This is a genomic window from Paenibacillus riograndensis SBR5 (assembly GCF_000981585.1).
Classification (GTDB): Bacteria; Bacillota; Bacilli; order Paenibacillales; family Paenibacillaceae; genus Paenibacillus_AQ; species Paenibacillus_AQ riograndensis.
Genome location: NZ_LN831776.1, coordinates 2,437,205 through 2,552,547, shown reverse-complemented (window position 1 = coordinate 2,552,547; position 115,343 = coordinate 2,437,205). Strand labels below are relative to the sequence as shown.

Sequence of the window (115,343 nt, the reverse complement as noted above, 5' to 3'; positions counted from 1 at the left end):
GCCACTGCTTCCTCTTCGCTCATCCCCGCACGGACCTTGCTGCCCGCGTGCGGGGTACGTCCGGTTTTTTTTCCGCCAAGATATAATTCATAGCTGCCCTTGGAATAGACAAGGCCGATATCCTCCAGGACCGCCGAACTGCAGGCCATCCCGCAGCCAGCCACACTGATCTGCAGCTCTCTTGGCACAAGCCGGCCGTTTAACTGTTGATGTAACCGCCGTGCGGCTCCGGCAGCACTCTCTTTTCTCATGCCGCAAAAGCCGCAGGTTTTCACCTTCACCACATTATCCGTGGGATTCAGCGCCGCCAGCGACCAGGGCTCCGAAGAGGTCCGCAGCCGCTCATGCGGCTTCAGTGCCTGCGTATCGGCGCCAAGGCTGTACTTGCGTTCATAGCCGCGCGGTGTAACCATGAGGCCGTCATAAACCATCGTTGCGGAGTTGCCGACGATCACGGTCGACAGCATGCCAATCTCATGGTCCAGCATATCCTGGAGCGTTGTGACAATGGTCTGCTGACGGTCGCGGTAGGCGCTTTTTACAATGCCTACGGGTGTGGAAGGATCGCGGTAGCGGAGCAGGATTTGGCGGGCCTCTTCAATCTGGCGTGTGCGCTTTCCACTGCGCGGATTGTAAAAGGCAATCACGAAGTCCGCGGCCCCCGCCGCCTCCACGCGTGCCGCAATGCTCTCCCAAGGCGTAAGATGGTCGCTCAGGCTGATCGTGCAGGAATCATGCATAATCGGCGCACCCAGCAGCGAAGAACAGGATTGAATAGCCGATACCCCGGGAATCACCTCGACTTCCACCCCCGTAACACGGTCCCAGCCCCGTTCGATCAGCACTTCATAGACCAGTCCCGCCATTCCGTATACCCCTGCGTCACCGCTGGAAATGACGGCGACCGTCTGCCCGGCTTCCGCGCGGCGCACGGCTTCCTGGGCCCGGCTGACCTCTTCGGTCATGCCTGTGCCGACAATCTCCTGCTGCCGCAGCAGCGGCTTAATCAGGTCTACATAAGTGGTGTAGCCGATCACGGCTTCACTCTCTTCCAGGGCTGCCAATGCACGGCCTGTAATATGCTCCAGCCTGCCTGGACCAAAGCCGATAATCAGCAGCTTTCCTTGTTTATTCATTCATGTTCCCCCGTTCGTGTGTAACTCCAACACTGACTCTAAATTGATGCTCATGCTCTAACTGTATGCTCATGCTCTAACTGTATTTGATACAACTAAAGAGTCCTATTTTTGCGCTGAAACCGATTTAATTGCACACTGTACACTTAAAGGGACCGTATTTCAGCTAAAGAAGCCCAAACCGCTATTTTAACTGTACAGAGTACATTTACTTTTAAAAATGCGGGTTTGCACCTCATTTTAACTGCAGCAAATGCACTTACCCTCTAAGCGTCCAACACTAAAAAGTGAGTTCTGCTCTACTATTGCTGACGACCAGCTTCCCCTCATCTCTCCCCCGGGCCTTCGCCCAGCAGACTGCTCAGCGCCGCCTTGAACTCCTCCGCATTCCGGGGAGCTGCGTGCCCCGCCGTTACGCGCGGAGGCAGGCTGTGCCACAGCTCAGCCAGCAGCGGGAGCGCCAGGCCCATCGCCTGCAGCAGCTCCCCGCCGGCAAAAATAGCCTCCGGCGCTCCGGCCGCCCGGCAGACGCCCTGATCGAGGACAATGATCCAGTCCGCCCAGCGGTAGGCGAGATTCATATCATGCGTAGCCATCACCACTGTGGTACCCTTACGGTGTATGCTGTCCAGGCCATCCAGAAGCTGCGCCTCCGACAGCGGGTCCAGATAGGAGGTTGGCTCGTCGAGCAAGATCAGCTCCGGCTCCATCGCTATCACCCCTGCGAGCGCAGTTCGCTTTTTCTGGCCCAGACTGAGCTGATGAATCGGTTTATCCTTCAGCGCGGTAAGGTTAAGCAGTTCCAGCACCGCAGCACACCGTGCCGTTATTTCTGCCTCAGGCATACCGGTGCCCCGCAGCCCAAAAGAAATATCCTCCAGCGGAGTACTCAAAATGAGCTGCTGCTCAGGGTCCTGAAAGACCAGCCCGACTCTGCGCCGCAGAGCGGCAAGCTCCTTTTTGGCATAGGATACGGGCAGTCCCGCTTGCCGGACCGTTCCCGTTTGCGGCCGCAGCAGGCCAACCGCATGCAGGAACAAGGTTGATTTGCCGGAACCGTTATGTCCAAGCAGGGCTGTTTTGCAGCCTCTGGGAATCGCTGCTGTCAGCCCCCGGAGCGCTGGCTCCACCGTGTCCGGATAATGAAATACGACATCCTCGAAGGCTAAACTGTAATCCATATCTATGCCGTTCTCCTTCTCCAGCAGTTCCGATTCCAGACTTCTCACTGAATTGATCTCTGCCATTCTCATCAGGTCCACAGCATCCACAGCTGTGCCGCCGCCAGCAGGACGATTCCCGCATACGCCTCAAAGGCAAACCTTCGGGGCACTTCCCGCCTCACATACGGCGGTAATAGAATCTCCCCGGTAAACCCCCGGGCAGCAAGCCCCTGCGACAGCCCATAGTAACGGTGCATGGTGTTTGCGAACAAGGACGCTGCCATACCTGCAGCCTCCCGCAGCTTGGATCTGAAGCCCCTGCGGCCTCCGCGCAGCCGCCGGGCCAGCAGCAGGCCATGGGCGGCATCGTCCAGCAGGAACAGGAACCGGTACATGACCAGCATCAGCTCCAGCACGATCTGCGGCATCCGCAGCCTGCGGAGCACCTGCAGCAGCTCGCCGAACGGCGTGGTCAACATGATGAACAGGCAGCAGGCCAGACAGGCCGATATCCGCGCCAGCAGCAGCGCTGCCCGCACGCCTCCTGCCCGGGTCATGTACAGAAACTGGGCTGTGCCCGGAATCGGCAGGTACAGGGCGGCCTCCCCGGCTGCCGGACGACCCAGCTCCACCAGCAGTGCCGGCAGGCTGAGGCCGTAGAATAGCAGCGCAGTGCCAAACAACTGTCCGTAGGCGCGCGGCGGGATTTTGGCATATTGCAGGCACCACAGCATCATCCACAGCGTAATGAGAACCTGAAGGGCCGGATGCAGCACATAAGCAAGGGCGAACATGACGGCTGCGAAGAGGCTTTTCCACATCGGGGACACTTGGCTTAGGGCATTGCTGCAGGATATAACATCAATTCTTCTGATCATTCAGCTTCTGCCGGCCTTGTCTCCCCTTCAAAAGACCCAGCGTATAGCCGATCACCCCTGCGCCGATAGCCGCCTGCAGCGCGAATAACATGCTCTCCGTTTCACCCGGCAGCTCAGCCAGCGGCTTGAACCAGGGCTTATATGCAGGGTCAATCTCTGTAATTGCACCCTCTGCCGCATCATCGGCCCCGCCGAACTCCCCGTTCACGAACAGCAGCGGCAGGACCACCAGCAGAACCACCGCGAGCAGCATCAGCAGGTTTTTCCATTTGTTCTTTATCTTCACAGTGTATTTCCTCCCTTGGCTCCCCGTTTAAGCAGGGACAGCTCCTGTGGACTGTAGGCCTTCAGCCAGTTCCATAGCAGCACTGTCAACAGCCCCTCGCTGACCGCCAGCGGAATCTGGGTCACAGCAAAAATACCGCCGAATTTCGCCATGGAAGCCAGCACACCGCCATCCGCAGACGGAAAAGCCACCGCAAGCTGAAAGGAAGTGACCACATAGGTCATCAGATCCGCTACCGCAGCCGCGAAGAATACCGCCAGCTTTTCGCGTTCGCCCAGCCTCATAATCAGCTTATAGACCGCATAACCGGCAAAAGGCCCGGCCACTGCCATGGAGAAGGCGTTCGCGCCAAGCGTGGTGATTCCACCGTGCGCCAGCAGCAGTGCCTGGAACAGCAGCACAATGGAACCGGTCACGCTCATCGGCAGCGGACCCAGCATCACTGCGCCAAGTCCCGTCCCCGTCGGATGAGAGCTGCTTCCCGTAACCGAGGGCATTTTGAGCGCTGAGAGCACAAAGGTGAACGCTCCGGATAAACCCAGCAACAGCTTCAGCTCCGGGTTGTCCCGGGTCATCCTTGTGAGCTTGCGGACGCCCAGGAAAAAGAACGGCAAAAAAGCCGCCCACCAGAACACCGCCCAGCCAACCGGTAAAAATCCCTCCATAATGTGCATTGCTTCCGCCGTACCCGGCTCATTCAGCAGAAGATAAACGGCAAATACGCCGACCAGTACCGTGAAACGCCAATAGCTCCGTTTGTTCATCCTTGCACCTCCTATTTGATTTTCGTGTGCGGCGTCAAACCAAAAACTCCCGCCCCTGGGGGTGGGAGTATCATGTACGTATCCGGATCACAAAGAAAAGGCTGCTTACCCGCCAAAACTAGCGGCACACCCTTATCTCTCAACCCATTCGTACACCGCTCCTATCCGCGTAGAGTCGTGTGTGCGCAAACAAGGTAGGTCTCCTGGCTCGGGATCATCGCTGGCCTTCGTCTTCCCCGGAGCAACCGAGTGACCTGTTGAAAGCTGGCTCTTCCTTACAGTGGCGGGACCGCTCGGGAGTTGCACCCGATTCCCTGTTATCCCTTGATGTGAATCAAAGGCACCTTGTTTCATCGCTAATTCATCCTGTACATCATAGCGGACATGGCATAAGCGTGTCTGTGATAAAAGTGGAGGTGTCCCTGAAAGGCAAGAAGCTTGTAAGAACCTCATTTGAATAATATAATTGTTAACTATACAAGCAGTAACGGCTTTGCCGTCCCCTTATTTTATTAACCTGTACCCGGAGGCTGTCCAATGAAACTGGATCTTACCGAAGAATCCCTGCCTGTCTACGAAGCTTTATCGAGCGCCGTACGTCTCCGCATGCTCCGCCTGCTCGCCGTTCAGCCGATGAATGTCAAGGAGCTGGCAGCGGCAGCCCGGCTCAGCAGCGCGATCATGACGATGCATGTCCGCAAGCTGGAGGCGGCCGGACTGATCCGGACACATATGGCTCCCGGGCGGAGCGGTTTGCAAAAAATCTGCACGCTGGCGGCTGAAGGCGCAGAGATCATTTTCCCCGCTCAAGCCCCGGCGGAACGCAAAAGCCACCGCAAAGAGATACCGGTCGGCCTCTACTCCGACTTTCAGATCGAACCGACCTGCGGTCTGGCAACGGTAGAGAAGGTCATCGGCAATTTCGACGACCCGCGCTACTTCTGGGATCTGGAACGGATGAATGCAGGCATCCTCTGGTTCGGCAAAGGTTATGTCGAATACAAAATCCCCAACTTCCTCCTGTCCAGCGAGCAGCCGGAGGAGCTTGTCATTACAATGGAAATCGCCTCTGAAGCCCCCTCCATCAATAACAATTGGCCTTCGGATATCACCTTTACCTTGAACGGAACGAAGCTGGGCTTCTGGACCAGCCCCGGAGATTACGGAGACAGCAGAGGCAAATATACGCCGTCCTGGTGGCCCGCACTCACGAACCAATACGGGCTGCTCAAGCAGCTGCGGGTTACCCCCAAGGGGACCTTCATGGATGGGCAAAAGCTGTCCGGGGTCACGCTGGATCAAGTGGACATCCGCAGCAAGCAGTGGACGTTCAGACTGTCCGTGGAGGAGGATGCCGAGCATATCGGAGGGCTGACCCTGTTCGGCAAAGGATTCGGCAACTATAACCAGGACATGCTGGTTGAACTGTTCTATACGGAAATATCCGGCATATCCGACAGTCCTGACGCTGCCGGAACACCTTAAACCCGGCTCCATCAGAGGGTTGCAATGAAGAATCCCCGATCTTCCGCTGCGGATCAAGCCAGCGAAGGATCGGGGATTCTGGGTTATACAGAACAGATTGAATTTGAAATCTGTTCTGTGGTCTTCATTGCGGATCAGTTGATTTTGGAGCCGTTAACCGGCTGCCACAGGCCGCCGCCGGGAAGCGGACAGCCGCGCGCCTTCAGCCGGGCAACAACCGGGATGATGCAGCCGCAGGCAGTGCAGGTCACCCCATCCTGGAGCTTGGGGCAGGTACTGCAAAGTGCGATCCGCTCCGCATACACCTGATCTGACGCGGTATTGCCTTCATTGAACATCGATGACGCCAGTATACGGGCGATCTGCGCTTCCGTGACCTTATAATCATCCCGGCAGCCTTTGCAGGCAGAGGTTGTGGCCATAGCGGTTCTCCTTTATCAAGCTTTTGGTGTAATTTCCAGTACTGTTACCGACATGGCCGGCAGCTCGACAGTAACAGTATCCCCTTCCAGCTTAAAGGCTGTGAACGGCTGCGGAACAACCGCTTCCGGTTCGCTGAACGAGTTATGGGCATCAATGGTTGCCCCGGCAAGCGTGGTGCCGGCAATATCCACCGCTTGGCCGGCAAGGCCGCGCAGCTCCAGCGGAAGCACAGCCGCAGACGCATGATTCAGGTTGCACAGGCTGACATGAATCACACCCTCGGCCGTTACCGAAGCCGACGCCGAAACTTCCGGAATCTCCTTGCCGTCAAAGCTGTAAGACCCGCTGTCCAGCGTCAGATCCAGCAGCTCGGCATCCTGATGCACCTTGTACATATTAAATACATGATAGGTCGGAGTCAGCAGCATTTTTTCGCCTTCGGTAAGGATGACGGCCTGCAGCACGTTGATCGTCTGGGCAATGTTCGCCATCCGCACACGGTCGCTGTGCTTGTGGAAAATATTCAGCGTCAGACCGGCAACCAGCGCATCGCGGATCGAGTTCTGCTGGTACAGGAACCCCGGGTTCGTACCCGGCTCCACATCATACCAGGTTCCCCACTCATCGACGATCAGGCCGACTCTTTTCTCCGGATCATATTTGTCCATAATGACGCTGTGGCGGGTGACCAGCTCTTCCATGCGCAGCGCTTTTTCCAGAGTGGTGAAATATTCCGCAGTATCAAAGCCGGTAGCCGCACCTTTGTGCTCCCAAGTGGCGCCGGGAACGGTGTAGTAATGCAGCGTGATGGAGTCCATAAACCGCGTGGCTTCGCGCATCAGCACTTCCATCCATTGATAATCATCCGCATTCGGGCCGCAGGCGATCCGGTGAATCCGGTTGTCCCCGTAGTTGCGCACATACGTCTGGTATTGGCGGTACAAGTCAGCGTAATATTCCGGACGCATATTGCCCCCGCAGCCCCAGTTTTCGTTACCCACGCCAAAATACTTCACAGCCCAAGCCTCTTCCCGGCCGTTCTTGGCCCGCAGCTCAGCCATCGGAGATACGCCGTTAAAGGTCAGGTATTCCACCCATTCTGACATTTCCTGCACCGTTCCGCTGCCCACATTGCCGTTGATGTACGGTTCACATTCCAGCATGGCGCACAGCTCCATGAATTCATGCGTTCCAAAATGGTTGTTCTCCACCGTGCCGCCCCAGTGCGTATTAATCATCCGTTTGCGGCCTTCGCGCGCTCCGATGCCGTCCTTCCAGTGATATTCATCGGCAAAACAGCCGCCCGGCCAGCGCAGCACCGGCACCTTGATCTCCTTAAGCGCTTCCACAACATCATTGCGGATGCCCTTGGTGTTCGGAATCGGAGAGTCCTCCCCTACCCAGATGCCTTCATAAATGCAACGTCCTAAATGCTCGGAAAAATGACCATAAATATTCCGGTTAATCGTTCCCTTGCGGATATCCGTATGAAGCACAACACGCTGAGCCATTTCTATGCCGCCTCTCTTAATTAATATATTCATTAACTACTTAATAATTATATTAACATTATAAAGGGCTTGCTTTGCATCCGTCAACAACAAAAAAACGCTTCCCTGCCGTTGTCGGCTCAGGAAGCGCTTCTGCATAATCCGGTGATTTGTTGTCAGTATTATGGCCCTGCTGAACAGAGAATCTGGTCTTAACCCAGATCCCCCAGCTCAATCTGCACAATCCCCTGTTCATCCTTCACCGGGCCGACAAGATGCAGCAGGCTGCCGAACTCCAGCTCCTGGAATTTGCGTGCGGCTTTCTCCCGCTGCAGCTCCCACAGGCATTCTGTAAGCGTACAGACCACCGGCACATCGCAGCGGATTTCGGCCAGCTCGCGGGACAGATGGAGCATGTCGAGGTCGGCTTCGATTTTGGCCCGCACCCCTTTGGGCAGCAGGTGAAGGTTCTCGATCACGCCTTCCACGGTGCCGTATTCACTCAGCAGCTTCAGCGCCGTCTTTTCCCCGATGCCGCGCACCCCCGGGTAGTTGTCGCTGGTATCGCCCATGAAGCCCTTCAGGTCAATTACCTGGGCCGGGGTAAGCCCTCTTTCCTCCAGCAGCTCCGCCGGATCGTAGACCTTGTAATTGGAGCGGCCTTTTTTCATAATCACGACCTTTACGCTGTCGCTGACCAGCTGCAGCATGTCATGATCCCCGGTCAGAATGTAGACCTCGGATTCCCCGCTGTAGCACGAAGCCAGCGTGCCGATGCAGTCATCCGCTTCATAGCCTGCCAGACCGATATTCGGCACGCCAAGCTCGGCTACTACCTCTTTGACCAGATCGAATTGCGGAATCAGCTCCAGCGGCGCATCAATCCGGTTCGATTTGTAGCCGTCATACTTCTCCGTACGGAAGGTCCCCTTGCCCATATCCCAGCAGCACACTACATGGGAAGGCTCGAACGTGCTGACCGCATCGAAAAAATACTGCAAAAACCCGTACACCGCATTCGTCGGCAGTCCGGCCTTAGTCTTGCGGATATATCCGCCATAGGCGGTCGCATAAAAAGCCCGGAACAGCAGAGCCATTCCGTCAACGATCATTACCCGGCCCTTTGGTTCTGAACTCATTGTGTGTAACACCTGCTTTATTGATATTGGAACATGCATTCCTCTATCAAGTCTACCTTATTCCCGGGACAGGTTCAATGCCATAAACAGCCTGGTATTGCTTCCGTAAATGGTGAAGTCTGGCTGCGGACGGCAGCAGATCTCCGGGATGCCGCAGCTCCAGCACCCAGGCGCCCCTGAAGCCGCCTGCCGTCAGCCCGGCGAGCATCGCCTCCAGCGGCACCTTGCCCTGGCCGAGCCCCAGGTGCTCATCCTGCTCTGCGGCATTGTCGCTGAGATGCAGCGCGATCAGACGGTGCATGGCCTGCTGCAGCATCAGCAGGCAGCGTTCCTTGCCTGCCATCAGGGCATGGCCGCTGTCGAATACCAGGCCTATGCGGGAGGAATCCACCCGCGCGGCCAGCTCCAGCAGCTCTGTGACCTCCGTCCCTAGCAGCCCGGGGTACGGGGGAACATTCTCCAGCGCGATAACTGCCGCAGAACCGGCAGTCTCCGCCAGTATCCGCTGGAGGAAACGCACCACCCGCACCTTGGCCGCTTCCCGCGGATCAACGGCTGCCGCTCCAGCACCTGCCTCGGCCGCTGCCTCTTCCGGCAGCGATGCCGCCCCTGGCTCCGCTGCTGTCCCCTCAGTGCCCGCAGCAGGCAGTTCGCCCGCATGCAGCACCACGTAGCTGCAGCCCAGCACATCGGCAGCACGCAGCGTTTCCAGCAGCAGCGTTTCCGCCTCCGCACGCTGCTGCTCATCCTCTGCCGCCGGATTGCAGCCGGTGATCGGCGCATGGATGCTCCAGCGGATGCCAAGGTCCTCGCCTTTGCGGGCCAGTGAAGCCAACTGGTCTGCCGTCCATTCCAGCAGCTCCCCATGCCTGCCTTCGCACATAATCTCAATGTGCTTCCAGCCCTCAGCGGCCAGTAATTCAATAGCCTCAGCCAGCGGACGGCCGATGTAGACATAAGTAGAGACCGCGCAGTCCTGTAATGACGTCATCCGTACTCCTCCTTGAACAGCTCTATTTAATACCGGAATGCATGAAGCTCTCAATGAACTGGCGCTGGAACACCAGGAAGATCAGCAGCAGCGGCGTGATCACCAGCAGTGTAGCGGCGCTGACCTCCGTCCACTGCACCCCAATCTCGAACGACTGGGCAAAAATCGACAGCCCCACCGTAAGCGGCCGGTTCTCCACCGAATTGGTGATGATCAGCGGCCAGAGAAAGTTATTCCACTGGTAGCTGATCGAGACGAGGGCGAAGGCCACATAGGTGGGACGGGCCAGCGGGAAATAAATTTTCCACAGCACCTGCCATTGGCTGCAGCCCTCGATCAGCGCCGCCTCTTCCAGCTCGGCAGGAATCGTCTTAAATACCTGGCGCAGCAGAAAGATTCCGAACGCCGAAGCCAGAAACGGCAGCATAATGCCCAGCTTGGTGTCGAGCAGCGACAGCTGCTTCAGGACATTGTAGTTGGGGAAGATCAGCACATCGGCGGGGATCATAATCTGCACCAGAAACAGCAGGAACACTATGCTGCTGCCGGCAAAGGCTACACGGGCAAAGGCAAAGGCAGCCATGCTGGCCGTCAGCATCTGCACAGCAAACACGCACACTACAATCAGAATGGTGTTGAGATAATAAGTGGCAAAGGGCGCGGCAGACCAGACCGTAGCGAAGTTGCCCAAAGTGAAGTCCAGTGAGAACAGGCCCGACAGCGCCGCATGACGGGGTCGGAACGCCGTCACCGTCATCCAGAGCAGCGGGATCAGCCAGAAGGCCGCGAGGGCCAGCATCAGTATATTTCCGAGTCTGGATGTAAGTTTGGTTTTCATAGAATTGCCCTCCTTCCGGCAGCCGTGCAAATTTAGTTATAGTGAATTCTCCGGTCCAGGCCAAAAAACTGCACAGCCGCAATCAGCAGCAATACGGCAATCATCACGACCGTCAGCGCAGACGCCATTCCCTGATCCCAATAGCTGAATGCTGTTTCATAAATGTAATAGAGCAGCAGATTACTGGCGTTGTTGGGACCCCCGCGGGTCATGATCATCAGGTGGTCGACAAGCTTGTAGGCGTTGGTGAGCGCTACAATACTTACGAACAGCGTAGTCGGCATCAGCAGCGGGAAAGTGATTTTGCGGAACACGGTGAACCGGCCCACCCCGTCGACATGCGCGGCTTCATACAGCTCTTTGGAGATATTTTGCAGACCGGCGAGGTAAAAAATCATAAAGAATCCCGCTTCCTTCCAGATGATCATCAGGATCATCGCCCACATCACCAGCCCCGGTGTGCCCAGCCAGTTGATATCATTCACCCCGAACCAGGACAGCAGCCTGCTCATAAATCCATACTCCGGTGTATAAATAAAAAGCCAAATGTTAGCCACTGCAATCATGGGGATCAGAGTCGGATAAAAGAATGCTGACCGCATAAAACCCCTGCCGCGCAGCGCCTTGTTGGCGAAGACCGCCATCAAAAGCGCCAGAGCGATTCCGAGTGGAACCGTCCCCAGCGCAAACAGCACATTGTTACTCATAACCTTACGGAAAACCTCGTCCTGAAACATCGTGCGGTAATTCGCCAGGCCCGTGAAGACCGGCTCCGGTGTGGACAGGTCCGCCTGGAACAGGCTCAGCCGCAGCGTCAGCGCAATCGGGTAGAAAGTGAACAACAGCAGGAACAACAGTGAGGGCAGCAGCAGCAGCCAGGCGAACCCGTTTCGTCTCAGACTGGCGTTCATCTTACTTATTAAAAGAAGCCAGAGCCTGGTCCGCATCCTTCTGCGCCTTCTGCAGGGCTTCCGCCGGTGTCAGCTCATTGGTGAGTGCGGCCTGCACGGAGTCACTGAGGATTTTGACAATTCTACCGTTGTTGTGGGTTGATAGTTCAGCAGATGCATATTCCAGCTGGTCCCGGGCAATCAGCGCAGCGGGGAATTCGGCGGCGTAAGCCTTCATCCGCTCGGTTTCATATGCCGATTTCTTCACCGCCACATAGCCGGTATCGATACTCCACTGCGCCGCACGTTCGGTTTCAGTCATGAACTTGACGAATTTCCAGGCTGCTTCCTGCTTCTTTTTGTCGATATCCTTGAAAATATAGAAGTTGCCGCCGCCGGTAGGGCTGCCGTATTGCTTCTGCGCCGGCAGGAAGCTGACACCGAAGTCAAACGACGCATTTTTCTTGACATTGGTCAGGTTGCCGGTGGTATGGTACATCATTGCGGTTTTTCCTTCCAGGAAGTCGGAAGGCACCGTGCTCCAATCGGTTACGCCGCCAGGCATGGCCTTGTGCTTCGCCGCCAGATCGACCCAATACTGCAGACCCTCGACGTTCTCCGGGGTGTTGAACATTACTTTTTTGCCGTCAGGAGTCATCAGATTGTTGCCGTTCTGCAGCGCGAAGGTCTGAAGCATCCAATAGGCGTAACCGGTCACCGGAATCTCCAGCCCCCACTTGCCGTTACCGGCCAGCTTGACCGCGTATTCCTGCATTTCTGCCCACGTTGCAGGCGGCTTCTCCGGGTCCAGTCCGGCAGCCTTGAACATATCCTTGTTGTAATACAGAACGATGGTGCTTCGCTGGAACGGAATACTGTAGGTTTTGCCCTCTGTCTGGGAATTCTCCATAAAAGCGGGGTAGAAGTCAGACAAATAAGTGTCTCCGCCCTCCTGCGCAATGAACTCATCCAGCGGAATAATCGCATCCATATCCAGCAGGCTGAACAGCTCTGTGGACTGCAATACCGCTACATCGGGCGGCTGCTTCGATTGGACTCCGGCTTGGGTTTTGACCGCTGTATCGGCATAGCTGCCGGTGTATACCGGCTTAACCACAATGTCCGGGTTCTCCTTCATAAAATCCGCAGTCATCGCTTCAATCGTAGCCGTCAGCGGCCCTCCGACAGCAATCGGGTAATAGTAGGTCAGCTCCGTTTTGGTTCCGCTGGCCGCCGGTGCGGCTGCGGCTTCACCAGTCCCGGTGCCGCTGCTATTGCCAGCGGCGTTATTGTTGTTTGTGTTCGTGTTCGTGTTTGAGTTTGTGTTGCTGCCGCAGCCTGCCAATACCGACATTCCCAGTGCAGCCGCCATTACCATTACATTTACTTTACGCATCCCTGTGATCTCCTCCATTATCTATTCATAAGTAGCAGGAAGACCGGCAGCCCTCTGCGGACGGCAGATCCTCTTGCTTTGGCAAACATGGGAATCCCTTAGTGATCCTGTTGTTCATTGCCCTCTACATTCAGGACAGGCGCAAATGATCCTGCAGCATCTCGGACATTGAGGTCCAGATATGATCCGGCATGGCCGAATATTGCTCCAGGTCTTCTCTCGCAGTCACCCCGGTCAGCACCAATGCCGTGTTGATGCCGTGGCTCAGGCCAAACCGGATATCTGTATCCATCCGGTCCCCGACCATGAGACAGTTCTCCCGGCGGGTCCCGCTCTGCTCCAGCACCTTTTCCGCATAATAGGCGGATGGCTTGCCGATAATCTCTTGCACAGTACCGCAGCTGGCTGCCTCAATGGCCTTGACCATAGCCCAGGTATCGGGGAGCAGGTCGCCCACTACCGGACAATTCGGATCAGGATTTGCGGCAATCAGATATGCACCCGCCCGGACAGCCTTCATCGCCCGGTGCAGCTTCTCATAATCGAAATCGCGGTCCATTCCCACCAGCACATGCGTGGCCTCCATCGGTTCATCGGTGAGTACCGTGCCTCCGCCGGCGACCTCATATTTCAGCGCCTGCTCCCCAATCACCAGCACCTGCGGCCTGCGGTTCATTCCCTGCATTTCCCGGAAATATGCCGCAGATACCGAAGCCGCAGTCACCACTTCCTCCGTCCGGGCTTCAACCCCCATCAGCCTTAGCCGGTTCCGGCATTCTTCCCGGGTCCGAATGGTGGTGTTGCTCAGGAACAGCACCTGTTTCCCCTGCTCCCTTAAATACTGCAGTGTCTGCCTCACTCCCGGCAGCAGCAGGTCACCAATAAAAATGGTGCCGTCCAAATCAAAAAAATACGTCTCGTATGCAAGCACATCCTGCAATGGGAAAGCAGCCTCCTTAATGGAAACAAACCAAAAAACCCTATATCCAGCTCAATAAGCGGGCATGCTGAATCCGCCGTGTACATGAGCTGCATAAGGGTTTTCTCTTCGTCTCCGACCCTTGATTATGAAATTGAATGGTGTTAACTTACGCTTACTTCTTCACTATAAATTAACCATGTCATCCTGATATTAACTCCAGGTTAAGCTTGTGCAAAACTGTGCCAAAGCTCCGGGTTGCCCATCGATACTGCACTCGCTCCCGCTTGGAGAGCAGCCTCAATCTCCTGATGATCCTTGATCAGGCCGCCGGCAATGATAGGGCGGGAAGTACTGCTGCTCAGCTCGGTAATGACCCTGGGGATCAGCCCCGGCATGACTTCAAGCGCATCCGATTCATTCTGGCGCACGTTGTTTATGCCGTGCTCCAGCGCGGAGGTGTCGATCAGGAACAGGCGCTGGATCGCCAGAAGCCCGCTTTTCTTAGCCTGCTTGACCATGTGGTTCTTGGTGGAGATAATGCCGGTCGGGCCAATCTTCTCGGCAATATATTTGACCACGAGCGGATCACTGCCCAATCCGCCGATGAAATCGACATGCAGAAAGACCTTCTTGCCGGCTTCCAGACCCTGCCTCACATATTGCTTCACAGTGAACAGGTCCCCGATCAGCAGAAAGATCATCGGCCACTCGCTGTCGCAGGCCTTTTGCAGATCTTCAGCCTTGCGCACTGCCGGTATAATCCTATGGTTGCCGCTTCCCGCAAACAGTCCGTTCTTCACCTGTTATCCTCCTTCTGTACCAGTGAATATTGACCATTGTAACAGCCGTTTGTCAGCGCGGTATTAACGGCGGGACCGGAGTCCCGCCCACACTTCATTGGATAAAGCCCGCCAAGCTCAGGAACCGCTGCAGCAGCACGGCCGATTGGGCGCGGGTGGCGCTCATTCCCGGCATCAGCCGCTCTTGCGATACACCGTTCATTAATCCGGCTTGAATGACCATGGTCCATTCCTCACGCCCCCATGCGATGCCTGCCGCATCCTTGAACAGCTCCAGGGCTGGCCGTGATTCCGCAGCTGTGCCGCCAGCGGCGCCGTCCTGCCCGATGTAGCGCAGGGCGCGGGCCAGCATCACCGCCTGCTCACTGCGGGTCACCTTGGCATCCGGACGGAGAGTTCCGTCGCCGTAGCCGCTGATCAGCCCCGCAGCAGCAGCGGCGGATACGTCGCTTGCGAACCAGTCCGCAGGCTGAACGTCCGGCCAGGCTGCCGCCTTCCCGCTGCCTTGACCGGCTGGCAGGGCCAGCGCGCGCGCCAGCATGGCGGCGAATTCCGCCCGGGTTACCGCACGATCCGGTTCAAAGCGGCCGCCGCCGGTTCCGTTCAGCAGCAATTTGTCTGCCAGCTGCTTCGCCTGCCGCTCAGCCCAGTGGCCATTCAGGTCACGGAATGATGTATCCAGCGTCATGACGCTCAGGATGCTGCTGCCGCTCTGGATCTGGCGCAGCATTCCCCCGGTTCCATCGCCTGTGAAATTAGCGGGCACGAAGGACAGGGTTCCCTTCTCCGGCGAAAACATTATTCCAGTTGCCGTGCTGCCAGCCGGCGAGTCCAGGGCCAGTGAACGCGTGAGATAACGGGAACCGGATAAGACCGGAGTGGAGCGCCCGCCTGACAGCACTTCAAGATTAAACTCTACCGCTGCGGCCATTTGCCGGCCACCGGCCAGCTCCACGGCGCGGGTTACTGCCGCTGCCGCTGCTCCATCCAGCTTGCGGATGGTAACCTTTAGCTTCATCTCCTGCAAGCCTGTGCCCAGTTCTGCAGCCAGCTGTTCAAGCTGCAGCTGCTCCAGCGGGAGCATGTATCCGGCCTTCGCTTCAGTATGAGTCACCTTCAGCAGGGCCCCGCTGTGCGCGGCGTTCTGCAGCGCAGCCGCCGGAAGCTCCAGCGTATCGCTTGCGAAGTTGACTTCCGCTTGCGCGGAGGTACGGAACGCTTTTTCCAGAACAGCAGCCTCTACTGTGCCATCCACCGCTTCAAGTACAGGCACTGCCGGGGAAGGGGTCACGCCAACTGTTCCAGGCACACTGGTATTTCCAGATCCGGGCGCTGCGCCCGGAGGAGTATAGCCTCCACTACCTGGTGCCATAGTGGCCGCAGGCGTCGGCGATAGTGTTGGCGTTGGTACTACCGTTGGAGTTGCAGTCGGTGTTACCGTTGGTGTTGCTGTTGGCGTTGCTGTCGGTGTTGCCGTTGGTGTTGCCGTCGGCGTTGCTGTCGGTGTTGGCGTGGATGTCGGACCCGCAGCACTTTGCACCGTAATTTCCACCGGCTGCGAATAAAGATCATACGTGCCCCCGTTCTCAATGGAAGCTGAGTAACGCAGCAGCACATGGGCGGTTCCCGGTTTCCGGGCATTCACCCGGCCTCCGTCCGCCTGCACCAGCTCCTGCCCATCCAGGAATACAAGCTCAGGTGTGATCTCCTTGCGCTCGCCCTTATAGGTCTCCACGATGGCTTCAAGGTTCCGCTCTTCACCTATATTCAATTCCATCCGGGCTGTCTTCGCGCTCAGTGAGGCCGCCCAATCGGATGCCCAATAGGCATAGTCTGTAGTGATGCCGAAGGCTCCAAGCTTCAGGAAGCGGATCACATCCTCGCGTTTGTTAAGCGTCCAGGGGGAGATGAGCAGGCCGCGGTGTTTCGCCGCCTCCATGAACTCCGGTCCAAGCCCGCTGTAATCCGTATTGAAGGTGAGATTAAGCTTCGACACCGTCTTCAGCGTATCCCGCAGCGAGCCTTCCACGTTATTTTCGCTGGCGATATAACCGGTCAGCAGTCCGGCGGGGATTTCCGGCATCAGTTTATTCAGCCGCTCCAGCTGGGCCGGGTAAAAAGACATCACATTTACAATATCCTCTGCTTTGTGCTCCTTCACTGTGCGGACAAAAGCATCCACCGCCTCCGGCGTCTGCGTCTTGATCTCGGCATACACCAGCCTGCCGCGCGAACGCGCCAGCTCCAGCTGTTCATCCAGGGTCGGCATTCTCACGAGCGGGAAGCCCTCCGGGTAAGTCTTGTTGGCATTATAGGTCTTGAGCTGCTCCAGTGAATAATTCTCCACCGGTCCGCTGCCGTCCGTTGTGGTCTCCAGCACCGGGGAGTGCGTAATGATCAGGTGCCCGTCCGTAGTCAGGAACATGTCATTTTCGATAAAATCCGCTCCGGCATCCAGTGCCAGCCTGTTGCTTTCGATCGTATTCTCCGGCGACACAGAAGGCATCCCGCGGTGTCCAATGATATACACCTTGCGGATCAGCGTGGTATCGCGGTTGTACAGCGCCAGTGCCGCATGAGCCGCAGCGGGTACATCCGTTACCAGACCGTTCACGCCGGCTGTGATCAATTGATGCAATCCGGCCGTCGTGCCGGAAGGCGCAGGCGTCTTCGCCTCACTCCAGACCATTACCGCCAGCTTCTGCAGATACGCCGTATTCCCGCGGGTCGCTGCATTCTCAGCCAGCAGTGCTACTCTCGCTCCGCTGGCCGCTGTGGCACGGCGCATCTCCAGCAGATCCTCCGGTCCCGGATTTCCGGCTGCGGTGAAGTCAAGAATGCCGCGTGCCATCGGATAAGCCGCCCTGGCCCGCTTAATCAGTTCCCCTTGCTCCGCAGCCACGAACACATCCTCCAACCCGCGCTCCCGCAGCACCTGCACCAGCCGGTCCACCGTCAGCGCATCATGGACATACAAAGCAGGGATTACCCGGTCCCCGGTTGCCGCCAGCACTTCAGGCAGAGCCGCAATTACCGCTCCGGTTCCCGGCTCAATCACCATCAGCTCCGGGTTCAGATGCAGGATTGCCGTGGCCGGAAGCTGGTCTGCGGCCAGCTTGCCAAGGTCGCTTGACTGCTTGATCTCTGTAACAATCGTCGGGGCAAGCGCAATTTGCGTTTGCGGCTCCGCCACTTTAATGAAGGGCTCGATCACAGGTGCCGGCAGCGGTTCCTCCAGCAAGGTCACCCGAAGGTTATCGACCCGCATTCTGCTGCTGTCCGCCTGCAGGCCAATCCCGCCTTTGGCATAACTGTCCGCCCGGAGCGTCTCGATCATCAGCTGATTGTTAATCCACTCCTGAACCTGGTTGCCGTAAGCCTTGATCGTATAGTGCAACGGTGCACCTTCGGCCAGCGGCTCCGTATAGGAGCCTCTCTCCATAACATTCCATTGATTGGCCGCCGTCCGCTCGGCGAATTCCACACCATTGGCAGCGGAAGGATCCTTGCGCACCGCCATCTGGTAATACGGGTAATCACCCTGCTGGACCCGGAACATCACCGAATTCCACCGCGAGGCATTCGCTGCGTCCGTGTGGGTGACATCAGCTTCAATCATATAGTTGCCAAATAGGCTTAGATAATCCGGCAGCATTACGCGCAACGGATTGTCCGGGGCCGCCGTGGCGTTCAGCTCCAGCGCTCCCCCCTTCACGGCAGCCTTGCCGGCTGTCGTGCCCTGCACCCTTTTCCAGCCGTCAGGAAGCGTCCCCTCCGGTGTGCTGTCAAAGTTATCCTCAAACAACACGTATTCCTTGGCTTCCGGTTTTTTGGCCACCAGAATTAATCTGATAACTGCATCATCCTTCCGCCCGGTCAACTGGTGTATGCCCTCCGTCTCGACAGCTATCCCGTCCTTGCCGAGAATAACCCCCTTGCTGTCTGTGCTCCATTCCAGCGCATCCCCCTTCAGTTCTGCCGAGCTGTAGTCGCTGGATTCCGCGTGGAACGTCAGTGTGTCAAGTGCCAGCTCCCGGCCAGTCTGTTCCAGCACATAGCCGGTTTCGTGACTGAGGCTCAGCACCTTTGCCCCTGTCTTGGAAGGCGTAACGGTCAGCAGGCGGCTGGCCTCCGCCTGATAGTAGACGGCTGTGACCGTTGCCTGCCCTTCTTTGACCGGCACCGGCTGATTGTTGACGATCCGCACAATGCTCTCGTCGGAAGAGTACAGCTTCAAGCCATTTGCCTGCACCGGCTCTGTCAGCCCGTCAGAATAATACACCGAAGCTGTTACCGTCAGCGGACCTGCCAGCGCTTCCGCCTGCTGTGGCAGATCCAGCTCCAGACGGTCGGCTGTAATCCGTGTCACCTTCAGATTGTCAAAAGAAACCGCCGACTGATCAACCTGGAAGCCCACTTTGCCTTTATCCAGCAGCCCATTTTCAAGCGGTTTGTCCAGCAGCAGAGTATAATCCGCCTCATCCTTGGCCTTGATGTATTCCTTGACGTTGTCGCCGAAGACACGGACCTTCATTGTATAATCCTTGTTCAAGGCAAGCGGTGCACCGCTTCCGTCCGACATCACATTCCAGTTCCCGTCCGGCTTCCGGTAGGCCAGCTCGTATTTCCCGTTCTGGCGCACCGCCATCTGGTAATACGGCAGTTTGCCGTTGGCCGGGACGCGGAACATAAGCGCTGCCCAGCGGGCACTGTTCAGCACACTTTCGAAGCGGACATCTGCTTCCATCGTATAATGATCCGCCTGCACCGGGGCCACAATCCGGCCCTGCCGTCCGGCGGCATTGCCATCAAACCGCAATCTGCCATTGTTGTAGACGGCTTCCGTAACACTGGCAATATCTTGGTCTGGGTCTGGGTCTGGGTCGTAGGTTGCTTCCATAACGCTGGCAATGTCTTGGCCTGAATTGTATGTTGCTTCCGTCACCACACTCGGCTCCCGCACTACCGCAAATGGGCTGCTGCCTGCACTCCCGTCAGCAATCCAGTCTTCAGGTAAGGTTCCATCCGCATAACCGTCGAAATTCTCCTCCAGCAGTATTGGATTAACCTCCCCGCTGACCGGTTGTTCGTCACTTAACGTAATGACTCCATAGCCGGAAGTATCATTCCAGAAGCTGGAGGAATTGTAGGCGCTCCAGTACCCTGTGCGCTGCGCGGTGGCGTCAGATTTCTCCAGCCGGTCAGTCACACTCAGCTCCAGCCCCAATTGCTTTGTCAGATGCGGGTCCAGGCCCAGCATCTCCCAAGGTACGGCAATTTCCGCGCTCCAGCCTTCCCCGGTCTGGTGGATAGAACGCAGTATCTGCTTCTCATCCTTGCCCTGATGATTGTTCAGCGCCGCCCCAAAACGGAATTCAGGCGTGCTGCTCCCCGGCCGGTAAAGGATGCCAATCTGCATATCATCCTTCGCAAAAGGGGATGACTGGTGCAGCGTCGGGTCAAGGAACAGATTCAGATTGTCCTGATCGAACCAATATCCCGCACCGTCGTAGACAGGTGTGCTGTCGGGCGCATCCACAGCAATGTATAAATAGGTGCTGTCCCACAGCAGCCCGAAGCTGCTGTTCTCCCCTGCCGGCTCCCCGGTCCGCACGCTTAATGACTCGTGGAGACTCCAGAAACCTTCGTCCAGTTTGCCGTCAATAACCGGAGCGGTCAATGTCCGTTTGACCTCAGCCTCCGCTCTTCCAGGCTCGGCAGCTGCTGACCGCACAGGTATCGCTGCTGCAGGTTCCGCTGGCACATTCTCTGATGCCGGTGACTCTACTGTCACCGGTGATGAAGATTCAGTCGCCGCTGTAGAGGACATTGCAGCCGAAACGGTTGCGGGCAATAATGACGTATCCAGTAGGCCGGTCAATATGGCGGCAATTGCCACCAGGTTCACAAGCTTTTTTGCTTTTCGCACTTTTTGCACTTTTTGCATCTGCGGTTGTACCCTCCCAAATGTCGTAGTGAAATCTGAGCAGCACAAAAAACCCTGCAATCCGTCAAGGTGAAATCAAACCCGAAACGGGCCTGCATTCACTTTGACGCATAGAGGGTTTTCTCCTCGTCTCCTACCCTGCGGCTTTAAGTTGGCTCTCTCATGTTTACTTTAAAGCGGAAAAATTATCACAGTATCAACGCCGGGTTAAAGTAATGTCAATTCAGATCGCTGTCCCGGAGGTACAGTACGATTCGGCGGACTGGATTAACGGCATAGCTTGGGCGGTCCTTAAGCAGCAGGGAAATCCGGATGGCTACATTGACCAAGATTGGCTGAATTGCTCTTCCTTAAAGCCCACAGTAACCTTCTTGCCGTCAGTGACAACCGGCCGTTTGATCAGCATGCCGTGCCTGGACAACAGGTCCAACTGCTCTTCTTCACTGAGGCCCGGCAGCTTGTCCTTAAGGCCAAGGTTCTTATAGACCTCACCGCTTGTATTAAAAAATTTCTTCAGCTCAAGCCCGCTTTTCGCCACCAGCACGCGCAGCTCCTGGACGGTAGGCGGCTGCTCGGCGATATGCTGCAGCTCCAGCTCATGGCCTGCCTCCTTTAACCACTTAACCGCACTGCGGCACGTGCTGCATTTAGGATATTGATAGACTTTTAGATGACTCATCGGCTGCTCCTCCGGTGTATATTGAGATTAATGGGTTGAGTAAGTTAAAGTAAATAGTGGAGTTAAAAATCTCCTTCTGCGTACAACGCGTTTGCGCGAGGCGATTTCAAAGGCACTTTTACCTCTCATTTCCTCTTTTTGCTCACTTGGGATGAATTCAAAGGTACTTTTACCTCTCATTTCGATCACAGCCGGGCGCCGGCGCTGCCGCCGTCTCACGCTGCAGCTTCGCCTGAAGCAGCGCCAGATCCGGCGGCAGCGGAGCTTCAAACACCAGCTCCGTGCGCAGCACCGGATGCTGGAAGGACAGCCGCACCGCGTGCAGCGCCTGGCGCGAAATGGATGCATCCAGCTCCGCTATCCGCTCCAGCTGCACTCGCTCCTTCGCATCCAGCTCCGCTACCCGCTCCAGCTGCGCCCGCTCCGGGACCCGTGCCCCTGGCTCCCCGGCCGGCAAGCCCGCCTTGCTATAGAGCGGGTGACGGTACATGCCGTCACCGATCAGCGGGCAGCCGATAGAGCTCATATGCACCCGGATCTGATGGGTGCGGCCGCTCTCCAGCTTCAGCTCGACCTTAGCTGCGCCGGGGTACACCTCCTTGACCTCGTAGCGGGTCAAGGAAGGATAGCCGTCCGGCGTCACGATCCGCCGGTGCGGCTCCGCCGGGTCGCGGTCGATCGGGCCGTCGATATCGCCGCTCAGCACAGCAGGAACGCCGTGCACCCAAGCGTTGTAACGCTTGTCCACTGTTCCGGCAATCATCTGCTCGGAAATATGCTGGTGGCTGTAGGGATTCTTCGCAATAACCAGCACGCCGGATGTCTCCTGATCCAGCCGGTGGACGGGACGGAAGCGGAACTGTTCGCCCTTTTGCGCCCAGTAATAGACGACTCCATTTGCCAATGTGTCCGTATAATGCCCGTGGGTCGGATGCACAATCATCCCGGCGGCCTTGTTGACAACCAGCAGATGCTCATCCTCATAGAGGATCTCAAAAGGAAGCGGCTGCGGCAAAATATCCTCCGAGGTCTCCTGCTCCATACGGATCTGTACAGTATCTCCTGTGTTGACCCGGACGCTGATGTAGACCCGTTCTCCATTCAGCATAATGCCCTGCTCGGTCATTTTGAGCCGGGACAGCAGCTTGCGGGATACATCCATCCGCTTCTGCAGAATGGTTTTCAGCAGCCAGCCGTCCTCAGACGGCGGCACTTGATAGGTAATTGGTGAATAATAGCCCGTTGTCATCTTAGTTGCGGAACACCTTTTTGCTGCGCACATATTCTACATCAGCAATCCCAAGCCGTGTATTGGCTGCGCGGGCCAGCGCAAAAAAGTAATCCGACAGCCGGTTCAGATAAATCACAGCCTCCTGGTTGATATCCGCACTCCGGCCCAGCGTCACCGCACGCCGTTCCGCACGCCGGCATACCGTGCGGCAGACATGCAGCACCGAAGAGAGCTGGCTTCCCCCCGGCAGGATGAAGCGCTCCAGCACCGGATTCTCCGCTTGAAGAGCATCGATCCAGCCTTCGAGGCGTTCAGCCATCCCGCTTTTCACCTTATATTTGTTCTCGCTAAGCTTCACAAAAGCCAGATCAGAACCGCAATCGAACAACTCATGCTGAATCTCCAGCAGCTGCTCCCGGACATCTGCGAACTTCGCGTCCTCCATCAGGCTGCGCGCCTGGCCGACAAAGCTGTTCAGCTCATCAATCGTGCCGTAGGCCTCCACGCGCACATCATCCTTGCCCACTCTGCCGCCAATAACCGAGGTTTCCCCTTTGTCTCCCGTACGTGTATAGATCGCCATTGTTTGTCCCCCTGTCTAATAAGTCACATGTAATTAGTTTATACGTTCCCATGCACATTAGGCAAACAAAGACCGGAATTTCTGTTATGCAAAATCCTGAGCCGGGGTGAGCAGCAGCTATTCTGCTGCATTTACGGTTTCCTGAATGTTATGCAGTACATCAACCCTTTGCAGACTTCCCTGTACTCTATCTCCAGCATGTTCTCCGGAATCAGGCCCAGAATACCCGGCAAATCCTTCCCCTTCTCAAAATAACCCTTGACCACCGGCACCTTCTCATAGGTTCCTTTGACCAGCTTCTCCGTCTCATCGGCAATCATCAGCCTGGTGCCGCTTTTCGCCACCCTGATCATCTCCAGCACCGCACGGCCCGGATCACTAAAATAATTGATGCCCCCTACATGATACACGCAGTCAAACCTATTGTCCTGAAAAGGCAGGTGCTCTGCTTGCCCCTGAAACAACTCAGCCTTGAGCCTCCAGCGCCGCAGATTGCGGACCGCCTGCTTCAGCATCCCGCCGGAGATATCCAATCCATAGAACTCAGCTTTTGCATCAATATAGGGGAAATTATCGGCGCTGCCCACTGAGGTCTCCAGCACACGATCGCCGTCCCGCAGCTCAAGCATGGAGAGAAACTGTCGTCTATAGTTCCGCTCCCCGCCAAATTTAAGTGCGAAATAGGCTTTGTTGCTCAGCCGGTAAAAACGGGCGATTTTATTATACATTTCCAGATACTTTTTGTTGCTGCCTTCCGTATCAGCCTCATTCAGAAACACAAAAAATCCGTGCTCCCACGGATAACATTGTCCATTTACCGGGTTCACGGCCCCTGCAGGCGTTAGCTCCAACCTGTCAAAAGTACCCGGGTCCCGCAGCATATCAGCCTTTAACATGATTCTCATCCTCTTTCTTGTGCAGCACAGCCGGCGCCGCATGTACACACGTATGAGATCATTATATTCCCTACAGCCGGAGCCCCTCATCAGGCTGACGTATGTTCCCGCCCTCCGTCCATGGACGGAGAATAACAGCATCTGTACGCCAGAGGATTCTAATGTAGAGAATACAATAGATTGAGCTTATCGACCGATTTATGGGTCATCTGCTGCAGAAAATGCAATAGAATATAAGTTCTATATAGAGTGATCTTAAGCTCTTTACATTAGGGACGTCGTCGGGACTACAGAGAATGTTTGGACTTCCAGCCACTGCCCATCTGCAGATTTCTTGATATTCCCGCTCTTCGCGGTGGAAATCCGCAGACAAAGGCGGAAGCTACCGCTCCTACAGTTCCAAACTTCTCTTCCCCCACTTTTCCCTGTTTGTATATCTGAGAATCCTTTATGCCAGAGAAAAACCTAAACAAGGTGAATCCTGTAAGATTGCTGATCTCATTTGGCCCAGAAATTCCACTTGACCCTGTGTGAGTTGGCTCCAATCAGCGTAAGCTGTGTGATAGGTATAAGAGAATAGATGCCGATAGTCTATAAAAGTATCAATTTGCGGAATAAACCCGATATTGCAGTTCTCTTGGGCATACCCGTCCATAAAAGAGCCGAAAAACGCTTGTACAAAAGCTTGCCTTTGCGGTCCCGCGGGAACAGTATAGGCGATGTGATATACAGAAATGGCGATATCATATGCAAACCAGTGATACTCGCTGTCCCCAAAATCAAGAAGCGTCAAATTCCCCTGATGAAGCAGAACGTTGGAATGATGCAGATCGCCGTGAATCAGACCAAAGTTCTCACGGGTAACTGGAAGCTGTTTGAAAGCATCCTTAAATCCCTGCCACTTTTCCGCCAAAATAGGGTCATTATTAAGAACTCCGCCTTTGAGCAGACTGTGATGGAACCACTGCGGACGTTTATGGACCGGCTGATAGCTTTTGGCCAAAACATGCATCTTTCCTATGGCCATTCCCCATTGTTCAAACACATTAGGATTCCAGCTCATTATGTCATTAGGATTCAGAGTGGTGCCCTCAACTTTTTCATAGGCAACACAACAGTACTTCTCCGAAACTGGAAAAATGTACTGTCCGGTATTCAAAAGAATCGGCTTGACTGCACTCAGACCCTCACTGCGCAAATACTCCAGCCATTCAAACTCCGACAAAAGCGCCTCCTCGTCTGTAATGGCATTTTCCAATATCTTCACCACAATCTCTTCGCCGCTGCGGTTTATTTCAAACACATTGCTGTCATATCCTCCAAGCAGTTTCGCCTGTTCAGGATCACAGCCAAGTGCTGCAAAAGCCTGCTTTTTTACCTCATCCATAATCATCTCTACACCTCCTTCCCAAGCAAAAAGCCCACGGTTTCCCGATTGACGGCCTCCGGCTGCTCATGGTTGATGCCGTGTCCGGCACCCGGTATGACTTGATAGCGGAATCCCCCGTCGGTCAGCAGCTTGATGAAATCCCGCTTGCGGTCCAGCTTATATTCTCCTATTAAAAAATAAAGCTTCTCTTTGACTGCAACCGCTTTCTCTTTATCGTATAGCTCCAGCTTATGTATGAACATGGCCTGCTGGTTGTGGTTTTTCATTAGCAGCACCAGATGCTCCGCCACTTCGGGATGTTTCTCGGACAGACGGGAATCCGGGGAACTGAGCTTGTCCACAACCTTCAGCAGATTATTGCGGGTGGGAACCAGGATTTCGGGGAACATCATCAGCAGCGTTTGCAGCATGGCCTTGAACGGCGCAGTGACCATACCTCCCTCCATGCAGACCACTCGTTCAACTCTTTCACTCTTTTGTGTTGCGTAGTTGAAAGCCATATAAGCCCCATTGGATACTCCCGCAATATTAAATGTTGTGAGATTCAGACTGTCAGCAATGCTGCTGATCCACTCTACCTGCCGGAACGTCTGCTTGCTGTAATTCCCGTTAGGCACGCTTTTTCCCGGACCGCCTATGGTATCTACTGCGATGCAATAGAAATGCCGGACGAGCTCTTTCATATTGAGCAGCCACATCACTGCTGAGTTATCCCCTACCCCGTGAAACAGCAGCAGCGGCGGATTGGCGGCATTGCCGGCCACAATGCAGTGTGTCGTACCGTAAGGAGTCTCTATATCCAACTCCTGAATTTCAGTATTCCACTGCCTGAGCAGCATGTTGTAAGAATGCAGTACGGCTTCCTTGCCTGCTTCACTTTTAAAAACCTTAACCATGGCTGTTCCCATCCTTCACTACATTAGTAAAGTGCCCCGTACTCAATAAACGCAAAATCAGCCAATGGTGACGGGAGATGCGGGGCACTTAACTACTATTATAAGGAGGGATGTGTAATTATCATAAATAAGAACAAACTTACTGTTACAAGACACTCCCCTGCCGTAACCGAATTTCTAATCAGATCTGCTGCCCCTCTCCTTTTAACCACACCGCTTGGATGGATAGGCTGTCCGAAATGCTGGTTGTCGGATCACCATCCACCAATACCAGATCCGCACGCAAGCCTTCGGCAATGCGCCCCCGGTCCTGGAGACCGAAGCGGCGGGCCGGCTTGGAGGTAGCTGACTGTAGAGCTTCTACTGGGGTGAAGCCAGCCTGCACCAGCAATTGCATCTCATGATGAACGCTGGCTCCATGAGCCAGACCTCCGAGGTTGTGGAGCGGAACGGGGGAGACGTCAGTCCCGACAAGAATATCGACTCCGGCCTTGTGAAGCTCCATCACGCTTTTGAAGCTGTTGTCCAAGCTCCCTTGCGGATACGTATTGAAGCTGGAATTCAAGATATCAATCCATTCCTGGCTTAATTTCGAGTTCACCCGCGGATCGCCAGCCAGTTCGGACGCCGGATTTCCGATGATTGACGCGTTCAATACCAAACATGGTGTAACAAACGCACCGGAATCTTTAATAGCTGCCACTACTTCGGACGTTGATTCAGGCCGGTCGATAAATAGGTGGGCGAGACCGTCAACACCAATTCGGATGGCAGATTGCGAAGAGTCGGCTGTCAACACGTGGGCCAGGACGATTTTATTCAGCTTATGCGCTTCTCTTACAGCCGCTTTTAGAATGTCTTCACTTAAAACGGGAAGTCCCGGCACCCCCATGACTGTTCCTTCTTCAATCATAATTTTAATATAATCGGCGCCATTCTCCACTTGAGTATGAACATGCTTGACCGCTTCCTCTATAGTTGTCACTTGAGGTGCCTCATCATGATCATGGGCAAAAGCTTCGAGCATCGCATTCCGGTCTTTCTCCGTTAACTTCTCTAGTTCTTTTAGCACAAAATCAGGAATCTCACCATCATCCGGCAATAATTCGTCGGGATGACCGCCTGGAGCCGTGACAGCCATGCCGGCCGAACGAACGTCCGCGATGCCGCCCAAATTCTGCAATTGAATTTCACGACCTTTTTCCGTAAAACCGCCATTCATCTCAAGTTCAGTTGTTACGCCGAATTTGAGAGCATCCCGCAACCCGCCGATGGAGGTATGAACATGCGCATCAATAAGACCAGGCATCAACGTTGCATTATCCGCATCAATCACGGCCGCATGTGCCGGAATCTCTCCCCCTACAGCGATGATCATGCCCTCTTGAATGATAATATGCCTTGCGCTGATAACCTTCTCCCCATCAAAAATACGGGCATTCGTAATAGCCGTTACCCCTGCCATTGGATGACTTTGTTCGCCGCTGCTCATTTTATGACCTCCTCAGTTTGTTCAGTCCGTCTTAACGACCAACCGATTGATTGTATTTTAATTATTAGAATTCTAATTGTCAATCCATGAATATTCTATTGACAATTATTTAGAATCCTAATAAAGTTTCATTATTGACAGATATATAGAGTGAACTTGAAAAACTAACAAAAGGATAAAGGGATGGAGGGGAAGTTTGGAACTGTAGGAGCGAATGCGTCCGCCTTTGTCTGCGGATTTCTACCGCGAACAGCGGTAACAATCAAGAAATCTGCAGACAACAGCGGCCGGAAGTCCAAACATTCTCCGTAGTCCCGACGAAGTCCCTAATGTAAATATCTTAAGTTCACTCTATATAAAACTTTAATAATTCTAGCGTAAGGAGGACAAACGTTAATGGATACTCAGCAGGATACACCCTATCTGGAATTACTGCAGCTCATCGGGCTGAAGTTGAAAAGACGGGCTGATGAGAGCATCAGAGAATTAGGATTAAATGCCCAGCAGGGAAAAATGATCGAATATATTCATAAGCATCAAGAAAAGGGGGTAATTCAGAGGGATCTCTCCGACCGGTTCCATGCCCGCGGAGCAAGCATTACGAGCATACTTCAAGGTCTTGAAAAAAAGGGATACATCGAACGTAAAATTCCGGCCCATAACGAGCGGCAAAAAAATATATATGTACTGCCCAAAGGCGTTGAGTTAATTGAAGAGTTCAAGAGGTCTTTTCAACAAGTGGAGGCTGAAATCGTTCAACCCCTTTCCAGCGATGAGCAGAAGCTCCTCAAAGAAATGCTGGTGAAAATCAATCAACATTTCTAGTGCTTTGTCTGCGGGGGACACGGACACAAAAAAAGGACCCGAAGGTCCCTGGTCAAGAGCATCACCAGCCTAGCGCCGGCGGGAATGCCCCTTCATGTATTCATTTATTTTCAGGTCCAGCAGGCTGCTGATTTCAATCACCTTAGCTGAAGTGAAGGAATTCTCCTGAACAAAAAGCTGTTCCATTCTGCTGCGGAGTGTGAGGATCTCATCCTCCAGAGAGAGTCTGCGTGCGTTAACATCACCTTTGGGGGGCCGTTTGCCGCTTCCGGTCAAACATTCGCCACCAAAGGAAGGCAAGTAATAATCGGCGCTGAGCACAATCATCCCTCCTAAATGTATTATTCAGAAAAGAAAATCCTTGTAAATACATATACAGGTGTTTCTTGTTCCCAGAGTAAAATAATACCATAGAACAGGAAGATCCGCCATAGTCCGATTTACTTCATTCTTGCTGCATTACTCCGTTCGTTCGCGTTCAAGCTGTGAGACGAATGCCCCTATCCGTTCAACGGCTTCATTCAGCTGGGAGACGGAAGTGGCGTAAGAGCAGCGCAGATACCCTTCTCCCCCTAATCCGAAAACACTGCCTGGAACTGCGGCTACCTTGTGTTCAAGCAGCAGGCGCTGGGCGAACTCGTCAGAGGTCAGTCCGGTCCGGCGAATGCTCGGGAACGCGTAAAATGCGCCCTGCGGCTCATGGCATTCCAGCCCGGCATCGCGCAAGCCTTTGACAATCAGGCGGCGGCGCTGGTTATACGAATCAACCATCCGGTCCTTCTCCTCCATGCCGTTGGTCAGTGCCTCCAGCGCAGCCACCTGGCCCATGGACGGTGCGCACATGACGGTGTATTGGTGGATCTTCAGCATCGCGGCAATCAAATCCGGGTGGCCGCAGGCATAACCCATCCGCCAGCCTGTCATGGCAAAAGCCTTGGAAAAACCGCTGACCAGAATGGTCCGGTCCTTCATGCCCGGCAGGGAAGCGAAGCTGACATGATTGCCGCTGTACGTCAGCTCGGCATAGATTTCATCTGAAATCACGATGAGATCATGTTTCTCCACAATCCTGGCGATTGGTTCCCAATCCTCACGGCTCATGATCGCTCCTGTCGGATTGCTGGGATAACAGAGAATAAGGATTTTGGAACGCGGAGTAATCTTGGCTTCCAGCCCCTCGGCGGTAAGCTTGAAGTTGTTCTCCCCGAATGTCTCAATGCCAACGGGAATCCCTCCGCCTATTGCTGTAATCGGCGAGTAGGAAATATAGCAGGGCTCCGGAATAAGAATTTCATCCCCGGGCGAGATTAAGGCGCGCAGCGCCAGATCAATCGCTTCACTGCCGCCTACTGTGGCGATGATCTCATTGGCCGGATTGTATTCTACGGCGAAACGGGTGTGCAGGTATTCGGCGATGCCTTCCCGCAGCTCCGGCATACCCGCATTCGAGGTATAGCCGGTGAACCCCCTCTCCAGCGAATATACGCAGGCTTCCCTGACATGCCAAGGCGTCTTGAAGTCCGGTTCCCCGACCCCAAGGGAGATAATATCTTTGCTGCCTGCCGCCAGATCAAAAAACTTGCGGATGCCCGAAGGCTGAATCTGCTGGACCAGCGGGGCCAAATAAGAATGCATGGATTTGCCTGTATCTCCGGTTTGCTGACTGTTATTCGTGATCATATGATTACTTCCTTTACGGAGATATCATGAGACGGTTGTCTTCCTCATGCTCTTCAAAGATGATACCATCCTGTTTGTATTTTTTAAGCGTAAAATTGGTTTTGGTAGAGAGCACTGCGTCAATCGGCGACAGCTTCTCGGAGACAAAGTTGGCTACCTCCCGCAGATTCCGGCCTTCGACTTCAACCAAGAGGTCATAGGCGCCTGACATCAGATAGACCGATTTCACCTGCGGATATAAATAGATCCGTTCGGCAATCCCCTCAAAGCCGCGGCCCCGCTCCGGTGTAATCTGTACCTCGATCAGTGCGGTTACCCGTTCATCGCTGACCTTATCCCAATTCACGACTGTCGCATATTTTACGATTACGTGGTCTCTTTCCATTTCTTCAATGGCCTGCTTGACATCTTCTTCTTCCGCTCCAAGCAATGTCGCCATCAGCGCTGTAGAGCTGCGCGCGTCCTCCTTGAGCAGTTCCAGCACTTTCCTCTTTAATTCATTCATTTCCTTCATGCCTTCCCTCCTGCGAAAAGAGTTTAATACTAATATGACATGAAAATGGCATCACTGCAAACAAAATAACCCCGCAGGAGCGGGGTTAACGGATTGCATTGTACTGAAGCAGCCGCTTCCGTCAGGAATCCGTGAGCGATTAGCTCTGCTGCGTCGGACGGAAGGCAGCCGGGTTACATATAATAGGAACTGTGCACGTTAGGCTGATGCTGCGGCACATTCGGAGCCTGTCTGTAATCGCCGGTGCCATTCATTTTCTGCTGCACAAACTGCTGGCTTTTCTGCTGGATCTGCTGTGCACTTTGGATCTGTTTATCGACGGCTTGCCGGAGGGCTTTGTCCGGTGCCTTATAGAATCCCATCTGCGACATCTGGTTGTACAGATCCCCCTGAATCCGCAGTGTATCCAGAGTCAGGTCAGTGAAAGCCCGGCGCACAGTTTGACAGTTTGATTCTGTCGCCGCTGTCGTATATTCGCGTACTGTCCGTTTCAGGTCATCCAAAATCATAGTCAACAGATCTTCATCCGCCATAAATTGTCCATTTTGTGTGTACACTTAATAACCTCCTTGAATATGAATTAGATTCAGCATGCTGAAAAATCACTTACTGCTGGGGTTGTGTGGGTGCATATTGCTGGTGCTGCTGCAAAAGCTGAACGAGCACTCCCAAATGGTGGGTATGGCTCTGGATCTGCTGATTGCAAATCTGGTTAACTGTCGAGTTCTGCGTGCTGCCGGCGGTAGCCGCCAACTGCTTGATCAGCAGATCCTCATTGGAGATGGAGTCGGCAATATATTCCAGTTCTTTTCCGCTGAGCGGCTGCATTTGCGTAGATTGCATATTCACTGTTCCCTCCTTCAAAATGGTTCAAGCAGCTTTAGTATGCGCGCATGAAGGCTAAATATGTGTTAAACTGCACAACTCCCTGCCTATGGAAGCAGGCAGCGATGTATGAGAGTCAGTACAGCGACCAATACTACCTTATCCGAATCTCATTTAAGGGGAGATCAACAGATGAAATTAATCAGCGGGCGGGTGCCCTGGGAGAGAACCCTTCCTCATTTTCCTGTATATCCTGTGCTGGATGGAGATATCACATGCGATTGCCTGATTGTAGGCGGAGGTATGGGAGGGGCGATGGCATCTTACCGCTTGTCCTCAAGCGGAGCCAGTACCGTATTGATTGATAAATATGCAGTGGGAAAAGGCAGCACATGTGCCAACACCGGGTTGCTCCAAGTTACCAGCGACAAATCCCTTACCTCCTGCATGAATACTTTTGGAGCAGACAATGGCCTATTATTCTACAAGCTATGCCGCAAGGCGATGGAGGATATCCTGAAGCTGCCGGGCGCACTGGATATTGATCCGCACATTATTCCCAGAAGCAGCCTGCTGTATGCGAGCTCTCCGGAGGATGTTACCGCACTGAAGCTGGAGCATGAACATCTGGCCGCGCATGGTTTCGACACAGAATTCTGGGAGGAGGACAAAATCAGGGCCCATTACTCCTTCGCCAAACCGGCAGCCATCTACTCCCGGGGGGATGCGGAAACGAACCCGTTCCGGATGCTGCACAGTCTCATTCATAAAGCACACGCAAGCGGTGTCCGTGTATATGAACACACAAAGGCCCGTCATTTTGATTTTGGAACGGATGGAGTAACCTGTTACACAGAGAGCGGCCGCATCTTTGCCAACCATGTTATTTTTGCCTTGGGCTATGAAACTCAGGAGATGAAAAAGGACCGGGGAGCCGAGCTGAACTATACCTACGCCATTATGACCCGGCCATTGAAGAACCTCCCCCGCTGGCATGAACAAAGCCTGATCTGGGAAACGGCCCGGCCTTATTTGTATTTCCGCACAACGAATGACGGGCGGATCATTGCCGGGGGCAAGGATGAGCAGCTACCTGATCCTGGACAACGCGAGGCCAGAGTCCGGTCCCGGAGCCGGCGGCTGCTTGAAGAGCTTGAAGCCCTCTTCCCCGAGATTAAGGGGGCAGCTGCAGAGTTCGCCTGGGGCGGTGTATTCGGGACCTCCCATGACGGCCTGCCTTTTATCGGCCCCCATCCGGAATATCCCCACTGTTATTTCATCGAAGGCTATGGCGGCAACGGAACCGTCTACAGCATGCTCGCAGCAGAACTCCTGGCCGATACCCTGGCGGGCATTTCCCGGCCGGAGCTTGAGCTATTTTCACTGACCCGGACGTCCAGACCTTCTCCTTCTTCTCCGGCTGTTCAGGCATAACCCGGACGATTCGAAGCTGTTTTTTAGAAGATATTGCTTAGAATATGTTCATGCTCAATAAAAAAGGGCTGTCTCACCAGTAGAAACAATCTACTGCGAGACAACCCTTCCCTATTAATGGTTTGGATGATTTATTGTGCTTTTACAAATTCAGCCGATTTAATCCCTGCTTGACGCCCGAAGATAATAATTTCCGCAACCGAGTTGCCGCCGATCCGGTTTTGGCCGTGCAGCCCGCCTACTACTTCACCAGCCGCGAACAGACCTGTGATCGGTTGACCTTCTTTATTAAGTACTTCGGTGTTTGTGTTGATTTTTACACCGCCCATGGTGTAATGAATCCCGGGACCGATTTTGATCGCGTAGAATGGCGCGCCGGACAAGTCGTTATCCATTCCTGTAGTTCTGCCAAATTCGGCATCCTTCTTATTCTTCACTGCGCTGTTCCAGGTATCCATTGTCTTTTGCAGCTCATCTGCCGGAACATTCATTTCTTTGGCCAGGCCTTCGATTGAGTCTGAGGTCAGAACAAATCCCATTTTCTCATATTGTTCAATCGCTTTGACACGGGATTTAACGCCGGAATCAAAGACAAGAATCGCTGCTTTTTCAGGAAGCTTATTAATGGCTGCAGTGACATGATCACGGGTATCCATTTCGTTGGTGAACCGTTTGCCTTCACTTGATACGAGGATTGCGCCTTCACCGCGAACAGCCTCCCCGATCAGATAGGATTTCTCCTGCTGCACGGTCGGGTGAACCTGGATTTGATCCATATCGACTGTGGTGCCGCCGAGCTTCTCAATCATTTTGATGCCGTCGCCGGTGCTGCCAACTTGGTTGGTGGTTACGAGCCCTTCCAGATCAGGTCTAACCTCGGCAATCATTTCTTTATTGGCTCCGAAACCTCCGGTGGTGACAATGACAGCAGAACCTGTTATTGTTTTTTCGTCTGCCTGGTTGAACAGGACTTTGACACCAGTAACCTTACCGTCTTTTTCTGTAATTTCCTTAACATCCGCATTCACAAATAGCGGGATACCTTGCTCTTGTACGTTTTTCACCAATCCCTTGACCAGATACTGCCCTACCGCAGAGCCGTCTTCAGGACGGTGTGTGCGTTTTTCCTTCATCCCGCCGGTAATAGTGATATTGTTCAAGCGGATTCCGATGGAATCCAGCCAGTCGATGGCACCCGCAGAATTGTCCACGAAGAAACGGAGCAGCTCTTTATCGTTGGTATCGTGGCCGCCTTTTAGCGTCTCTTCATAAAATAAATCATTGCTGTCTTCAATGCCTTGCTCTTTTTGGAACTTCGTCTGCGAAGCGTTCATCCCCGAAGAGGATTTGGTTGTATTTCCGCCCGCTACCGGCATTTTCTCCAAAATAACCGGATTCATGCCTTTCGCTTTGGCCTCAAGCGCTGCCGACATGCCGGCACCACCCGCACCGACGATGATGATATCATATTTATCTTTTAATTGATCGTACGGTGTATAGCTTGCTTCAGATGCCCCCGATACTGCTTCAGTCGTTTCTTTTTTGGCCTCATTGTCCTTACTCTTGTTCCCGGCACTGTTGCTGTTGCCATTGCTGCCGCATCCTGCGATAACGAGCATGACCGAGAGAATGAGAATAAGAGCAGCGCCTGTTTTCTTTTTCATGGTGTTATTGCCCCCTTGTGCATATTTTCACAATAATCATAGCGGCAAAGGTGCGGTTCTTGGAAGCTTACGTAATTAAAAAAATAGTTTAGTAATTAAAGTAAGCGGGGTTGGGGGGGAACGCAATCATTCCTTTCATGAAGCCCTCCTCCCGATTATTAACGAATTTCGTGCTTAATTAGAGGCTGGGTGGTTAGTTTTTATGACCTTCCCATTGTTAGATGTTCCATTTAGTCCTGACAATATAGTTGTCGGGATATCCTGCGAATTTGTTGCGATGTTCCCGACTCTGTATCCATCTCTATTCGCAAAGTTGCGTTAGACGTGAAAAAACTGTAAGAAAACGAAGGTAACAAAAACAGGTCAATCATGGCGGTATCTGACCATAATCGACCTGTTTTAGGTAACACTTTAGCGTTATTTATCAATCGGGGCTTACATTCCGCTACGATTCAAAGTTTCCAAACTCTACCGGATTTTTCAGAAGCAGAATGTGCCTTTTCATAATCTGTTTTGAAAATACCTTCAAATTTGGATTCAAATATCTCATGGTTCAGCCAAACCAATTTCACAAGTAGAAACGGCTACGCCGTCCTTATTAAGACGGTACCCGTTTCAGCGAGAAATAGAAGGATAATTTATAGCGTGAAGCATAGAAATTCTTATATTTTAAAAAAAGGACCCAAAGGTCCTCTTTCGCGGCCGGCCGCTTAAATATATGCAGCTATAATTTCATGTCCTGAAGCGGTCACGGTATACATATATACCGGTCTGCCTACCGCACCGTAGCTGATCTCCATTTCCAGCACACCCGCCTCTGTGAGAAAAGTCAGGTATTTGCGTACGGAGATCCGTGAAATCGGAGCCTCTGCCGTGATCTCCTCGGTGGAAAATACCGGACTCTCCAGCTTCTGGATGGTGCTCCATATGCTTTCCAGCGTTCCTTCGGTAAGCCCCTTGGGCAGCGCGCCGCTTTTGTCCTCCTCCGTTCCTGTGGAATGGCGCAGCAGCTTGTCCAACTGCTCCTGGCTGAGATGCTCCCTGTGCTTCATCAGCATGTAATCCTCCTGGTAGGCGGACAATGCCGCCTGAAAGCGGGCGAACTCGAACGGTTTGATCAAATAATCGACGGCCCCCAGCTGCAGGGCCTTGCGGATACTGGCATTGTCGCTGGCTGCAGAAATGACGATAATGTCAACCACGCTGCCCTGCTCCCGCAGAGAGGACAGCAGCTGCAGCCCGCTGGTACGCGGCATATAGATATCCAGCAGAATGAGATCAACCTTCAGTCCGGCAAGCAGCTTCCTGGCTTCATCGACCGAAGCGGCCCAGCCGGCGAACTCGAAGCCCTGAACCTGCTCCACATAGTGCCGATTGAACTTCGCCACCATCGGGTCATCTTCAACGATCAATACCTTAATGGTCATTGGTCTCATCACCCTTTACTGCATATGGCACGTCGGCCATAAATATCGTTCCCGGCTCCCGGCCGGGTATCATCTTAAGCTGGCCCTGCAGCTTTTCCACACTTTTACGAACCAGGTAAAGGCCCATCCCCCGCTGCTCTCCCTTGGTGGAAAATCCCTGGACAAATATCTGCTCCCGCAAAGGCTCAGGGATTCCCGGACCATTGTCCCGCACAGTGCAGATCAGACGTCCCCGTTCATATTGAAAAGAGAGCTCGATTTCCTTCATGTGCTGCCCCTCCAGCACCTCCATAGCGTTGTCGAGCAGATTGCCGACGATGGTAATCAGCTGATGAATCACCTGAGGATCGGCGGATTCCGGGAGGTAGCTGTCCTCAGCAAGCTGCAGTTCAATTCCTGCTTCACGGGCCCGGCTAAGCTTCCCGAGCAGAAAGCCGGCCATGACCGGGTCCTTGATCTGCCTGGTGATCGAACCGATCTCATTCTGATAGTTGCTCACGGTTCCCGAGATGTACTCCTGCAGCTCATCGAAAAGGCCCATATGCGTCATGCCCATAATTACATGCAGCTTATTCATATATTCATGTGCCCCTGCCCGCAAGGCATCCGCATAGACGGATATGCCGGACAGCCGTTCCGCCAGTACAGCAAGCTCTGTCTTGTCCCGAAAGGTAGCGATGGCTCCCGCAATCCGGCCATTCACCTGGATTGGCACACTGCTCACGAGCAAAGTGATTCCGTTCAGCTCCAGCTCCTGGTCCTGCCTGGACTCGCCGCTGGACAGCACCTGCTCCAGGCGCAGCTCCGGCCAATAATCGGCGATATGCCGGGTCATCCCATTGCCTGTAATCCCGGCGGTGCCCAGCAGCCGCTCCGCTTCCCTGTTGATCATGCTGATCCGGGCGGCATGATCGACCGCAATAATCCCCTCGCGTGTGGATTGCAGCATAGCACTGCGTTCCTGCAGCAGCTTGGAGATGTCCGCTGGCTCCATGCCGAACATCATCTGCTTGATTTTCCGGGCCAGGACCATCGCTCCGGCCGCTCCAAGCACGGCACCGGACAGCAGAATCGCGATGATCGTCCATTCATTCTGCCGGATGAGCAGGTGAACCCTTTCCATGGAGAGGCCTACGACCACTACACCTACCTGGGAGCCTCTGTTATTATACACAGGCACAAAGGCCCGCAGGGACTTGCCGAGCAACCCCTCACCCTCAGAGATGCTTTCTTCACCGTGCAGCGCAGCCTTTTGCCCTCCCCCGACAAAAGGCTTCCCGATCCGTGATGGATCGGGATGGGAATAGCGGATGCTGTGCATGTCGATCACGACTACAAACATAATATCATTGCGGCGGGTGATTTTGGAGGTATAAGCCTGGATCTCTTTGCTCCGTCCTTCATTAAGACCTTCTGACACCAGGGGAATTAGGGCAATGGTCCGGGCGATGGCCGTTGCCTTGTCCTCCAGGGCATGTCTGGTCTGGGGAATAATCTGATTTCTGAAAATAATGTAGAGCACCAGCATGACCAGCATCACCACAGCGGAGACCATGATGGTAACCTTTGTCCTCAGACCGTAATCCTTTGTTTTGACCAATACGCTTTTCCCCCCTGTTCAAATCCTTCAAATCATTGCGGGAGGGAGGCTGCGGCCTTTCGCTTCAGCAGATGGTGCAGTGCAGCCCAGCTTCCCAGCGGAGCCGCCCCCAGCAGCAACAGCAGCCAGGTAATGACACGCGGCGAATCGTTCACCGAAAGCACTGCGATGAACACAAAGATGCCCAGCATCCGGCCACACATCAGGCAAAGCTCCCGCAGAACGACCAGCTCCACCCGTTTGCCCGCACTTTCCTTCGACTCCCCCATGAGGTCAAAGACGCTTGAGGTCATCGGCAGCATATATAATGGAAGAAAAAGAGAGGTGCCAATGCCCATAATCAGCAAGGTGCCGTAGCTGACCTTCCAAAGAAGCGGTGTGATGACTGCAACCAGCAGAATGCCGCCAACAAGCATCCCCCCCGAGCGGAGTTTCGGTGTGAACCATTTGCCCGCAGCCCAGTAGCTGACCAGTGCAACCGCTGAAGTGATCAGTGCAAATTGCCCCAGCTTGCTTTCTTGCTTAGCGGCTATGTACACAAGAAGACCGATCAGAAAGGAAAACACACCCTCTCTTAGCCCCTGAAACACCAAGGCTGCCGCTGCCGGCCTCCAGGCACTGCTTTTGCGGTGCAGCTCCCTCCAAGGCTCCATCCATAAGTACGCCCCTTCACTTTTGCGTTTCTTAAGGAAAAAGCTTAAAACCACAGCAAGTCCATAAATGGAGAGCGACAACAGGAAGACCAGACGATACCCGCGCTCGCCATGCAGGGCCGAAATGATCCAGCCCGACACCCAAGGGCCCAATATGCCGGTAAATGAACCCAAAAGCCCCATCCAGCCATTGAAAAAGTCCCGGTTTCCGGCATCCGTAATCTCAAAATAAACAATATTGTACGCTAGCCAGAACAAACCGATCGCTATGCCCAACACCAAACCAAGCGGCCAAATGTAATGAACCGCCCGGTTGCCAAGCCACAGTACGAGCAAATAAAAAAGGCCCGAAACGGCCAGTCCCAGCCGCAGGGCGTTCATCTTGTTATGTTCCTTGACCCATTTGCCGCCCAGCCAGAAGCTGAGTCCCACAGTCACTTGCTGAGCCACCGTAAACCAGCCGATCATGGCAAAATTCTGCTGGTTTTTCCACAAATAAACGTTCAAAAAGGTTCCTGCCAGCACGCTTGCGAGTGAACATAACCCGTTGACTGCAAGCAGCAGTACCTCCTGTTTATGCGCTGAATCCTTCATGCTGCTCCCCCTTGCGAACTGGACGTGTTTTGCTTAACATGCCCAGCTCAAGGAGAAAGCATAACCTAAATTACTTGGCTCCTATGCTCAGATTGCGTACCAGCTGAATGCGGTCTTCCTGCGCCAGACTGTGCTGCACATGGAAGCAAGAAGGGCAGACGAAGAGATTAAGCGCGAATGGCGGTTGCAGCACCGGCCCGCCCAGCTCATCTGGGGACGACGGCTCAAAACCCTCTACTTTTTGCGTGCCGGACAGCAGCATCAGCTCATGGCACTGCGGACATTCAGGCGCTTCCAGCTGAGCTGCCAGAATAGCCGCCACTTTGGACTCGTAGTGCTTCAGGTCATAATCTTCACCGAATTGAACCAGGGTATTGAAGATCGGCACTACACTTTCCTTATCCTCATCATTCCATAGATTCTCGTCACTAACCGGATCTTGGTCCGGCTCCCCGGCCATTTCCGGTTCATCCTCATCTTCCAGGTCATCAATCCCCAGGGTCACCGTCCGGTAGCCGCTAAGCTCATTGTTGCAATGGGGACAGGTATCCTCCGGCCCGAACTCCTCGTCCCATACAATCTCTGTATGACACCAAGGACAAACTGTTGTTTCCATCTTGACTATCTCCTTCTTACCTCACATTTGAATTCAGTTGATCATTAGATAAATTATACCGGCCGCTAGAAAAGTCAGGGCAGAAAAAAACAAAACCCGAACCAAAATCTTCATGTATTCTACCCCCGCTTCAGAAAATGGCAGCACCAATGACATAGGAAAGGGACACGGAAATCATCATGGCGGTCAAGCCCACAGCCCGGTTATCTTTGGCGATCTCATCGTCAATGGAAAAAACCGGAGTCAGAAACTCGAACAGGAAATACGCCAGAATGAGCAGCAGAAACCCCACAACCGACCATTTCATCGTTTCGTAGATCGAGACGCCTGCTGAAATGCTGAAGCGCAGAATATTGCAGATGCCGAAGATTTTGCCTCCGGTTGCCATAGCTACCGCCACGTTCCCCTTGCGGATTTCTTCCCAGCAGTTATATTTGGTCACCATTTCAAAGAAAGACAGGAATACCACCAGGCCAAGAATGGCCACAGTGAAGTAGCCGAGCAGCGCTCCCAGCGGATGATCCAGCAAAAGATCAATATTTTCTTGCATCCTTCTCCCTCTTTCTGCTGGACTCCAGCCGCTATTGCAGTTCAGCCACGGTTACACCCGCGCCGCCTTCATTGTAATTTCCGAGCCGGTAGCTCTTTACATGCTTATGCTTGCGCAGATATTCCTGAATACCGGTGCGCAGCACTCCGGTTCCCTTGCCGTGAATGATGGAGATTTGCCCCAAATTGCCCAGAAAAGCCTCGTCAATGAAGCGGTCTGTTTCCATGATGGCTTCCTCCAGATTTGTCCCGCGCAGGTCCAGCTCACTGCGGATGTTCTCATCACGGGTACGTTTTACCGTAGTTGCCCGGCGGAGCGCAGGAGGCGGTGAATCCGGTGCGGAGGCCAGAAATTCCAAATCCTCCAGGTTGACCTTCATCTTCATAATGCCAAACTGGACAATGGCTTCCTTGGGTCCGCTAAGCTCCACAACATAGCCCTTCTGGTTCACATTCTGCACCTTCACCTCATCGCCGGGCTGGATCTTCCGCGGCGCCTTGACGCTGCTGCGGGCCGCTGTCTTCTTGCGGGGCGCGGGCTCCGCTTCATCCAGACGGCGGCGGGCTTCAATCAGCTTATGCTCCTTGACGGAAGCCCCTTCCTCCAGAGCCAGGCGGCGCAGGTCGCTGATGATCTGCTCCGCTTCTTTGCGGGCCTTGTCGAGGATGGCGCTGGCGTCCTTCTCGGCCTTCTCCAGCCGCTTGTCACGCTGGCTCTCCAGCTTCTCCAGCTCCAGCTGCTGCCGCTTGCGGAATTCCTCCGCTTCACGGCGGACCGCTTCGGCGCGTTCACGCTCGTTCTCCGCACCCAGGCGGTTTTCTTCCAGCGAAGCAATCATATGCTCGACGCGCAGGTCCTCTTCCTTGACCTCTCCGCGCGCGTGTTCCAGTATCTCATTCGGCAGGCCCAGACGCTCGGCAATAGCAAATGCATTGCTTCGTCCCGGCACACCGACCAGCAGCCGGTAGGTGGGGCTTAGAGTCTGTACATCAAATTCCATGCTGGCATTGATGACGCCTTTGCGTTCATAAGCATAGGCCTTCAGCTCACTGTAATGGGTGGTGGCCACCATCCGGCATTCCGTCCGGTGAATATTCTCCAGAATCGCAATCGCCAGCGCCGAGCCTTCAGCGGGATCGGTACCTGCACCTACCTCATCCAGGAGAATCAGACTCTTCGGAGTCATTCTGCGCAGAATGGAGATAATATTAGTCATATGGCTGGAAAAGGTACTGAGGCTCTGCTCAATACTCTGCTCATCACCAATATCGGCATAAATAGCATCAAAAACACACATCTGGCTGCCTTCTTCCGCCGGGATGAACAATCCCGACATCGACATCAGGCTGAGCAGCCCGATGGTCTTCAGCGTCACCGTCTTCCCGCCCGTATTGGGGCCGGTAACGATGATAGAGCTGTACTGGTTGCCAAGCTCCACATCCAGCGGCACGACCTGCTCCGCCGGAATCAGCGGATGCCGGCCCTTGCGCAGCTTGAGGTAGCCCCGGTCATTCATCCGCGGCTGGGTCGCCTTCATGTCACGGGCCAGACGGGCTTTGGCAAAGATGAAGTCCAGCTCGCCCAGGATATCCACATCATAGGCCATTTCCTCGGCAATATCGCCAACGAGCGCGGTCAACCGGTGCAGGATGATCTCAATCTCCCGCTCCTCGCGCAGCCGGGTCTCGCGGAGCTTGTTGTTCATGGCCACAATCGATTCCGGCTCGATAAAGAGCGTGGCACCGGAACCCGACTGGTCATGAACAATGCCGCCGAAGTGGGCGCGGTATTCCGCTTTGACCGGAATGACGAAGCGGTCACCACGGATGGTTACCAGCTGGTCCTGCAGCATTTTGGCTACCGAGGAAGAACGGATCATGGAATCCAGCTTCTCCCGGATACGCGTCTCGCCACCACGCAGCTCGCGGCGGATGGCGGCCAGCTCAGGGCTTGCCGTGTCCAGCACATCAGCGTTCTCGTCAATACAGGCGCGGATGGCATCCTCCACATGCTTCTGCTCCGAGAGCAGATCGCTCTGCGCGAACAGAAGCGGGATATTCTCATCTTCATGCATCGCCGCCAAAAACCGCTTGACCCTGCGCGCGCCGCCGATCGTGTTCCCCACAGACAGCAGCTCGCTGGTCCCCAGCAACCCTCCGATGGAAGCACGCTTCAAGGCCATCTTGATGTCCGTTACGCCGCCAAAGGAAGGAATGCCCTTCAGCCGGTCAACGTTCGCCGCCTCATCCGTAGCCTGAAGCAGCTTTTTCACGCCTTCAAAATCACCGGATGGCTTCAGACTTTCCGCCTCTAACCGCCCCATCGGGGTCTGCGTATATTGCGTCAATTTATTTAAAATCTTGCGATATTCAAGCGTATGCAAAATTTTGTCGTCCAATTACAGTCACAGCTCCCTTCATAGATGGTTACATTATACCTAATTCAGCCGGGTTTCGCTATTTGGGTATGTTTTCAGGGAATAGAAATTTTGCGGCAGGCCACAATAACAACTGCACATATCCTTATGCGAAGGCCAAAGGAGGTTAGTTCAGTGAGATTTTTAGGTCATGTGGTCCGTTTTATCGTGGCAGCGATTGTGCTGATGGTGGTTGGCTGGATTGTTCCGCAGTTTACGGTTGGCGGTTTCTGGAGCGCGCTTGTTCTCGCTCTGGTCATCGCACTTCTCGGCTGGGTGATTGAGGGCATCTTCGGCAAAAAAACAACGCCCTTCGGCCGAGGCATCGTCGGCTTCCTGGTCAGCGCACTGGTCATTTGGATTGCCCAGTTCATCGTGAGCGGTGTCAGCGTCACCGTTCTGGGAGCACTATTGGCAGCATTGGTCATTGGGATTATCGACCTTTTCCTGCCGGTTTCCACACCGTTTGAAGCCGGGAAATAAAAGCAAACTGCACAGCATTCTGCAGACACAAAACCCCCTGTTCCGGAATTCACCGGTAATAGGGGGTTTGTTGTATTCTTTTAGGCATAGGAGAGAATATTGTCATCGTCATGGGCAGCGGAAGCAGTAACTACGGCATTCTTACCCGAATGTTTGGCGGCATACAAGGCATGGTCCGTCTTGCGGAACAGCTTCTCCTTGCCGTCCCCGAGCTGGTAGTCGCATAACCCGATACTGACGGTAATCGGCTTGCCCCCGGCATAAGGATGCTCCATCGCCGCAATCTTCAGACGCAGTTCCTCGGCAGCGGCGTAGGCTTCGTGAATGCTTTTATCCGTAAAAATAACCGCAAATTCCTCCCCGCCGTATCTGGCCGCAAAATCATTTAACCCGATCAATCCGCCTACCTTGGCTGCAACCTCCTTCAATACAAGGTCCCCGACCCAGTGGCCGTAGGTATCATTCACCCGCTTGAAGTTATCTATATCGAACAATGCGAGCTGCAGCCTGAGGCCATTGCTCTCACACTGCTCCAGCAGCGAAACCAGATATTCGTGAAAGGTCTTATGGTTGTACAGTCCGGTCAGCGCGTCAATCTTCAGGAGCTTGTCGGAAATCGCCCGCTCCACCATCAGCTCCTGCTCGGACTTGGTCAGCTGCTCCAGATGCTCGCGAACCTCACGGGCACGGATGATGACCGCCTGGGCCATGACAACGAACACGATAAACACACATTCCACCATCAGAAACTCCAGCAGCGGCTTGTCCAGCAGCCTCTGCTCCAGCCCCAAATAAATCGCGGCATAAAACAGCAGGCTGAAAGCTCCCAGAGCATTAAGCAGCCGCTGGTCAAAATAGACAAGTGAAATCATTATAGGCATCATAAGAGTCATCTGCGCACCGTCGACAAATGGCTCAAGCACAAAATACATCAGATAAGAAACCGCAAATCCGCAGACCACAACCGCCTGCTTGTGGTACAGCGAGGTCGATCGCAGCCACATTTCCGCCGTGGCCATGGCGATCACAATCATCAGATTGCAGCCGATGAACAAATGGCCTTTGCTGGGAAGCAGGATGGATCTGACTTCAATGACATGATTCGACAAAACATATAAAAGCTGGGCCACCAGCATACAAAACACAATGATCCAGTAACCGGTCAATATTTTACGGTGCCATTTCTCCGTATTCGGCGAATATTCGGCGATATTAATATGATCCCCTACTTCTCAACCTAATGATATATAGCATTAAGTATAATAAATTTTAATGATTATTGCATCATATTTTTGCATATTTCGACAAACTTTGGAGTCCCTTCGACAGTAGAAAAAACCTCCTTCAATTTCCCGAGACATCTTTGCCGAATTAAGTTATGCTAGGGGCACGCAAGGCTTAATATGATTCCAGGAGGAGGATAACGATGATCCGAAGATTTGCCATGCTGCTGTCCATCGGCTCCCTGCTTATTCTCGCGGCTTGCGGCGGGACAGGCAATAACACCGGAACCGCAAGCAACAAGGATGGAGCAGCTGAAACCGGCCTCACCGCAGACGAGGAACTCATTATTTCGGCAACCAATTACAGCTTCGACCAAAAAGAATACCACTTGAAAAAAGGGGTTCCCGTCAATATTGTGTTTAAAAATGAAAGCGGCAATCATGGCATCCTTGTTCCGGAGCTGAACCTGCGGCTGGATGGAAAAGATTCCTCACAGGTCATTGTCCCCGAGGAAGCCGGAACGTTCGAAATGACCTGTGCGATCATGTGCGGCTCTGGCCACAGCAGCATGAGCGCCAAGGTGATTGTCGAGTAGGGCACGATGGCTTTGGGAGTTAGGGGCCGGAAAATATGGAGCTGCCGCTTTCACTTCTGAGGACAAGTAAACAGTAATTCCGGACAGGAGAAACATGTCCCAACACCATGAACAAATAAGGCTACGCCGTCCTTTACCGGATAACGTAGCTGCTTGGGATTTCAATTTAGCGCTTGCCTGCAAGGCCCTTCATGAGTCCAGAGGGCAGTTCCAAGCGGAAAAAGGATCACTAATTTGCCCCAGCACACCGATCTCCGCAGCTTAAGTGGAAAAAGGATCACTAATTCAGCTTATACCGCTCCTGAGGGGGTGAAATTGCCCCATTAAGTTCCCTTTTTCCACCTAAATCCCTCATTTGTTGATTTGGAGGGGAAATAAGTTTCCTTTTTCCACCTAGCGGTTGTTTCACCTGTTTAATAGCCAGCTTGAGTTGGAAAAAGACTATCGAAGCTGGCTGATTTTCCGCCTAAATGCGCGAATTCACGTCCGTCTGTTTACCCCCAGCCTTATGCACATTATTTCCATCGATGGAGGCAATCCTAATTAAGAACAAATAAAGCGGGCCCCAGGCAGTAGGAACTGCCTGGGGCCCTTCTCTTCATGCGTCCGCCATTCAACTGTCCTGTTCGATCAGTTGAATCCATTCATTATATTCACGCTGCAGCTTGGCATATTCCGCCTGCAGGCTCTGGTGCTCCTGGGACAGCTTGTCCAGTTCCCCCTGCCGCATTTCAGACTGCGCCTGCAACAGGCGCAGCTGGCCCTGAACCAGCTCATAGCTCTCGCCGATCTCATCAAGCTGCTGCTGCACCTGGGAGTGCTCCCGGTTCATGGATTCGGCTTCCGCTTCCGCCTTGCTCGCTTCCTGCTCCCAAATCTCGATCTCTTCGCGGAGCTGCGCTTCCGTCTCGCTCCACTCCTGCTGGCTCTGCAGGAGTTCCTCGTATTTCCGCTTCCAGGAAGCTTCGACCTCGCGGGTCTCCCGCAGCGCTTCCTGCTGCTCTGCCGCCGCAGCGGCGGCTTCACGTCCAGCCTCGTACAGCTCTTCCAGGCGGCGGGCCGTTTCTTCGCCTTCCGCCTCCAGCAGCTCATATCTTTCCTTCAGCTGCTCGCCATCCTGCAGCACCTCGTCATACTGTGCGATAAGCTCTTCATAACGGCCGCGCAGCGCAGCCAGCTCCTTGCGGGCGGCTTCCGCTTCCGCCCGGTACTGCCGGCTCTCGGCTTCCGCTTCAGCCCGCAGGCCGGATTCACGGTCAAGCTGCTGAACCATGCCGTCCGCCTGCCCGCGCAGCGTATCAATCTCCGTCTGCAGCGCCGAAGACTTCTCTTCCGCTTCCAGCAGCTTCATTTCCAGTTCCCCGATATCCTCCATGTGCTTGTCGGCCAGCTCATGCCAGGCGGCCGCTTCCGAAGCAGCCTGGGCAAGCTCACCTTCCAGCTGATGCAGGCTGCTCTTCGTTTCCTCCAGTGATTGGTGAAGCACAGCAGCCTCTTCCTGCTTCCTGCTATGACGCTGGCGCAGTTCCTCCAGCTCATCACTGAGAAGATCTCCAAGCTCATTGGCAGAATGCAGCTCAGTCTCTACCCGGCTCAGGTTCTCTGCGGTTCCCCGCAGCGATTCCTTAAGCCCGGCAGCCTCCTGCTGCACAGCCTCATAACGCTGGCGGAGCGCCTCAAGCTCTTCTTGCCGCAGCGTTCCCTGCTCGGCAGCAGCACGAAGCTCTTCCGTCAGCTGCTCTTCGCGCTTCAGCACCGCTTCGTACTGGGCGAGCAGCGTCAAACGGCCCTCGCGCTCGCTCTTCAGTCCAGCTTCGGCCGCGCGCAGCCTGGATTGCAGCTGACCGGTGCCGCCGCGCAGCTCGCCAATCTGCTTCTCCATCTCCTGCATTTGCTGCTTATGGCGGTGCTCCTGCGTGCCCTGCGACTGCCGCAGCTCCTTGTTCTTGGCAAGCTCCTTCTGCAGCGCCTCACGTTCCTCCGCAAGCTCCTTCTCAAGCGTGGATTTGGTATCCGCCAGCTCCTTGCTCAGCGCCGAACGGATCTCCACAATCTCCCCTCCGAGCGAATCGCGGGTTTCTGCAAGCTCCTCCTGGAGCCGGGACAGCGATTCCGCCTTCTCCTTGTCCAGCGTTTCGCGCAGATGCTCCAGCTCCTGCTGATGAGCAGCCTTCAGCTCTTCCAGCTGCTGCAGACGGGCCGCCTCGGCGGCTGCCAGCTCCTGCCGGTGGCTCTCACGCCCGGCTGCCTGCTCCTGCTCATAGCGCTCCCGGAGCGATTTCAGCTCCGCTTCACGCGCCTTCAGCTCTTCAGCCAGCTGCTCACGGGCTGCAGCCGCAGCCGTCTCCGCTTCCAGCAGTGCCTCGGCGTGAAGCTTCCGCTCCTGCTCCTGAATCTCCAGGTGCCGCCTGCGCTCCTCTTCGGCTTCAGCGGCCAGGCGGGCCGCTTCCTCCCGGGCTGCCGCTTCCAGCCGTTCATATTCTTCCTGCCGTTCTTTCTGCGCCTCCGTGAGGCGTGCAACTTCTACACGCAGCTCCGTGCGTTCCCCGGTCAGCATGTTCAGCTCGTTCTTAAAGTCCTGTACCTGAATAGCCTGTTCCGCCATATGTACGGCAGCAAGCACTGCAATCCGCGGGGTATCCAGTCTCGTATGTGATTTGGAAATTGCCCGCATATGCTCGTCTACATAACGGGCAACCTGTTTCATATATTCAGTGCTGCTTCCGACAAGTTTATAAGAAGTTCCATATATCTCCACGGCGACACGAGTCCGGTCCATAGCCACAGTTGTGCCCTCCTTTGTATGTGTGCGGATTCTAAGCTGGTCTCTCTGCTCCTATTGTAGCGTGATTCATTCTCTTTTGCCAAAAAGCGCTGATTTCATAAATTTTCCGGTAACCGCAGAAGCTCAAAAAAGTAAAAAAAGCCGCAGCGAATTCCGTTTGTAAATGGATTCGCTGCGGCTTTGCACAATTCCTGCTACTTTCTTAATTCTGCGCCAAAAGTTTGCTGAAGTGCGGAAACCACCTTGTCATGCACCTCTACAACCTCTTCGTCGGTCAGTGTATGGTCGGTATGACGGTACAGCAGCGAAATGGCTATGCTTTTCTTGCCGCTCTCCATCTTGCCGCCTGTATACACATCAAATACCTGAACGTTCTGCAGCAGAGTCCCGCCGTTCTCACGGATGGAAGCCAGCAGGTGCCCGGCAGGCACTGCGGAATCCACCACAACAGCGATATCCCGCTCGATTCCCGGGAAGCGCTGCAGCTCAGTGTACTGCAGATTGGTGCGGGCGGCGCTGTAGAGCGGCTGAAGCAGCAGCTCGGCCACGTAGGTATCTTCCAGGTCCAGCTCACGCTGCAATTCCGGATGGAGCTGGCCGAGGGTTCCCAGCTTCACGCGCCCTTCAGGGCCCTGCAAATAGATGGAGGCGGAACGGCCCGGGTGGTAATTTTCCGGCGCATCGCCTTCATAGCTTACGCTGTCGCCAAGGCCCAGATAGTTAAACACGGTTTCCAGCGCACCTTTGAGGTCGAAGAAATCCACAGGCTGCTCCTCCACATTCCACTGCTTGGATGCCCGGCTGCCGCTCAGCAAAAGGCCCAGCACCGGCAGTTCACGCGGCTGGCGGGTCAGCTGCTCTTCGTCCGTGAAGAAAACATTCCCGATTTCGAACAGCGCCAGATCACTTTGGCGGCGGTTCGTATTGTAACGGGCAATGTCCAGCAGCTGGGGAATCAGGCTGGTGCGCAGAACGCTGCGTTCCTCGCTCATCGGCATTGCCAGCTTCACCGGTAGAAGGCCATCCGCAAGTGCCGGGAACAGCTTGCTCTGTTCCGGCTGAATGAAGGAATACCCCATAACCTCCTGGAAGCCCCCATCTGCCAGCAGGCGCCGCAATTCCCGGCGCTGGAACTGCCGGCTGGTCAATGCTCCCGGTGTAGTCACACCCTCAATCAGGGTTGTAGGAATATTGTCATAGCCGTATAAACGGGCAACTTCTTCAATCAAATCGACATCATAGCTGATATCACCGCGTCTTGTCGGCACCTGCACCTCGACGAGTCCTTGATCCGCATCTCCGCACTTGAAGTGCAGACGGGTGAGCAAGGTTTTCACTTCCAGCAGCGACAGGTCCGTACCGAGATAACGGTTCAGCTTCTCCAGGGATAAGGTCAGCACCTTCTCCTCCGCAGCCGCAGTCCCGGCCTGCACAATCCCCGTGTGCACAGTGCCACCGGCATAACGGGCAATCAGGGCAGCGGCACGGTTCAATGCGGGGATCACGGCATTCGGATCAACTTCCTTCTCGAAGCGGAGGGAAGCTTCGGAGCGCAAGCCCAGCTGGCGCGAGGTTTTACGGACCGTTCCTCCGTCGAACTTGGCAGATTCCAGTACAAGGTTCACGGTAGCTTCCGTTACTTCCGTCTCCAGACCGCCCATGACTCCGGCCAGAGCCACAGCCTTGCCGGCACCGTCGGCAATAACCAGCATCTGCGGCTCCAGCTTGCGTTCCTGCCCGTCAAGCGTGGTCAGCAGCTCGCCTTCGCGGGCAAACCGCACCCCCAGCACTCCGCCTTCCACTTTATCGCCGTCGAACGCATGCAGCGGCTGTCCGTACTCCAGCATCACATAGTTGGTAATATCCACAATGTTATTGATCGGACGCACACCCGCCGCCATCAGGCGGTTCTGAATCCAGAGCGGTGACGGGGCAGGCTTCACCCCGGAAATATAGCGCACTGAGTAATGCCTGCAGTATTCTTCATTCTCGATCTTGACGGAGATGGAGTCAGAGGCCAGACCGCCTGCTTCCACCAAGTCCGCTGCCGGATCCGGCAGCTTGAGGTCACGGCCCAGAATCGCACTCACTTCATAAGCGGCCCCGATCATGCTGAGGCAATCGGAACGGTTCGGGGTCAGATCGAAATCCAGGATCTCGTCGTTCAGACCCAGCACCTTCAGAATATCCTGGCCAATTTCCGTGTTCTCGGGCAGAACCAGAATACCTTCCTGAAGCTCCTTAGGGAGCAGCTTGTCATTAAGCCCCAGCTCCTTAGCGGAGCAGATCATGCCCTGCGACAGTACGCCGCGGAGCTTGGCCTTCTTGATCTCCAGGCCCGGCAGCTTGGCGCCCACCAGGGCAACCGGAACCTTTTGGCCTGCGGCTACATTTTTGGCTCCGCAGACAATCTGCAGATCCTCGCCCTGTCCGGCGTCCACGATGCACACATTCAGCTTGTCGGCGTCAGGGTGCTTTTCTTTCGATTTCACATAGCCGACAACAATGCCGGAAAGGCCTTTATTGCGGCGCTCCACACCGTCGATCTCGATGCCGGCGGTGGTGATTCTATCTGCCAGCTCAGCTGCGGTCACGCCCTCAAGCGAGATATAATCCGCGAGCCAGGAGGTTGATACTTTCATGTTCGCACACTTCCTTTTTGTTTCAGATGTATTTATCTACGTGCCGGGTTTGCTTGGTTATGGGGAGACAGAGAGCAGCGAGCGGAACTTTTAATTCTATTTAAAAATACGTCTGTTAATAGGGTCCCTGCGTGGAATGTTTGGACTTCCGGCCGCTGTTGTATCCAGATTTCTTGATTTATACCGCTCTTAGCGGATGAAATCCGGATACAAAGGCGAACGCTAACGCTCCTCCAGTTCCAAACTTCCCCTCCGGTCCATTTTTAACAGATTGTTTAAACAGAAACAAAGCTCCTCGACAGTTGCTTCTCCACCCCAGTCCCGCAACCCCGCCAAAAATCTAAATCCCCTTGAACTGCTTCACAAAAGCCATATCGTTCGTGTAGAAATAGCGGATATCATCGATGCCGTATTTCAGCATTGCAATCCGCTCCACACCCATACCGAAGGCAAAGCCGCTGTACTCGGCAGGATCATAGCCGCCTTTTTCCAGCACGTTCGGATGAACCATGCCTGCGCCGAGAATTTCCAGCCAGCCGCTCTGCTTGCAGAGACGGCAGCCGTGGCCGCCGCATTTGAAGCAGCTCACATCCACCTCAACACTAGGCTCCGTGAACGGGAAGAAGCTTGGACGCAGGCGGATGCCTGTGTTGGGTCCGAACATTTCCTGCACGAACTGCTGCAGCGTGCCCTTCAGATCGCTCATGCGGATATGGCGGCCGATTACAAGACCTTCGATCTGGTGGAACTGGAAGGAGTGGGTCGCATCGTCGTCATCGCGGCGGAATACCTTGCCCGGGCAGATGATTTTGACGGGTGTTTCCCCCTTCATCGCCTGCATGGTGCGGATCTGCACCGGAGAGGTCTGTGTGCGCATCAGGATATCCTCCGTCAAATAGAAGGAATCCTGCATGTCGCGGGCCGGGTGGTTCTTCGGCAGGTTGAGCGCTTCAAAGTTATAATAATCCGTTTCTACCTCCGGACCTTCAGCCACCCGGTAGCCCATTCCGATGAAAATATCCTCGATTTCCCGGACGACCCGGCTCACAGGGTGAATCCCGCCTTGCGGCAGTCTGCGGCCCGGCAGGGTTACGTCTACCTTTTCAGCGTTCAGCCGGTTTAGCGTCTCCTGCTGCTGGAAGGCCTCCTGCTTCGTGCTGATAATCTCCTCAATGGCGCTCCGCACCAGATTGGCCACCTGGCCGATCACCGGGCGCTCCTCCGCGCTGAGCCCGCCCATGCCGCGCAGGACTTCTGTAAGTTCACCTTTTTTCCCCAGATACTTCACGCGCAAATCATTCAGAAGCTGCGGATCGGTAACTTCCTGCAGCTTCGCCAATGCTTCGACCTTCAATGCTTCAAGCTTTTCCTTCATGGCCGTGTACTGCCTCCTTATCATGATGTTAATCAACAAAAAAAGGCCTTTCCTCCCGGTAAGGGACGAAAAGACCGTGGTACCACCCTTGTTAGACCGCCCTGAACCGCATACCCCAAGAGCATTATTCCCCTTAAGGCATGACAGAGACCTGTCTCACTTTAGCAGAAATAACGGTCTGCGGCCGGTTTCCCCTACGCTTTCCTTCCATATAGAACGAAAAAAAATTCAGGGAACTGCTCCGGAGTGAACTTCGGCAGCTCTGCTCTCCTAGAAACGCTCTCAATCTGCGGCGTCTCCTCCCTGTAAGCCAGGCACTGCGTACTCTTCTCCATCAATGCATTTCATGTGGATGCTGCTGAATCAATGGCATCTTCTGCTTAAGAAGATATGTCCATTCATTATATGCAAAATCAGCCGTTTTGACAAGTGGAACAAATTCCGGCCGGCTTATGCGCTGGATAATGACTAGCTGAATTACTGTAACCAATTTAAGTGTAAACCACATTTTACCTGGGGCTTGCGGTATAGTTCTTTCAAGACTTCTGCCTTATGCCTAAGGCAACCCGGGACCGATATCAGCGGATTATTCCGGGGAGGGTATCGTTTGCAGCTAAGTTGGGTAATAGGACTCAAGGGCTGGAATATTCATAGGGTAGCAGGTTATACATACTCTTATTAAAGATAAAAATTGTGTCCGTTTCACGTGTTATTTGTCCATTCTCCATATGGAAAAAGGCCTAATTCTTGGTCCAAAACAGCGGAAGTCTCTGAGATAATTACGCGCGGTATCCATTAATTTCCGGGCAATTGCCCTGCATGAGTGCTTCCTTTATACTGATGAGAAGAAACTTCGATCATACCGGGAGATTCCCATTTCTGCCGCCTCAACCTTCCCCAGCTCTGTATGACTCGCTTATCGTTGTCTCTCAATGTCCTGCACACATAGCAAATGGTCCCAATATGGATATACTTCGCGTGTTCATGTACACACCAATAGAGAACACTTAATTGTTTATTGCAGGGGGTGGATGAAGTGGCAGGTTTTCCCGAGATCAAAAACACACGCAGATTAATCCTTTTATTCACCGCTATCTCCGTTCTTCTGGTCGGCATCAGTGTTGCTTCCCTTTTGTATCTGAATCATACGATGAACAAATTGTCCGACTCCTTATACAGCGATGTCTATCAGAATTCCCAGCTTATTCTGAACGCCGACCGCGACCTGTACCAGGCCTCCCTGGCCTTCCACACAGCTATGAACGGGAATCTGACCAGCGGGGAGTACAGCAGGCTGTCCCGGGATTTTCAGGAGAACAATGCCCAGGCAGAGCGGCGTCTCCGAATGGCCAGCGATAACATCAATTCCGTAAAGAACCCGTTCAGCGAGATGAGGCAGAGCGAACTGCTGCTAAGCAAGCTGAGAGAGACACTGGGCAGTATTGATGCCCCTTTTCAAATCTGGAAGGATACAGGCACGAATCTTATGGCCCGGCGGGTCCGGAGCGGCTGGAATCCTGAATCTTACTCTGCCCTGGAAGCCAATGTCCTTCTAAAAAATGTACGGGAGCCTCTCGATAATTCCGAGCGGTTGATTGACGGCTACGCCCGCCAGGTTACCCAGGAATTCCGGGACCAAAAAAGCTCATTATTCGCGCTGTATTCACTCTTCCTGTTTTTACTGGTACTTGTCATTATCTATCTCTGCCGCAAGCTGATAGACCTCCAGAACGAAATGCTTGAGGAGAAGTCGCTGTATCAATTAATCGGAGAGACGATGTCCGACTTTATTATTTTGACCGACTCCAACGGGCAGATCTTGTATGCTTCCCCCTCCCATTCCAGCTTGCTCGGCTATCTTCCGGGCAGGGGGACTCCGCTCACCAATTATATCCGCGAGGCGGAAATCACCTGGGTGAAACTCAAAAGTGTAGTACAGTCCACTCCGCGGATTTCCGAGCTGCGCATGCGTGCAGGGGATGGCCACTGGGTATGGCTGGAAACAAAGGTTACCCCCATTAAGGGGGGCGGTGCTGTTCCTGCGCAGTTCATGTTGGTCTCCCGCGAGATCACCGAACGGAAGCAGCATGAAGAACGCCTGCATAAGCTGGCCTTCTACGATCACTTGACCGCCATCCCCAACAGGGCCCATTTCAAAATGTACATGGAGAATCTGATCAGCCAGCCGGAGGAACGCAAACAGGAAATTGCGCTTGCCCTGCTCGATTGCGACCGGTTCAAGCAGCTCAATGACACCCTTGGCCATCTCGCCGGGGATGAATTCCTGCAGCTGCTCTCACGGGAGCTGCAGCAGACCGTGAAGGGCACCGGCCAGGCATTCCGGATCGGAGGGGATGAATTCGCCGTTGTGCTTCACCGCTTTGCCAGTCCCGAGATGCTGGATGAAATCCTGGACCGGCTGCTGCAGCTTTTCAATAAATCCTGGTCGGTCAACAAAGGCTCCAGCTTCCATACTTCAGCCAGCATCGGCGTTGCGCTGTATCCGCAGCACGGCAGCAGCATCAATGAGCTTCTGCGCGCCGCCGATCTGGCGATGTACCGTTCCAAAAAACACGGCGGCAACGAAGCCAATCTCTACAGCGAGCTTGTGGATGAAGAATATAAGGACCAGCCTAAATAAACTTTCCCCGCACCAGGCCTTAACTTGAAGTCTGCTCAAGTGATGGCGTAGAGAAACCCTAAAATATTACAAAGGAGCTGTTCTGCCAGTCCCCCCTCTAAGAGGGAGGCCGTACAGAACAGCTCCTTTGCTTGTAGCCTAACTAGTCATCTGCAGCGGATCATTCTTATCCCCACTGTTCTCCTGCTCACGGTCGCGGATGGTCACTTTAACCCCTTCCCTGCTGCCGGAGCAGTCGATGAAACGGTCTCCGGCGCTATCTTTCTCTTCCCAGTCATTCAGCCTGAGAATATAGCCTACCGACGAAGTTTCCGGGAGCACTTCGATCCGCGCCACCGCACCACCGTCTTCCATCTGCCGGAAATCATGTTGTCCATCCTGAATGCCTGTACCCCATACCCATAGATTCCAGCCCCGATAATCGCCATCCGGACGTTCATAACGGATTTCAATCACCTTGGACCTTGGCTCAGGCTGGCCGTATTTATCGTAGAGTACCATCATGGACAACCCTTCGATCTGTACCTCCGGGTCCTGGACACTGCGGAAGGCATCGGTCCTGGCAGCGGTATGGTCAACGACAATATTCCAGCAGCTGTCCGTTTCAGGAAGCCTTTGGCTGACTGGTCCGGGATTGGCATTAAAAATCACCACGATATTATTCCAGACGTCACCGCCTGCGTTATTCTTCAGCAGATAAGCTACGACTCCGCTGTCACAGCGAAGGAATTCCAGAGAACGCTCAATTTCCTGCCGTCCATGCAGCCGGAAGGCCGGATGCCCGCTGCGCAGCGCAATCAGCCCTTTATAATACTCAAAAACAGGGAGGAACTTCCCCTTGTTCTCCCAGCGGATGGCATTAACCGCATCGGGACTGCGGTAGCTGTTGTGGTCACCGTACTTGCTGCGGAGGAGTTCATCACCGGCCTGCAGAAAAGGAATCCCCTGCGAGGTCAGGATAATCCCGTTCGCCAGCAGTGTCCGGCGCACCGTCTCATTGCCGAGAATGTCATCCGGATCCATCCCAATGTAAGGATCAGCTGCGGCAACCGCCGCTTCCACGGAGCCTCCGTACTTCAGCCGCCCATTTTCCAGCTCAGGCAGCCTTGCTGCCTGGCGCAGCCCTTGGGTGGCAAGCACTTTATCCCACAAATTCAGATTGTCGTGGGCGGTAACATAATTCACCGTTTCCACCGGGGAGTCGGTGAATTCATGAATCGCTCCTTTGATTCCGGAAGCAACCGCACCTTCCTTGCCATACTCTCCGGTTGCGAACCCTTTGCCCCAGCCGTCGCTGTCACCTTTGACCGCAGAACGGAAATTGTCATTGAAGACGGCATAACCCTTGCCTTTTTGCACACCTTTAAGAGTTTTGGTTGCCAGCGGAGAGTCGCCTCCGGTCCATGGTTCACCATAGAGCAGAAGATCGGAGTTAACCTCCAGCCGCAGCTCTTCCGCAATTTCACGCATGGTCACACTGTCCATCAGTCCCATAAGATCAAAACGGAAGCCGTCGATGTGATATTCTGAAGCCCAATAGGCCAATGAATCCTTGATATATTTGCGTACCATCGGACGTTCCGTAGCCAGCTCGTTGCCGACACCGGAGCCGTTGGAGAGTCTGCCAGTATAGTCATGCCGGTAGAAATAGTCCGGCACCAGCGGCTGAAAAGGCCCTTTTTCCACAGAATAGGTATGGTTGTATACGACATCCATAATCACAGATATGCCCTTACTGTGCAGCGCCTGCACCATTTCCTTCATTTCACGGATACGGGTGCCTGGATCAGACGGGTTGGTGCTGTAAGACCCCTCCGGCACGTTATAGTGCTGCGGATCATATCCCCAGTTATATTCGGTAAAAAAAGGCTCGGCAGACCGTTCGCTGTTCACTCCGAGTTCGTTTACGGTCTGAAAATCGGCTACCGGCATTAGATGCACATGGGTGATGCCCAGCTCAGCCAAATGATCAACCCCAATAGCTTGCCCTGCGGAATTTTTCAGCCCGAACTCAGTGAAAGCCTTAAATTTGCCCTTGTACCGCATGCCCGAATCGGCAGCCGCCGAGAAGTCCCGCACATGCAGCTCATAAATCACAGCATCGGCGGGATGCGGCAAGGCCGGCGATACATCCCGGTCCCAGCCTTCCGGGTCGGTGTCCTGCAGATCCACAATGGCCGAGCGTACACCGTTTGCCGACACCGCCTTGGCGTAAGGATCTGCGGCTTCATTAAGCGTGCCGTCTTCAAATACGGCACGATACATGTAATACATGCCCTTCAGATCTTCATGGAGACGGGCCTGCCAGATTCCCCCCTCCTGACGCTGCATGTTCACGATCCGGCCGCTGTCCCTATAACCGGAAACCATGCCTTCTATATTATTCCCGTCCGTCTGATACAACACCAGCGAAACGGTAAAGGCTGTGGGTACCCATACTTTGAAAAGGCTGTAATCGGCTGTATAGGTCAAGCCCAGATCTTTACCGGTATAGATTTCGATTTCTTTTTCTGTATTTATATAATTGCTGTTCATTCTTAATCACCATCCCAGGTTCTCCGCAATGCTGCCGGAAAACGGATTTACTGCTGCTATTATCCAGCTATTTCCGCACGGGTGAAAAATAATACTTGCACAGCTTTGCAAGCAGGATCCAACCTATTATTTGGCTTAACTTATTATATGTAACACTATGTTCACAAGTTTGGGTCCAAGAACCTATTCTGCTGTCTACATTCCTATATCGGCTGTTACAGCTCCCCGCTTAAGCTTATCCAGCGAAAACAGCTGGTCTACCGGAAGTATAACCTGCTAAGGTTTGGATAGCTACTGTAAATTGATGCAAAAAAACCGGCCTCCCGAAGGAGGCCGGCATAAAGTAGTTGGAAAAGTGACTTGCGGATCAAACGGAGTAATTCCTGAAACAAGTAATTATTTGACGCTGCTCTGCACCAGTGCGGCAACTTCCTCGGCGGTGCTAAGCTGCAGCGCCTTCGCAGCCATTTCCTTCATCTCTGCGGCAGACAGCTTGGAGATCTGGCTGCGTGCCGGAAGAATGGAGGTGGCGCTCATGCTGAATTCATCAAGGCCAAGGCCAAGCAGCAGCGGAATCGCTGTGCTGTCGCCAGCCATTTCACCGCACATGCCAGCCCATTTGCCTTCAGCATGGGCGGCGTCAATCACAGTTTTGACCAGGCGCAGAATGGCCGGGTTGTATGGCTGGTACAGGTACGATACCCGCTCATTCATACGGTCAGCAGCCATTGTATATTGGATAAGGTCATTGGTTCCGATACTGAAGAAGTCCACTTCTTTGGCGAACTGGTCAGCCAGGACCGCCGTGGAAGGAATCTCCACCATAATGCCCAATTGAATGCTGTCCGATACTTCCTTGCCTTCTTCGCGCAGCTTGGCCTTCTCTTCCAGCAGCAAATCACGGGCTGCCCGGAATTCGCCGAGCGTAGCGATCATCGGGAACATGATCCGCAAATCACCGTGGGCACTCGCTCTGAGCAAGGCACGCAGCTGGGTGCGGAAAATATCCTGACGGTCCAGACACAGGCGGATCGCCCGGAAACCGAGGAACGGGTTCATTTCCTTCGGCAGATCCAGGTAAGGCAGCTCCTTGTCACCGCCGATATCGAGCGTGCGCACCACAACCGGTTTGCCCTTCATGTTCTCCAGTACGGTGCGGTAAGCATTGTACTGGATTTCCTCGGAAGGCAGCTTGTCGCGGCCCATGTACAGGAACTCGGTGCGGTACAGGCCCACGCCTTCCCCGCCGTTATCGATTACACCGTTCACATCGTTAGGTGTGCCGATGTTGGCCGCCAGCTCCACATGCTTGCCGTCTGCCGATACCGTCGGCTCGTCGCGGAGCTTTTTCCACTCAGCGATTTGCAGATCATAAGCGGCTTGCTTGGCTTTGTACTCCGCCACTTCAGCGTCGCTCGGATTGATCAGCACATCGCCGCTCAGGCCGTCGACAATCACCAGATCTCCTGCCTTGACTTCAGACAGCACATTCTTAGTGCCGACTACCGCCGGGATTTCCAGCGAACGGGCCATGATGGCCGAGTGTGACGTGCGTCCGCCGATGTTCGTAGTGAAGCCCTTGACAAAGTTGCGGTTCAGCTGTGCTGTATCGGAAGGGGTCAAATCCTGGGCGATCACGATGACTTCCTCGCTGATCTCGGCAGGGCTGACGTAATGAATACCGAGCAGGTGGTTCAGCACGCGTTTGGTCACATCACGCATATCCGCCGCACGTTCCTGCAGGTACGCACTTTTCATATTTTCGAACATTTCAATAAACTGTGTGGCCACTTCATTTAAGGCGTAGTCCGCATTAACCATTTCCTCGCGGATTTTGTCCATTACCGGACTGATCAGCTCGGGATCATCCAGAATCAGCAGATGGGATTCAAAAATCTCCGCTTTCTTCTCCCCCAGCTCAGCAAGCGTGCGCTCCTTGATGCTCTGCAGCTCGGCTTTGGATTTCTCCAGCGCGTCTGTCAGTTTAGCAATCTCTGCTTCCACGTCGGCGGCAGCCGTTTTTGTAATGGTATAGTCCGGATGTTCCAGGATAAAGGCACGGGCTACGGCAATACCTGCTGAAGCCGCGATTCCTGAAATTTTACTCATGCAGCTCTCCCAGCCCTTCTTTAACCATAACTTCCTGAAGTGCGCTCAGGGCTTCAGCTTCTTCACTGCCTTCTGTAATCAGAGTCAGTGTATCGCCGGCTTCAAGACCCAAAGACAATACGCCGAGAATGGATTTAAGCGTTACTTTTTTACCTTTGGCTTCTGCAAAGGATTCAGTGCCTTTGAATTTAGTTGCTGTATTTACCAGCGCTGTTGCCGGGCGTGCGTGAATTCCGTCTTCGTCAATAATTCTGAATGTTTTTTGCATGATAATATCCAACTCGCTTTCTGTTCATATAGGTTTGTATTATATGGTGAAGGCCGCGCTCCCTTTAATTATATAGGAAGCGCTTCGCCATTGCACATTTTACATGATGCTGATGATATCTTTATCGCCGATAACCACTTTACCCGGCTTCTTCAAAGTGACCGCTGATCCTTCCGGCAGATTGGAGAATATCACTGGTGAAATCACAGAAGGCGCATTTGCCTTGACGTACTCCAGATCAACCTCCATGATCGGCTGTCCTGCGGCAACCAGATCACCTTCTTCAACCAGGACTGTAAAACCTTTCCCTTTGAGTTTAACCGTGTTGACGCCGATATGAACCAGCACTTCCTTGCCGCCATCGGACATGATGCCGACCGCATGCTTGCTCGGGAAGACGTTGAACACCTTGCCGTATACCGGCGAGGCAATCTTGCCGTCATCCGACAGGAATGCAAACCCGTCACCGGTCATCTTCTGGGAGAAGACGGCATCCGGTACCTGGGTGATATCGAGCAGTTCTCCGTTGACCGGAGACACGATATCTTCAGGGATAATGGCTGCGCCTTCTTCACCTGCCTGCTTCTCAAGCTCAGGCTGCGGTGCGGCCGCTGCCGGTGAAGCGGCAGGCGTTCTGCCGTCCATCACATCCTGGATCTGCGATTTGATCGTATCGGACCGGGTTCCGAAGATCGCCTGCACGTTGTTGCCGACTTCAAGCACGCCGGATGCACCCAGCTTCTTCAGGCGGTTCTTGTCAACTCCGGCTTTATCCTTGACCTCTACACGAAGGCGTGTAATACAAGCGTCGAGGTGGGTAATGTTTTCTTTGCCGCCAAGCGCGGACAAGATGTTGCGCGGCAGATCGTCGCCGCTTCTGGATACATTCTCAGTGTCAGTCTCTTCAACATCATCGGACGGATCTTCGCGGCCCGGTGTTCTGAGGTTAAACTTCCGGATTACAAAGCGGAATCCGAAGTAGTAGATGACCGCAAGCACAAGACCTACCGGGATAACCAGCCACCATGCTGTACGGTTAGGAATAACCCCGAAGAGCATATAGTCGATGAACCCGCCGGAGAAGGTCATCCCGATTTTGACGTTCAGGATGTGCATGGTCATGAAGGACAGACCTGCAAATACGGCATGTACTGCGAACAGCAGCGGAGCCACGAACAGGAACGAGAATTCCAGCGGCTCGGTAATCCCGGTCAGGAATGAAGTCAGGGCCGCAGAAATCATCAAGCTGCCGACCACCCGTTTATTTTCGGGTCTGGCTTCATGATAGATTGCCAGCGCCGCAGCAGGCAGACCGAACATCATGAATGGGTATTTACCTGTCGTAAAGGTTCCCGCTGTAAACTCAACACCATCGCGGAGCTGCTGCATGAATATCCGCTGGTCCCCGCGAATCAGATCGCCCGCTTTATCCACATAGCTTCCAAATTCATACCAGAATGGCGAATAGAAGATGTGATGCAGGCCAAAAGGAATCAGTGAACGCTCGATGACCCCAAAGATGAACGCCGACAGTGTCAGGTTCGTGTTGATCATACTCTGCGATACATAGTTCAGACCGTGCTGAATCGGCGGCCAGATCAGTGTAAGCAGGAGACCAAGCAACAGTGATGTTACTGCAGTCATAATTGGCACAAAGCGTTTACCTGCAAAGAAGCCGAGATAGGACGGCAACTCTATGCGGAAAAACCGCTTATACATTGCTGACGCTAGAATACCTACCAGAATACCGCCAAAGACACCGGTCTGCAATGTAGGAATGCCGAGCACACTGGAGTAGGCATAATCCTTCCAGGAAAGCACATAAGCATTCACACCGACAACCGTCCCCATCGTTACGTTCATGACGAGGAACCCGATGATGGCGGCCAGACCGGCGACCCCTTCGCCTCCGGCCAAGCCGATGGCTACACCAACGGCAAACAGCAGCGACAGATTGTCAAAAACAATTTGCCCGGAATTCATCAATACGGTTGCAACGGCTTGAACTACATCATTTTCCAGCGCCGGAACGTATTGGAGGAAGTCGGGGTTAACCAGCATGTTGCCGATCCCAAGAAGCAGACCCGCAGCAGGCAGAATGGCAACAGGCAGCATAAGTGCCTTACCAACCCTCTGCAGCACGCCAAACAGCTTTTTGAACATGGAGTTCACTCCCTTACACATTAATTTCGTTCAAACAGAAGCCAAAAAAGGCATGAGCAATACAGTATACAGGTTGTTCCTCTAACACAACGTTAGATTACCCCGACTTGGGGCTGAACAACCAAAATACTGTAAATCACTCATGCCTGATCGAATCAGTTACACGCTTTGAATTCTGTTTTGTTTTACCAGGGAACATTGTAGCACCGTTTTTTTGAACATGCAAGCAAAAAAAACGAAACGCGGGGCTTGGCTCCAAATGTAAGAATGCATATGAAGGCGCATCTTTCAGAGGACAGCAAAACCGTCCCTTGTTGTAAGGCTTAATCCGGCTGCTGCATGTCCGCTTCATCCTCTTTTTTCTGGGCAAGCCGCTGCAGATGAATCGTCAGGTAGCTTACTTCTGCCGCGTATACAGGAATACGCACCCGCTTCTCGATAACTTTGGTCAGCTTCCAGGCCAGCATATACATCTCCGGATATTCCCGTTTCATCAATCCATCGAGCGAGGAGGTTTCGCGGACTGTTTCGCCCCGGCGGAGCCGCTCCAGCACGAAGCGCAGATGGGTCACCAGCCGGGAGTAATCCAGGGAATCGCGCGGAATATGATATTCCAGATGATCCTCCACCAGATTCACCAAATCCCCAATCAGCAGCGAATGCTCCTTGACCTCGGAAATATGCCGGTTGCTGAGTGCGCTGACAATATGCAGGGCGACAAAACCAATTTCGTCTGAAGGCAGTTTCACCCCCATCGCCTCGTTAATCCTCCCCACCGCATACTCCGCCAGGCTGTACTCTTCAGGATAGATTTCTTTGGTTTCGTACAGAAACGGATTATGTATGGCAATATTCTGCTCGTTACGGCGGATGGCGAAAGAGATATGATCGGTTAACGCAATATGAATATGCTCATTCAGCGGCTGGCGGCTGTTCTGCAGGATATGCAGTACAATCTCTTGCACAACCTCAATCAGCTTCTCGTCCACCTGGGGAACGAGCTGCTTATATTGCTCCTGCTCTTCCTGGTTGCGGAGAATAAACATCTTCTCCACGGAGGACAGATTGATCATATCGCGTACTTTACGGTTGAATCCGATGCCCTTGCCAATGACAACTACTTCGGCATATTGGGGATGCTGGGCGATAATCACATTATTGTTAAGTACCTTTGCTACTGTTATACTGCTCACTTCCGACACCTCTTTTACTTCTGAATACCCTTTCTTTTTAAAGCAGCCCGTATAACGCCGCAGCATCTGTAGATTATACTTGAGCTATCATCATAACATCAAGAATTCCATTTTAGAAGAGGCTGGAAGGAGATATCATTTCACGCGGAAGGTTCTGGACGAATATTTGTATACCAAAAACAAGGCAATCAGCATATAGGCCGCAGCCGCAAGCAGCACGACCATAGCAAACCGGGCCGGCGAGCTCTGAAACTGCATGCAGACGACGCCCACCGCCAGAACGATACTGTTCACGATACTGAAGAACGGATTCTTCACATTCAGTTCCGTGCTGTAGGGCTGGAAGATATAATACATAAACAAATGATGTACGGAGAAAAACAGTGACAACCCCAGGATAGCACAGCTTACAATCAGTGCTTCCCCAACACCCCAATGCTCCCCGGACAAGAAAAGGAGCAGATTCACGCCGACACAGATAGCTGCGGCCGGAATGAGATTAAGGCCGCTGATGCGGAGCAGGCGGGTGCGGAAATTGCTCAGAATCGCCGAACGTTCGCGGTAAAATCCATACCGCAGCAGACTCAGGTCACAGTTGAAGAACATCGCTTTGCAGACCCGTTCCCCGATGGAGGTGAAATTCATGGCAATGACCAGGACAGGGAGGCTGCTGATTAAATAGCGGGCCAGCTTCGAGAAGGCGTCCGGGGCGGCGAACATCGCCAGCAGCCCGGCAGCAGAAAGCGCGCCAATGATCACCAGCCGCCGCTGAATGGGCTGAATCAGGAAACGTTTATGCCGGGAGAAAAAAATGGCGTTCAAGTAGGCAAAGCCGCTTTTCCCCGCAAATTGGCCAGGCCTCAGCTTCTCTGCCGAGAAGTCCTTCTCCTTAGTCTCGACCTGCTTCATGCTTGCCTCTTTCATCATCCTTCCCATGTCCAGCAGCGGATCATCTATTTTGGTGACCGCATCCACTGCGTTCCGGTAGCCGGCATACCTCGCAATATACCAAGCGGATACAGCTCCCAGAACCACAAGCGCCAGACTCAAGGGAAGGCTAAACAGCATGTTATCCATATCAAGCAGAGAGCTTCCCATGTACAGCGGGACATAAGCCAGCAGATAGCCTGCACCAATGACGGTCCAGACGAGGCCGTTTTTTTTCACCAGAACAATTTCCTTCCGGTCAAAAATCCATAAATGCAGCGCTTCACCAGCTATACGCCATAAGGACAGCAGTAAGGACAGCAGCAGACCCTGCCAGAGCGGCGCGCCATAGGCCCGGGCAAATACCACCATTGCAGGAATAAAATAAACAAAAAAAGTCAGCGCCCGGAGGGCCATCACAGCATGCATGTATTTGTCCGCAGGCAGCCTCATCAGCTTGACACAGATATATTTATCCCGCTTGGGTTCCAGAATAATCGCATTCGACACAGCCCCCACCCCAAAGCTTAGCAGAACCAGAATATACAGATACAGATCGTACTGCTCCGCAATCGGCAGCTCCTTGACGGCAAGCTGGACAGGCAGGTACACCACAAGCCCCAGATAGGCAAACTTGGACAGAAAACCCCAGATCATTTTCAGGATAAGGACCGCTATGGTGAATGTTTTTTTGAGGGAGGCCTTGGAGTACACGTTGTCATTCATCAGTTTACCGATAAGAGGCAGCCTTCCAAAATAGTATAGCAGACGGTTCGCCCCCGAGGCCCCGCGGATCTTCATTATGGTATTCAGCGTGCTAATCATGGCTGCCATCCTTCAGCAGTGCGATAATCTGTTCCTCGAATTCCGGACTGTGCAGGGTGTCTGCGGGAATCTCCTGAAGCACACCGTTATTCAAAATGACCAGCTCATCGCACAGATCGGCGGCAAGCTGCAGAATATGGGTCGAGAAAATAATAATATGGTCCTGCTTCATCTCACGCAGCAGCTTCTTGATCTCCAGCGCCACCACGACGTCGAACGAGGTAAGCGGCTCATCCAGCAGGATCAGCGGTGGACGGGTGATGATAAAGCACAGCATTTGGATTTTGTTCTTCATGCCGTGGGAATAGCCTTTGATCAGCCGGTGCCGGTCCTCTTGCTCAAACCGGATAATGTCAAAATAGCCGTCAATGGTTCTGCCGGACTGTATTTTATCCTGGTTGATGTCCATATAAAACTTCACAAATTCATAGCCTGTCAGGAATTCCGGCAGGATCGGCAGAGAAAAGACATACCCGATCTCCTCCTCCCGCAGCGGCAGGCTTACTTCATTTCGCCGTAAAAAAGCTCCACCGCTGTCCATCCGGGTTTCTCCGCTCAGGCAATTGAAGAGCGAAGTCTTCCCGGCTCCGTTGCGCCCCAGCAGGCCGTAGATTTTGCCTTGTTCAAAGGTAAAATCGATGCCTTTCAGCACTGTCTTGTTATCAAAGCTTTTGCGGATATTATCCAGAATCAGCTGCAACCGGGCCACCTCCACTTCTCATAACTGCGGATGTTTAAAAAGAAAGGGACGACAGGCGGAAGCCGGTCATCCCCTGGATCTTGGTGCTTATTTACTATTCTTCGCGTTTCTCAGCCAGTGCTACAGGAGCAGAAGCTGCAGGCTGGGTTACAGCCGGACCGGAAGATGCCGGGGTGTGCGTATTCCCTTTGGTCAGCCCCTTGATCAACGCCTCCACATCAATCCCGGACACACTCTTCAGCATTTCAGGAGCCGTGGACATCAGCTGGGTCACATAGTTGCTGACCCGGGCCGCCCCCTCCCCGTTGCCGGTATCCACCACCGTAAGCTTATCGATCGAAGCGAGCGGCTCGGCGATGCGTCCGGCCAGCTCAGGCAGCATTTTCACGATAATATCGAGTACAGCGGCCTCGCCGAATTTCTGGAACGCTTCCGCCAGCTTCTCCTTGGCTTCCGCTTCCGCAAGACCGCGCAGCCGGATCACCTCGGATTCCGCTTTACCTTTGGCCAGCTCAGCATCCGCCACCGCCTGGCCTTCCAGCCGCTTCTGCTCTGAAGTCGCGCGGGCCTGGGTTTCAATGCTGTACTGCAAGGCATCCGCTTCGCGCATTCTCTTCGCCTTGTCGGCTTCCGCCGCCTGTTCCACCGCATAGCGGTCGGCTTCGGCTTTTTTCTTCACTTCCGCGTCATACTGCTTCTCACGGACCTGGATTTCCTTGGCCTGAAGGTCAATCTCACGTTCCTTGCGGACCAGTTCGACCTTCATCTGCTCCTCTACCACTGTCTGTTTGGCACGTGCCTCCTGAATATGGTACGCCTGGTCAGCTTCCGCCTTCGCAGTATCCTGATCGCGCTTAAAAGCGGCAACCTTGAGCTGGTTATCCTTGGAGGCTTCGGCAATGTTCGTGTCGCGCAGCAGCTCGGCCTTCTGCCCCTGTTCTTCGGCATTGGCCTTTTGAATCCGCGCATCCCGCAGCGCTTCCGCTTCGGCAATCTCTGCATCCCTCTTAACAGCCGCAATCCGCGGCTTCCCGAGCGCTTCCAGATATCCATGCTTGTCGCGCACATCCTTAATCGTGAAGGAGACAATCTGCAGCCCCATTTTTTTCAGATCACGTGCAGCTACCCCTTGAACCTCCTGGGCAAAACGGTCACGGTTGCGGTAGACCTCCTCCACGGTCATCGAACCGAGGATTGCCCGCAGATGGCCCTCCAGCACCTCCTGGGCTTCGCTCTTCAGCGCATCAATCGGCTTGCCCATGAACTGCTCGGCTGCGGTAGCCACATCCTCGGTGGAGCTGCCCACCTTGATAATGGCCACCCCGTCGGCAATGACAGGCACCCCTTGCTCCGTGTACACCTCCGGTGTCGTCACATCGAGCTTGTGGGACAGCAGCGACATGAATTCCGCCTTCTGGAAGACCGGAAGAATAAATGCCCCGCCTCCGCGGACGATCTTGATTTTGCGGCCGGAGCCGTCATCGGATATATGATTGCTGCCAAGGAAGGAACCGGTAACGATCATCCCTTCATCAGGGCCTACCGTCTTGTACCGCGCCCAGAAGGCAATCCCGAGCACCAGAAGCACCGCAATTACCACAGCTGGAATAAACAAAAAATCAGGCAAACCAAACATTACGCATCCACTCCTCTTCGCTGTTCGAATTCAGACACAAGCGCAACACCATCTTCGACATCAACCACTACAACCTTTATTCCGGCAGGCAGAGGATGATGATCAAAGCTGGCCGCCGTATGCAGACTGTTGCCTGCACCGAACTTCACCATAATCTCGCCGTAGCCCTGTGCCGGAACGGGGACGGTAATTTCCCCGATTTTGCCGGGCAGTTCACTCATGGAAAATCCGCTGGACATTTCGCTCTTGTTCACAGGCTTCACTACGCCCAGATACATGACCACGCCCATAAACGCCGCCGTCAAGAGAGACAATGCCAGAACCGGACCCTTCTCCAGACTGCTGTAGCGGGTCAGCAAAATGCCTGCCCCCCCGAATACGGTGATGCCTCCGGCCAGAACCGCAGGGCTGATAAAATGAAAAGACACCACATCAAAAATTCCGTCCAAAGCACTGCCGATCAGATCTCCCAAAAGCACGCTGACTACGGCAAAAATGACGCCAAGCGCCAAACAGCCCAAATACAGCGTTTCCATATCGTTCTCCTCCCGTCTTTACTTCCGGACTGTCATAATAGCTTAAACGTATAAACCATGTCCTTGGTTTCACAATCTTGGGTATTTATCTCAAGAATGTATGAAATCAAGGAGTAGCCATACATAAACGTTATATAATCAACCTCATCAGCGGGGCCATTTCCTGAGGTCCAGCGGGGCTTAGCCGGGGCCCCGATAAAATAACCCAGAAAGTGGGGCTTTAGCTTAGAAGCAGCGATTCAGGTACTTTGCGGGGACAACAATGTACAAGTAGAAACGGCTGTGCGGTCCTCCACGGGACAGCGCAGCCGTCTTGGTTCTAGTGTTACCTGGAGAACGACTCCCCGGAATCCTACGGCAACTCTTTAAGTGGAAAAAGGTTAACTAATTTGCCGAAGTACCCTACCCTTGGGCAGATGAAGTGGAAAAAGGACACTAATTCAGCCCATTTCGCCATTGGGCCAGAAATGTGGCCCACTTTATACGAAAATAACTTTGTCGCTTCACAGCTCGAAAGTAAATTTTGCTTTAAAGATCCCCTATATCGGAACTTCATTTTTTTAAAAAGTGGGTATCATGTAATAGGTGTCAGTTCCACTTGGTAGCCTAGCTTTTGAAGTTTTTTAATCAGGTAATTTGCGGTCTGCTCTGGGGTGTTCAGATATTCCGTCCCCAGCTCGGTATAGGGGACTTTATCCCGAAGCATCACATACATGATTCGGATCATTGCATGGGCTAAAGCGACGATGGCTTTCTGTTTTCCTGCCCGTTTCACGATCCGACTGTACATAGCGGAAAGCCGATTATTCTTGGTCTTGCTCGCTGCCCAAGCGCACTGGACGAGTACGGCTTTCAGACCTCGATTCCCGCGTTGGTTCTTTTTACTTTTTTTTTACCGCACTCTCATGATTGGCCGGACACACCCCGACCCAAGAGGCCAGATGGGCTTCACTTGGAAAAGGAGACATGTCGGTACCCAGTTCCGCCACGATGCTCGCCGCAGCATCCGTGCTCACGCCTGGAATGGTATCCAGCAGTTCAATTTCCTTCATGTAGGGTTGCACCAGTTCCTCAATTTCAGCTTCCAACGTCTGCATTTCACTCTCCAGATACTGCAAATGATCCCAATGACGCCGGATCATCTTCCGGTGATGCAGGCGCAGTCGGCCGTTCAATGCCTCAACAAGAGAAGGCACCTTCATCTTCAGCCGGGTATGCACCAGCTTGCGGACCTCATGCACCTCCAGCACTTCGCCATTCACAATCGAGTCCAGTAGCGCACGACCAGAACGCCAAAAAGATCGGAGACATACGTGGTCAGTTTAATGTTGGCATCTTGTAGAATTTTGTGAATCCGGTTCTTTTCTTGCGTCGCGTTTTGCTTAAGCTTGCGCAGATACCGGGTAAGGTCACGCAAATCGCGGATGGGCTCGTCCGGGACAAAGCTTCCCTCAATCAAGCCGCAGCGGTGGAGCTTGGCGATCCACTCGGCATCCTTGACGTCGGTCTTCTTCCCGGGCATATTGCGGATGCGTTGCGGGTTGGCCAGCGTGATCGTACAGGTGCTTTCTAGAATGTTCCACACGGGTTTCCAAAAGACCCCTGTACTTTCCATGGCAATCTCGGTACATCCCTGCTGCTCCAGCCACTCCTGTAATCTCAAAAGCTCGCGGGTCGTGGTTCCAAACGTCTCGATCACGGACTTGGGTTTCTTCTCCAGGGGGCCACTCAGTAGACAAACCACCACCGTCTCCTGATGAATATCCAACCCGGCACAGCGTTCACGAATGGCATCCATATTCCCTACCTCCAAGCTAAAAGTATGCGTGGATCATGCAACCTAAAGAGGTGAAATTTTATACACGTGCTCGTGGCAACACTCGGCGATCCTCGTCGTTGCAGTTGGTCAGATTAGGTTACGGGATGTTTCACCAATATTGAATCGACCTCTGATCCACAGCACGATTTTACCAAATATATACTCTGACTTCACCTGATTTTCATGACCGACGGTGGCCGCCAGGCCATGGGTGATTAGGTTTACTTTTTCCACTTCACTCTCAGAATTTCTTAATTTCCAGAAAAATAAGTTCCCTTTTTCCAACTAGCACCTGCGAAGAAGCCGGTAAAGACAGATCGCCCTATTCCTTCGCGATCGATCCGCAGCCGTTACGGACAGGAGAGCCGTTATGGATAGAAGATTCGGCTATTCCGCAGGACTACGGACTCAGATGCCTTTATTTCTCCCTTTCCCCTTTATTCCAGGATCAATTGAACGATATAACGGCTCCTCGGTCCGCAACTGCTGAAAAAGTAAGATTTTTGGCAAAATAAGGGCTCCTCTGTCCGCTTCAATCCGCGGATGGAGCCCTATCCTCCTGCATCGCTTATATTCCTGTGAGGCTTCCAAGATATCCACATTTTTTTACACTGTATTACAGTTAAATAAGAGGGAAGTCAGTTTCCCCAAAACATATAAATTATATTTTAAAAAAAGCCGCCCCGGAAGGGGCGGCTCTTGTTTATAGGCACTGAACGGCAGCGGGCTGCCGGATGCTCTTACAGTGCCATCGTATAAATTTCTACAACGTCTTCACGCTGCAGCTTACGGAAATTGCCGAAGGGTCCAAAGCGGACGGCTTTGTCGGCCATGCTGCCGATTTCACTGCCGTCGATATCGTAGTCGCCCAGTGATTTTGGCGCGCCGATGGAATCCCAGAAACGGCGCAGCGCTTCAATGCCCTCCAGGCCAACCTCTTCATCGGATCTGCCGGCAGCCTCAATGCCGAATACGTTCACAGCCAGCTGGCGGAAACGTGCAGGATTCGTGCTGAGATTGTATTTCATCCAGTGCGGGAAGAGAATCGCCAGCCCGCCGCCGTGCGGAATATCGTAAACCGCCGATACGGCATGCTCAATATTGTGGGTAGCCCAGTCACCGGCAAAGCCCATGCTGACCATTCCGTTGAGTGCCATGGTCCCGCAGTACATGATCGTTTCACGCAGCTCATAGTTGTTCAGGTCTTCAATCAGCTTCGGCGCTGTGTCAATCACCGTGCGCAGCAGCGTCTCACAGAACCCGTCCTGGACCGGAGTATTGCCATCGGTATGGAAATAATGCTCCAGCACGTGGGACATGATATCCACCATTCCGTACACGGTCTGATCACGCGGCAGGGAGAAGGTATTCTCCGGATCAAGGATCGAAAAGGCCGGAAAGGCGTGAACACTTCCCCAGCCCATTTTTTCTTTGGTGACTTCATTGGTAATCACGGAGCCGTTGTTCATTTCAGAGCCTGTAGCAGCCATAGTCAACACTGTCCCTAGCGGCAAAGCTCCCTGCGGAGCCGCCTTGCGCTCCACAAAGTCCCACATGTCTCCATCATACTTCGCACCGACTGCAACCGCCTTGGCACAGTCCAGCACGCTTCCGCCGCCGACGGCGAGAATCAGCTCAATATTCTTCTCGCGGCACAGGGCTACACCTTTATGTACGGTGGACAGACGCGGATTCGGTTCTACGCCGGACAATTCCGTAACTACAGCACCGATGGCCTTCAACCCGGTAATTACATTATCGTACAGACCGCTGCGCTTGATGCTGCCGCCGCCGTACATCAGCAGTACATTTTTGCCGTATTTCGGTACTTCGGTCTGAAGCGCGCTTAAGGTACCTTGTCCAAAAATCAACTTGGTAGGATTATAAAATTCAAACTTGCGCATAAGGATGAACCCTCCGTTATTTCAGGAATGTGATGCAATAACCTATTATAGACCTCTCGCCCGCAGCATTCAAATCAGCACTTAAACTATCCGCCGGGCATAAGAAAATAAATAAGGGGTAAGCTTTGCTTCCCCCAAAACATAGCACGAAAACGGCTGTGCTGTCCTCCACGGACAGTGCAGCCGTCTTGGTTCCAGCGCTACCAGGGGAACGACTCCCCCCTCAGACCTCGGCCTTCGACGTCCCAACAACGGTATTTCTGCCGTTGTTTCCGGGCAAACCGACCTTCAACGCTCCAACAACGGCATTTCTGCTGTTGTTTCCGGGCAATCCGGCCTTCAACGCTCCAACAACGGTATTTCTGCCGTTGTTTCCGGGCCAACCGGCCTTCGACGCTCCAACAACGGTAATTCTGCCGTTGTTTCCGGGCAATCCGGCCTTCAACGCTCCAACAACGGCATTTCTGCCGTTGTTTCTGGGCAAACCAGCCTTCGACGTCCCAACAATGGTATTTCTGCCGTTGTTCGTTACAAACGGGTCCAAAGTAATTATTCTACAACTTTAAGCATAATTTTATTCACATGCGGAAGTATCATAGTTTCCTATACAAGAACAAAATCACCCAGGCGGGGTGAAAAACAGCCCGGAGCTTATTTGACCACAGCGATTTCCTCACCGTGTCAAAATCGACGGGGGCACGTTGGGGTGACGTTGGGGAACATTGGGGGCACGTTGGGGGGCGTTGGGGTACGTTGGGGTACGTTGGGGGCACATTGGGGGCACGGATGGTTGTACCATAGGCAAAATTAACGCCATTTGGCCTCTTGACGATAGATCCACGGCTGATGCGGACAGGAGAGCCTTTATTTTGCCGATTCAGGCGGTTCAGCAGGCTATGCGGACTGAGATGCCTTTATTTGTCCCTTTCCCCTTTATTCCAGGCTCCAATGAACGATATAACGGCTTCAGTCCGTATCCGCCAGGAAAGCATGCTTTTTTTGCAGAATAGGGCCTTCTCTGTCCGCTAATTCCGCCGATGCAGCCTATTCCCCCTGTACCTTCCTATTCTTCTGAAGCTTCATAGATATCCACTTTGTTTAGCATTGCATAGTTTCCTATACAAGAACAAAAATGCCCCCGCGCCGCAGCAGCCGGGGACATTTCCTAAAGCAGAGCTATACAATTAGCAGAGCCTGCACGGCTTCGCCGAAGCCCTGTACAGCCACAGGAAGCTGTGCAGACGCCGGCTCACCGGAAGCCCAGACTGTGGGCAAAACGGCGGAAAGCCGCCTGGCCTTCCGGTGTCCGCTTATAGACACCGGCATGCTCCAGAATGTGGGTGAACTTGATGCCGACCTCATTCTGCACGGCCTTGACTGCCTCTTCACGCTCCATAGCTGTCCCAAAGCGTGCGGCCAGCTCCTGAATCCAGGAAGCATGCTGTGCCAGCGCATGATCTGCCTGGGACTGCACGGCTTCCAGCAGAGCTGTATCTCCGGCGAGAATTCCGCCGACGGCATCCAGCTCCTCCTTCAGGCGGCCGGGCAGAATGGCCAGCCCCATTACCTCGATCAGGCCGATATTTTCTTTTTTGATGTGGTGCATCTCCCGGTGCGGGTGGAAAATCCCTTCGGGATGCTCCTCGCTGGTCCGGTTGTTGCGCAGCACCAGATCCATCTCAAATCCGCCGTCCTCTGACCGGCGTACGATCGGAGTGACGGTATTATGCCGCGTCTGCTCCCCGTCTACCTCACTGGCGGCCAGGATTTCCGCTTCAGGATCACTGTAGACTTTCCACGCTTCATAGATTTCATTACCGCATTCGAGCAGCACTGCCGGATCGGCTCCCTGCAGACGCAGCACCGACATTGGCCACTTCACGATACTGAGACTGACACCCGGATAGGCAGCGTGGGTGAAGGTAATTTCCTTCGGTGCTTTCTGGATCGGGAAAGTATGTCGCCCGCCCTGAAAATGGTCATGGGTCAGAATCGAGCCGCCAACGATCGGCAGATCGGCATTAGAGCCGATGAAATAATGCGGAAAAGCTTCCACAAAGCTAAGCAGGCGCTTCAGCGAATCCTTCGTCAGCTTCATCGGCACATGATCGTGGTGGAACACGATGCAGTGCTCATTGTAGTAGACATAAGGAGAATACTGAAGGAACCAGTTCTCGTTGTTCAGCTTCAGCGGAATAACGCGCAGATTCTGCCGCGGCGGGTGATTGAGCCTTCCGGCATAACCTACATTCTCGCGGCAAAGCAGGCATTTCGGATACACCGGCGGCGGAAGCAGCCGGGCCATGGCGATTTCCTTCGGATTTTTCTCCGGCTTGGACAGATTGATCGTCATCTCAATGTCCCCGTACGGGGAATCCTGCAGCCAGAACACATTTTTGGAGATGCGGTCCATACGGATATAATTGGAATCAATGCTCAGCTTATAAAAGCGGTCGGTTGCCGCCTCAATGCCCTTCTCCGCGGAAAGCCTGTAGAACTCGGCATTGACCTCGGAAGGGCGGGCCATGAGGAGGCCCATGATTTTGGCATCCAGCAGGTCGCGGTACGTATCGGTATTCTCGGGAATCAGGCCGGTTTCAAAGCCGTAGTCAATCAGAACATCCAGCGGAGCCTGCGGGCTCTCAAGCGGAGCCTCTGTGAATTCTGCAGCATACGGCTCGCTGAAGCCGAACTGGTCCAGCAGCGCATTGCGGCTGTAATCGGCATCCGCAGGCTGAATCAGCTGCTGGTGGCCGGCAAACAGCACCAGCTGTTCGATCGCATGCAGCGCCTTCTGCGCGGCGGGAGCGGCACTCTTTTCGTTATCCATTTCATTACTCCTTCATCTGGCTGTGCTTACCCTAATGGTGCAGATATTCGGCCTGGCCGGATATCTATTCCCCATAGCCCTGCGGATTGGCCGAATGCCAGTTCCAGGCACTTTGGATAATGTCTTCGACATCGGCGTGCTGCGGATTCCAGCCAAGGACAGACCGGGCTTTGTCGGAGGAAGCGACCAGTACAGCCGGATCACCGGCGCGGCGCTCCTGAATCACTACCGGAATATCCAGGCCGGTTACCTTCTTCGCCGTTTCAATAACCTGCTTGACGGAGAAGCCCAGCCCGTTGCCCAGGTTGAAAATGTTGCTGGCACTGCCGCTGCGCAGGTAATTCACTGCCCGTACATGGGCATCCGCCAAATCGCTGACATGGATATAGTCGCGCACACAGGTACCGTCTTCTGTCGGATAATCGTCGCCGAACACCGCAATGCTCTCGCGCTGCTTCAGGGCGGTCTGCAGCACCAGCGGAATCAGATGGCTCTCCGGACGGTGGTCTTCCCCGATCTTCCCGCTGGCATGGGCACCTGCGGCATTAAAATAACGCAGCGCCACATACTTGATGCCCAGCACCTTGTCGAACCAGGCCATCATCCGTTCCATGGTCAGTTTGGTTTCACCGTACACATTGGCCGGTTCCGTGCGGTCGGTTTCCTCAATCGGCACCTTCTCCGGTTCGCCGTAGGTTGCGGCTGTGGAGGAGAAGACGATTTTATCCACACCGGCCTGCTGCATGGCTTCCAAAAGACACTGGGTGCCATACACATTGTTGTCATAATATTTGACCGGGTCCTTCATGCTCTCGCCAACCAGTGAGCTTGCGGCAAAGTGAATGACGGCATCGATTTTGTTTTCCGAAAAAAGCTTATTCAGTGTTACCTTGTCACGCAGGTCGCCCTCATACAGCTTGCCGCCCAGCAGCGCCTCGCGGTGTCCTGTCAGCAGATTGTCAATCACCACAACCTCCTCGCCCCGCTCCAGCAGCTCCGCTACGGTATGTGAACCGATATACCCTGCTCCACCTGTTACCAGAATCGCCATCTTACTCCACTCCCTTCAGTTCTTCTACACCATTGCCAATCCCGCATACATAGAACTCGCCGATTAAACCGGTTCTGGTTCTGTAGGCTTCTCCTACTTCACGAATAAACCGTTCCACGTCATTCTCATGCACCAGCGATACAGTACAGCCGCCAAAGCCTGCACCGGTCATCCGGGAGCCGAGAGTGCCGGGAATCTTTTGTGCTTCTTCCACCATGACATCCAGTTCTTCACAGCTGACTTCATAGAGGTCGCGCAGAGAGACATGGGAATCATTCATATACAGACCGAACTGCTTCAGATCGTTCTGCTTCAGTAATTCCACGGAGTCGAGCACACGCTGGTTCTCTTCCACTACATGGCGGGCGCGGCGCTGTACCGTTTCGTCGGTGATTTTGTCCTTGTGTGCTTCAAACTGCTCAGGCTTCAGCTCTGCCAGGTAAGACAAGCCCGGAACCTCCTGCTTCAAAATCGCCAGGGCCTCTTCGCATTGGCTGCGGCGCTCATTGTATTTGGAGTCCACCAGGCCTCTCTTCTTGTTCGTGTTGCTGATCACCAGCTTATAAGATCCGGTTACAAAAGGAATCAGGCTGTACTCCAGCGTGTCGCACATCAGCAGGATCGCCTGATCGCGCTTGCCGTTGGCCACGGCGAACTGGTCCATAATCCCGGAGTTTACGCCCACGTACTGGTTCTCCGCACGCTGCGACAGCAAGGCAATTTCCACAGTATCCGTATCTCCGCCGAGCAGCGTCAGGAAGGCGAAGCCGGTAACCACTTCGATGGAAGCCGAGGAGGACAGGCCCGAGCCGTTCGGAATCTCGCCATGGAACAGGAGATCATAACCTGCAGAGACCGGAAGATCTTTTTTGGCCAGTTCCACCATCACACCTACCGGATAGTCCACCCATTCCCCGGTTTTGGCTTTGCCGATTTCACTGTAGTCAATGGAAGCTTCATATGGAAAATTCGTCGATGCGAACTGAACCTTGCCGTCGCTGCGCGGCCGCACGATCAGTGTAGTCCCAAAGTCCAGCGCTGCCGGAAACACGTATCCCCCGTTGTAATCCAAATGCTCTCCGATGAGATTCACCCGCCCCGGAGCATAGAATACACGCACCTCCTCTGTGCTTTTTCCGTATTTCTCGATAAATTTGACTTTCAGATCCTGTAAGCTCATTAATGCCACTCCATCCTTTCGCTGCTTCCCGCTAGAACTTTGGAAAGCGTATTGCTTCGTTTATGCTTACATTATAATAAAATCAGACTTGCCCTGATAATGCAATCATGTGTGTAATGCATGGACAAATGTGACTTTCCGAAAAAGTGGCGATATAATCAAAAGGAAGTTCCTTCACCTTATTCACCCGTCTGCACGGTTATGGCAGCGTTAACTCAAGAAAGGCGGTTCCAGCGTGGAACATACTTATTCCGTAGGATCAAATCCCGTGGTTTATGACCGGCAGCATTTGCATGTGCTTTTTGCCGGCGAGAGCCAGACTCTGCCTCTGCATCAGGCCGGTCCCAAAATCTATGATTACTACCTCATGCATTTCATTGAATCCGGCTTCGGAACCTTCCGCACCGAAGAGCGGAAGTATGAGCTTGGGCCGGGTGACTGCTTCCTGATTCATCCCGGACAGCTCGTCAGCTATGTCTCAGATGAGGATCAGCCCTGGCGCTACCGCTGGGCGGCCTTCACCGGCACGGACGCGGACGCGCTCGTGCTGCAGACCGGCTTCACTCCGCAGAAGCCGGTCCTGTCCACCGCCGAAGGCAGTGTCTTCCCCGGCGCCCTGGCCGGGATGATGCGTGCCTTCTATACGGGCAAAGAGAGCGCCCATCTCACCTCGCTGGGCTATCTCTATCTGCTCGTCGGCGAAGCAGCCGATCTGCTTCTCGCCTCTTCCCGGCTGCCCGGCGCGGAATCGCAGGTTAAGCGCACCGTGAAGCAAATGATCCACTACATGGCGGCCCAGTACGCCCATCCTGTCTCCATCGAGCAGATGTGCGCCAGCCTTGGCTACAACCGCGCTTATCTGTCACGCATCTTCAAGCAGGAAACGGGCCTGTCGCCCGTGACTTACCTGCTGAAGCTGCGCATCGAGAAATCGCGGCTGCTGCTGCGGGAGCGCCCGGAGCTGTCCGTCGAGCAGGTTGCGGCCTCGGTCGGCCTGACGGATGCCCTGTACTTCTCCCGCCAGTTCAAGCGCTTCTGCGCGCAGTCCCCCACCGCTTACCGCATTGCTACGGCAAGGCATGGGGAGAAGTAGATGACGGCCTTGGGGGACGGCCGGGGCTCGCGGACGGCCGGAGCTCGCGGACGGCCGGGGCTCGTGGAGTTTCTGCCAGCCCACCCTTGATCCAGTCCATCCTGTTCATAATCGCCAACATTGGCTGAACGCTAAGTAAATTTGTACTTACGCCTTTTTGCTCAGATTGCTCCCGCTTGAAACACCACTTGCGGGAGGGTGCTAAGTGGAAAAAGTAAAACTAATTTGCCGGAAATCTGGCGGGAACAGGGTTTAGTGGGATTTTGTCCACTTAATTTAAGCAGTTTCATCACATCCGGACGTTTATGGGCGAATTAGTGGTACTTTTTCCAACTAAACGTTGCCCAAGGAGACTGGTATGCCGGATTAGTGATACTTTTTCCACTTAAAGTGTCCCAGCGGACAGTCGTGCCGGATTAGCGGTACCTTTTTCCACTAAGAGTGCCGCAGCAGATAGTTACACCAGGAGTGCTAAGTGGAAAAAGTAAAACTAATTTACCGGAAATCTGGCGGGAACAGGGTTTAGTGGGATTTTGTCCACTTAATTTAAGCAGTTTCATCACTTCCGGACGTTTATGGGCGAATTAGTGATGCTTGCGTTAGCAATACAAGCAGCTCATGCAAATCCTTCGCATGACCGGTCACCGGCCGGACAATCCCCAGTCTGCACGAAAAGCCCGTTTCCGGATCGGCAGGAAGCGGGCTTTTCAGGTGTGATGATGTTGTTATACCGGGCAGCTTATTCTGACTACTCGCTGTCCGTCTTCAGAATCGTTTCGATCCGGTCCAGTTCCTCCTGCGAGAACTCGCCGTGGGATAATGCGGCGATATTCTCTTCAATCTGGCTGACGCGGCTCGCGCCGATCAGCGCAGAGGTAACCCGGCCGCCGCGCAGGGTCCAGAGCAGCGCGAACTGCGCCAGGGAGAGGCCGCGCGAGACGGCAAGCTGGTTGAGCGCGTGAATTTTGCGCAGCACCTCGGGGGTAATCCGGCTTTCGTTCAGAGAAGCGGACGGCCCTGCCGCCCGGGAATCCTCCGGAATCCCGTTGAGATATTTGCTGGTCAGCAGGCCCTGCGCCAGCGGGGTGAAGGCGATGCTGCCGATGCCATGCTCCTCCAGCACATCCTGCAGCCCGCCTTCAATCCAGCGGTCCAGCATGGAGTACCGGGGCTGATGAATCAGCAGCGGCGTGCCGAGGCTGGTAAGAATACGGACAGCCTCGGCGGTCTGCTCCGCCGTATAGTTGGACAGCCCGACATACAGCGCCTTGCCGGAACGGACCGCAGTATCCAGAGCGCCCATCGTTTCTTCCAGCGGCGTCTCCGGGTCAGGCCGGTGCGAATAAAAAATATCCACATAATCCAGCCCCAGCCGCTTCAGGCTCTGATCGAGGCTCGCCAGCATATATTTACGTGAACCCCAGTCCCCATAGGGGCCGGGCCACATATAATACCCTGCCTTGGTTGAAACAACCAGCTCATCACGGTAGGGAGCCAGGTCGCGGGCAAGCACCTTGCCGAACATTTCCTCCGCCGACCCCGCGGGCGGTCCGTAGTTATTGGCTAGATCAAAATGGGTGATTCCAAGATCGAACGAGCGGGTAATCATCTCCCGGCCATTTTCATAGGTATTGATGCCGCCAAAATTATGCCAGAGTCCCAGTGAAATTGCCGGAAGCTTTAGGCCGGATCTGCCCGTGCGGTTGTAACGCATCCTTTCATACCGTTCATCGTTAGCCACATATACCATTCTTCATCCCTGCCTCTCGTTTCGCTGATAGATGCAATACCCTATTTTAAACCGCTGAAGGTAAATGTAATCTCTATAAGTTGAACTATAGTTTAACATTGTGGGGTATGGTCGTAACTACGAGGAATGTTTGGACTTCCAGCCGCTGTTGTCGTAAGAATTTCTTAATTGAACCACCTTTAGCGGTTGAAATCCGGTGACAAAGGCGGACGCATTCGCTCTTCCAGTTCCAAACTTCCCCTCCGCACTTCTACCCTTTTTATGAATTTTTTAAGTTCAACTTATATAGTGAGAAGCAGGCTGGCTATAAAATATATTTTCTTTCTGCTTCCCGGCAGGGCTGCCGGCCGTCTTACAGCAGTTCCTGAATCTTCCCCATCACAGCGCCGATCCGGTCCGTAATAATCAGATCGGCCTGATGATCATACGGAGTCGGATCCCCGTTCAGCAGCACGGTATGCCGGCCCCGGAAATAAGTAATCAGGCTGGCGGCTGGCTGCACCGTAAGCGAAGTCCCGCCGATAATGAGCAGATCTGCGGCTGCAATGGCCGCGACCGATTCAACAAGGACATCATGATCCAGCTCCTCTTCATAGAGCACCACATCCGGCTTGATTATCCCCCCGCATTCCGGGCAGCGCGGAACTCCGGCCTCGGAGGCAAGCACCTGGTCCAGCCCATAATAACGCGAGCAATCCATGCAGTGGTTGCGGTGAATGGAGCCATGCAGCTCCAGCACGCGGCGGCTTCCGGCGAGCTGATGCAGGCCGTCGATGTTTTGCGTAATGACCGCTTTGAGCTTGCCGTCACGCTCCAGCTGGGCAAGAAGCTGATGCGCCCCGTTCGGCTTCGCTTCCGGGTGAATCATTTTGCTGCGGTAAAAGTCAAAAAAAATGTCCGGTGAGGACATAAAAAAGCTGCGGCTCAGCATTACCTCAGGCGGATAAGGAGAATTGTGCTGTGTCTGATACAGCCCTGCCGCCGAGCGGAAATCCGGTATTCCGCTTTCGGTGGATGTTCCGGCCCCTCCAAAAAAAACTATACTCCCGCTGTCCTTAATCCAGGAAACCAGTGTCTGCAATGGGTCCATAAGCCTGCACGCATCCTTTCTATAGTTCATATTCAGATTGTGAGACGAAGCTGATGATAGCCGGAAATGACAGTATCCGCCTCCAGCAGGTGAGCGGCGCTCCCGGCGGGTGATATGCCAATGGACAGGCGCAGGCCTGCGCCTTTGCCCAGCTGCATATCGGCATTACTATCGCCGATAATCACTGCCTCCTCCGGGTCAAGGCCCAGCTCCCGGCAGGCGGTCTCCGCCATTTCAGGTGCAGGCTTGCCGTGCGTGACGCGTTCTCTTGTAACTACCGTGTCAAAATAACCGGTAATCCCCATCCATTCCAGCTGCTCGCCGGTGGTCACAGCCCCATCGGAAGTAACAACGCCAAGCTTCAATGAAGCTGCGGCACACTGCCGGAGAAACGGCAGCAGCTCCGGCAAAGGATGTGCCGCCCGGAGACGGCGCAGCTCATTCAGCGCTTCCTTGCCGATGGCCGTCACCCGGGCAATCGCCTCGTTCCAGGGGACTCCCGCCGTATACAGCTGCCAGGCCAGGATGCCATTTGTCTCCTCTGCGGTAGCCATGGACAGCGGACCGGCAGGGTCATAGCCGATCACCCGCCCGGCGTCGTCATGCACCGTGCCAAGCACCCTGGCGAGGCCCGGGCCGGGGCCAGAGTTGTCTTTTCCGATTAACGCCAACTGGTTCTCCAGCCCCTTCAGCATCAGATCAGCCCAGGTTCCCCAGGTCGCGAGCAGATCGAGCAAGGTGCCGTCCTTGTCGAACAATATGCCCTTGCAGGGTATGGCCAGATCATTTACATGCAGTACAGCCATTCTTCAGCTCCTCTCCTAATTACAGGGCAGCTTAACGCAGATTGCCCATCCAATCCAGCATCGCCCGCGTGGTTAGGGTCTGCTGCTCTTCCTCGGAAACCGCGGCTTTCCCGTCGCCCTTCTGCTCGCCGTAACTTCCGTACTGGGCATGATTTCCGCCTTTGACCGAATAATATATCGTGTTGCCGGGCAGATAGGAACGGCCTTCATTATACTTTTTCTGGTCAACCACCCGATCCTCCGTACCCAGTATGGACAGAACTGACAGCGTAGTATCCTTCAGACTACCCTTCTCATCCGGGTAGGAGGCCAGAAAATATACCCCCTTCAACTGGTCCGCATGCTCCGCCGCATAACGCGAAGCCATGACACCGCCCAGCGAATGGCCGCCCAGCACAAAAGACAGCTTTGGATGCACGCGGATAATCTCTCCGGCCGCATCGCTTTTGATCAACGCGAGGTTCAGCGGCATTTTGGCGATATAGAACGGGTGTCCGGCAGCGGCGATTTTTTTGGCCAGAGGAGCATAAGCCTCCGCCGCAACCAGCGCCCCCGGGTAAAAAATCACGGCCGCTCCAAGAGTGACCGAAGGCTCAAATGAAATCCAGTTATCATTTTGTTCCACCCGGACGCCACCTGCGGAGACCAGCGCACTTTCAGCCCTTTCCTCCGGCGCATAAGGTGTTAAATATCTCCATAGAAAAAAACCTGCCGCAATCAGAATGGAAAAAATACCCAGTAGGACACGGCGCTTCGTTAATTTTTTCCCCATAATGCTCACTCCCGATGACTGCATACAGAAAATTATAGAGGAATCAATGCATTCAAACAACCTTCAACACATCGCCACAATTATCCGCTATGACAGCGCTTACCAAACCGTTATTTGTGATGTAATTCACAATTGTTTTTCCGGAAATCCAGTATTTTAAAATTAAAGTAATTTGCTTAGCGCAAGCCTAATTGGAGGTAAAATCATGGCAGCTAACAGCTCACTAACAGCACGCGGAGAAACTTTTTTTCTTAACCTGCGCTTCATGCTTATAGTCACCGTTTTTGCCGGCAATGCCATTGAACCTCTGATTCAGTCCTTGAGCGGAATGCACAGCCTGTACTTGTGGATTTTCAGTTTCCATATGCCGCTGTTCGTGCTTGTTACAGGCTATTTTGCCGGAAAAAGCCTCACCGGAGCCGCCGGGCGCAAGGTGCTGCTGCAAATCGGACTCCAATACCTCATTTTTCAGACTCTGTACTCCGTGCTGGACGTATCTGTTTTCCATGCAGCCAATATCCATCATTCCTTTTTCGCGCCTTATCTGCTGCTGTGGTTCCTGGCCAGTCATGCCTGCTGGCGCCTCTTGATGCTCGGCATGGGCAGATGGAGCAGGGCGGCACAAATTATTTTCTCCGTTTCAGCCGGTATTGCTGTTGGTTATTTGCAGCTTGACGGTATCTGGTTCAGCATCAGCCGTACCTTTGTTTATCTGCCGTTTTTCGTGATCGGCTACCACTTCTCCTTTGAGGCTTTTGTCCGGTTCTACAATAGATATGTCAAAATCGCTGCCGCCGCCGCATCGGTACTGCTGCTCCTCCTGCTGGGCACGTTCGGTTCGGAGCTTCCGCCGGGCTGGCTGTACGGCAGCATGACCTACATGCAGCTTGACGCGCCTGAATGGTATGCGGGTGTGTACCGGCTGGGAATGTACGGGCTGCAGCTGGCCGCTTCGCTCGCTTTTCTGGGATGGGTGCCTCACCGGCTGAGCCGGATGACCGATTGGGGCCGCCGCACCCTCTATGTTTTCCTGCTGCATGGCTTTGTGGTCCGCCTCGCTGCCGTGTCGGGAATGTACGCTTATCTTGGCAATGCCGCCGGAGCAGCACTTGTGTTGTTGTGCGCTGTTGCTTGTACAATACTGCTGGCCCAGCCCGCAGTCAAACGACTGCTGCATCCCCTGGTCGAGCCTTCTGTGGACTGGATGATTTCCCTGCAGCGTGCTGCCCTGCGCCGTTCCCTGTAACATAATTCCAAATCAGCCTATCCCCTCCGGGATGGGCTTTTTCCGCGTCCGGCAAGGGAATCTTCTAATGACAAACTTCACATTGTCCGGTAGAAAAAAGCGGCTTTTTGTGATAGACTCTCTAATAACGTTCGTATTATATCCGCTTATATTTTATAGAAACGGCTTCGCCCTCTTCTATTTTTCTGCAGGAAGCTGGACCCCGTTCTTTCTATAATCCGCAGATACGCAGATTTTGGGATTGCATTGCGTTAATGCGGCACTATATCCGGTTCATATTTAATTAGGAGGGGAATGTCATCATGGCAGTCAAGAAAATGCGTTCAGACATGATCAAAAAAGGCTTCGACCGTGCTCCGCACCGCAGTCTTTTGCGGGCAGCAGGTGTAAAAGAGGAGGATTTCGGCAAGCCGTTCATCGCGGTCTGCAATTCCTATATCGACATCGTGCCTGGCCACGTGCATTTGCAGGAATTCGGCAAAATCGTCAAGGAAGCGATCCGCGAAGCCGGCGGCGTTCCTTTTGAATTCAATACCATCGGCGTCGATGACGGGATCGCCATGGGACATATAGGGATGCGTTACTCCCTGCCAAGCCGCGAGATCATTGCCGATTCCCTGGAAACTGTTGTTTCCGCCCATTGGTTCGACGGCATGGTCTGCATTCCCAACTGTGATAAAATCACCCCGGGCATGATGATGGGCGCCCTGCGCGTCAATATCCCGACGATTTTTGTCAGCGGTGGTCCTATGAAAGCCGGTGTGGACAGCAAGGGGAAAAAGCTCTCCCTGACTTCCGTATTCGAAGGCGTAGGCGCACACCAGGTCGGTAAAATCAATGATGATGAGCTGCTTGAACTCGAACAATACGGCTGTCCAACCTGCGGCTCCTGTTCCGGGATGTTCACTGCGAACTCCATGAACTGTCTGGCCGAGGCACTGGGCCTCGCGCTGCCGGGCAACGGCACCATTCTCGCTGTAGCCGAAGAACGCAAGGAATTCGTCCGCAAATCGGCAACCCAGCTCATGGAGCTGATCAAGCTGGATCTGAAGCCGCGTGATATCGTAACCAAGGAATCGCTCGACAATGCCTTTGCACTTGATATGGCTATGGGCGGCTCCACCAATACTGTGCTGCACACCTTGGCGCTGGCTCAGGAAGCGGAAATTGATTACCCGCTGGAACGCATTAACGAAGTCGCTAACCGCGTGCCTTACCTGTCCAAGCTGGCTCCGGCCTCCGACATCTTCATTGAAGACGTTGACCGGGCGGGCGGCGTGAGTGCCGTGCTGAATGAGCTTTTGAAGAAGCCGGGCGCAATCTTCGGGGATTGCATGACCGTTACCGGCAAAACGCTGGCCGAAAATGTCACCGGACATGAAATCCTGGACACTACGGTTATTCACCGCCTGGACAACCCGTATTCCGAAGTGGGCGGACTCTCTGTCCTCTACGGCAACCTTGCACCTGAGGGCTCCATCATCAAGGTCGGTGCGGTGGATGCTTCCGTTGGCGGCTACCACAAAGGACCAGCCATCTGCTTCGATTCCCAGGAGGAAGCGCTGGAAGGGATTGCCAATGGCAAAGTTAAAGAAGGCCATGTAGTGGTTATCCGTTATGAAGGTCCGAAGGGCGGACCGGGCATGCCGGAAATGCTCGCTCCAACCTCGCAGATCGTCGGCATGGGTCTTGGCGCCAAGGTAGGTCTGATCACCGACGGCCGCTTCTCGGGCGCATCGCGCGGCATCAGCATCGGCCATATCTCGCCGGAAGCTGCCGAAGGCGGCCCAATCGCCTTTGTCGAGAACGGCGACATCATCGAGCTGGACCTCAACAACCGCAAGATCGAGCTGCTGGTTGACGAGGAAGTGCTGGCGGTCCGCCGCGCCGGCTGGAAGGGCTTCGAGCCAAAGGTGAAGACCGGCTATCTGGCCCGCTACTCCAAGCTGGTAACCAATGCCAGCAAGGGCGGCGTGCTGAAGATCTAATCGGCGCCAGGCCGGGCTAACGTTTCAATGCAGGAAGCACGGAACTGCGAGGGCCTCTTGGCTGGTGTTTCAGCCAGGAGGCCCTCGTTCTCTGCGGCCCCGCAGCAACGGCGATTTTGCCGTTGTTGCGGGGGTTAGATGGAAAAAGTACAACTAATTCGCTCGAATACGCTGCGCATCGCAGGCTAAGTGGACACTAATTCGCTCGAAAACGTTGCGCTCCGCAGGCTAAGTGGAAAAAGGGACACTAATTCGCTCGAAAACGCTGCGCTCCACAGGCTAAGTGGAAAAAGGGACACTAATTCGCTCGAATACGCTGCGCATCGCAGGCTAAGTGGAAAAAGGGACACTAATTCAGCCCGTTTCTCTCCTGGCGGAGTGAAATTGCCGAATTAAGTTTCCTTTTTCCACTTAAACCTCGCGAATGTTTATTTTAGGGAAAAATAAGTTCCCTTTTTCCAACTGCTCACCTGCCGGCGGGCCAAACAACGGCAGTTTTGCCGTTGTTGCGGGGGTTCGACGCGGCAGCGGGGGCAAACAACGGCAGTTTTGCCGTTGTTACGGGGTTCGACGCGGCAGCGGGGCCAAACAACGGCGGTTTTGCCGTTGTTGCGGGGTTCGACGTGGCAGCGGGGCTAAACAACGGCAGATTTGCCGTTGTTGCGGGGGTTCGACGCGGCAGCGGGGCCAAACAACGGCAGTTTTGCCGTTGTTGCGGGGTTCGACGCGGCGGCGGGCCAATCTCCATGTTACACGGAGAGCAGGACCATTGTGTTAAGACTGGCTCAGTAGACTGAGCCAGTGGTCGAGTGGTCCGTAGGCAAAAAGCAGCAGTTAACCAACAACTGCTGCAGCTTTTAAACAAAAGGCGATATCGTTGGAGCAGATAAAGATGCCCTACAGTCATAGTGACTGTAGGGCATCTTTTGTAATATACTGCGTCAACATCAATTGTTGACAAGGAACATTCTTGCCTCCCCCTGCCAATCGGCCAGAAATCAGCCCGTGATCACAAGCTCCGCCGCTTGGGTATCCGCAGAGCTTCCTCCGGCCATAACCGTAACCCGGCAAGGCACGGGAGCAAACTTCATCGCAGTATTCCACACGCCTAACTCTTCCACACCCAAGCGGAAGGTCACGGTTTTCTCTTCATTAGGCTGCAACGTGATTTTGTGGAAGCCCTTCAGTTCCGCTATACGGCGCGTAATGCCGGACTCGCGGGCACGGATGTACAGCTGGACGGTCTCCATCCCCCTGGAGGTTCCGGTATTCCTCACTTTGATGCTGGCGGCTACTTCACGGCCTGCCTTAAGGTCACCGGCGGAGATTGAGTCCGCCGATAGTGCCACGCTGCTGTATTCAAATCTCGTGTAGCTGAGCCCATGTCCAAAAGGATACAGCGGGGCTGACGGCATGTCCACATATACACGGGGGCGGCCAGGGTCCTTCTGGTTGTAGTAGACCGGCAGCTGCCCTGAAGAGCGCGGCAGGGACACCGGCAGCTTGCCGCTGGGATTCACATGGCCGAACAGAATTTCGGCGATAGCCTGTCCGCCTTCAGTCCCCGGATACCCGGTGCAGAGCAGCGCACCAGCCAGCGGCGCCAGCCCGTCCAGGGCATGCGGGCGGCCCTGGATAATGACCGCCACGACCGGCGTGCCGGTGGCGGCAACCGCCTCCGCGAGCTGCTGCTGGATGCCGCCGAGCCGCAGGTCGGCCAGGTCAACCCCTTCCCCGCAGTCCATTTCGGACGGACTGCCTTCACTGATAATCGCGGCGCCGTTGGCTTCGAAGTCGCCGCCGAACTGCCGTGCGCTGCTGCCGCCGAGCACCAGCACAGCTACATCCGCGCTGCGCGCCAGCTCCACCGCTTCGCTAAGCCCTGCTGTAGAAGACTCGCGGATACCGCAGCCGAGGGCATACACGACCTCGGCACCGCCTGGAGCGCACTGCCGGATGCCCTTCAGCACTGTCGTACCGGTTCCTTCGCGTTGTATGCTCGTATAATCGCCGAGCTGATTATACAGCCGGTCTGCGTTGGGACCGATGACGGCAATCCGGCGGTGTTGAGCCGCAAGCGGAAGCAGGCCTCCTTCATTCTTCAGTAACACAACCGATTCCCGCGCCACCTGCAGATTCAGCTCGCGGGTATCCGCATGGCCCACGGCGGTAAGCGCCTGCTGCTCATCTGTATACGGCTCGTCGAACAGGCCGAGCCGGAACTTCAGCGTCAGCACGCGTGCGGCTGCGCGGTCAATATCTGCTTCGCTGGCCAGCCCCAGCTTCACCGCCTCCTCCAGCGTGGTGAACCCCTTGTCCCACAGGCTTAGATCGACCCCGGCGCTCAACGCCAGCGCCGCTGCCCCCTCATGGCTGCCGGTGAGCGCCACCAGACGGTCGATGGCCTGGCCGTCAGCCATAACAATGCCGTCAAACCCCCACTCCCCGCGCAAAATACCGCTGAGCAGCGCCTCATTGGCATGGCAGGGAATGCCGTCGATTTCATTGTACGCGGCCATGAATCCCGCAGCACCTGCCGCTGCTCCCGCCCGCGCTGCCGGGAGATGGATCTCGCGCAGCTCGCGCTCCCCGATGGCTGCCGGTCCGGCGTTCCTTCCGCCCTGCGCAGCCCCCTGGGCGCACAGGTGCTTGAGGATCACCGCCACCTTGCCCGGCGAAGCCGGCTCTCCGCGCGTTCCCTGCATCCCGCGCACCGCTGCTGCCGTAAAGGCAGCGGCCAGAAACGGGTCCTCGCTGTAGCATTCCTCGGAACGTCCCCAGCGCGGATCATGCAGAATATCCAGCGCAGACAGCAGTCCAATCTGCGCGCCGCGGCTGCGCAGCTCCAGGGCCACCTTGCTGTAGGCCTGCTCCATCAGCTGCGGATTCCAGGTCGCCCCGACCGCCAGATTCACCGGCAGCAGCGTACCGTCCAGCGCCTGATGGCCATGCGGACACTCCTCGCTGAGCAGCACGGGAATACCCAGCCGCGTGTGCTCCCGAATATAACGCTGCACCTTGTTCGCAGCTGAGGCGCTGTCCGCAGCCGTAATGCCATTGCTGTAATCGACGCCGGACCAAGGGTCGCTGCGGAATAATCCATACAGCGCCCCCATGCCTCCACCGGCAGCGACCTCCTGCCGGAAAGCCTCGGTAAGCACCAGCTCCCCGTTCTCCCAGGCGTAAGCATCCCAGCCGTACATCCGCTGGTTAAGCTGGCCTATCTTTTCACGCAGCGTCATGCGGGACAGAAGATCCTGAACCCGCTCCTCTACACGAAAAGATGAATTCTTGTATACCTCCATCTATTTGTTCCTCCCGTTTGTTGCCCTCATCTAAACTGAACGCTAAAGATTAAATATGCAAATATCAGCAAGGAAGCAGACCTTCTGCACTTTACCGCCCCAGCCCTACAAGTCCTTGCTCGCCCTGAGTCCCCGGTATTCCTTGGGGGTCATGCCCGTATAGGATTTGAATACCGTTACGAAGTACTTGTATTCCTTGTAGCCCACCTGGTCGGCAATTTCGAACACCTTGTCATGTGTGGACGCAAGCAGCGCCTTGGCCTGCTCGATCCGCAGCTCGTTCATATATTCGGTGAAGCCTTTGCCCGTGCTCTGCTTGAAAATATAGCTGAAATAGCTGGGCGTGATCTTCAGCCAGGCCGCGACCTCGGAAGCCTTGAGATCGGTGCGGTACTGCGCTTCGATGTAACGTTTGGCCTTTTCGACGATCCAGTAGGAGCGGTCTGTTCCATTCTGCTCAATCAGCTCCAGCAAATCAGCCATGTCCTTTCGGATCAGCTCCTCCAGAGCCTCGTAAGAATTATACAGATACAGATCCGGGACCTGACGGCCGTAATCCATTCCCGTGATTCCGCTCTTGCGCAGCCGCTGGCGCAGCAGGGCGAACAGTTCCTCATACACCGTCATAATTTCATGCAGCAAATACGACTCGCGCCTAAAAAATTGCAGCATCTCCGACACAAGACCGCCCGTTTCCCCGGCATCCTGCTTGAATAAAGCCGCGACCAGCTTCTGCACCATATCTGCAATATCCAGGGCAGCCGGCTCCCGGACGCCGCTCCACTGCCGGACTGCCTCTTGATCTAAAACAACAGCTTGCCCCAACACGGAATAACGCAGCAGTTCCGCGGCTTCGGTACAGCGGTCTGCCGTTTCTGTTGCATCGGCATAAACCTGTGATACACCGCAGTGGAGCTCCGCCTCGGGGATTAGCTCCTCCATAAGGCGGTCCAGCAGTACCCGCCATTCCTGCGGCTCCATCCAATGGTCCGACACCCCCAGCGTGATCAGCAGATTCTCATGATCGAAGATCGAGACCAGCCTCAGGCCGGGCAGCGAAAGACGCTGATGAAGCCTGCTAACCCATTGCTCCTGCAGCTGCTCGTATTTCTCCTGGCCGAGTTCCGCATAACGCTCGTGAAAAGACCCGAGCTGTGTCGCCAGAATTCTGAACTGGGCTCCCTGCAGCGATGGCGGAACAGCCCTGCGGTAGGCAATGCCATGCCTGGCCATATGGGTCAGCCAGAGCTTGACCTCATCCTTGCCGCCCTCCTGCTGCCGGCGGCGGATTTCATCCGCCAGCTTGCCCACTACCCCGGTAAGCTCGTCCACATTGACCGGCTTCAGCAAATAATCGTTCACCCCAAGCCGCATGGCCTGGCGCGCATAATCGAAATCTTCATAGCCGCTGATGATGACCATCCGCACCTCAGGGTACCGCTGTCCTACTTGCTCGGCCAGCTGCAGACCGTCCATCCCCTCCATCCGGATATCTGAGAGCAGGAAATCCACTTCAGTATTTGCCATCACCTGCAGCGCTTCCTCCCCGTCATAGGCCTCGCCAATCACCTCAATCCCAAGCGCAGCCCAGTCGATGGTCAAGCGAAGTCCCTTGCAAATGATCGGCTCATCATCGACAATCAGCATTTTAAGCCCATTGGCATTCCCTTTTCCGTTATTGCTCATGATCTTCACCCCCCTCTCTTTCGGTCCGCTGCAGCGGGAGAATGATGCGGATTCCCGTGCCTTCATCCGAAGTATAGATGATCTTCAGTCCGAACGCCTGTCCGAAGAAAATGGACAGCCGTTCATGAATATTATGCAGCGCGCCCCCGTGCCCGGCTATTCGCTCTGATGGCCCAGGCTTCAGGGCTGCCGCTACCGCCCGCGCCCGGTCCGCCGTCATCCCCTTGCCGTTGTCGGTCACCTCAATCCTGATTTCATCTCCGGCTGTATAAGCCTTTACTTCGATCCTGTTCACAGGCCTGCTCCGGTCCCAGGCATGCTTAAGCGCGTTCTCCACCAGAGGCTGAATGGTCGCCTTCAGGGTGACTGCATCCTCAATTCCCGGCTCCAGGTGCAGCGAATAAGACAGCTTGTCCCCCAGCCGGTACTGCTGTAAATACAAGTAGGCCTGGACAAATTCCATTTCCTTGCCCAGCGTCGTCTGGTAGCTGCCATTATTGACGCTGGCCCGAAAGAACCTGGACAGCATTTCGATCAGCTGGCTGGACTGCTCCGCCTGCTCCAGACGGGCCGTCCAACGGATCATATCCAGCGTGTTATAGAGGAAATGCGGGTCCATCTGATTCTGCATCAGCCGCAGCTCCGATTCCCTCTCCCGCAGCTCAAGCTTATATTTATGTTCAATGAGCTGCTGGATCGTCATTACCATCTCATTAAACTTGCTGTTCAGCTCGGCGATTTCATCCTGTGAGTCGATAGGCACCCGCGCGCTGAAGTCCCCGCCGGCCACCCGCCCCGTTTCGATTTTCAGTCTTAGAATGGGACGGATAATGGTGTAGTGGAACCCGAATAGTGCGGTGAGCGCCAGTACCAGTATGGCTGTCAGGATGATAAGCATCACGATCTTGACACCGCGGAATTCCTCCGCCATTTTGGCCTCAGAGATCATGACAACCACTTTCCACTTGGAATTTTCGATTTGATTGTACATCGTCAGGTACCGCTTGCCGGCAACCGTGTAGGCTGCCAGCTTGTTTGTGCCGGTGGTAAGCGCATGCATCTGGGATGGGCCGGGAACATAGCCGCCCGGAAGACGGTTGACCGATTCCAGAATCAGATCCCCTGCCCCGCCTACCATGAACACGCTTCCGTAGTCAGCAGCCAGCACGCCTTTTTCAAGCTGTGCGGCTATGGAAGCCTCATCTAAGCGGATGGTCAGCATGCCGAGGGGCTTCGTGATCTCACTGAAGGAGTTCAGGATACGGATCATCGACAATACCCGGACCTGCCCGTTCCAGGAGCTTTTCAGCGGATAGCCTTCCGTCCAGTATATCCCGCCTTTACGGGCCACCGCCTCACGTTCCCACACCCCTTCATCCCCGCTGAACGGCTCGCCCATCTCGATGGAATTGCCGTTGAAGCCGGAGATGACGATGGAGCGGATATAACTTTTTGACATCAATTGAAAGGTCAGAAAATCTTCAATATTGCGTTTGTATACCGCCTTCTGTTCATTCCCAAGCGGCGGATAGCTGCTGAGAAAGTTCCGCATGTCGGGACTCAGGATAAAATAATCCGCGATGTCCTCCACCATTTTGGTCTGCTCGCCAAGCTGGCTGGTCACATTGTCAAGGTTGCGCCTGGTGGAGCTGATGAACTGCTCGCGCAGGACCTTGTTATATTTATATTGCACAATGACCCCAACTCCGATGGTCGGGAGAATGACAAAGAGCAGAAATATGACCAGCGCCTTGCGCTTTAGACCGAAATTGCGGGGCTTTCTCCAGCGTATCTTCATCCGTTAAGACTCCTTTTTCTCTCCGCCGCCTGCTTCTTTGCAGCTGCCAGCCGATGGACCGGAGTCTCCAGGCTCAGCCCTTGACGGCCCCTGCGGTCATCCCGGTTACCAGCTGCTTTTGCAGCAGCAGATAGAAGATCAGTATGGGAACAAGCGCGATGGTCAGCGCCGACATCTGCAAAGTATAACTCGCCGTCTCCACCCCTACAAAGTTCGCCAGGCCGAGAGGCAGCGTCTTAAGCGAATTGGAGGTGATCAGCACCAGCGCGAATAAATATTCATTCCAGTTGTATATAAAGTTGAGTATTACCACCGTAGCCATCGCAGGGCGGGTAATCGGCAGAATAATAGACCAGAAAATGCGGAATACCCCGGCCCCGTCCATGATGCCCGATTCCTCCAGATCCTTGGGAAACCCCCGCATGAAGCCCTCCAGGATAAACACCGTCAGCGACAGGTGAAAAGCGGTGTAAGGCAGGATAAGCGATAAATACGTATCAATGAGACTTAATTTTTGCATAATCAGAAAGATGGGAATCAAGGTGGCGTGAATCGGCACCAGCATCCCCAGCAAGAATAGCGCATACGTAAACCCGCGCAGCCTGAAGGTGAAACGTGCGAGAAAATAGGCGGCAAGCGAGCCCAGCAGCACGGTCACGAGCAGCGATACGAACGTAATCAGCAGGCTGTTCAAAAAGTAAATATTCATATTGGCAACTTCCCAAGCTTTGGTATAGTTCGAGAAATGCAGTGTGGCTGGAAAGGAAAACGGGTTCGCCGCATATTCCTGCTCTTCTTTAAAGGAGTTGACGATCATCCAGAAAATCGGAATTATATTCATAATAGCGAACAGGCTTAAAAATGTGTAGGCGAAGATTTTGAACAACGGCGATTTTTTCTTCATTATGTCTTCCTCCTTTCATAAATAACCTTAGTTTCTGATAAAATCATCCTCGGGCATCCTTCTCCCGGCCGATCCGGTTGACGATGCTAATCACAATCAGGCTGAACAGCAGGATCAGAATGGATACCGCACTGCCGTACCCGTAGCGCAGATTCATGAACGCACTGTTGTACATATAGAGCGTCATGACTTCGGTCTGATGCGCCGGGCCGCCGCCGGTAAGCACCTGGATCAGATCAAACACACGGAAGGAGTTGCTGATGCTGTACACCACCGCAACCATAATCGTGCTGCGGAGCATCGGAATAGTGATATGCAGCGTGCGCCGGAAGCCTGTTGCGCCGTCCAGCTCTGCTGCTTCATTGACTTCATCCGGAATATTTTGCAGGGCGGCGAGGAAAATAACCATGTACAGCCCGCAGTTCTGCCAAATGTACGCCACACTGATCGACAGCATGGACCACTTCATGTCGCCCAGCCAGTTCTGCTGCCAGCTTCCCAGCCCGAAGAACGCCAGCATGCTGTTCAGCATTCCGTATTCTGTGTTATAAATCATGCCCCAAATTAAGGAAACCATGACAGAAGAAATTACAACGGGCATAAACCCTACGGTACGGAAAAAGCCGGAGCCCTTCAGCCCCCGGTTCAGCAGCAAAGCCATAATCAGGCCCAGCGGAATCTGCCCGACCAATCCGGTAAGCATAATCACAACGTTATTCTGAACCGAAAGCCAGAACGTATCATCCGTGAGAATACGCGAATAGTTGTCCAGGCCGATAAAAGTCATCTTACCGATTCCGTTCCAGTCCATCACCGAGTAGTAAAGCGAAATGCCGATCGGTATGATCGCAATTCCAAGATAGATGACCAGCGCCGGAAATAATCCGATAAAGATCGCCAGTCTAGTTTGCTTAAGCGTATGCACAGGGCATCCCCCTTCCAGTCGATTCCTCTTCTGCTTATGAAACGGAGAAACGGCTTCGCCTGTTGACTCCACAGACGGACTCCGTTTCTCCTTATCCGGTCCTAGTTCAGTTGGTCAACCGCTTCCTGCGCATCCTTGGCGACCTGTTCCGGTGTGCCGCGGCCCACGGTGAGCGCCTGTATACCATTCTGTACTACATCCACCACCTGCGTCGGGATAATGCTGTCAAATACAGGGGCCGTGCCTTTGCTGGTAAGCTCCAGCATTTCTTTCAGATACGGGCTGGCATCCTCGGGAATTTCTACGGTGGCCGGTACCACTACCCCGTTGCGGATCAGCTCCTTGTACAGATCCTCGCTCACAAAATACTTCATGAACTCCTCGGCTGCCGCCTTGGTTTTCTCATCCAGTCCGCTCTTGATCGCAATGCCGTACTGCACAACGCCTGCGCTCTTGACCGGGTCGCCTTTGCCGCCGTTCACACTTGGGAAGAGGGCAATTCCGAACTTGGCGCCTTCGTCATTATTGATGCGGATTCGTGCGTCTACCGTCGAGGAGGAGATATGCATAGCTGCTTTTCCCTGGATGAAATAGTCCTGTCCCTGCACGGAATCCATATTGTTGGCATCGGTATTGAAGGCATCCAGCTTGGTCAATTCATCGATGACTGAAATGGCTTTGACAAAGTCAGGGTCAGTAAACTTCGCTTCCTTCTTCATCACCTTGCTGAGGAAGTCACTACCGGTGAAGCGGTCCCCGATGATGGACAGGTAGGAGGACTGCAGCGGCCATTGCTCTTTGTTGCCCAGTGAGATTGGCGTAATGCCGGCAGCCTTCAGCTTTTTGACCGCATCGATCAGTTTATCGTAGGTATCCGGGAACTCCGTATAACCAACCTGGGCGAACATGTCCTTGTTATAATAAATAATGTCCACAAAAGTTTGCTTCGTCGGAATCGCATATTGCTTGCCGCCAATGTTGAACCCGGCCAGAGCAGTCTCGGGCAAAATCGCCTTCCAGTTGTCCATCAGACTGTCGATCGGCTCCACCAGACTTCCTTCCACCAGCGGCTCCAGATCCGCTCCCGGCCAGACGACATTGATGTCCGCCAGATTGTTGGCGGCAGCCAGTGTACGCAGCTTCGTTTTGTATTGTGCGGACGGCACACCGTCCTGCTTAATGACGATATTCGGATGTTCTTCCTCGAATTTCGCGATCCGTGCCTTGTACACCTCATTGTCCACATTGGGCGATGTCCAGGGATGCATCATGTTCAGGGTGACGGTTTCTTCCGCATTTCCGTTCCCGTTCCCGCTTCCGCTGGCGTTATCCGCACTGTTGCTGTTGCCGCAAGCGGCCGTGAACAGGGCCAGTACACCCGTCATACCGAGTAATGCTGCTTTTTTTGTCTTGTTCATTGTCACTATAATCAACCCTCTTTCTCATAAGTTTAACGATACGTTAATTATAGAAGCTATCGGCGGCTCCCTATATCCCACAAATGTTAGATTATATCCTTGATTATTCAGATGATTTGCAATAAATCGCTAAAAATTGTAAATTTCTTTGAAAATAAGTCATGTTATATTACATTCAATGTAATGAAAATGACATTTTCTTTCTTTATTTTCACGGTAAACGCTTCCAATGCAAGGGTTTATATAACCGCTTGAAAGGGTCAAGCGGTTATATTACCTCTGCTGCTACAGCACAGCCGCCCCTAGCAGATGCTCCAGCATCTCGGAGAGCGGAACCGTAGCCAATGCAATCGCCGTATCGGTCACACCATAGTAAATATGGAGAATACCGTTATCAAGCACACAGCCGGTCGGGAAAATCACGTTGGGAATCTGATAGCCGAATTTTTCATAATAAGTCTCCGGCTCCATAATAAATTCCTTCGTTCTGGCGATTACCTTGGACGGGTTCTCCAAATCCAGCAGCATCGCGCCCAAACGGTACACCGTATCGCTGTCTACGCCGTGATAGAGCAGCAGCCAGCCATATTCCGTGCGGATCGGTGGGGTGGAAGCACCGATTTTTTTATTTTCCCAGCCGTTTTCCGCTTTGGCCAGCAGCGTTGGCGCTTCCCAGCTCTTCAGATCATCCGAATAGGAAATCCAGATAGCCGCCTGCTCTGTTCCGTACGCCTCGCCGATATACTCCTCCGGCCTGCGCAGCAGCGCGTATTTGCCGCCGATCTTCTCCGGGAACAGCATATTATTGCGGTCATTGATCTCCAGCGGTGTAGTCGTGCTTACATATTCCCAGTCGGTCAAATTGCGGGAAGACATCAGGATGGAGCGGGTCAGCCAGTGCCCCTCTTCTTTCCCCCAGCCATCGGGATATTCGGGAATGGAGCGTTCAGGAATACCGGTCCCAGTCGGGTAGTAGTTCATCGCACAGGGACGAAGCGCAAACGTCATGTAGAAAATATCTCCGATCTTCACGATCCGCGGGTCCTGCACGCTGCCGTAAGGAAAGCCGAGCATATCGGGGGTGACCACCGGCTCCTCCTTCACATGTGTAAAATGCACGCCGTCTTCGCTTTCCAGCAGGCCCAGAAAGTTTTTGCACGGGGTCAATGAGCCAGCGGTCCGCTCAATCATATAAAACTTGCCGCCGTCCTTGATGACTGCCGGATTGAACACCGTCGCCAGCCTCCAGTCATACTTGCCCGGAACGACAATCGGATTCTCCGGATGTCTGTTGATTTTCATTGCTCTGCCTCCTCAGGGTAGCCTCTACTTCGATTGATTATTCCAATTATAGCCCGCCCCCCGGGGTGCAAAATATCCTTCATAGTTTAGAAATCATCCGAATAATAGCGCCAGTTTGCCGGCTTGTTCCCTAAAAATCAAAAAAAGCTCCTGCAACCCGGGGTCACAGAAGCTTATCTTATAATTGCTGTTTCGTTTCAATTAGCAGTGATCATTAGTGCACAACCGTGGCTGCCGGCAGCTCGGCTTCCAGGGACAAGTCTTCTTCCCGCACCTGTTCACGCGGCTTCACCTGTTTCTGCGGGCGCTGCTGGTTCATCTGGTCAAGCAGCTGGGAGACGGGCATCAGCATCATTTTGGGAACCAGTACCTCGCTCCGTTCCTTCAGCCTTGCCCCGCCTGCCGGATGGATGACACTCAGCAGGATGCTCAGGTAAAACTTGGTCGACCGCGCAAACCACCCTTTCGGCAGATCCAGCACCATGAACCCGAATTTCTCCGGCCCGCGGTTGATCATACTGACACCGTACAGCGCTTTCGCTTCGGCCAGGTCAATATCCGCAGCAATCCGCTGCGCCAGCACCGGCATATCCTTCTCCATCCGGCGGATCATGCGGATCGCCAGCTGCGCCGAGGAACGGGAATGAATGCCAAGCTCGAACAGCTGCCTGTTGTCGATATGCAGTTCAATCACCTTGTCGCCTTTGGCCAGCCATTCGCCGCCTTCCATCTGTACAGGCTCGCCCTTATATTTGCGCATGCGGTAATGCAGGAACGGATCTGCCGGTGAGATGGTCTTAATCCGCAGCATCAGCTGGAATACCTGTTCCCAAGCCAGCCATAAGCCGACAAGGAGCCTTTTGCCAAAAGAAAGCTTTTGAACCGGAGAGCTCTGCACCATCCTGATCATCTCATCGATGCGGATGCTGCGCAGCCCGCGCCCTTCCGCCTCCTGCAGCATCCGCTCCAAGGCGACCAGCATATGCTCCGGCGCATTCGGGTCCGCCCCGAGTGTGGTGCCGCAATCATGCAGCAGCATCACTTCGCCCGGATTCAGCTTGGCAAGCAGCTTTTCTGTCAGCCGGTCTGCGCCGAGCTTTTCCTTCCAGTCGCCGAACATTGCCGACCACAGCACAATCTGCACCTGGCGGCGTTTTGAAAAGTCGAACAGATTAACAATTCCCCAGGGCGGACGGTAATAAGTGCTCCGTTCACCGGTAATACTGAAAATAATGTCATCTGTGTGCTGGATCTGGCGTTTGACAGTAGCCGGACGCATCAGCCAGTTCGTCTTGTGAACGTAATTATGGATTCCGATCAAATGCCCTTCATCATGCATGCGCTTGATTATTTCCGGGTTCTGTTCAGCATGGGAGCCGACGACAAAAAAAGTGGCTTTGGCACCGTAGCGTTTCAGCAGATCAAGCAGCAGCGGTGTATAGAGCGAGTCCGGCCCGTCGTCAAAAGTAAGCGCAAATTCACTGCGGCCAATCCCTTTGCGGAAGACACGATATCCGAATATCCGGCTGATCATCCCAGGGATAAAGGCATAAAATGTTGAAATATAAAATAACCAGAGCAGCAAAGTCTGCATATAAATTCCCCGCTTTTCCAGAGTTGACTTTGGCTCGCGTTAGGTCTGCAAGCAGATTCAGTGATACGGCCAAGTAGAGTGAAGTATGCCCCGCGGTTTTTAAGTAGGCAGAATCCCACGAAAAAACGTTACCCCCTATTTTAACACAGGTATCAAAGAAAAAGACGCTTTTTTGTTAAAATCGTGTACAATGAATTAAAGTTGAATTTGTTATTCTATCTAAAAAGGAGTCGTTCATATTCATGTTGCCGCTGTACAAAAAATATTGGCGCACCATATTCGACATCGGTTTAGTCGTGCTTACCGTATATCTTGTGATGCTCGCTTTCAGTACGGTGTACCGGCTTGCCGCGCCTGTGTTCTTATCATTTTTTGTATTTCTGATGATCGAGCCGCTGGCCCGTTTTCTGAACCGCCGGGGAATGGCCAAACCGTTTGCTTCCGCGGTTTCAGTTATCCTGTTCCTGATTGTGCTGCTGGGCGTGTTGTTCGGCGCCGGGCTGCTCATTACGATGCAGGCTCTTAAGTTCCAGGATGATCTGCCCAGATATACATATATAGTCCAGCAGCAATTTGCTGAGACGACCAATTATTTGCAGCACAAGGTTGAGGCGCTTCCGCCGGACCTTACCGACAAAATCAACGGGTATTTTAAACAAGCCACCAATGTGCTTTCGGGCTGGCTGGTCATCTTCCTTAAATATATGATCGGAGTGCTTGGCTCCTTCTCTTCATTTATGGCTAATTTCGGCATCGCGATTATTCTCGCCTTTTTTCTCAGCATGGAGATTAAGGACTGGCGCAAAATCGCCCATGACAAGATGCCCAAAACATTTAAGACAGCTTATGCTTTTCTGCAGGGAAATGTCTTCAAGGCCATCGGGTCCTATCTCAAAGCACAGCTGATTCTAATCAGCATCACCTTCGTCATAGTTCTGGCCGGGCTCTTTATTCTCAGAAGCGGCAATGAAATCACTATGGCCTTGGTCTGCGCCATATTTGATGTGCTGCCGCTGCTCGGCGTATCAACGATACTGATTCCCTGGATTGTATATCTGTTCATTATCGGCAACACCACGCTGGCCATAGGCCTGATTGTGCTGCTTGCGGTGGTGCTGATTGTGCGGCAGCTGCTGGAGCCGAAGATCACCGGTAATTCCATCGGCGTATCCTCCGCCTTCCTGATGCTGTCGTTCGTTATTCTGTCCAGCTCCATCTTTGGCTTCGCGGGCTTGATTCTCTCGCCGATCCTGCTCATACTGCTCAAGGAACTGCTTCAGCAGGGCTATCTACAGCGCTGGATTTTCCTGCCGAAGGAAGAGTTCATTGTCTCGCCATTCGCAGCGTCAGGTGAGCCGTCCACTCCAGGAGGCGAGGCCGTTTCGGGTGATTCAGACGGGACTCACGCGCCGGAGGATTCCGCCAGCAGATCAAACACCTGACCAAACAACCTCGTGGCCGCATGCGGGCTCCCGGGGGCCACATTCTCCACCAGGACGGACACTGCAAATCGGGGATGCCCGACCGGTCCGTAGCCGATGAACCACTGGTTATTGCGGGGCATGCCCTTCACCCATGTCTGGGCTGTACCTGACTTGCCTGCAAGGGGCCATTTACTGCCCTGCAGGCTTTTGCCGGTTCCCCCGGTGACAACCTTCCGCAGCAGGGAGAGCAGCACATGGGCTGTCGGCGGCGAGATTCGGCCCTGGGGAGACGGGGCTAAGTGACCTGGAAGCTCTTTCAGCGTCTGTCCGTTGGCGAAGGCCACCCGCTGGAGTATACGCGGCGCATGGACTTCTCCGCCGTGCAGCAGCGTAACCAGCAGGTTGGCCGCCTGAAGCGGCGTGACCCGGACATCGCGCTGGCCAATCGCCGTCTGCACCCTCGCCCCGCCGTCATCGGGCAGCAGAGTGGTAAAGATCGCCCCCGGCTGTTCCCCGGACAGCGGACGGAGCAGCGGCAGGCCCAGCGTATTTTCCGCTTGCCAGCTGATATCCCGGCCAAGCCCCAGCGCCAGTGCGGCGGACTGCAGCTGGGCTCCGCTGAGCCGCTCAGCCAGGGAGGCAAATACGGTATTGCAGGACACGGCGAACCCTTGCGCCATGGTAAGGGAGCCGTGTCCTTTCCCATTCAGGCAGGACAAGCCATATTTACCGTAATGCCCGGAGCAATAGAACTTTTCCTCAGGGGAAGTCACACCGGCTTCCAGTGCCGCAGCGGCAGTTACAATCTTGAAGATAGAGCCGGGAACCGCAGCCTGAAGCGCCCGGTTGTTCCACTCGCCTCCTTCCGGCGAAATCTGCGCCGGATTATAGAACGGCAATGAAACCATGGCTTCAATATCACCGGTAGTGGCATCCAGCACCACTACAGCGCCTTCTTTGACTCCGGATTTCACAGCGAGCTTCTCAATATTCTCCTGAAGCTTCTTGTCTATGGTCGTGTACAAAGACAGCGGATAATAAGGATTCCCCGGCGCTCTCACTTTAATGGGACTGTCAGGAAGACGGCTGCCGCGCGCATCCACCTGGGCATAAGCTTCGGTATGGCCCACCCCCTGCATAAGCGGCTCCAGCGTCCTCTCCAGACCGGCGGTTCCCGTCCAGGGAACTCTCAGACCGGTCGGTGATTCCTTCGCCTCCGCCGCTTTTGCTTCCGACAGGTAGCCCAGCCATTGGCGGCCTGTTGCTTCCCCTGTATACCGGCGGGCAAAAGGCAGCGCCCGCACACCGCCGACGGCCAGCGCTTCAACCGCTTTAGCCTGCCCCGGCGTCAGCTCCAGCGGATTTTTGCCGCTGCCTGAAGGCCAGAGCAGCGGCTCTTTCAGCCCGCTGCGTTCAGCCTGAAGCTGCTCGTAGGTCACTCCCAGCACTGTGGCAAGCTGCCGCAGCTTCTCTTTGCCGGCAGCACTCTCCTCTGCGTCCGCTTCCGCTTCGTCCCGGGGGAAAAAAGCCGCCGTCCACACCGTTTCGCCGGCCAGCGGCTGGCCGCTGCGGTCGTACAGCCGCCCCCGGCCGCTGTCGAGCACCACCTCCCGCTCACTCTGGATCGCGGCCATCTGGGCCATGGAGTATTTCGCCCCCGGTACTTTGCGGTCCTTCAGAAGCAACTGTACCCAAGCCAGCCGGACGATCAGCACCGCCACCAGCAAACACAGGATAAGCGAGCCCCAAAAAATACGTTTATGAATAAGCTTGTGCAAAGCCATTCCTCCAATGATACCCTATTCGGCAGATGGACTTCATGGCATCTATTATGCCCACGTTGCGGATTTATTACCTGACTTATTGCCGGCTTGGTTGTCCGGTGATGCAGGCCCGGTGCCTTTTAAAAAAAGCCCTGATCATCAAGGATTTCTTGATCATCAGGACTCCTATTTATTCCGTGATAGGGTTCAATTAAAATACTCTTTAGAACACCATTTAATCTGCTCTTCCCTGCTCTTCTCATGGAGGATGATTAACTGATTCAATACGTATATCCGCTGGACAATATCTTGGGCGATATAAAATTGCCTCTTGTAATGATTGATTTCCCGCTGATATGGACTTGGAGACTTCCTGTTTTTTTCATAGATTAAAAGCAGCTGCTCGTGAAGGTCGTATACCTCTTGGTACGTCAACCCAATCCCCCCATTAACCACAGATTACGAATAAAACCTTTTAACATTATCCACGCTTGAAATCAAAAGTATACCTAGGGACGAACACATAGCTTAGGCGAGTTAAAATATTTCTACTTGGACCAAGCAGTAAGTTTAAGTGGAAAAAGTAAACTTAATTCCTCCCGATCCGGTTTCCGAGGTAGTGCTAGTTGGAAAAAGGATAACTAATTCAGCCGATGCGCCGCTTTTCAGGTCAATTTGCTGAAATAACTCTACTTTTTCCCACTAATTCCTCTTTATGAGGATATTTTGTTCAATTAAGTATACTAATTCCACTATAGCTTCCTTTAAGCCCCCGTCCTCTCAGCCGCCTTCAATTTCTCCCCAGCCCCCTCCAGCAAAAAAGACTCCACAGGTTCAGCTTGATACACCCCATTATCACTTATCCCTTACTTTCCCTGTATCTTATCCAACTTGTACAGCATAAGAGTAAATCCCAAAATAATAACAAAAACCGCCTCTCCCTGTTGGAAGAAACGGTCCGGGTTATAGATTTGAGTGGGTACTCTTAACATTTCATACGGCGGCAGCTGCACATTCACTCAGCAACCTGTTTACACCGTGAACTTTGAGAGTCTTTCCTTCAGCATCGAGGAAGCATTCTCCAACTGGGCAGAAAGGTCCACGAGATAATCGCTCACATTCTGCTGTTCCCCGCTGAGAGAGGCCACTTCCTGTGAAGCAGCCGATGATTCCTCGGCAAAAGAGCTGACGTTGCTTATCGCATCCGACAGCACATACTGGGATTGATTCAGCCCCTCAATTGAGGCTCCTACAGAATCCAGACGGGAAATAAAATGATTCATTTGTCCCTGTACAGAGACAAAGATTTCGCTTGTGTTGCGGACTGAAACGATCTGCTCGTCAAACAGGGGCGATACCTCTGACAGGGCCGCAACAGTCTCATGCATATCCGTCATGATCTTATCCGTTATTTCCGCCGCCATCGCAATGGAGCGTTTGGACTGTTCGGACAGCTGGCGGATTTCATCGGCCACAACTGTAAACCCTCTGCCCGCTTCGCCTGCGCGTGCGGCTTCAATGGAGGCGTTCAGCGACAGAATATTCGTCTGCTGCGTAATGCTCTGCATAGCCTCCAGCACTTTCATGACGGAGGAAGCGGTATCCTTCAGGTCATTGACCTTCATCACCAGCTTATCAGTCATGGTGCCTGTGGTATACGTCTGGTGCAGCAGTTCCTGCAGCTTCACGACACCTTCCTCACTGGATTGTCCCACATGATGTGCCATGCTGCCCATCTCGCGGGCAGCAGATATCACCATATCCATCCGTTCGGATATCTGCGCCGTCATCTCATTGCCGCGGTCCGCTTCCAGCGCAAGACTTCCGGCTCCTCCGGCAATCTCTTCGGTCGCCGCTGCAATATCCTTGGCCGACGCAGCCGTCTTGCGCGAAGCATTGCCCAGCGCATCTGCTGTTTCGAGGACTTCGCGTGCCGTCTCGTTGGTATGAACCACCAGTTCCGTGATCCGCTCCATCATCACATTGAAGGAAGACGACAGCTGGCCGATTTCATCACGGGAAGCAACGCTGGTCCGCACCCGCAGATCGCCTTCCGCCCCCTGGAACATCAGATCCCTGAGCCGTGAGAGCGGCCGGGATACCATTCTGACCATCCATAAGCCGATCAGAATCGCGATAAGGGCTGCGGCGGCAACAGCAATGTAGGTCGTTCCCAGAATACGGCCTGCATCTTTGACCAGATTCTCCGAAGGCACAACGCCCAGTACTCTCCAGCCCGAACTCTGCAGTGTGCCATATACGGCGAGAATGGATTTGCCTTTTTCGTCCTGGGTTGGCAAAGACCCCGATGCTTCAGTCAGACCTTTGAACAATGTTCCGCCCAGGCGAAGATAAGAATCCGTCTGCTGCTGGGAGGAAGCAATCAGCTCGTCCTTGCTGGTCAGAAGCTGGATGTAGGAATCCAGCCCGAGGTTGACCTTGCTCAGCTGGCTGTCCAATTCTTTGGTACTGATATCGCAGACTGCGATATAGCCTGTCCCGCCGGATTCATCTGCCATGGATTTGGCAAAATGAAATACGCCCGATGTATCCCCCTGCTTCAATCCTTGTGTAATCCATAAGCTGTGGGGCTTCTCTTTCAGCTGCTTGAACCAGGAAGCCTCCCGGATGCCTTTCATAAAAGCGTTATCTTTTGTTCCCGTAGCAGACACTGGAAACTCATTCTTCAAGGGTACCAAGTATACGGCCTGCACTCCCTTTACCGAAGTGATCCAGCGGTCTAATTCACTATTAATCCGTTCCGTTTGGCTGTTCCGTTCAGCGCTGCTGGCAGTGGAGATACTTCCTTGACGAACTGCCTCCTGAATATCCCTATTGTAAAAAAGCTGCCCCAAACTGTCTTCAAAACGCAGCAGGATTACGTCAAGCTTCTCTGCCGTTTGTTCAACGGTCTGCTGATTGGATGACAGGGCGTTGTTCTCAATGGTTTGTCTGGCAACGGAGTACGAGGTATACCCAAGGGATAATACAATTCCCATGGTCGCGATAAAAAACACGAGAAAAAGCCGCACCCCCAGCGACTTGGAGGGATGCAGCCGAGTAAGAAATCCTTTGCTGTCTGCTGCCTGTTTACTCAAAAAAATCACCGCCAGATCTACAATATTCTTGCACGGCCCCCCGTTACAAGGTCATGAAGGTCTGTAGCACCCGATCGGAAAGATATGGAAGATACTCATGACCATATTCATGATATACCATCAGCTCTTTTGTTGCTGTGATTTTATTGTATGCAGCGAATTGCGTCGAAGGCGGGCAGATCGTATCTGCAAGTCCGGTCACCCACAGCACTTTGGCCCGGATCCGGCCTGCCAGATTCTGAATGTCGATGTACCCGAGCCGGTTAAAAATTGCTTCCTCCCGTTCATGATGAGGATCAAAAAAGCGGAAATAATAGTTAATCTCCTCATAAGCAGAAGTCGTGATATCCAGCTCCCACGCCCGTTTGTAATCGGAAAGGAACGGATAGACCGGAACGGCCAGCCTGATCCGCGGCTCAAGGGCAGCGCAGGCGACCGTAAGCGCTCCGCCTTGGGAGAGGCCGAATGCCCCGGCCCGTTCAGAGTCCACTTCCGGCATATTCATCAAAATCCGTGCGGTCTGGGCGGTATCCAGAAACACGTTCCGGTAATACAGCTTGTCCGGATCCGGATCATCGATCCCCCGGATAATGTGGCCCCGGATGGTTGTGCCTTGCACCTTAAGGTTGTCTTCGGACAACCCGCCTTGTCCGCGGCAATCCATTGCGAGCACACTGATGCCGTGCGCGGCATAAGCAACCTTTTCCATCCAGTCGCCGCTGTCGCAGGAATAGCCGTGGAACATGACCACGCCAGGCCCTTTCGCCTGCTCCGCCTTCTTCGGTCTGACATATTTGCAGTGCACTTTGGCACCGCCCACGCCGGTAAAATACAAATGAAAACATTCGGCCAGCTCGCTGGTAAATTCCGCAGGCAGCAGTTCGTAGTCCAAGGTCTGGGCATCAAGATCACGCAGGGCGCGTTCCCAGAATGAATCAAAATCCGCAGGCTTCGGGCTGGAGCCTTCGTAAGCTTTTAGCTGGGTCAGAGATCTTTCTGACGTCATTAGAAATCCTCCTTAGGGTTGGATTAGATCTTGCCCAATCCGGCGTCGTCGCCGACTTCCTCATGGGTTGCGATCACGTAATTGACGATTTCTTCGACGGTAGTGTAAGCAAGGCCTACATAGGTGTCGGCGGCGCCATAATAGATGGCGATACGGCCGGTTTCAGCATCATTCAGGGTAGCGCAAGGGAAGAGCACGTTGTTCACGAAACCTCTTTCCTCGTACCATTCTTCCGGGGTAAGCACGAAGTTTTTGGAACGGTATTTGACCTTGGACGGCTCATCCTTATCGAGGATAACAGCGCCCATGCTGTACACAAGGCCGTTGCAGGTTCCGGTAACGCCGTGATAGAACATCAGCCAGCCTTCGGTAGTTTCGATAGGTGCAGGGCCGCCGCCGATTTTGGTGCTCTGCCACCAGCCTTGCCCGCCTTTGGTCATGACATGGCGGTGTTTGCCCCAGTACACGAAATCCGGGCTTTCACTCAGGAACACATCACCAAAAGGTGTATGCCCGCTGTCGCTCGGACGGGACAGCATCACGAAATTGCCATTGATTTTTCTGGGGAACAGCACACCGTTGCGGTTGAACGGCAGGAACGGATTTTCCAGACTGATGAAGGTTTTGAAATCCCGGGTTTTGGCTACACCGATCGCGGCCCCGTAGAAATCCGTACACCAGATGATGTAATACGTATCTTCAACCTTGACCAGACGCGGATCATACGCGTAACGCGGCATATACGGTTCGCCGGCTTCGTCTACAAACTGAATCGGTTCATCGTCAATTTTCCAATCCAGGCCGTCCACACTGTGCCCCATTCGCAGATGAGGACGGGTGGTGTTGTCTTCAACACGGAATACGCCCAAAAAGCTGCCTTCATAAGCCACAACAGCACTGTTGAAAATACGCGCGACCCCCTTAGCCGGATTGCGCTTGATTACCGGATTGTCACTGTGTCTCCATACCGGATTGTCATTCCCGGCCGGTCTGTCCTGCCAAGGCATATTGGGAATATTCTGGCTTGCGGTCAGCTTAACTTCTTTCATAATAAAGTCCCTCCAAATTTTAGCAGCGCATGCTGCGGTTATTATATTCTTGCAAAACGCGGATATTCTGAATGCTCTGCTGCAATCAACTACGGTCTGTCAGGCCTTATTTTACCGACCCTTGCGCAAAACCGTTGTAGATGTATTTCTGCAAAGCGATAAAGGCGATCAGTGTCGGTATAATTGCGATCATAATGGCGGCACAGATAACCTCCCACTGTGAACCGTACGGACCCTTGAACTTGAACAGCGCGGTGGAGACCACCTGCAGGCTGCTTTTAGGCATGTACAGGAAAGGCGTGTAGAAATCGTTATAGATGTTAACGCCCTTGACGATAATCACTGTTACAATAGCCGGACTGAGCAGCGGGAGAATAATTCTCCAGTAGATGGTCCAGTAAGACGCTCCGTCCAGCATTGCAGATTCGTCGAGCGATTCGGAAATGGAGTCCAGGAACTGCATGAAAATATAAACAGCGATAATATCCGTACCCAGATACATCAGAATCGGCGCCCAACGGGTGTTGAACAATTCCAGCGAGTTGATGATCTGGAAGGTAGCCACTTGGGTGGTTACTCCGGGAATCAGCGTGGCAAGCAGAAAAGCGCCCATGAGCAGCTTGCTGCCCTTGAATCTGAACCGGGCCAAAATGTAAGCCATCATGGAACCGGTCAGGGTAGCACCAGCAATGGAAATCAGCACGATAATAATCGTGTTCATGAAGCCGAGCAGCATATTCCCGTCGATAAATGCTTTGGAATAGTTAGAAAAATTCAGCCAGTTTTCCGGCAGGGTAAGCGGGCCTGTCGACGCATATTCTTTATTCGTTTTTAAAGAGGCAAAAAAGACGACGACGATCGGCACCAGCGCCATCAGCGCTCCCAAAATCAAAGTGAGGTATTTGAAGAAAGAGGCTAAGTTATATTTTAGAGTATGCATAGTTCTTACTTCTCCTCCTTAATCAGAACACGCTGCAGAACGGTGACAAGAACCACAATTCCCAGAAGCACTACAGCCATTGCCGAGGCTAGTCCCAGCTTGCTGTATTTAAAGGCCACATCGACGGTCTGGATGACAAAAGTGCCGCTGCCATTGGAACCGCCAGTCATGACATACGGAATTTCGAACACACCGATCGCTCCGCTCACCGCGAGGATCAGATTGAGCTGCAATATGCGTTTGATGCTCGGAATAATAATGTGTCTGAACTGGTGCCAGCGGTTGGCGCCGTCAATTTCCGAAGCTTCGTAAATATCGCCGCCGATAGAGGAAATCGCTCCAAGGAAGATGATAAAGTTCATCCCCATGTATCTCCATACCGAAGCAAAGGCGAGGGAGATATTGATCAGCTGGGGATTCAGCAGCCACTTCTGCTGCCAGGCTCCAAGCCCGACGAGATCAAGGATGGTATTCAGTGTTCCTTCCGGCTTGAAGAAAAACAGGAAGATAAAACCGATAGCCACGCCGTTCAGCAATGTCGGAAAAAACAGGATTCCTTTGAACCAGTTCTTCATGCGGACGTTAAAGCTTAGAATGGTGGCAAAATAAAGCGCCAGCCCCATTTGGACAAAGGTGGCAAAGAAATAATACAAGCTGACCTTGAACACGGCGAAATACTCGGGTTTGGTGAAGATTGTTTTGTAGTTGTCAAAGCCGACATACTCCATATTTTTACTAAATCCATTCCAGCTTGTGAAGCTGTACTGGAACATTTTGAACACGGGCAAATAGGAAAACGTCAGCAGCAGGACAACGGGAACCAGTGAAAATAAAAAGATGATCAATATACGTTGATTTTTGTAGCTCATGTTGGACAATTTGGGCACTCTCCACACCTCCTAAGAACACATGCTTACTACTCCTAATCCTTCTCCGTCGCATAAGTGAAGGGGAAAATGCCTGCTAAGGCACCTTCCCGTTCTTTTGAGTCTGTCCTCACTTCTGCGGTAAAAATTATTAAGTCTTATTTGCCAGAGGTAATTTTAGCTCTTGCCTCTTTCCACTTGTCATTCAGGTCTTTCATAATGTCATCAAAGGAATCTTTGCGGTTACCGATGGCGGCTTCGATAATGACTTTCTTGAAGTCAGGCTGCCAGAGGCCAATCTCAGCTTGTTTATCAATAGCGTCAACCCAGCCTTCTTCACCGGCTTTGGCAGGGGCAAGGGTGTCAAATGTAACATCCGTGCCTTCAAATTGTTTCAGCATTTCCGGAAGCTCAGCGCCTTTAACCGGGCTCATACCGCCGCCGTCATTTGTAGGATAGCCTGATTCGTTAATGAACCAATCCACCCATGCTCTCGCGGCTTCCTTATTCTTGCTGTGGATGCTTACGCCGAGCGTATAATCGTCAGACAATGGAACAAGAATTTTTTTGGCGTTGGTCGGGAAAGGCATGAAGCCAATATCATCAGGGTTGGCAGCAACCCCTTTGATCTGCCCGATAGCCCACGAACCGAGCATCATCGTACCAATTTTGCCGTTAGCCAAATCGGCTTTGGAGGATTCCCAGTCCGTTGTAGTTGGATCTTCTTCGATCAGGCCATTTTTGGCTGCATCGTACATTAATTTGTACAAGTCATAGTGAGGCTGGCCTTTAACAAAGTTATCATCAGAGGCTACTTGTCCGATGTTGACATAATCCCGGTCACCGGCTACGGTAGCCAGATCCGCTTCCCATTGGGTCAGCGTCCAGCCAGCTGCATAGTTCGTGTAGAGCGGAATTGCGTCGGTCTTATCCTTGATGCTTTTCAGAGCTGCGTTGAACTCATCAAAGGTTCTGGGGATCTCCGTAATTCCGGCATCTTTGAACACTTGTTTGTTGTAGATAACCCCGGAGTAGTTAACTGTAGTTGGAATTCCATAAGCGATTCCGTCCACAGCGCGTTCCTCCAGACCGGTATATTGCTTCTCCAGATCGGACATCTTACCCAGCGGCTCAAAGAAGTCTGGCAGATCCTTGATCGCTACGCTTGTAGGCAGCAGCAGCACATCGCCATAGTCATTGGTGCTCATGCGGATTTTGATCTGATCCTCGTAGCTGGACAGCGCTTCGAAGTTCACTTTGACATCCGGATATTTTTCATTGAACTTTGCGGCGAAATCCTTGAATACGGTATCAACAATATCCGTTCTCTGGGTGATAACCGTGATCTCACCTTTGATATCTTTAGCTGCGCCGCCTTCAGGGGCTGCTGCCGCCTCGGTGTTTGTTCCGGTATTGCCTGCATTGGTTGCTGCTGCATTGCCGGCATTATTGTTGTTCGATGAACAGCCTGCGAACAAACCAGCCATCAGTGTCAATGCCGCCAGGCTGGTAACTGCTTTGGTTTTCTTCATTGTTTGTTGACCCCTCTCTTCATTTTGAACCTTGAAATAACAATAACAAAAAGCTAACAAAAATCATCACAAATCAACGATGTATACTTCAGAAAAGATGGTTTGTACCCGCTTTCGCTTGAAAAGTGATGATGTTATCGCTTACAAGCCTATTATAAATCGTTTCCAAACCTAAAACGATGGTTTCAATTGTTTTTTCTGGTCTTCAATTTGTTATTTTTGTTTTTATTATATTTTATTTGTTATCTATTTTAAATGAAAAAAAGGCAAACTCCCATTTCGGGAAATTTGCCTGCAGCGAAAATGATTTATTATGCAAAAAGTGAGGCGAAGAGGAAAAGAGCCTCCACCAGATCAGATATTCAGTGCCGTGTGTACCTCCTCACCGAGCCAGGCCCCCTGCCGGACCAGCAGATTTTGCAGCTCGCGGATTGGAACCTCGCGTGAAGTCATGGACGAAGCGCCGGCCAGATAGGCGGCGGTGCCTGCCGCCTGGCCCATGGCGAAGCAGTTCGGCATGACGCGGAGCGAACCCTGCACCACCCGGTCCGAAGAAGCGGCCCGTCCGGCAACCCACAGGTTGTCGACGCCAACGGGCAGCAGCGCCCGGTAAGGCACACCGTGTGATCTGCCGCTCGGCAAATGCTGAATATCCATCTGTGACTGGGAGTCCGCCAGATGAACATCAATGAAATACGAATTTCTGGCGATATCATCAGGGAAGGATTTCATACTCATGAAATCCTCCTTCACCAGCGTATAATCGCCCGTGATCCGCCGGGTTTCCCGGATGCCGATCTGCTCCCCGGAGGTCACGAGATGCGCTTGTTCAAAACCCGGCACGTATTTGCGCAGGAAATCCAGCTGCACCTTAATCCCCTGCCTTCCTTCAATCGCCCCCCGGGTCAAATCCTCCGCCTGGGTCCCGTCGATCCCGAAGATATGCCCAAAGTTCACCCCGACCAGTGTATCCGATATCCAGGAAAAACCCGACACTTCCTTGCGCCCTTGCGGAAGATCCCCTGCTGCCTGCGCCTTCTGGACCAGAGCCGGAATCTGGCCGGTATCCCCGGTCCGCTTCAGATATTCATGGAACCGGCTATAGCTCACATCGCTTAATACATAACAAAGCGTTCCCGGCTGCAGCTCGCCCTGCTCCCCGCCTTTCTGGAAGGCAACTCCGGACATTGCCGCGATATCCGCATCACCGGTAGCATCAATTACATAGCGGCACCCAATGTAGGAGCGGCCGCTTTTATTAACAATCACCACCCCGTCTACGCGGGAGCCGTCCGCGCCCATAACTACCTGGGAAACCACGGTATGGTACAGCAATCCGGCACCGCTCTCAAGCACCTTGGCTTCATAGACCCGCTTGAGCACTTCCGCGTCAATGGGCACCCAGTCCAGCTGCTCTCCGTATCTGCTCATGTAATCCGGGCCGCAGGCCTGCTTCATACTCTCCAAAAGCTCCAGGCCGATCCCGCGCACGACCGGCTTCTCATGATCCGTATAAGGGCAGAATGCCGGAACGAGTGCCGCCGTTCCCATTCCTCCCAGATACCCTCTCTGCTCTACGATCAGAACGGATGCCCCGTTCCTGGCCGCAGCGATGGCGGCGGCGATCCCGGCAGGCCCCCCTCCGGCGACCAGCACCTCCACTTCACGGCTTACCGGGATCTGATCTGCTGGAACTGTGATTGTCTTCATTTCATCGGCCTCCTTGTTATCTTATGAACTGCACTTATTATATAATGAAATCAAAGCCTCATTTTACTTACACTTTTGTTTCATTTATAGGAGTGACTTGCCTGATGCCCATCCGCAAAAAAGTAACGCTGCAGCATCTCGCCACCGAGCTGGGCCTGACGGTCCATACGGTGTCCAAGGCCCTCCGGGGCCTCCCCGGCATGTCGGAGTACACCCGAAATGAAGTGCTCCTGCTGGCGCAAAAGCTCGGCTATCACACCAAGGAGCAGGAGCGCAGTCTTTTGTTCGAGAACACTCCTGTCTACTCCGGACCAAGCCGCCGTTTCATCTTTCTGATCGCCGCCAGGCAGGGTCTGCAGTCCCCGCTGCACCATATTCTCCTGGAGAGTGTGCAGCACCGGCTGGGCGAGGCAGGCCACAAGGTAGAACTATTATTCGTCCCGGAAGGACTTCAGCCGGCAAAAGCCTTCACCGGGTGGGAGAACAAACATAATCTCTCATATGCAGACGGCATTTTTATTAGTCCGGTGATTGAGGAATCCGTAGAGGCACATCTGATCCAGCTAAAAATGCCCCGGATTCTGCTCAATTTCCCCCCTCCCGGTGCAAACGTGGACAGTGTGATCTGGAATGTCCATGACGCCATGCAGCAATCCGCCAGACATCTGATCGCCATGGGGCACCGCAGGATTATGTACATTGGAAATCCGTGGCTGAGCCGGGGCTACCAGCTGCGCTGGCAGGCCTTCTGCATGACATTGGAAGCAGCCGGGCTTCAGGTGGAGCCGGACTCCCATATCTTTGAAATGAATCTGCCGCAGGAGGAATGGACGGCGTTATGGAAGCGCCAGACCGAAGCGTATAGTCCCACGGCCTTCATCTGCGCCTCGGAACAAGCCTTGACCCGTGTCTATCTGGCTTGTCAAACCACCGGCAAGCACATTCCGGGGGACTACTCCCTGATGGGTCTGGAACCGGAGCCGTCCCTGCGGAACATTATTCCGGACATCGCCCGGCCCACGCTGCCTGTGAAGGAAACCGGCGGCCGTGCGGCTGACCGGATGCTGTGGCGGATTGCCAACCCTTCACTGCCCTATGAGCACATCCTGCTTCAAGGCGGGCTTCATAACGGAAGCACCGTTCAGCCGGCACACGCAGAAGAACCCCGCGGTAAGCGGGGTTCTTCCTAAGGCCATTGGACGCGCCTCTGTTTGTATTTTTAGCAGATTGCCTGCTGGCAAGCTCATCCTTTTATCTGCAGCGGCTCTTATAATCCTTCGGCGTCATGCCGCACATTTTTTTGAACAGCTTGTTGAAGTAGACCGGATCGCTGTAGCCGACCCTTTCGGCAATTTCGTAATTTTTCAGATCGGGCTGTCCGATCAGAAGCTCCTTGGCCTTGGCGATGCGGATGCCGATCAGGTAGTCTGTTATCGTCTGGCCTGTCTTATATTTGAACAGCCTGCTGATATAGCTGGCATTCATTCCGACCGTCTCAGCCAGCCGTTCAAGCTCAAAGTTCTGGCCATACTCCTTCTCCAGGATGCTCTTGGTCTGCTCAACCACGTAGTGCTCCCCGCCCTCACCGGCCTGGTGGGGCGCTTCTTCAGGCTCCGCTGCCACCGGCCGCAGCTTCTTATTCTCCTCCACACTTTTCAGCAAATCGTACAGCTGCGCCTTCTCAATGGGCTTAAGCAAGTAATCGAGCACACCATGCCGCATGGCCCGGCGGGCATATTCAAATTCACTGAATCCGCTCAGCACGGCTATGGGAAGCTGCTTCAAATGCCCTCTTACCTCTTCAATCAGCTTAAAACCGTCCATTCTCGGCATCTTGATGTCTGTAATAAGCAGGTCTATATCGTCCTGGCTGAGCTCCCGGAGATGATTCCAGGCCTCCAGTCCGTTGCCATAGGAACCGATAACCTGAACTTCCAAATCCATTCTGGAAGTAATTTTCTCAAGCCCACGGCGAATCACTTCCTCATCGTCCGCAATCATGACCCTGATCACCAGCAAATCGCCTCCAGTTTCGTTAAAGCTACAAATGATTGCGCTGTCATTATCAATTATAAGCTTCATTTTCTTATTAGCATATGTACTCTATTGTACTTTTATAGTCCTCAGTTTACTTTGCCCCATTTTCTGCTTGAAATCATGCCTAAAAAAGGTTATAACTTAATTGTATATTGTTATTATTAAATAACAAAATAATAATAACAATATAACAAAATAACTAAATGTTTCGAGGCCTAATTCCTACTATTCTAATTAAGCGAGGTAGCTGAGATGTCACTGCAGAATGAATATGTCGGAGGCGTTACCTGGGGGTTCATGGGCAGACGCGGAACCTGGGCTAACGATGCGGCCAAGACTTCAATGGAGCTTATGCAATCCGTGACTGGAGCGAACTGGACCGCTATCGCCTTCAGTGCGATCCAGGCCACTCCGCAATCCACAGAAATTCCTTATTGGGAGGAACCCACGGTTACCGATGATGAGGTCCTATGGGCGATCCGCACAGCAAAGTCACTTGGCCTGAAGGTATGCCTGAAACCGATTGTGAACTGCGCAGACGGCACTTGGCGCGCCCACATCAACTTCTTCGACAAAGATGTTCCGTGCGAGCCCAAATGGTCGGATTGGTTCAGCTCCTACACTGCTTTTATTCTGCATTTTGCCGCGATTGCCGAAGAAAGCGGTTGCGAAATGTTCTGCATCGGCTGCGAACTGGTCATGTCCGACAGACGCGCAGCGCAGTGGCGGGCCTTGATTGCCGAAGTCCGCAAGGTGTACCACGGAATCCTTACCTATAATTGCGACAAGTATCAAGAGGACAATGTGACCTGGTGGGATGCCCTTGATGTCATTTCCTCCAGCGGCTACTACCCCGGGCAGGATTGGGAGGCACAGCTTGACCGGATTGAGGGCGTAGTGAAGCAGCATAATAAGCCCTTTTTCTTCATGGAAGCCGGCTGTCCGAGCCGGACCGGCAGTGCCGCGATTCCGAATGACTGGTCCCTGAAAGGCGAACCGAGCGAGGACGAACAGAAACGCTATTACGAGGCGATGTTCCACAGCTGTGAGCGCCGGGAATGGGTCCGGGGCTTCATGCTCTGGGATTGGCCGGCACAGCTCTACCCGCTTGAAGAGGCGGCGGAGAATGATGATTACTGCATGTATGGCAAATCCGCAGCACATATCATCAAAGAGTATTACAGCTCCAAGACTCATAAGTAATATAAAGGAGTGAACAAGCAAAATGAAAATTTCAACTGAGGAATGGCGGAGACAGCTGGAGAATGAGCTGAAGAATAATATCCTGGGCTTTTGGATGGAGCACACGCTGGACGAAGCGCATGGCGGCTTTGCCGGTGAGATCGACAACCAGATGAATGTCATAGCAGACGCGGAGAAAAGCCTTGTGCTGAATGCGCGGATCCTCTGGACCTTTGCGAGCGCTTACCGGTTATATGGCACTTCAGAATACTTGGCTATGGCTGAACGCGCCTACGACTATCTCATGCAGCACTTCACAGATACCGAATACGGCGGATTGTTCTGGATGGTAGACGCCCGCGGAGTTCCTTCCCAACCGAAAAAGCAAATCTATGGCCAGGCTTTTGCCATCTATGCACTGGCCGAGTTTTACCACGCTACCGGACGCGCCGATGCCTTGCAGCAAGCGGTTGACCTGTTCCATATTGTAGAGAAACACGGCTATGATCCTATTTATAAAGGTTACATTGAAGCCCTGTCGCGTGAATGGCAGGTGACGGATAACCTGAGTCTCAGCTCCAAGGACATGAACGAGAAAAAATCCATGAATACTCATCTGCATGTGCTGGAAGGCTACACCGGCCTGTACCGGGTCTGGAAATCGGAAGAGCTCAAAAGCAAGCTGGCGGAGCTGATCGAAACCATGCTGGATCATATTATCGATGCAGACGGCAAGCATTTCTACCTGTTCCTGGACGAAGAGTGGCATGTGAAATCGCAGAGCATCTCTTATGGCCACGACATCGAAGGCAGCTGGCTGCTGGTTGAAGCTGCTGAGGTGCTTGGAGATGAAGCACTGCTGCAGCGCGTACGCAAGGTAGCCGTCTCTATGGCTGAAGCCGTGCTGGCGGAGGGCATTGCGGAAGACGGCGGAATCTGGAATGAAGCGGACGGCAGCGGTCACATCGACAAGTCCAGAGACTGGTGGCCGCAGGCCGAAGCCGTTGTCGGCTTTTACAACGCCTATCAGCTGACCCATGAGACACGGTTCCTGGAAGCTGCGGAGAACGCCTGGATTTTTACTGACCGATATATCGTTGACCACAAGCTTGGCGAATGGTACTG

89 protein-coding genes, 1 pseudogene and 1 riboswitch (2 of these 91 running past the window's edge) are annotated in these 115,343 nt (G+C 53.6%); of the genes and pseudogenes, 15 read left to right on the top strand and 75 right to left on the bottom strand.

Annotated elements, in window-relative coordinates; all coding sequences use genetic code 11:
- The 5 genes and pseudogenes from cobJ to PRIO_RS10295 all read right to left on the bottom strand — a co-directional run.
- Positions 1-1,136, bottom strand: a pseudogene (gene cobJ, locus PRIO_RS35475) (precorrin-3B C(17)-methyltransferase) (its annotated part extends 82 nt beyond the left edge of the window); the annotation flags it as partial.
- Positions 1,137-1,462: 326 nt separating this feature from the next.
- Positions 1,463-2,407: an energy-coupling factor ABC transporter ATP-binding protein gene (locus PRIO_RS10310; protein ID WP_231869856.1), complete on the bottom strand. Its 945-nt coding sequence runs from the start codon at positions 2,405-2,407 to the stop codon at positions 1,463-1,465.
- Complete coding sequence (cbiQ, locus tag PRIO_RS10305) at positions 2,389-3,177, bottom strand: cobalt ECF transporter T component CbiQ (RefSeq protein WP_046502190.1); 789 nt, start codon at positions 3,175-3,177, stop codon at positions 2,389-2,391. The genes PRIO_RS10310 and cbiQ overlap by 19 nt, the downstream gene beginning before the upstream one ends.
- Positions 3,161-3,457 (bottom strand): energy-coupling factor ABC transporter substrate-binding protein, encoded by a 297-nt coding sequence (locus tag PRIO_RS10300; RefSeq protein WP_039790790.1) that lies wholly within the window; start codon positions 3,455-3,457, stop codon positions 3,161-3,163. Before PRIO_RS10300 ends, cbiQ begins: the two co-directional genes overlap by 17 nt.
- A 2-nt stretch (positions 3,458-3,459) precedes the next feature.
- The gene (locus PRIO_RS10295) at positions 3,460-4,227 is read right to left on the bottom strand and encodes an energy-coupling factor ABC transporter permease (protein WP_020432692.1); all 768 of its coding nucleotides are present in this window, start codon (positions 4,225-4,227) and stop codon (positions 3,460-3,462) included.
- Between the two features lie 176 nt (positions 4,228-4,403).
- Positions 4,404-4,590, bottom strand: a riboswitch (cobalamin riboswitch).
- A 174-nt stretch (positions 4,591-4,764) separates the two neighbouring features.
- On the opposite strand from PRIO_RS10295, the gene PRIO_RS10290 reads away from it, so the two are divergent.
- Positions 4,765-5,712 (top strand): ArsR/SmtB family transcription factor, encoded by a 948-nt coding sequence (locus tag PRIO_RS10290; protein WP_020432694.1) that lies wholly within the window; start codon positions 4,765-4,767, stop codon positions 5,710-5,712.
- Positions 5,713-5,846: 134 nt separating this feature from the next.
- Here the strand turns inward: PRIO_RS10290 and PRIO_RS10285 are convergent, their stop codons facing one another.
- From PRIO_RS10285 to PRIO_RS10205, 17 genes are all read right to left on the bottom strand, one after another.
- The gene (locus tag PRIO_RS10285; RefSeq protein WP_020432695.1) at positions 5,847-6,134 is read right to left on the bottom strand and encodes a DUF6171 family protein; all 288 of its coding nucleotides are present in this window, start codon (positions 6,132-6,134) and stop codon (positions 5,847-5,849) included.
- A gap of 15 nt (positions 6,135-6,149) precedes the next feature.
- Entirely contained in the window at positions 6,150-7,646 is a 1,497-nt protein-coding gene (locus tag PRIO_RS10280; protein WP_020432697.1) for an alpha-N-arabinofuranosidase, read from the bottom strand.
- Between the two features lie 191 nt (positions 7,647-7,837).
- Positions 7,838-8,764 carry a 5'-3' exonuclease gene (locus PRIO_RS10275; RefSeq protein WP_020432700.1) on the bottom strand — a complete coding sequence of 309 codons (927 nt, stop codon included), beginning with the start codon at positions 8,762-8,764 and terminating at the stop codon, positions 7,838-7,840.
- Between the two features lie 52 nt (positions 8,765-8,816).
- Positions 8,817-9,755, bottom strand: a complete 939-nt coding sequence (locus tag PRIO_RS10270) for a sugar phosphate isomerase/epimerase family protein (RefSeq protein ID WP_020432702.1) — start codon at positions 9,753-9,755, stop codon at positions 8,817-8,819.
- 22 nt (positions 9,756-9,777) lie between these two features.
- The gene (locus PRIO_RS10265; RefSeq protein WP_046502185.1) at positions 9,778-10,593 is read right to left on the bottom strand and encodes a carbohydrate ABC transporter permease; all 816 of its coding nucleotides are present in this window, start codon (positions 10,591-10,593) and stop codon (positions 9,778-9,780) included.
- Positions 10,594-10,625: 32 nt separating this feature from the next.
- Positions 10,626-11,504 (bottom strand): carbohydrate ABC transporter permease, encoded by an 879-nt coding sequence (locus PRIO_RS10260; RefSeq protein ID WP_020432706.1) that lies wholly within the window; start codon positions 11,502-11,504, stop codon positions 10,626-10,628.
- A gap of 1 nt (position 11,505) precedes the next feature.
- Positions 11,506-12,879, bottom strand: coding sequence for an ABC transporter substrate-binding protein (locus PRIO_RS10255; RefSeq protein ID WP_046502182.1), 1,374 nt, complete (start codon positions 12,877-12,879; stop codon positions 11,506-11,508).
- 130 nt (positions 12,880-13,009) lie between these two features.
- The gene (locus PRIO_RS10250; RefSeq protein WP_231869943.1) at positions 13,010-13,810 is read right to left on the bottom strand and encodes an HAD-IIA family hydrolase; all 801 of its coding nucleotides are present in this window, start codon (positions 13,808-13,810) and stop codon (positions 13,010-13,012) included.
- Between the two features lie 212 nt (positions 13,811-14,022).
- Positions 14,023-14,601: a glycerol-3-phosphate responsive antiterminator gene (locus tag PRIO_RS10245; protein ID WP_020432711.1), complete on the bottom strand. Its 579-nt coding sequence runs from the start codon at positions 14,599-14,601 to the stop codon at positions 14,023-14,025.
- Positions 14,602-14,695: 94 nt separating this feature from the next.
- The gene (locus PRIO_RS33825; protein ID WP_020432712.1) at positions 14,696-20,548 is read right to left on the bottom strand and encodes a glycerophosphodiester phosphodiesterase family protein; all 5,853 of its coding nucleotides are present in this window, start codon (positions 20,546-20,548) and stop codon (positions 14,696-14,698) included.
- A 316-nt stretch (positions 20,549-20,864) separates the two neighbouring features.
- A complete protein-coding gene (locus tag PRIO_RS10235) occupies positions 20,865-21,227 on the bottom strand; it encodes an arsenate reductase family protein (RefSeq protein ID WP_020432713.1) in 363 nt (120 codons plus the stop codon).
- Positions 21,228-21,396: 169 nt separating this feature from the next.
- The gene (locus tag PRIO_RS10230) at positions 21,397-22,476 is read right to left on the bottom strand and encodes an RluA family pseudouridine synthase (RefSeq protein ID WP_046502179.1); all 1,080 of its coding nucleotides are present in this window, start codon (positions 22,474-22,476) and stop codon (positions 21,397-21,399) included.
- 1 nt (position 22,477) lies between these two features.
- A complete protein-coding gene (locus PRIO_RS10225) occupies positions 22,478-23,041 on the bottom strand; it encodes a cob(I)yrinic acid a,c-diamide adenosyltransferase (protein ID WP_046502176.1) in 564 nt (187 codons plus the stop codon).
- A gap of 131 nt (positions 23,042-23,172) precedes the next feature.
- A complete protein-coding gene (locus PRIO_RS10220) occupies positions 23,173-23,937 on the bottom strand; it encodes a class I SAM-dependent methyltransferase (protein WP_020432718.1) in 765 nt (254 codons plus the stop codon).
- 448 nt (positions 23,938-24,385) lie between these two features.
- Positions 24,386-25,330, bottom strand: a complete 945-nt coding sequence (locus tag PRIO_RS10215; RefSeq protein WP_020432722.1) for a phosphotransferase enzyme family protein — start codon at positions 25,328-25,330, stop codon at positions 24,386-24,388.
- A gap of 2 nt (positions 25,331-25,332) precedes the next feature.
- Positions 25,333-26,223 carry an alpha/beta fold hydrolase gene (locus PRIO_RS10210; protein ID WP_020432724.1) on the bottom strand — a complete coding sequence of 297 codons (891 nt, stop codon included), beginning with the start codon at positions 26,221-26,223 and terminating at the stop codon, positions 25,333-25,335.
- 181 nt (positions 26,224-26,404) lie between these two features.
- Entirely contained in the window at positions 26,405-27,715 is a 1,311-nt protein-coding gene (locus tag PRIO_RS10205) for an amidohydrolase family protein (RefSeq protein WP_020432725.1), read from the bottom strand.
- Between the two features lie 396 nt (positions 27,716-28,111).
- Between PRIO_RS10205 and PRIO_RS10200 the strand changes: the two genes are divergently transcribed.
- A complete protein-coding gene (locus tag PRIO_RS10200) occupies positions 28,112-28,540 on the top strand; it encodes a MarR family winged helix-turn-helix transcriptional regulator (protein ID WP_020432726.1) in 429 nt (142 codons plus the stop codon).
- Between the two features lie 69 nt (positions 28,541-28,609).
- Here the strand turns inward: PRIO_RS10200 and PRIO_RS10195 are convergent, their stop codons facing one another.
- The 5 genes from PRIO_RS10195 to PRIO_RS10175 all read right to left on the bottom strand — a co-directional run bounded on the left by PRIO_RS10195 (position 28,610) and on the right by PRIO_RS10175 (position 31,577).
- A complete protein-coding gene (locus tag PRIO_RS10195) occupies positions 28,610-28,867 on the bottom strand; it encodes an aspartyl-phosphate phosphatase Spo0E family protein (protein ID WP_020432727.1) in 258 nt (85 codons plus the stop codon).
- 132 nt (positions 28,868-28,999) lie between these two features.
- On the bottom strand, positions 29,000-30,220 hold the full coding sequence (locus PRIO_RS10190) for an aminotransferase class I/II-fold pyridoxal phosphate-dependent enzyme (RefSeq protein WP_020432728.1): 1,221 nt from the start codon (positions 30,218-30,220) through the stop codon (positions 29,000-29,002).
- A gap of 13 nt (positions 30,221-30,233) precedes the next feature.
- Entirely contained in the window at positions 30,234-30,734 is a 501-nt protein-coding gene (locus PRIO_RS10185) for an Lrp/AsnC family transcriptional regulator (protein WP_020432729.1), read from the bottom strand.
- A gap of 173 nt (positions 30,735-30,907) precedes the next feature.
- Entirely contained in the window at positions 30,908-31,291 is a 384-nt protein-coding gene (locus tag PRIO_RS10180) for a spore coat protein (protein WP_020432730.1), read from the bottom strand.
- Between the two features lie 49 nt (positions 31,292-31,340).
- Positions 31,341-31,577 carry a hypothetical protein gene (locus PRIO_RS10175; RefSeq protein ID WP_020432731.1) on the bottom strand — a complete coding sequence of 79 codons (237 nt, stop codon included), beginning with the start codon at positions 31,575-31,577 and terminating at the stop codon, positions 31,341-31,343.
- 174 nt (positions 31,578-31,751) lie between these two features.
- Between PRIO_RS10175 and PRIO_RS10170 the strand changes: the two genes are divergently transcribed.
- On the top strand, positions 31,752-32,993 hold the full coding sequence (locus PRIO_RS10170) for an NAD(P)/FAD-dependent oxidoreductase (RefSeq protein WP_020432732.1): 1,242 nt from the start codon (positions 31,752-31,754) through the stop codon (positions 32,991-32,993).
- 131 nt (positions 32,994-33,124) lie between these two features.
- Here PRIO_RS10170 and PRIO_RS10165 read toward each other — a convergent pair whose 3' ends face one another.
- From PRIO_RS10165 to PRIO_RS10135, 7 genes are all read right to left on the bottom strand, one after another.
- Positions 33,125-34,657, bottom strand: a complete 1,533-nt coding sequence (locus PRIO_RS10165; protein WP_020432733.1) for a flavocytochrome c — start codon at positions 34,655-34,657, stop codon at positions 33,125-33,127.
- A 710-nt stretch (positions 34,658-35,367) separates the two neighbouring features.
- A complete protein-coding gene (locus tag PRIO_RS10160) occupies positions 35,368-36,084 on the bottom strand; it encodes a response regulator (protein ID WP_020432734.1) in 717 nt (238 codons plus the stop codon).
- Positions 36,074-37,684: a DcuS/MalK family sensor histidine kinase gene (gene dcuS, locus PRIO_RS10155; protein WP_020432735.1), complete on the bottom strand. Its 1,611-nt coding sequence runs from the start codon at positions 37,682-37,684 to the stop codon at positions 36,074-36,076. Before dcuS ends, PRIO_RS10160 begins: the two co-directional genes overlap by 11 nt.
- 32 nt (positions 37,685-37,716) lie before the next feature.
- The gene (locus PRIO_RS10150) at positions 37,717-38,931 is read right to left on the bottom strand and encodes an MFS transporter (RefSeq protein ID WP_046502169.1); all 1,215 of its coding nucleotides are present in this window, start codon (positions 38,929-38,931) and stop codon (positions 37,717-37,719) included.
- Between the two features lie 70 nt (positions 38,932-39,001).
- Positions 39,002-39,547, bottom strand: a complete 546-nt coding sequence (locus PRIO_RS10145; RefSeq protein WP_046502166.1) for a hypothetical protein — start codon at positions 39,545-39,547, stop codon at positions 39,002-39,004.
- Between the two features lie 130 nt (positions 39,548-39,677).
- A complete protein-coding gene (locus tag PRIO_RS10140) occupies positions 39,678-40,097 on the bottom strand; it encodes a DUF350 domain-containing protein (RefSeq protein ID WP_020432739.1) in 420 nt (139 codons plus the stop codon).
- A gap of 31 nt (positions 40,098-40,128) precedes the next feature.
- Positions 40,129-42,495 carry an endonuclease MutS2 gene (locus PRIO_RS10135; RefSeq protein ID WP_046502162.1) on the bottom strand — a complete coding sequence of 789 codons (2,367 nt, stop codon included), beginning with the start codon at positions 42,493-42,495 and terminating at the stop codon, positions 40,129-40,131.
- Positions 42,496-42,648: 153 nt separating this feature from the next.
- On the opposite strand from PRIO_RS10135, the gene PRIO_RS10130 reads away from it, so the two are divergent.
- Complete coding sequence (locus PRIO_RS10130) at positions 42,649-42,996, top strand: phage holin family protein (RefSeq protein WP_020432741.1); 348 nt, start codon at positions 42,649-42,651, stop codon at positions 42,994-42,996.
- Between the two features lie 80 nt (positions 42,997-43,076).
- Here PRIO_RS10130 and PRIO_RS33820 read toward each other — a convergent pair whose 3' ends face one another.
- Positions 43,077-44,105: a GGDEF domain-containing protein gene (locus PRIO_RS33820; RefSeq protein WP_231869855.1), complete on the bottom strand. Its 1,029-nt coding sequence runs from the start codon at positions 44,103-44,105 to the stop codon at positions 43,077-43,079.
- A gap of 317 nt (positions 44,106-44,422) precedes the next feature.
- Between PRIO_RS33820 and PRIO_RS10120 the strand changes: the two genes are divergently transcribed.
- Positions 44,423-44,815, top strand: coding sequence for a cupredoxin domain-containing protein (locus PRIO_RS10120; protein ID WP_020432744.1), 393 nt, complete (start codon positions 44,423-44,425; stop codon positions 44,813-44,815).
- Positions 44,816-45,428: 613 nt separating this feature from the next.
- On the opposite strand, the gene PRIO_RS10115 is transcribed toward PRIO_RS10120, so the two are convergent.
- The 3 genes from PRIO_RS10115 to pheS form a co-directional block, all read right to left on the bottom strand.
- Entirely contained in the window at positions 45,429-47,600 is a 2,172-nt protein-coding gene (locus PRIO_RS10115; RefSeq protein ID WP_020432745.1) for a cell division protein ZapA, read from the bottom strand.
- A gap of 194 nt (positions 47,601-47,794) precedes the next feature.
- Entirely contained in the window at positions 47,795-50,242 is a 2,448-nt protein-coding gene (gene pheT, locus PRIO_RS10110; RefSeq protein WP_020432752.1) for a phenylalanine--tRNA ligase subunit beta, read from the bottom strand.
- A 340-nt stretch (positions 50,243-50,582) separates the two neighbouring features.
- Positions 50,583-51,617: a phenylalanine--tRNA ligase subunit alpha gene (pheS, locus tag PRIO_RS10105; RefSeq protein ID WP_020432757.1), complete on the bottom strand. Its 1,035-nt coding sequence runs from the start codon at positions 51,615-51,617 to the stop codon at positions 50,583-50,585.
- Between the two features lie 337 nt (positions 51,618-51,954).
- On the opposite strand from pheS, the gene PRIO_RS37190 reads away from it, so the two are divergent.
- Positions 51,955-52,089, top strand: coding sequence for a hypothetical protein (locus tag PRIO_RS37190; RefSeq protein ID WP_269451292.1), 135 nt, complete (start codon positions 51,955-51,957; stop codon positions 52,087-52,089).
- Between the two features lie 564 nt (positions 52,090-52,653).
- Complete coding sequence (locus PRIO_RS33815; RefSeq protein ID WP_052741438.1) at positions 52,654-54,258, top strand: sensor domain-containing diguanylate cyclase; 1,605 nt, start codon at positions 52,654-52,656, stop codon at positions 54,256-54,258.
- 138 nt (positions 54,259-54,396) lie between these two features.
- On the opposite strand, the gene pulA is transcribed toward PRIO_RS33815, so the two are convergent.
- The 13 genes from pulA to PRIO_RS10035 all read right to left on the bottom strand — a co-directional run bounded on the left by pulA (position 54,397) and on the right by PRIO_RS10035 (position 70,873).
- Entirely contained in the window at positions 54,397-56,793 is a 2,397-nt protein-coding gene (pulA, locus tag PRIO_RS10095; RefSeq protein WP_020432771.1) for a type I pullulanase, read from the bottom strand.
- A gap of 396 nt (positions 56,794-57,189) precedes the next feature.
- Positions 57,190-58,902, bottom strand: coding sequence for a phosphoenolpyruvate--protein phosphotransferase (gene ptsP, locus PRIO_RS10090; protein WP_046502156.1), 1,713 nt, complete (start codon positions 58,900-58,902; stop codon positions 57,190-57,192).
- Positions 58,895-59,170, bottom strand: a complete 276-nt coding sequence (locus PRIO_RS10085; protein WP_039790804.1) for an HPr family phosphocarrier protein — start codon at positions 59,168-59,170, stop codon at positions 58,895-58,897. Before PRIO_RS10085 ends, ptsP begins: the two co-directional genes overlap by 8 nt.
- 99 nt (positions 59,171-59,269) lie before the next feature.
- Complete coding sequence (gene ptsG / locus PRIO_RS10080; protein ID WP_020432774.1) at positions 59,270-61,333, bottom strand: glucose-specific PTS transporter subunit IIBC; 2,064 nt, start codon at positions 61,331-61,333, stop codon at positions 59,270-59,272.
- A 323-nt stretch (positions 61,334-61,656) separates the two neighbouring features.
- Positions 61,657-62,526 carry a glucose PTS transporter transcription antiterminator GlcT gene (glcT, locus tag PRIO_RS10075; protein ID WP_046502153.1) on the bottom strand — a complete coding sequence of 290 codons (870 nt, stop codon included), beginning with the start codon at positions 62,524-62,526 and terminating at the stop codon, positions 61,657-61,659.
- A gap of 135 nt (positions 62,527-62,661) precedes the next feature.
- A complete protein-coding gene (locus tag PRIO_RS10070; protein WP_167345604.1) occupies positions 62,662-64,287 on the bottom strand; it encodes a hypothetical protein in 1,626 nt (541 codons plus the stop codon).
- Positions 64,271-64,987 (bottom strand): ABC transporter ATP-binding protein, encoded by a 717-nt coding sequence (locus PRIO_RS10065; protein WP_231869854.1) that lies wholly within the window; start codon positions 64,985-64,987, stop codon positions 64,271-64,273. The genes PRIO_RS10070 and PRIO_RS10065 overlap by 17 nt, the downstream gene beginning before the upstream one ends.
- Positions 64,988-65,072: 85 nt before the next feature.
- Positions 65,073-66,614 carry a flotillin lipid rafts scaffold protein FloT gene (locus PRIO_RS10060; protein WP_144412095.1) on the bottom strand — a complete coding sequence of 514 codons (1,542 nt, stop codon included), beginning with the start codon at positions 66,612-66,614 and terminating at the stop codon, positions 65,073-65,075.
- Entirely contained in the window at positions 66,614-67,150 is a 537-nt protein-coding gene (locus PRIO_RS10055) for an NfeD family membrane protein (protein ID WP_020428142.1), read from the bottom strand. Before PRIO_RS10055 ends, PRIO_RS10060 begins: the two co-directional genes overlap by 1 nt.
- Before the next feature lie 574 nt (positions 67,151-67,724).
- Positions 67,725-67,940 (bottom strand): hypothetical protein, encoded by a 216-nt coding sequence (locus tag PRIO_RS36690; RefSeq protein ID WP_052741404.1) that lies wholly within the window; start codon positions 67,938-67,940, stop codon positions 67,725-67,727.
- Between the two features lie 91 nt (positions 67,941-68,031).
- On the bottom strand, positions 68,032-68,412 hold the full coding sequence (locus tag PRIO_RS36685; protein WP_231869712.1) for a transposase: 381 nt from the start codon (positions 68,410-68,412) through the stop codon (positions 68,032-68,034).
- Positions 68,409-68,948 carry an IS110 family transposase gene (locus PRIO_RS36680; RefSeq protein ID WP_231869713.1) on the bottom strand — a complete coding sequence of 180 codons (540 nt, stop codon included), beginning with the start codon at positions 68,946-68,948 and terminating at the stop codon, positions 68,409-68,411. The genes PRIO_RS36685 and PRIO_RS36680 overlap by 4 nt, the downstream gene beginning before the upstream one ends.
- 761 nt (positions 68,949-69,709) lie before the next feature.
- Positions 69,710-70,873 (bottom strand): iron-containing alcohol dehydrogenase, encoded by a 1,164-nt coding sequence (locus PRIO_RS10035; protein ID WP_020427311.1) that lies wholly within the window; start codon positions 70,871-70,873, stop codon positions 69,710-69,712.
- Positions 70,874-70,998: 125 nt separating this feature from the next.
- On the opposite strand from PRIO_RS10035, the gene PRIO_RS36000 reads away from it, so the two are divergent.
- Entirely contained in the window at positions 70,999-71,439 is a 441-nt protein-coding gene (locus PRIO_RS36000) for a hypothetical protein (RefSeq protein ID WP_167345603.1), read from the top strand.
- A 683-nt stretch (positions 71,440-72,122) separates the two neighbouring features.
- Here the strand turns inward: PRIO_RS36000 and PRIO_RS10025 are convergent.
- The 3 genes from PRIO_RS10025 to PRIO_RS10015 form a co-directional block, all read right to left on the bottom strand.
- Complete coding sequence (locus PRIO_RS10025) at positions 72,123-73,703, bottom strand: UDP-glucose--hexose-1-phosphate uridylyltransferase (RefSeq protein WP_020426873.1); 1,581 nt, start codon at positions 73,701-73,703, stop codon at positions 72,123-72,125.
- A gap of 64 nt (positions 73,704-73,767) precedes the next feature.
- A complete protein-coding gene (gene galE, locus PRIO_RS10020) occupies positions 73,768-74,754 on the bottom strand; it encodes a UDP-glucose 4-epimerase GalE (RefSeq protein ID WP_039838226.1) in 987 nt (328 codons plus the stop codon).
- Position 74,755: 1 nt separating this feature from the next.
- Positions 74,756-75,934: a galactokinase gene (locus tag PRIO_RS10015; RefSeq protein WP_020426876.1), complete on the bottom strand. Its 1,179-nt coding sequence runs from the start codon at positions 75,932-75,934 to the stop codon at positions 74,756-74,758.
- A 235-nt stretch (positions 75,935-76,169) separates the two neighbouring features.
- On the opposite strand from PRIO_RS10015, the gene PRIO_RS10010 reads away from it, so the two are divergent.
- Positions 76,170-77,027 (top strand): AraC family transcriptional regulator, encoded by an 858-nt coding sequence (locus PRIO_RS10010; protein WP_020426877.1) that lies wholly within the window; start codon positions 76,170-76,172, stop codon positions 77,025-77,027.
- Between the two features lie 748 nt (positions 77,028-77,775).
- Here the strand turns inward: PRIO_RS10010 and mgrA are convergent.
- From mgrA to PRIO_RS09990, 4 genes are all read right to left on the bottom strand, one after another.
- Positions 77,776-78,777: an L-glyceraldehyde 3-phosphate reductase gene (mgrA, locus tag PRIO_RS10005; protein ID WP_020426878.1), complete on the bottom strand. Its 1,002-nt coding sequence runs from the start codon at positions 78,775-78,777 to the stop codon at positions 77,776-77,778.
- Positions 78,778-79,129: 352 nt separating this feature from the next.
- Entirely contained in the window at positions 79,130-79,867 is a 738-nt protein-coding gene (locus PRIO_RS10000) for an NAD-dependent protein deacylase (RefSeq protein WP_020426879.1), read from the bottom strand.
- Between the two features lie 32 nt (positions 79,868-79,899).
- Positions 79,900-80,673, bottom strand: a complete 774-nt coding sequence (locus tag PRIO_RS09995; protein WP_020426880.1) for an HAD family hydrolase — start codon at positions 80,671-80,673, stop codon at positions 79,900-79,902.
- A gap of 31 nt (positions 80,674-80,704) precedes the next feature.
- Positions 80,705-81,445 (bottom strand): alpha/beta hydrolase, encoded by a 741-nt coding sequence (locus PRIO_RS09990; RefSeq protein WP_020426881.1) that lies wholly within the window; start codon positions 81,443-81,445, stop codon positions 80,705-80,707.
- A 205-nt stretch (positions 81,446-81,650) separates the two neighbouring features.
- Here PRIO_RS09990 and PRIO_RS09985 point away from each other — a divergent pair, with 205 nt between their 5' ends.
- On the top strand, positions 81,651-82,691 hold the full coding sequence (locus PRIO_RS09985) for an acyltransferase family protein (protein WP_020426882.1): 1,041 nt from the start codon (positions 81,651-81,653) through the stop codon (positions 82,689-82,691).
- A gap of 302 nt (positions 82,692-82,993) precedes the next feature.
- Positions 82,994-84,679 (top strand): dihydroxy-acid dehydratase, encoded by a 1,686-nt coding sequence (ilvD, locus tag PRIO_RS09980; RefSeq protein WP_020426883.1) that lies wholly within the window; start codon positions 82,994-82,996, stop codon positions 84,677-84,679.
- 998 nt (positions 84,680-85,677) lie between these two features.
- Here ilvD and PRIO_RS09970 read toward each other — a convergent pair.
- The 8 genes from PRIO_RS09970 to PRIO_RS09935 all read right to left on the bottom strand — a co-directional run bounded on the left by PRIO_RS09970 (position 85,678) and on the right by PRIO_RS09935 (position 97,611).
- Positions 85,678-87,984, bottom strand: a complete 2,307-nt coding sequence (locus PRIO_RS09970) for a glycoside hydrolase family 3 N-terminal domain-containing protein (RefSeq protein ID WP_046502136.1) — start codon at positions 87,982-87,984, stop codon at positions 85,678-85,680.
- A gap of 105 nt (positions 87,985-88,089) precedes the next feature.
- Positions 88,090-89,670: a response regulator transcription factor gene (locus PRIO_RS09965; protein ID WP_046502134.1), complete on the bottom strand. Its 1,581-nt coding sequence runs from the start codon at positions 89,668-89,670 to the stop codon at positions 88,090-88,092.
- Complete coding sequence (locus PRIO_RS09960; RefSeq protein ID WP_020428286.1) at positions 89,660-91,468, bottom strand: cache domain-containing sensor histidine kinase; 1,809 nt, start codon at positions 91,466-91,468, stop codon at positions 89,660-89,662. Before PRIO_RS09960 ends, PRIO_RS09965 begins: the two co-directional genes overlap by 11 nt.
- A 73-nt stretch (positions 91,469-91,541) precedes the next feature.
- A complete protein-coding gene (locus PRIO_RS09955) occupies positions 91,542-92,372 on the bottom strand; it encodes a carbohydrate ABC transporter permease (RefSeq protein ID WP_020428285.1) in 831 nt (276 codons plus the stop codon).
- A 43-nt stretch (positions 92,373-92,415) separates the two neighbouring features.
- Entirely contained in the window at positions 92,416-93,297 is an 882-nt protein-coding gene (locus tag PRIO_RS09950) for a carbohydrate ABC transporter permease (RefSeq protein ID WP_020428284.1), read from the bottom strand.
- A gap of 101 nt (positions 93,298-93,398) precedes the next feature.
- Positions 93,399-94,715, bottom strand: a complete 1,317-nt coding sequence (locus PRIO_RS09945; protein WP_039788051.1) for an extracellular solute-binding protein — start codon at positions 94,713-94,715, stop codon at positions 93,399-93,401.
- A gap of 285 nt (positions 94,716-95,000) precedes the next feature.
- Complete coding sequence (locus PRIO_RS09940) at positions 95,001-96,017, bottom strand: glycoside hydrolase family 130 protein (RefSeq protein ID WP_020428282.1); 1,017 nt, start codon at positions 96,015-96,017, stop codon at positions 95,001-95,003.
- Between the two features lie 214 nt (positions 96,018-96,231).
- Positions 96,232-97,611, bottom strand: a complete 1,380-nt coding sequence (locus PRIO_RS09935; RefSeq protein ID WP_020428281.1) for a polysaccharide deacetylase family protein — start codon at positions 97,609-97,611, stop codon at positions 96,232-96,234.
- Positions 97,612-97,853: 242 nt separating this feature from the next.
- Here PRIO_RS09935 and PRIO_RS09930 point away from each other — a divergent pair, with 242 nt between their 5' ends.
- A complete protein-coding gene (locus tag PRIO_RS09930; protein WP_020428280.1) occupies positions 97,854-99,053 on the top strand; it encodes an AI-2E family transporter in 1,200 nt (399 codons plus the stop codon).
- Here the strand turns inward: PRIO_RS09930 and PRIO_RS09925 are convergent.
- The 8 genes from PRIO_RS09925 to PRIO_RS09885 all read right to left on the bottom strand — a co-directional run bounded on the left by PRIO_RS09925 (position 99,014) and on the right by PRIO_RS09885 (position 110,999).
- Complete coding sequence (locus PRIO_RS09925) at positions 99,014-100,813, bottom strand: peptidoglycan D,D-transpeptidase FtsI family protein (protein ID WP_020428279.1); 1,800 nt, start codon at positions 100,811-100,813, stop codon at positions 99,014-99,016. The two genes, PRIO_RS09930 and PRIO_RS09925, sit on opposite strands and share 40 nt — an antisense overlap.
- Before the next feature lie 1,016 nt (positions 100,814-101,829).
- Positions 101,830-103,896, bottom strand: a complete 2,067-nt coding sequence (locus tag PRIO_RS09915) for a methyl-accepting chemotaxis protein (protein ID WP_052741437.1) — start codon at positions 103,894-103,896, stop codon at positions 101,830-101,832.
- A 43-nt stretch (positions 103,897-103,939) separates the two neighbouring features.
- On the bottom strand, positions 103,940-104,902 hold the full coding sequence (locus PRIO_RS09910) for an acetylxylan esterase (protein WP_020428275.1): 963 nt from the start codon (positions 104,900-104,902) through the stop codon (positions 103,940-103,942).
- A 23-nt stretch (positions 104,903-104,925) separates the two neighbouring features.
- A complete protein-coding gene (locus tag PRIO_RS09905; RefSeq protein WP_020428274.1) occupies positions 104,926-105,951 on the bottom strand; it encodes a glycoside hydrolase family 130 protein in 1,026 nt (341 codons plus the stop codon).
- Positions 105,952-106,057: 106 nt separating this feature from the next.
- Positions 106,058-106,891: a carbohydrate ABC transporter permease gene (locus PRIO_RS09900; protein WP_020428273.1), complete on the bottom strand. Its 834-nt coding sequence runs from the start codon at positions 106,889-106,891 to the stop codon at positions 106,058-106,060.
- Between the two features lie 5 nt (positions 106,892-106,896).
- Positions 106,897-107,778 carry a carbohydrate ABC transporter permease gene (locus PRIO_RS09895; protein ID WP_020428272.1) on the bottom strand — a complete coding sequence of 294 codons (882 nt, stop codon included), beginning with the start codon at positions 107,776-107,778 and terminating at the stop codon, positions 106,897-106,899.
- Positions 107,779-107,915: 137 nt separating this feature from the next.
- Positions 107,916-109,289 (bottom strand): ABC transporter substrate-binding protein, encoded by a 1,374-nt coding sequence (locus tag PRIO_RS09890; protein WP_020428271.1) that lies wholly within the window; start codon positions 109,287-109,289, stop codon positions 107,916-107,918.
- A 354-nt stretch (positions 109,290-109,643) separates the two neighbouring features.
- Positions 109,644-110,999 (bottom strand): FAD-dependent oxidoreductase, encoded by a 1,356-nt coding sequence (locus PRIO_RS09885; RefSeq protein WP_020428270.1) that lies wholly within the window; start codon positions 110,997-110,999, stop codon positions 109,644-109,646.
- 104 nt (positions 111,000-111,103) lie between these two features.
- Between PRIO_RS09885 and PRIO_RS09880 the strand changes: the two genes are divergently transcribed.
- A complete protein-coding gene (locus PRIO_RS09880) occupies positions 111,104-112,189 on the top strand; it encodes a LacI family DNA-binding transcriptional regulator (protein WP_020428269.1) in 1,086 nt (361 codons plus the stop codon).
- Positions 112,190-112,250: 61 nt separating this feature from the next.
- Here the strand turns inward: PRIO_RS09880 and PRIO_RS09875 are convergent, their stop codons facing one another.
- Positions 112,251-113,081: a response regulator transcription factor gene (locus tag PRIO_RS09875; protein ID WP_231869853.1), complete on the bottom strand. Its 831-nt coding sequence runs from the start codon at positions 113,079-113,081 to the stop codon at positions 112,251-112,253.
- A 207-nt stretch (positions 113,082-113,288) separates the two neighbouring features.
- Between PRIO_RS09875 and PRIO_RS09870 the strand changes: the two genes are divergently transcribed.
- Together PRIO_RS09870 and PRIO_RS09865 are read left to right on the top strand one after the other, a co-directional pair.
- On the top strand, positions 113,289-114,239 hold the full coding sequence (locus tag PRIO_RS09870; RefSeq protein ID WP_020428267.1) for a glycoside hydrolase family 113: 951 nt from the start codon (positions 113,289-113,291) through the stop codon (positions 114,237-114,239).
- A 22-nt stretch (positions 114,240-114,261) separates the two neighbouring features.
- Positions 114,262-115,343: the 5' portion of an AGE family epimerase/isomerase gene (locus tag PRIO_RS09865; RefSeq protein WP_046502125.1), read on the top strand. The gene runs 139 nt beyond the window's last position; the window shows 1,082 of its 1,221 coding nt (coding positions 1-1,082); it begins with the start codon at positions 114,262-114,264; the stop codon falls past the right edge of the window.

Bases quoted from the DNA above. Each gene is read 5' to 3' on its own strand.
- cbiQ (WP_046502190.1), bottom strand. From the start codon at position 3,177: ATGATCAGAAGAATTGATGTTATATCCTGCAGCAATGCCCTAAGCCAA.
- PRIO_RS10295 (WP_020432692.1), bottom strand. From the start codon at position 4,227: ATGAACAAACGGAGCTATTGGCGTTTCACGGTACTGGTCGGCGTATTT.
- PRIO_RS10290 (WP_020432694.1), top strand. From the start codon at position 4,765: ATGAAACTGGATCTTACCGAAGAATCCCTGCCTGTCTACGAAGCTTTA.
- PRIO_RS10285 (WP_020432695.1), bottom strand. From the start codon at position 6,134: ATGGCCACAACCTCTGCCTGCAAAGGCTGCCGGGATGATTATAAGGTC.
- PRIO_RS10280 (WP_020432697.1), bottom strand. From the start codon at position 7,646: ATGGCTCAGCGTGTTGTGCTTCATACGGATATCCGCAAGGGAACGATT.
- PRIO_RS10275 (WP_020432700.1), bottom strand. From the start codon at position 8,764: ATGAGTTCAGAACCAAAGGGCCGGGTAATGATCGTTGACGGAATGGCT.
- PRIO_RS10270 (WP_020432702.1), bottom strand. From the start codon at position 9,755: ATGACGTCATTACAGGACTGCGCGGTCTCTACTTATGTCTACATCGGC.
- PRIO_RS10265 (WP_046502185.1), bottom strand. From the start codon at position 10,593: ATGAAAACCAAACTTACATCCAGACTCGGAAATATACTGATGCTGGCC.
- PRIO_RS10260 (WP_020432706.1), bottom strand. From the start codon at position 11,504: ATGAACGCCAGTCTGAGACGAAACGGGTTCGCCTGGCTGCTGCTGCTG.
- PRIO_RS10255 (WP_046502182.1), bottom strand. From the start codon at position 12,879: ATGCGTAAAGTAAATGTAATGGTAATGGCGGCTGCACTGGGAATGTCG.
- PRIO_RS33825 (WP_020432712.1), bottom strand. From the start codon at position 20,548: ATGCAAAAAGTGCAAAAAGTGCGAAAAGCAAAAAAGCTTGTGAACCTG.
- PRIO_RS10235 (WP_020432713.1), bottom strand. From the start codon at position 21,227: ATGAGTCATCTAAAAGTCTATCAATATCCTAAATGCAGCACGTGCCGC.
- PRIO_RS10230 (WP_046502179.1), bottom strand. From the start codon at position 22,476: ATGACAACGGGCTATTATTCACCAATTACCTATCAAGTGCCGCCGTCT.
- PRIO_RS10225 (WP_046502176.1), bottom strand. From the start codon at position 23,041: ATGGCGATCTATACACGTACGGGAGACAAAGGGGAAACCTCGGTTATT.
- PRIO_RS10220 (WP_020432718.1), bottom strand. From the start codon at position 23,937: ATGTTAAAGGCTGATATGCTGCGGGACCCGGGTACTTTTGACAGGTTG.
- PRIO_RS10215 (WP_020432722.1), bottom strand. From the start codon at position 25,330: ATGATTATGGATGAGGTAAAAAAGCAGGCTTTTGCAGCACTTGGCTGT.
- PRIO_RS10210 (WP_020432724.1), bottom strand. From the start codon at position 26,223: ATGGTTAAGGTTTTTAAAAGTGAAGCAGGCAAGGAAGCCGTACTGCAT.
- PRIO_RS10205 (WP_020432725.1), bottom strand. From the start codon at position 27,715: ATGAGCAGCGGCGAACAAAGTCATCCAATGGCAGGGGTAACGGCTATT.
- PRIO_RS10200 (WP_020432726.1), top strand. From the start codon at position 28,112: ATGGATACTCAGCAGGATACACCCTATCTGGAATTACTGCAGCTCATC.
- PRIO_RS10195 (WP_020432727.1), bottom strand. From the start codon at position 28,867: ATGATTGTGCTCAGCGCCGATTATTACTTGCCTTCCTTTGGTGGCGAA.
- PRIO_RS10190 (WP_020432728.1), bottom strand. From the start codon at position 30,220: ATGATCACGAATAACAGTCAGCAAACCGGAGATACAGGCAAATCCATG.
- PRIO_RS10185 (WP_020432729.1), bottom strand. From the start codon at position 30,734: ATGAAGGAAATGAATGAATTAAAGAGGAAAGTGCTGGAACTGCTCAAG.
- PRIO_RS10175 (WP_020432731.1), bottom strand. From the start codon at position 31,577: ATGCAATCTACGCAAATGCAGCCGCTCAGCGGAAAAGAACTGGAATAT.
- PRIO_RS10170 (WP_020432732.1), top strand. From the start codon at position 31,752: ATGAAATTAATCAGCGGGCGGGTGCCCTGGGAGAGAACCCTTCCTCAT.
- PRIO_RS10165 (WP_020432733.1), bottom strand. From the start codon at position 34,657: ATGAAAAAGAAAACAGGCGCTGCTCTTATTCTCATTCTCTCGGTCATG.
- PRIO_RS10160 (WP_020432734.1), bottom strand. From the start codon at position 36,084: ATGACCATTAAGGTATTGATCGTTGAAGATGACCCGATGGTGGCGAAG.
- PRIO_RS10150 (WP_046502169.1), bottom strand. From the start codon at position 38,931: ATGAAGGATTCAGCGCATAAACAGGAGGTACTGCTGCTTGCAGTCAAC.
- PRIO_RS10145 (WP_046502166.1), bottom strand. From the start codon at position 39,547: ATGGAAACAACAGTTTGTCCTTGGTGTCATACAGAGATTGTATGGGAC.
- PRIO_RS10140 (WP_020432739.1), bottom strand. From the start codon at position 40,097: ATGCAAGAAAATATTGATCTTTTGCTGGATCATCCGCTGGGAGCGCTG.
- PRIO_RS10120 (WP_020432744.1), top strand. From the start codon at position 44,423: ATGATCCGAAGATTTGCCATGCTGCTGTCCATCGGCTCCCTGCTTATT.
- pheT (WP_020432752.1), bottom strand. From the start codon at position 50,242: ATGAAAGTATCAACCTCCTGGCTCGCGGATTATATCTCGCTTGAGGGC.
- pheS (WP_020432757.1), bottom strand. From the start codon at position 51,617: ATGAAGGAAAAGCTTGAAGCATTGAAGGTCGAAGCATTGGCGAAGCTG.
- PRIO_RS37190 (WP_269451292.1), top strand. From the start codon at position 51,955: ATGCATTTCATGTGGATGCTGCTGAATCAATGGCATCTTCTGCTTAAG.
- pulA (WP_020432771.1), bottom strand. From the start codon at position 56,793: ATGAACAGCAATTATATAAATACAGAAAAAGAAATCGAAATCTATACC.
- ptsP (WP_046502156.1), bottom strand. From the start codon at position 58,902: ATGAGTAAAATTTCAGGAATCGCGGCTTCAGCAGGTATTGCCGTAGCC.
- PRIO_RS10085 (WP_039790804.1), bottom strand. From the start codon at position 59,170: ATGCAAAAAACATTCAGAATTATTGACGAAGACGGAATTCACGCACGC.
- ptsG (WP_020432774.1), bottom strand. From the start codon at position 61,333: ATGTTCAAAAAGCTGTTTGGCGTGCTGCAGAGGGTTGGTAAGGCACTT.
- PRIO_RS10070 (WP_167345604.1), bottom strand. From the start codon at position 64,287: ATGGCAGCCATGATTAGCACGCTGAATACCATAATGAAGATCCGCGGG.
- PRIO_RS10060 (WP_144412095.1), bottom strand. From the start codon at position 66,614: ATGTTTGGTTTGCCTGATTTTTTGTTTATTCCAGCTGTGGTAATTGCG.
- PRIO_RS10055 (WP_020428142.1), bottom strand. From the start codon at position 67,150: ATGGAAACGCTGTATTTGGGCTGTTTGGCGCTTGGCGTCATTTTTGCC.
- PRIO_RS36690 (WP_052741404.1), bottom strand. From the start codon at position 67,940: ATGTACAGTCGGATCGTGAAACGGGCAGGAAAACAGAAAGCCATCGTC.
- PRIO_RS36680 (WP_231869713.1), bottom strand. From the start codon at position 68,948: ATGGATGCCATTCGTGAACGCTGTGCCGGGTTGGATATTCATCAGGAG.
- PRIO_RS10035 (WP_020427311.1), bottom strand. From the start codon at position 70,873: ATGCGCAAGTTTGAATTTTATAATCCTACCAAGTTGATTTTTGGACAA.
- PRIO_RS10025 (WP_020426873.1), bottom strand. From the start codon at position 73,703: ATGGATAACGAAAAGAGTGCCGCTCCCGCCGCGCAGAAGGCGCTGCAT.
- galE (WP_039838226.1), bottom strand. From the start codon at position 74,754: ATGGCGATTCTGGTAACAGGTGGAGCAGGGTATATCGGTTCACATACC.
- PRIO_RS10015 (WP_020426876.1), bottom strand. From the start codon at position 75,934: ATGAGCTTACAGGATCTGAAAGTCAAATTTATCGAGAAATACGGAAAA.
- mgrA (WP_020426878.1), bottom strand. From the start codon at position 78,777: ATGGTATATGTGGCTAACGATGAACGGTATGAAAGGATGCGTTACAAC.
- PRIO_RS10000 (WP_020426879.1), bottom strand. From the start codon at position 79,867: ATGGACCCATTGCAGACACTGGTTTCCTGGATTAAGGACAGCGGGAGT.
- PRIO_RS09995 (WP_020426880.1), bottom strand. From the start codon at position 80,673: ATGGCTGTACTGCATGTAAATGATCTGGCCATACCCTGCAAGGGCATA.
- PRIO_RS09990 (WP_020426881.1), bottom strand. From the start codon at position 81,445: ATGGGGAAAAAATTAACGAAGCGCCGTGTCCTACTGGGTATTTTTTCC.
- PRIO_RS09985 (WP_020426882.1), top strand. From the start codon at position 81,651: ATGGCAGCTAACAGCTCACTAACAGCACGCGGAGAAACTTTTTTTCTT.
- ilvD (WP_020426883.1), top strand. From the start codon at position 82,994: ATGGCAGTCAAGAAAATGCGTTCAGACATGATCAAAAAAGGCTTCGAC.
- PRIO_RS09970 (WP_046502136.1), bottom strand. From the start codon at position 87,984: ATGGAGGTATACAAGAATTCATCTTTTCGTGTAGAGGAGCGGGTTCAG.
- PRIO_RS09965 (WP_046502134.1), bottom strand. From the start codon at position 89,670: ATGAGCAATAACGGAAAAGGGAATGCCAATGGGCTTAAAATGCTGATT.
- PRIO_RS09960 (WP_020428286.1), bottom strand. From the start codon at position 91,468: ATGAAGATACGCTGGAGAAAGCCCCGCAATTTCGGTCTAAAGCGCAAG.
- PRIO_RS09955 (WP_020428285.1), bottom strand. From the start codon at position 92,372: ATGAAGAAAAAATCGCCGTTGTTCAAAATCTTCGCCTACACATTTTTA.
- PRIO_RS09945 (WP_039788051.1), bottom strand. From the start codon at position 94,715: ATGAACAAGACAAAAAAAGCAGCATTACTCGGTATGACGGGTGTACTG.
- PRIO_RS09940 (WP_020428282.1), bottom strand. From the start codon at position 96,017: ATGAAAATCAACAGACATCCGGAGAATCCGATTGTCGTTCCGGGCAAG.
- PRIO_RS09935 (WP_020428281.1), bottom strand. From the start codon at position 97,611: ATGCAGACTTTGCTGCTCTGGTTATTTTATATTTCAACATTTTATGCC.
- PRIO_RS09930 (WP_020428280.1), top strand. From the start codon at position 97,854: ATGTTGCCGCTGTACAAAAAATATTGGCGCACCATATTCGACATCGGT.
- PRIO_RS09910 (WP_020428275.1), bottom strand. From the start codon at position 104,902: ATGACGTCAGAAAGATCTCTGACCCAGCTAAAAGCTTACGAAGGCTCC.
- PRIO_RS09905 (WP_020428274.1), bottom strand. From the start codon at position 105,951: ATGAAAGAAGTTAAGCTGACCGCAAGCCAGAATATTCCCAATATGCCT.
- PRIO_RS09900 (WP_020428273.1), bottom strand. From the start codon at position 106,891: ATGCATACTCTAAAATATAACTTAGCCTCTTTCTTCAAATACCTCACT.
- PRIO_RS09890 (WP_020428271.1), bottom strand. From the start codon at position 109,289: ATGAAGAAAACCAAAGCAGTTACCAGCCTGGCGGCATTGACACTGATG.
- PRIO_RS09885 (WP_020428270.1), bottom strand. From the start codon at position 110,999: ATGAAGACAATCACAGTTCCAGCAGATCAGATCCCGGTAAGCCGTGAA.
- PRIO_RS09880 (WP_020428269.1), top strand. From the start codon at position 111,104: ATGCCCATCCGCAAAAAAGTAACGCTGCAGCATCTCGCCACCGAGCTG.
- PRIO_RS09875 (WP_231869853.1), bottom strand. From the start codon at position 113,081: ATGAAGCTTATAATTGATAATGACAGCGCAATCATTTGTAGCTTTAAC.
- PRIO_RS09870 (WP_020428267.1), top strand. From the start codon at position 113,289: ATGTCACTGCAGAATGAATATGTCGGAGGCGTTACCTGGGGGTTCATG.